The sequence below is a fragment of the Burkholderia cepacia genome, assembly GCF_001718835.1.
In the GTDB taxonomy this organism is placed as follows: Bacteria; Pseudomonadota; Gammaproteobacteria; order Burkholderiales; family Burkholderiaceae; genus Burkholderia; species Burkholderia cepacia_F.
Window position 1 is genome coordinate 452,059 of sequence record NZ_CP013443.1, and the last position, 114,381, is coordinate 566,439.

103 protein-coding genes, 2 tRNA genes, 2 rRNA genes and 3 pseudogenes (1 of these 110 only partly in view) are annotated in these 114,381 nt (G+C 64.3%); 68 read left to right on the top strand and 42 right to left on the bottom strand.

Annotation, left to right across the window (positions count from 1 at the left end):
- The first annotated feature begins 106 nt into the window (after positions 1-106).
- Positions 107-310 (top strand): hypothetical protein, encoded by a 204-nt coding sequence (locus tag WT26_RS05455; protein ID WP_069272331.1) that lies wholly within the window; start codon positions 107-109, stop codon positions 308-310.
- Positions 311-404: 94 nt separating this feature from the next.
- Here WT26_RS05455 and WT26_RS05460 read toward each other — a convergent pair whose 3' ends face one another.
- Positions 405-1,205, bottom strand: coding sequence for a transporter substrate-binding domain-containing protein (locus WT26_RS05460; protein ID WP_069272332.1), 801 nt, complete (start codon positions 1,203-1,205; stop codon positions 405-407).
- Positions 1,206-1,515: 310 nt separating this feature from the next.
- On the opposite strand from WT26_RS05460, the gene WT26_RS05465 reads away from it, so the two are divergent.
- The 11 genes and pseudogenes from WT26_RS05465 to WT26_RS05490 all read left to right on the top strand — a co-directional run bounded on the left by WT26_RS05465 (position 1,516) and on the right by WT26_RS05490 (position 17,230).
- Entirely contained in the window at positions 1,516-4,674 is a 3,159-nt protein-coding gene (locus WT26_RS05465) for a type VI secretion system Vgr family protein (protein WP_069272333.1), read from the top strand.
- Between the two features lie 56 nt (positions 4,675-4,730).
- The gene (locus WT26_RS05470) at positions 4,731-9,314 is read left to right on the top strand and encodes an RHS repeat-associated core domain-containing protein (protein ID WP_230461598.1); all 4,584 of its coding nucleotides are present in this window, start codon (positions 4,731-4,733) and stop codon (positions 9,312-9,314) included.
- Positions 9,311-9,922: a hypothetical protein gene (locus WT26_RS05475; RefSeq protein ID WP_069269834.1), complete on the top strand. Its 612-nt coding sequence runs from the start codon at positions 9,311-9,313 to the stop codon at positions 9,920-9,922. The genes WT26_RS05470 and WT26_RS05475 overlap by 4 nt, the downstream gene beginning before the upstream one ends.
- Positions 9,923-9,976: 54 nt before the next feature.
- Positions 9,977-12,970: pseudogene (locus WT26_RS37940) on the top strand (DUF6531 domain-containing protein); the annotation flags it as partial.
- 134 nt (positions 12,971-13,104) lie between these two features.
- The gene (locus tag WT26_RS05485) at positions 13,105-14,448 is read left to right on the top strand and encodes an IS4 family transposase (protein ID WP_155123136.1); all 1,344 of its coding nucleotides are present in this window, start codon (positions 13,105-13,107) and stop codon (positions 14,446-14,448) included.
- Between the two features lie 8 nt (positions 14,449-14,456).
- Positions 14,457-14,729 (top strand): annotated as a pseudogene (locus WT26_RS39005) (RHS repeat-associated core domain-containing protein); the annotation flags it as partial.
- Between the two features lie 229 nt (positions 14,730-14,958).
- Positions 14,959-15,474: a hypothetical protein gene (locus WT26_RS37115; RefSeq protein WP_155123063.1), complete on the top strand. Its 516-nt coding sequence runs from the start codon at positions 14,959-14,961 to the stop codon at positions 15,472-15,474.
- Positions 15,475-15,487: 13 nt separating this feature from the next.
- Positions 15,488-15,613 (top strand): hypothetical protein, encoded by a 126-nt coding sequence (locus WT26_RS38795; protein WP_257785662.1) that lies wholly within the window; start codon positions 15,488-15,490, stop codon positions 15,611-15,613.
- 157 nt (positions 15,614-15,770) lie between these two features.
- A pseudogene (locus tag WT26_RS35265) lies at positions 15,771-16,087 on the top strand (RHS repeat domain-containing protein); the annotation flags it as partial.
- 347 nt (positions 16,088-16,434) lie between these two features.
- Positions 16,435-16,863, top strand: coding sequence for a hypothetical protein (locus WT26_RS37120; RefSeq protein ID WP_155123064.1), 429 nt, complete (start codon positions 16,435-16,437; stop codon positions 16,861-16,863).
- Between the two features lie 37 nt (positions 16,864-16,900).
- Positions 16,901-17,230, top strand: coding sequence for a hypothetical protein (locus tag WT26_RS05490; protein ID WP_069272334.1), 330 nt, complete (start codon positions 16,901-16,903; stop codon positions 17,228-17,230).
- A 58-nt stretch (positions 17,231-17,288) separates the two neighbouring features.
- On the opposite strand, the gene WT26_RS05495 is transcribed toward WT26_RS05490, so the two are convergent.
- Positions 17,289-17,528, bottom strand: coding sequence for a SymE family type I addiction module toxin (locus tag WT26_RS05495; RefSeq protein WP_059958899.1), 240 nt, complete (start codon positions 17,526-17,528; stop codon positions 17,289-17,291).
- Positions 17,529-17,601: 73 nt separating this feature from the next.
- Positions 17,602-17,943, bottom strand: a complete 342-nt coding sequence (locus WT26_RS35270; RefSeq protein ID WP_080409491.1) for a helix-turn-helix domain-containing protein — start codon at positions 17,941-17,943, stop codon at positions 17,602-17,604.
- 223 nt (positions 17,944-18,166) lie between these two features.
- On the opposite strand from WT26_RS35270, the gene WT26_RS37125 reads away from it, so the two are divergent.
- Both WT26_RS37125 and WT26_RS05510 read left to right on the top strand, forming a co-directional pair.
- On the top strand, positions 18,167-18,370 hold the full coding sequence (locus tag WT26_RS37125) for a hypothetical protein (protein ID WP_155123065.1): 204 nt from the start codon (positions 18,167-18,169) through the stop codon (positions 18,368-18,370).
- An 89-nt stretch (positions 18,371-18,459) separates the two neighbouring features.
- A complete protein-coding gene (locus WT26_RS05510) occupies positions 18,460-18,723 on the top strand; it encodes a DUF7660 family protein (RefSeq protein WP_059808492.1) in 264 nt (87 codons plus the stop codon).
- 68 nt (positions 18,724-18,791) lie between these two features.
- On the opposite strand, the gene WT26_RS05515 is transcribed toward WT26_RS05510, so the two are convergent.
- Positions 18,792-18,977 carry a SymE family type I addiction module toxin gene (locus tag WT26_RS05515; RefSeq protein ID WP_063802372.1) on the bottom strand — a complete coding sequence of 62 codons (186 nt, stop codon included), beginning with the start codon at positions 18,975-18,977 and terminating at the stop codon, positions 18,792-18,794.
- A 184-nt stretch (positions 18,978-19,161) separates the two neighbouring features.
- Positions 19,162-19,686, bottom strand: a complete 525-nt coding sequence (locus WT26_RS38335) for a hypothetical protein (protein WP_231130458.1) — start codon at positions 19,684-19,686, stop codon at positions 19,162-19,164.
- Here WT26_RS38335 and WT26_RS05530 point away from each other — a divergent pair.
- The 8 genes from WT26_RS05530 (at position 19,685) to WT26_RS05560 (ending at position 24,763) form a co-directional block, all read left to right on the top strand.
- On the top strand, positions 19,685-21,514 hold the full coding sequence (locus tag WT26_RS05530) for a methyl-accepting chemotaxis protein (RefSeq protein ID WP_069272335.1): 1,830 nt from the start codon (positions 19,685-19,687) through the stop codon (positions 21,512-21,514). The genes WT26_RS38335 and WT26_RS05530 overlap by 2 nt on opposite strands.
- A gap of 145 nt (positions 21,515-21,659) precedes the next feature.
- On the top strand, positions 21,660-21,983 hold the full coding sequence (locus WT26_RS05535; protein WP_069269835.1) for a DUF7716 domain-containing protein: 324 nt from the start codon (positions 21,660-21,662) through the stop codon (positions 21,981-21,983).
- Positions 21,984-22,031: 48 nt separating this feature from the next.
- Complete coding sequence (locus tag WT26_RS05540) at positions 22,032-22,622, top strand: hypothetical protein (protein WP_069272336.1); 591 nt, start codon at positions 22,032-22,034, stop codon at positions 22,620-22,622.
- 19 nt (positions 22,623-22,641) lie between these two features.
- Entirely contained in the window at positions 22,642-22,854 is a 213-nt protein-coding gene (locus tag WT26_RS37950; protein WP_196774783.1) for a DUF4265 domain-containing protein, read from the top strand.
- Complete coding sequence (locus tag WT26_RS37955; protein WP_059769127.1) at positions 22,851-23,048, top strand: hypothetical protein; 198 nt, start codon at positions 22,851-22,853, stop codon at positions 23,046-23,048. The genes WT26_RS37950 and WT26_RS37955 overlap by 4 nt, the downstream gene beginning before the upstream one ends.
- Positions 23,049-23,162: 114 nt before the next feature.
- Positions 23,163-23,591 (top strand): SMI1/KNR4 family protein, encoded by a 429-nt coding sequence (locus tag WT26_RS05550; RefSeq protein ID WP_196774784.1) that lies wholly within the window; start codon positions 23,163-23,165, stop codon positions 23,589-23,591.
- A 133-nt stretch (positions 23,592-23,724) separates the two neighbouring features.
- A complete protein-coding gene (locus WT26_RS38340) occupies positions 23,725-24,369 on the top strand; it encodes a DUF7716 domain-containing protein (protein ID WP_231130459.1) in 645 nt (214 codons plus the stop codon).
- Between the two features lie 16 nt (positions 24,370-24,385).
- On the top strand, positions 24,386-24,763 hold the full coding sequence (locus tag WT26_RS05560) for a DUF2750 domain-containing protein (protein ID WP_059740816.1): 378 nt from the start codon (positions 24,386-24,388) through the stop codon (positions 24,761-24,763).
- 57 nt (positions 24,764-24,820) lie between these two features.
- Here the strand turns inward: WT26_RS05560 and icmH are convergent, their stop codons facing one another.
- The 3 genes from icmH to tssJ form a co-directional block, all read right to left on the bottom strand.
- Entirely contained in the window at positions 24,821-25,603 is a 783-nt protein-coding gene (gene icmH / locus WT26_RS05565; protein ID WP_059665895.1) for a type IVB secretion system protein IcmH/DotU, read from the bottom strand.
- Positions 25,600-26,946 carry a type VI secretion system baseplate subunit TssK gene (tssK, locus tag WT26_RS05570; RefSeq protein ID WP_059522310.1) on the bottom strand — a complete coding sequence of 449 codons (1,347 nt, stop codon included), beginning with the start codon at positions 26,944-26,946 and terminating at the stop codon, positions 25,600-25,602. Before tssK ends, icmH begins: the two co-directional genes overlap by 4 nt.
- A 103-nt stretch (positions 26,947-27,049) precedes the next feature.
- Positions 27,050-27,661 carry a type VI secretion system lipoprotein TssJ gene (tssJ, locus tag WT26_RS05575; RefSeq protein ID WP_069272337.1) on the bottom strand — a complete coding sequence of 204 codons (612 nt, stop codon included), beginning with the start codon at positions 27,659-27,661 and terminating at the stop codon, positions 27,050-27,052.
- Between the two features lie 374 nt (positions 27,662-28,035).
- Between tssJ and WT26_RS05580 the strand changes: the two genes are divergently transcribed.
- The 19 genes from WT26_RS05580 to WT26_RS05665 all read left to right on the top strand — a co-directional run bounded on the left by WT26_RS05580 (position 28,036) and on the right by WT26_RS05665 (position 47,651).
- On the top strand, positions 28,036-28,680 hold the full coding sequence (locus tag WT26_RS05580) for a tetratricopeptide repeat protein (RefSeq protein ID WP_069272338.1): 645 nt from the start codon (positions 28,036-28,038) through the stop codon (positions 28,678-28,680).
- Between the two features lie 45 nt (positions 28,681-28,725).
- Entirely contained in the window at positions 28,726-29,241 is a 516-nt protein-coding gene (gene tssB, locus WT26_RS05585) for a type VI secretion system contractile sheath small subunit (RefSeq protein ID WP_027788514.1), read from the top strand.
- 15 nt (positions 29,242-29,256) lie between these two features.
- Complete coding sequence (gene tssC, locus WT26_RS05590; protein WP_006477094.1) at positions 29,257-30,747, top strand: type VI secretion system contractile sheath large subunit; 1,491 nt, start codon at positions 29,257-29,259, stop codon at positions 30,745-30,747.
- Between the two features lie 70 nt (positions 30,748-30,817).
- Positions 30,818-31,321 carry an Hcp family type VI secretion system effector gene (locus WT26_RS05595; RefSeq protein ID WP_006477093.1) on the top strand — a complete coding sequence of 168 codons (504 nt, stop codon included), beginning with the start codon at positions 30,818-30,820 and terminating at the stop codon, positions 31,319-31,321.
- A gap of 62 nt (positions 31,322-31,383) precedes the next feature.
- Positions 31,384-31,869, top strand: a complete 486-nt coding sequence (gene tssE, locus WT26_RS05600) for a type VI secretion system baseplate subunit TssE (RefSeq protein ID WP_006477092.1) — start codon at positions 31,384-31,386, stop codon at positions 31,867-31,869.
- A gap of 77 nt (positions 31,870-31,946) precedes the next feature.
- Positions 31,947-33,782 carry a type VI secretion system baseplate subunit TssF gene (tssF, locus tag WT26_RS05605; protein ID WP_059522312.1) on the top strand — a complete coding sequence of 612 codons (1,836 nt, stop codon included), beginning with the start codon at positions 31,947-31,949 and terminating at the stop codon, positions 33,780-33,782.
- Positions 33,746-34,846 carry a type VI secretion system baseplate subunit TssG gene (gene tssG / locus WT26_RS05610; RefSeq protein ID WP_059522313.1) on the top strand — a complete coding sequence of 367 codons (1,101 nt, stop codon included), beginning with the start codon at positions 33,746-33,748 and terminating at the stop codon, positions 34,844-34,846. Before tssF ends, tssG begins: the two co-directional genes overlap by 37 nt.
- A gap of 52 nt (positions 34,847-34,898) precedes the next feature.
- On the top strand, positions 34,899-37,568 hold the full coding sequence (gene tssH / locus WT26_RS05615) for a type VI secretion system ATPase TssH (protein ID WP_059730924.1): 2,670 nt from the start codon (positions 34,899-34,901) through the stop codon (positions 37,566-37,568).
- Positions 37,569-37,607: 39 nt separating this feature from the next.
- Positions 37,608-38,729, top strand: a complete 1,122-nt coding sequence (tssA, locus tag WT26_RS05620) for a type VI secretion system protein TssA (RefSeq protein WP_069272339.1) — start codon at positions 37,608-37,610, stop codon at positions 38,727-38,729.
- A 93-nt stretch (positions 38,730-38,822) separates the two neighbouring features.
- Positions 38,823-41,501, top strand: coding sequence for a type VI secretion system Vgr family protein (locus tag WT26_RS05625; RefSeq protein WP_069272340.1), 2,679 nt, complete (start codon positions 38,823-38,825; stop codon positions 41,499-41,501).
- Positions 41,502-41,503: 2 nt separating this feature from the next.
- Entirely contained in the window at positions 41,504-43,006 is a 1,503-nt protein-coding gene (locus tag WT26_RS05630) for a hypothetical protein (RefSeq protein WP_069269842.1), read from the top strand.
- Positions 43,003-43,794 (top strand): hypothetical protein, encoded by a 792-nt coding sequence (locus WT26_RS05635; RefSeq protein WP_230461600.1) that lies wholly within the window; start codon positions 43,003-43,005, stop codon positions 43,792-43,794. Before WT26_RS05630 ends, WT26_RS05635 begins: the two co-directional genes overlap by 4 nt.
- A gap of 279 nt (positions 43,795-44,073) precedes the next feature.
- Positions 44,074-44,685, top strand: a complete 612-nt coding sequence (locus tag WT26_RS37130) for a hypothetical protein (protein ID WP_415872503.1) — start codon at positions 44,074-44,076, stop codon at positions 44,683-44,685.
- Positions 44,675-45,376 carry a hypothetical protein gene (locus tag WT26_RS37960; RefSeq protein WP_196222141.1) on the top strand — a complete coding sequence of 234 codons (702 nt, stop codon included), beginning with the start codon at positions 44,675-44,677 and terminating at the stop codon, positions 45,374-45,376. Before WT26_RS37130 ends, WT26_RS37960 begins: the two co-directional genes overlap by 11 nt.
- Complete coding sequence (locus WT26_RS05650) at positions 45,360-45,740, top strand: hypothetical protein (RefSeq protein ID WP_069272341.1); 381 nt, start codon at positions 45,360-45,362, stop codon at positions 45,738-45,740. Before WT26_RS37960 ends, WT26_RS05650 begins: the two co-directional genes overlap by 17 nt.
- 130 nt (positions 45,741-45,870) lie before the next feature.
- A complete protein-coding gene (locus WT26_RS05655; protein WP_069269844.1) occupies positions 45,871-46,488 on the top strand; it encodes a hypothetical protein in 618 nt (205 codons plus the stop codon).
- A 129-nt stretch (positions 46,489-46,617) separates the two neighbouring features.
- Positions 46,618-46,794 (top strand): lysozyme inhibitor LprI family protein, encoded by a 177-nt coding sequence (locus WT26_RS39010; protein WP_418220241.1) that lies wholly within the window; start codon positions 46,618-46,620, stop codon positions 46,792-46,794.
- A 21-nt stretch (positions 46,795-46,815) separates the two neighbouring features.
- Entirely contained in the window at positions 46,816-46,998 is a 183-nt protein-coding gene (locus WT26_RS05660) for a hypothetical protein (protein ID WP_059811797.1), read from the top strand.
- Entirely contained in the window at positions 46,995-47,651 is a 657-nt protein-coding gene (locus tag WT26_RS05665; RefSeq protein WP_230461602.1) for a hypothetical protein, read from the top strand. Before WT26_RS05660 ends, WT26_RS05665 begins: the two co-directional genes overlap by 4 nt.
- 249 nt (positions 47,652-47,900) lie before the next feature.
- Here the strand turns inward: WT26_RS05665 and WT26_RS05670 are convergent, their stop codons facing one another.
- The 4 genes from WT26_RS05670 to WT26_RS05685 form a co-directional block, all read right to left on the bottom strand.
- On the bottom strand, positions 47,901-48,848 hold the full coding sequence (locus WT26_RS05670; RefSeq protein ID WP_069272342.1) for an OmpA family protein: 948 nt from the start codon (positions 48,846-48,848) through the stop codon (positions 47,901-47,903).
- A gap of 4 nt (positions 48,849-48,852) precedes the next feature.
- A complete protein-coding gene (gene tagF / locus WT26_RS05675; RefSeq protein ID WP_059522317.1) occupies positions 48,853-49,842 on the bottom strand; it encodes a type VI secretion system-associated protein TagF in 990 nt (329 codons plus the stop codon).
- Entirely contained in the window at positions 49,839-53,819 is a 3,981-nt protein-coding gene (gene tssM, locus WT26_RS05680; protein WP_069272343.1) for a type VI secretion system membrane subunit TssM, read from the bottom strand. The genes tagF and tssM overlap by 4 nt, the downstream gene beginning before the upstream one ends.
- A gap of 301 nt (positions 53,820-54,120) precedes the next feature.
- Positions 54,121-54,966, bottom strand: a complete 846-nt coding sequence (locus tag WT26_RS05685) for a M15 family metallopeptidase (protein WP_021161809.1) — start codon at positions 54,964-54,966, stop codon at positions 54,121-54,123.
- A 121-nt stretch (positions 54,967-55,087) separates the two neighbouring features.
- On the opposite strand from WT26_RS05685, the gene WT26_RS05690 reads away from it, so the two are divergent.
- Together WT26_RS05690 and WT26_RS05695 are read left to right on the top strand one after the other, a co-directional pair.
- Positions 55,088-56,080 (top strand): phage tail protein, encoded by a 993-nt coding sequence (locus WT26_RS05690; protein ID WP_069272344.1) that lies wholly within the window; start codon positions 55,088-55,090, stop codon positions 56,078-56,080.
- A 201-nt stretch (positions 56,081-56,281) separates the two neighbouring features.
- Complete coding sequence (locus WT26_RS05695; RefSeq protein WP_069273694.1) at positions 56,282-57,307, top strand: transporter; 1,026 nt, start codon at positions 56,282-56,284, stop codon at positions 57,305-57,307.
- A 58-nt stretch (positions 57,308-57,365) separates the two neighbouring features.
- Here the strand turns inward: WT26_RS05695 and WT26_RS05700 are convergent, their stop codons facing one another.
- Together WT26_RS05700 and WT26_RS05705 are read right to left on the bottom strand one after the other, a co-directional pair.
- Positions 57,366-58,016: a hypothetical protein gene (locus WT26_RS05700; protein WP_059879928.1), complete on the bottom strand. Its 651-nt coding sequence runs from the start codon at positions 58,014-58,016 to the stop codon at positions 57,366-57,368.
- A gap of 257 nt (positions 58,017-58,273) precedes the next feature.
- On the bottom strand, positions 58,274-60,436 hold the full coding sequence (locus tag WT26_RS05705; protein WP_069272345.1) for a M1 family metallopeptidase: 2,163 nt from the start codon (positions 60,434-60,436) through the stop codon (positions 58,274-58,276).
- Between the two features lie 579 nt (positions 60,437-61,015).
- Between WT26_RS05705 and WT26_RS05710 the strand changes: the two genes are divergently transcribed.
- From WT26_RS05710 to WT26_RS05720, 3 genes are all read left to right on the top strand, one after another.
- Complete coding sequence (locus tag WT26_RS05710) at positions 61,016-61,510, top strand: LEA type 2 family protein (protein ID WP_069272346.1); 495 nt, start codon at positions 61,016-61,018, stop codon at positions 61,508-61,510.
- A gap of 120 nt (positions 61,511-61,630) precedes the next feature.
- Positions 61,631-62,764: a methyltransferase gene (locus tag WT26_RS05715; protein ID WP_069272347.1), complete on the top strand. Its 1,134-nt coding sequence runs from the start codon at positions 61,631-61,633 to the stop codon at positions 62,762-62,764.
- A gap of 89 nt (positions 62,765-62,853) precedes the next feature.
- Entirely contained in the window at positions 62,854-63,732 is an 879-nt protein-coding gene (locus WT26_RS05720; protein ID WP_069273695.1) for a class I SAM-dependent methyltransferase, read from the top strand.
- A gap of 84 nt (positions 63,733-63,816) precedes the next feature.
- On the opposite strand, the gene WT26_RS05725 is transcribed toward WT26_RS05720, so the two are convergent.
- Positions 63,817-64,398, bottom strand: coding sequence for a DUF1415 domain-containing protein (locus tag WT26_RS05725; RefSeq protein ID WP_069272348.1), 582 nt, complete (start codon positions 64,396-64,398; stop codon positions 63,817-63,819).
- Between the two features lie 85 nt (positions 64,399-64,483).
- Positions 64,484-65,104, bottom strand: a complete 621-nt coding sequence (locus WT26_RS05730; RefSeq protein ID WP_069272349.1) for a TetR/AcrR family transcriptional regulator — start codon at positions 65,102-65,104, stop codon at positions 64,484-64,486.
- A 220-nt stretch (positions 65,105-65,324) separates the two neighbouring features.
- Between WT26_RS05730 and WT26_RS05735 the strand changes: the two genes are divergently transcribed.
- The 3 genes from WT26_RS05735 (at position 65,325) to WT26_RS05745 (ending at position 68,831) form a co-directional block, all read left to right on the top strand.
- The gene (locus tag WT26_RS05735; protein ID WP_069272350.1) at positions 65,325-66,608 is read left to right on the top strand and encodes an MFS transporter; all 1,284 of its coding nucleotides are present in this window, start codon (positions 65,325-65,327) and stop codon (positions 66,606-66,608) included.
- Between the two features lie 146 nt (positions 66,609-66,754).
- Complete coding sequence (locus WT26_RS05740; RefSeq protein WP_069272351.1) at positions 66,755-67,360, top strand: nitroreductase family protein; 606 nt, start codon at positions 66,755-66,757, stop codon at positions 67,358-67,360.
- A gap of 220 nt (positions 67,361-67,580) precedes the next feature.
- The gene (locus WT26_RS05745; RefSeq protein WP_069272352.1) at positions 67,581-68,831 is read left to right on the top strand and encodes an Hsp70 family protein; all 1,251 of its coding nucleotides are present in this window, start codon (positions 67,581-67,583) and stop codon (positions 68,829-68,831) included.
- A gap of 70 nt (positions 68,832-68,901) precedes the next feature.
- Here the strand turns inward: WT26_RS05745 and WT26_RS05750 are convergent, their stop codons facing one another.
- A complete protein-coding gene (locus WT26_RS05750; protein WP_006477070.1) occupies positions 68,902-69,105 on the bottom strand; it encodes a cold-shock protein in 204 nt (67 codons plus the stop codon).
- Positions 69,106-69,525: 420 nt separating this feature from the next.
- Between WT26_RS05750 and WT26_RS05755 the strand changes: the two genes are divergently transcribed.
- Together WT26_RS05755 and WT26_RS05760 are read left to right on the top strand one after the other, a co-directional pair.
- Positions 69,526-71,124 carry an APC family permease gene (locus tag WT26_RS05755; RefSeq protein WP_059522331.1) on the top strand — a complete coding sequence of 533 codons (1,599 nt, stop codon included), beginning with the start codon at positions 69,526-69,528 and terminating at the stop codon, positions 71,122-71,124.
- 794 nt (positions 71,125-71,918) lie between these two features.
- Positions 71,919-72,956 (top strand): IS110 family transposase, encoded by a 1,038-nt coding sequence (locus WT26_RS05760; protein WP_060093842.1) that lies wholly within the window; start codon positions 71,919-71,921, stop codon positions 72,954-72,956.
- A 321-nt stretch (positions 72,957-73,277) separates the two neighbouring features.
- Here the strand turns inward: WT26_RS05760 and WT26_RS05765 are convergent, their stop codons facing one another.
- The 7 genes from WT26_RS05765 to WT26_RS05795 form a co-directional block, all read right to left on the bottom strand.
- Entirely contained in the window at positions 73,278-74,069 is a 792-nt protein-coding gene (locus WT26_RS05765) for a DODA-type extradiol aromatic ring-opening family dioxygenase (RefSeq protein ID WP_069272353.1), read from the bottom strand.
- A gap of 133 nt (positions 74,070-74,202) precedes the next feature.
- Positions 74,203-74,799 (bottom strand): UbiX family flavin prenyltransferase, encoded by a 597-nt coding sequence (locus WT26_RS05770; protein WP_069272354.1) that lies wholly within the window; start codon positions 74,797-74,799, stop codon positions 74,203-74,205.
- A gap of 13 nt (positions 74,800-74,812) precedes the next feature.
- Entirely contained in the window at positions 74,813-75,124 is a 312-nt protein-coding gene (gene grxD / locus WT26_RS05775; RefSeq protein WP_021161789.1) for a Grx4 family monothiol glutaredoxin, read from the bottom strand.
- Positions 75,125-75,191: 67 nt separating this feature from the next.
- Entirely contained in the window at positions 75,192-76,034 is an 843-nt protein-coding gene (gene prmC / locus WT26_RS05780; RefSeq protein ID WP_069272355.1) for a peptide chain release factor N(5)-glutamine methyltransferase, read from the bottom strand.
- Between the two features lie 10 nt (positions 76,035-76,044).
- The gene (prfA, locus tag WT26_RS05785; RefSeq protein ID WP_027788492.1) at positions 76,045-77,127 is read right to left on the bottom strand and encodes a peptide chain release factor 1; all 1,083 of its coding nucleotides are present in this window, start codon (positions 77,125-77,127) and stop codon (positions 76,045-76,047) included.
- Positions 77,128-77,209: 82 nt separating this feature from the next.
- Positions 77,210-78,508, bottom strand: coding sequence for a glutamyl-tRNA reductase (hemA, locus tag WT26_RS05790; protein WP_059522334.1), 1,299 nt, complete (start codon positions 78,506-78,508; stop codon positions 77,210-77,212).
- Between the two features lie 26 nt (positions 78,509-78,534).
- Positions 78,535-79,296: a response regulator transcription factor gene (locus WT26_RS05795; RefSeq protein ID WP_069272356.1), complete on the bottom strand. Its 762-nt coding sequence runs from the start codon at positions 79,294-79,296 to the stop codon at positions 78,535-78,537.
- Positions 79,297-79,467: 171 nt separating this feature from the next.
- Here WT26_RS05795 and WT26_RS05800 point away from each other — a divergent pair, with 171 nt between their 5' ends.
- From WT26_RS05800 to WT26_RS05815, 4 genes are read left to right on the top strand one after another with little or no spacing between them, the layout of a single operon-like run.
- Positions 79,468-79,722 (top strand): hypothetical protein, encoded by a 255-nt coding sequence (locus WT26_RS05800; RefSeq protein WP_027788489.1) that lies wholly within the window; start codon positions 79,468-79,470, stop codon positions 79,720-79,722.
- An 18-nt stretch (positions 79,723-79,740) separates the two neighbouring features.
- Positions 79,741-81,555: an aminopeptidase P family protein gene (locus WT26_RS05805; protein WP_069272357.1), complete on the top strand. Its 1,815-nt coding sequence runs from the start codon at positions 79,741-79,743 to the stop codon at positions 81,553-81,555.
- A gap of 52 nt (positions 81,556-81,607) precedes the next feature.
- Positions 81,608-82,159, top strand: coding sequence for a cysteine hydrolase family protein (locus WT26_RS05810; RefSeq protein WP_069272358.1), 552 nt, complete (start codon positions 81,608-81,610; stop codon positions 82,157-82,159).
- Positions 82,156-82,779 (top strand): HAD family hydrolase, encoded by a 624-nt coding sequence (locus WT26_RS05815; protein ID WP_059486485.1) that lies wholly within the window; start codon positions 82,156-82,158, stop codon positions 82,777-82,779. Before WT26_RS05810 ends, WT26_RS05815 begins: the two co-directional genes overlap by 4 nt.
- A 93-nt stretch (positions 82,780-82,872) precedes the next feature.
- Here the strand turns inward: WT26_RS05815 and ettA are convergent, their stop codons facing one another.
- The gene (gene ettA / locus WT26_RS05820; protein WP_059522339.1) at positions 82,873-84,540 is read right to left on the bottom strand and encodes an energy-dependent translational throttle protein EttA; all 1,668 of its coding nucleotides are present in this window, start codon (positions 84,538-84,540) and stop codon (positions 82,873-82,875) included.
- 178 nt (positions 84,541-84,718) lie between these two features.
- A complete protein-coding gene (locus WT26_RS05825; RefSeq protein WP_069272359.1) occupies positions 84,719-85,039 on the bottom strand; it encodes a DUF3761 domain-containing protein in 321 nt (106 codons plus the stop codon).
- Between the two features lie 406 nt (positions 85,040-85,445).
- Between WT26_RS05825 and gabP the strand changes: the two genes are divergently transcribed.
- Positions 85,446-86,840 carry a GABA permease gene (gene gabP / locus WT26_RS05830; protein WP_069272360.1) on the top strand — a complete coding sequence of 465 codons (1,395 nt, stop codon included), beginning with the start codon at positions 85,446-85,448 and terminating at the stop codon, positions 86,838-86,840.
- Positions 86,841-86,895: 55 nt separating this feature from the next.
- Here gabP and WT26_RS35295 read toward each other — a convergent pair whose 3' ends face one another.
- A complete protein-coding gene (locus WT26_RS35295; RefSeq protein ID WP_230461627.1) occupies positions 86,896-87,318 on the bottom strand; it encodes a hypothetical protein in 423 nt (140 codons plus the stop codon).
- 560 nt (positions 87,319-87,878) lie between these two features.
- Between WT26_RS35295 and WT26_RS05835 the strand changes: the two genes are divergently transcribed.
- Positions 87,879-88,637, top strand: a complete 759-nt coding sequence (locus WT26_RS05835) for a hypothetical protein (protein ID WP_230461603.1) — start codon at positions 87,879-87,881, stop codon at positions 88,635-88,637.
- Between the two features lie 105 nt (positions 88,638-88,742).
- Here WT26_RS05835 and ychF read toward each other — a convergent pair whose 3' ends face one another.
- Complete coding sequence (gene ychF, locus WT26_RS05840; RefSeq protein ID WP_059665927.1) at positions 88,743-89,837, bottom strand: redox-regulated ATPase YchF; 1,095 nt, start codon at positions 89,835-89,837, stop codon at positions 88,743-88,745.
- 244 nt (positions 89,838-90,081) lie between these two features.
- Between ychF and WT26_RS05845 the strand changes: the two genes are divergently transcribed.
- The 4 genes from WT26_RS05845 to WT26_RS05860 all read left to right on the top strand — a co-directional run bounded on the left by WT26_RS05845 (position 90,082) and on the right by WT26_RS05860 (position 94,733).
- On the top strand, positions 90,082-91,260 hold the full coding sequence (locus WT26_RS05845) for a UbiH/UbiF family hydroxylase (RefSeq protein ID WP_059522349.1): 1,179 nt from the start codon (positions 90,082-90,084) through the stop codon (positions 91,258-91,260).
- Positions 91,261-91,350: 90 nt separating this feature from the next.
- Positions 91,351-92,079 carry a DsbC family protein gene (locus tag WT26_RS05850; RefSeq protein WP_069272361.1) on the top strand — a complete coding sequence of 243 codons (729 nt, stop codon included), beginning with the start codon at positions 91,351-91,353 and terminating at the stop codon, positions 92,077-92,079.
- A gap of 108 nt (positions 92,080-92,187) precedes the next feature.
- Entirely contained in the window at positions 92,188-93,987 is a 1,800-nt protein-coding gene (locus WT26_RS05855; RefSeq protein ID WP_069272362.1) for a M61 family metallopeptidase, read from the top strand.
- A 149-nt stretch (positions 93,988-94,136) separates the two neighbouring features.
- A complete protein-coding gene (locus tag WT26_RS05860) occupies positions 94,137-94,733 on the top strand; it encodes an FMN-dependent NADH-azoreductase (protein WP_059522352.1) in 597 nt (198 codons plus the stop codon).
- A gap of 97 nt (positions 94,734-94,830) precedes the next feature.
- Here WT26_RS05860 and WT26_RS05865 read toward each other — a convergent pair whose 3' ends face one another.
- From WT26_RS05865 to rpe, 8 genes are all read right to left on the bottom strand, one after another.
- Positions 94,831-95,718, bottom strand: coding sequence for a uracil-DNA glycosylase (locus WT26_RS05865; RefSeq protein WP_069272363.1), 888 nt, complete (start codon positions 95,716-95,718; stop codon positions 94,831-94,833).
- Positions 95,719-95,730: 12 nt separating this feature from the next.
- Entirely contained in the window at positions 95,731-96,357 is a 627-nt protein-coding gene (locus WT26_RS05870) for a CYTH domain-containing protein (protein WP_059522354.1), read from the bottom strand.
- Positions 96,357-97,142, bottom strand: a complete 786-nt coding sequence (trpC, locus tag WT26_RS05875) for an indole-3-glycerol phosphate synthase TrpC (protein ID WP_059522355.1) — start codon at positions 97,140-97,142, stop codon at positions 96,357-96,359. The genes WT26_RS05870 and trpC overlap by 1 nt, the downstream gene beginning before the upstream one ends.
- Positions 97,143-97,171: 29 nt before the next feature.
- Positions 97,172-98,203, bottom strand: a complete 1,032-nt coding sequence (trpD, locus tag WT26_RS05880; protein ID WP_043191545.1) for an anthranilate phosphoribosyltransferase — start codon at positions 98,201-98,203, stop codon at positions 97,172-97,174.
- Between the two features lie 13 nt (positions 98,204-98,216).
- On the bottom strand, positions 98,217-98,807 hold the full coding sequence (locus WT26_RS05885) for an aminodeoxychorismate/anthranilate synthase component II (RefSeq protein ID WP_027788471.1): 591 nt from the start codon (positions 98,805-98,807) through the stop codon (positions 98,217-98,219).
- A gap of 13 nt (positions 98,808-98,820) precedes the next feature.
- Positions 98,821-100,314, bottom strand: a complete 1,494-nt coding sequence (gene trpE, locus WT26_RS05890) for an anthranilate synthase component I (RefSeq protein WP_059522357.1) — start codon at positions 100,312-100,314, stop codon at positions 98,821-98,823.
- A 360-nt stretch (positions 100,315-100,674) separates the two neighbouring features.
- Positions 100,675-101,439: a phosphoglycolate phosphatase gene (locus WT26_RS05895; protein ID WP_059522358.1), complete on the bottom strand. Its 765-nt coding sequence runs from the start codon at positions 101,437-101,439 to the stop codon at positions 100,675-100,677.
- A gap of 4 nt (positions 101,440-101,443) precedes the next feature.
- Positions 101,444-102,130 carry a ribulose-phosphate 3-epimerase gene (gene rpe / locus WT26_RS05900; protein WP_011883156.1) on the bottom strand — a complete coding sequence of 229 codons (687 nt, stop codon included), beginning with the start codon at positions 102,128-102,130 and terminating at the stop codon, positions 101,444-101,446.
- A gap of 178 nt (positions 102,131-102,308) precedes the next feature.
- On the opposite strand from rpe, the gene apaG reads away from it, so the two are divergent.
- A complete protein-coding gene (gene apaG, locus WT26_RS05905; protein WP_011350820.1) occupies positions 102,309-102,683 on the top strand; it encodes a Co2+/Mg2+ efflux protein ApaG in 375 nt (124 codons plus the stop codon).
- A 14-nt stretch (positions 102,684-102,697) separates the two neighbouring features.
- Here apaG and WT26_RS38345 read toward each other — a convergent pair whose 3' ends face one another.
- The gene (locus WT26_RS38345; RefSeq protein WP_231130460.1) at positions 102,698-102,847 is read right to left on the bottom strand and encodes a hypothetical protein; all 150 of its coding nucleotides are present in this window, start codon (positions 102,845-102,847) and stop codon (positions 102,698-102,700) included.
- 28 nt (positions 102,848-102,875) lie between these two features.
- On the opposite strand from WT26_RS38345, the gene WT26_RS05910 reads away from it, so the two are divergent.
- Complete coding sequence (locus WT26_RS05910) at positions 102,876-104,000, top strand: murein transglycosylase A (RefSeq protein ID WP_231130461.1); 1,125 nt, start codon at positions 102,876-102,878, stop codon at positions 103,998-104,000.
- A gap of 114 nt (positions 104,001-104,114) precedes the next feature.
- Here WT26_RS05910 and paaK read toward each other — a convergent pair whose 3' ends face one another.
- From paaK to paaN, 5 genes are all read right to left on the bottom strand, one after another.
- Positions 104,115-105,413 carry a phenylacetate--CoA ligase PaaK gene (paaK, locus tag WT26_RS05915; protein WP_069272364.1) on the bottom strand — a complete coding sequence of 433 codons (1,299 nt, stop codon included), beginning with the start codon at positions 105,411-105,413 and terminating at the stop codon, positions 104,115-104,117.
- A gap of 38 nt (positions 105,414-105,451) precedes the next feature.
- Positions 105,452-105,904, bottom strand: a complete 453-nt coding sequence (gene paaI, locus WT26_RS05920) for a hydroxyphenylacetyl-CoA thioesterase PaaI (RefSeq protein WP_069272365.1) — start codon at positions 105,902-105,904, stop codon at positions 105,452-105,454.
- Position 105,905: 1 nt separating this feature from the next.
- Positions 105,906-106,697, bottom strand: coding sequence for a 2-(1,2-epoxy-1,2-dihydrophenyl)acetyl-CoA isomerase PaaG (paaG, locus tag WT26_RS05925; protein WP_059522362.1), 792 nt, complete (start codon positions 106,695-106,697; stop codon positions 105,906-105,908).
- Between the two features lie 45 nt (positions 106,698-106,742).
- Positions 106,743-107,945 (bottom strand): 3-oxoadipyl-CoA thiolase, encoded by a 1,203-nt coding sequence (pcaF, locus tag WT26_RS05930; protein WP_059522375.1) that lies wholly within the window; start codon positions 107,943-107,945, stop codon positions 106,743-106,745.
- 87 nt (positions 107,946-108,032) lie between these two features.
- Entirely contained in the window at positions 108,033-109,739 is a 1,707-nt protein-coding gene (paaN, locus tag WT26_RS05935; protein ID WP_069272366.1) for a phenylacetic acid degradation protein PaaN, read from the bottom strand.
- Between the two features lie 129 nt (positions 109,740-109,868).
- Between paaN and WT26_RS05940 the strand changes: the two genes are divergently transcribed.
- From WT26_RS05940 to WT26_RS05960, 5 genes are all read left to right on the top strand, one after another.
- Positions 109,869-110,645, top strand: coding sequence for an enoyl-CoA hydratase (locus WT26_RS05940; protein WP_069272367.1), 777 nt, complete (start codon positions 109,869-109,871; stop codon positions 110,643-110,645).
- A gap of 486 nt (positions 110,646-111,131) precedes the next feature.
- Positions 111,132-112,662, top strand: a 16S ribosomal RNA gene (locus WT26_RS05945).
- 63 nt (positions 112,663-112,725) lie between these two features.
- Positions 112,726-112,802 (top strand) — tRNA-Ile (locus WT26_RS05950).
- Positions 112,803-112,839: 37 nt separating this feature from the next.
- Positions 112,840-112,915, top strand: a tRNA-Ala gene (locus WT26_RS05955).
- Between the two features lie 283 nt (positions 112,916-113,198).
- Positions 113,199-114,381 (top strand): 23S ribosomal RNA (locus WT26_RS05960); it runs 1,791 nt beyond the window's last position.
- Together the 16S and 23S rRNA genes with 2 tRNA genes alongside form the textbook arrangement of a ribosomal RNA operon.

Here is a 114,381-nt window from a genome sequence, read left to right on the forward strand (position 1 = left end):
CGATGCGGGATCGTGCGCATCAACCGCGCGCCTGCACCATTTCATTCCAGAAGATGATCGAAGGCGGCTCGTGCCGAACCGCCGGAGACACAGGGAGGCAAGGGCCATGCTGAGTCCGCATGAATTCTCGATGCTGTTGCGCATTGCACGTGCGCCGGACAGCGTCGATCCGTCGAATCCGGCCTTTACCGTGCTCGTCGAAAAGCACCTGGTGGAAGACACGCAGGCGCGTGCGCATCCGGCCGCCGCGCGCGCTGCGCTGACGCCGGTCGGGCACGCATTGCTCGCACGTTTCGACGCGGCCGCCTGAACCGAAAGCAGGGCCATCGACTGCCGGATCGATGCCTGCGCCGCGCTCGCCAACCGGCCAACCGGCCGGCGAGCGCGCCGAACGATGTAATCGATTACTGCGCGACCGGCACCGTCACGTCGCTGCCGAACCAGTGCGTCGAGATCTTCTTCAGCGTTCCGTCCTGCTTCAGCGACGTCAGCGCGTCGTTGATCGCCTTCTCGAACTTCGGGTTGCCCTTGCGGAACGGGATCGCCATTTCCTGCTTGCCGCCGTTCAGCACTGCACCCGCGCGCAACGGCAGGTTCGACGTCTTGATCATGTACGGCAGCATCAGGCGGTCGTCGAGCGTCGCCTCGATCCGGCCCGCGGCGAGGTCGCGCAGCTTCTCCGGCGCGCCCGGATACGTCTGCACCTCGATGCCCGGCACGGTGCGCGCCATCTGGTCGTAGTTGGTGCCGAGCGTCACGCCGAGCTTCTTGCCCTTGAAATCGTCGAGCGACTTGAAGTTGCGCGTGTCGTCCTTGCGCTGGATCAGCTGAGCGGCCGAGTACGTGTACGGCTCGCTGAAGTCGAGCGCTTCCTTGCGCTGCGGCGTGATCGTGACCTGGTTGACGATCACGTCGAACTTGCCGGCCTGCAGGCCGGCGATGATGCCGCTCCATTCGGTCGGCACGAATTGCGTCTTCACGCCGAGCTTGCCGGCGACCGCATTCGCGACGTCGACGTCGAAACCCTCGAGCTGGCCGGACGTGCCGCGCGAGTTGAACGGCGGGTACGTGCCCTCGAGGCCGACGCGCAGCACGCCGGCTTTCTTGACCGAGTCGAGCAGGTCGTCGGCGTGTGCGGCGACGGCCGTGAAGCCGAGGGCCGACGCGAGCAGCAGGCCGGACAGCAGGAACTTCGAACGTTTCATCGCGCATCTCCAGAGTGATGTTGTAACAGCCCGGCAGCGCCCGCTTGCCGATGACGGGCGCGAGACGCAACCGGGATGACCGGCGGAGCGCCCGGCGGCCGAAAACACGGGTAGCTAGACACTACTCGCAACCAGACGCGACCGGTAGCGGAATTGGCCCTGATTGCAACCCTTCGGGTGAACCGATTCCTTTAAATCAGGTAATTTGTCTGATTTAACACGCATTTTGCCGGTAAAATGCGCGCGGGCAGGAATTTGAAGATGCGCCATCCGAGGGTGCTTTAAAAGAAAAAACCGAGGCCATAAGAATATGCAGAACGTGATTGCCGCGCTGCGCGGGGGCTTGCTTCAGCAGGACCGGCTGCTGAAGCTCGACACGCCGCTCGGCGCGAACACGCTGACGGTGCAGCGCGCCGTCGGCCGCTCGCGCATCGGGCGCGCATACGAATTCACGCTGGACGTGCTGGCGGCGGACGGCGATGTGGAACTCAAGAAGCTGATCGCGCAGCCGGTGACGTTGTGGATCCAGCAGGCCGATCGCGACTACCGGCCGATGCACGGCTACGTGCATACCGCGCGCCGGCTGGGCGCCGACGGCGAGCTCACGACCTACCAGCTCGTGTTCGCCGATTTCACCCATTTCCTGAAGTTCCGTCGCGATCAGCGGATCTGGAGCGACGCGCCCGTCGACCAGATCATCAGCGACGTGCTGAACCGCCATCCGCAGGCGCGGGGACGTTTCCGCTTTGCGCTGTCGACGCCGCTGCCGAGCCGCTCGTACACGCGCCAGCATGAGACCGACTGGCATTTCGTGCACCGGCTGATGGAGGATGAGGGCCTCTATTGCGCATGGCAGCAGGCCGACGACGGCAAGTCGCACACGCTCGTGATCACCGACAACCTGCGGGCGTTCGCACCGCTGTCGCCGGAGACCGTGCGCTTCTATCGCGCGGGCGCCGCGAGCGAGACGGACGCGTTCACGCAATGGAGCGGCACGCGCACGCTGCAGAGCGTCACGCGCACGACGCGTACGTTCGATTACAAGAACCCGTCCGTGCCGTCGAACCCGAAAGGCACGACGCTGCCGACGATGGGTACGCAGGGCGAGCTGCCCGACCAGCTCGAGGTGTACGAGTACACCGGCGCTTACACGTACCTGGACCAGTCACGCGGCGACCACCTGACGAAGGTCCGGATGGAGGCGTGGGAATCCGAGGCGAAGCGCTTTCGCGCCGCGGGCGGTGTGCGCGGCATCGATGCGGGACGGCGTTTCACGCTGTCGGATCATCCGGAGCACGATCGCGACCCGGCCGACCAGCGCGAATTCGCGGCGATCGAGGTCGCGTGGTGGATCGAGAACAACCTGCCGGTGTCGAGCGGCAGCGCGAGTTTTCCGCATAGCCTGAGCGAGGCGCTCGCGCAGGCGCAGGCCGGCTGCGCCGCCGATCCGGCATTTCGCGTGCCGCACGGCGACGGCTCGGTCGGCTTCTACCTCGTCGAGGTCGAAGCGCAGCGCGCGAGCATCCCGTACCGCAGCCCGTTCGAGCATCACAAGCCGGTAATGCATCTGGAGACGGCAATCGTCGTCGGGCCGCAGGGCGAAGAGGTGTACACCGACGCGCTGAATCGCATCCGCGTGCAGTTCGTCTGGGATCGCGTGAATCCGGGCAATGAGAACGCGTCGTGCTGGGTGCGCGTCGTGCAGTCGGATACCGGCGGCGGCTATGGCGGCGTGCACATCCCGCGCATCGGCGAGGAAGTGCTGATCGACTACGTCGGCGGCGATTGCGATCGGCCGTTGGCCGTGGGCCGCGTCTATAACGGCGCAGCGAAGCCGCAATGGCATAGCAACGGCATTCTGTCGGGTTACCGATCGAAGGAATACTCGGGCAGCGGCTACAACCAGCTCGTGATGGACGACGCGACCGGGCAGAACCGCGTGCAGCTGATGAGCAGCAGCGCGAACAGCCTGCTGCATCTCGGCTATCTCATCGACCAGAACGGCAATACGCGCGGGTCGTATCTCGGCAGCGGGTTCGATCTTCGATCGGATGCGCATGGCGCGGTGCGCGCGAGCCAGGGCCTGTACGTGACGACGCACCCGAAAGCGCCGAACAGCCAGCCGCTCGACGTGAAGGAAGCGCAGCAGCAGCTCGTGAATGCGGAGAGCCTCGTCGAGTCGATGTCGGGCGTCAGCGAACAGCATCAGGCCGAAAACCTGAAGGACGCGCACGAATCGCTGCGCGCGTTCACCGACGCGACGCAGGACAGCGTGCCGGGCAGCGCGTCGGGCGGGCGCACGGCGGGCGGCGGCACCGGCAGCGCGAACGCGTTCAAGGAGCCGGTAATGCTGTTCGGCAGCCCGTCGGGCATCGCGATGTCGACGCAGCAGTCGGTGCACGTGGCGGCGAACGATCACGTGAATATTGCCAGCGGACAGAGCGTGCACGTTGCGGCGGGCAAGTCGCTGCTCGCGAGCATCGGGCAGAAGCTGAGCCTGTTCGTGCAGAACGCGGGGATCAAGCTGTTCGCCGGGAAGGGAAAGGTCGAGATCCAGGCGCAGTCGGACAGCATCGAAGTGACCGCGCAGAAGACGGTGAAGGTGCTGTCGGCGACAGACAGGATCGAGATCGCGGCCGACCAGGGCATCCTGCTGACGAGCGGCGGCGGGTATATCCGGATCGCCGGCGGGAACATCGAGATCCATGCGCCGGGGAAAGTCGACGTGAAAGGCGCGTCGCATGCGTTCAGCGGGCCGGCGAGCATGGGGTATCCGCTGCCGAGCCCGCGGCCGGATCAGCCGGGGCAGCTGGAGCTGCTGCATAAATACGTGAACGGCGAAGCGGTCAAGGGCGGACTGTTCACGGTAAGGGACGTGAACGGCGCCGTGCTGAAGAAGGGCGCGCTCGACGGCAACGGCTATACGGTCGTGAGCGGCCTGCCGCCCGGTGCGGTGCGCGTCGAGTTCGGGAAGGACCCGCGCGAGTCGGATCAGCCGGCGAACTACTTCAAGGAGCAGAAGTGGCCGGCCGAGCCCGTCGAACCGTCGCCCGAAGCCGCGCAGGCTGCCGCGACCGGGCAGCTCGCCAGTCAGTTGCAGGGGATCGCGCCTGCTGCGGCAAGCGCGGCCATGGGGCTCGTGAGCGGCGGGGCTGGCGCCGCATTGGGCGGGCTGGCGAGTGCCGCCCTGCCGGCTGCGGCGAGTGCGCTGGGCGGTGCGGGCGTGGCGTCCGCGTTGCAGACGGCCACGCGCCTGAGCGGCGCCGCGAAGCAGGTGGCCGGGATGGTGCAGGCGGCGCGCCAAGGCGGGCTCGCGGCGTTGGCCGCGCCGGTCGCGAATGCCGCGCTGAAGGGGGCGTTGCCTGGTATTGCCAGGAAGGGCGGCCCGATGGTGGCGTCCACGGCAGGCACCGCGGCGGGCGGCATGAAGCTGCCGACCAGCGGGTTCGGTGGACCGCTGAAATCCTGAGAGGGCGGTGCATCAGCCGCCAAGAACAACAAATCGCGACTTGAACGAACAACAACATGGCTCAACAACTTCCACCGGGCGCTGAAAAGGAACAGGCCGTTACCTGGCTCAGCGACATTTCACCGAAGGACGTCGCGCAGGGCGGCAACCGCTTCGATGCGTGGTTGCGCAAGATCAGTGGCAACCACGTCACGTTCGAGGACCTGAAGACGTTTGCCGGCGCGGTGCCGATCGTCGGCAACATCATGGCGGCGGTCGACGCGCTCGGCGATATCGCCGCGATCGTCCAGAAGCGCGGCGGCCAGGTGCTCGATTACATGAGCCTGGCGATCAACCTGATCGGCATCATTCCGTTGCCGCCGACGCTCGCGCCGTTCCGGATGTCGGCGCGCCCGCTGCTCGCGCTCGTGCACAACCAGTTGCTGATCACGCGCAGCAATCTTGGCGCGGCGATCATTTCGGTGCTCGTCACGCATATCAACGCGACCTGTGCGACCGAGATCGAGGATTTTCTCAACAAGCTGAAGGCCGGTCTCGTTGAGCTGCTCAACGGCTGCGCGTCAAAGGCGGAAGAGCTGATGGTCGCGATCGCGCAGGGGATGGACAAGGCCCTGCAAGGCCAGCTGTTCGACAACAGCGGCAACCTGAAGCGCGCGGAGCAGCTGGCAAAGAAGATGGGCGACAAGCGGCCGTGGTACAGCACGAGCCGGGTCGGCGACGGGATCGCCTTCGCATGGGAAGGCTACAAGGCGCTTGGCAAGAGCGTCGGCAACAAGGTGACCGGCACCGCCGCGAAACTCGCGCCGAATGCGTGGCTCGAGCCGTTTCGCAGCACTGTCACGTTCCTGCTGACGGAAGCGCCGAAGGTTGCGTCGTCGATTCGCTCGCTTGCCGGCAGCGAGGAAGGCAAGATGATGTGGCTCATCGTGCAGCTGATCGAGGCCGTTGGGCGGGCCCGGGCGCGCGGGAAGCTGCATGAGCAGAGTACGGAGGTCCAGCCGGGAGGGAAGGGTAAGGCGCAGAAGACGCGAGGGCAGGAAGGGCTGGGTAATACCACCGGGCAGGCGCCGGCGGAGGGGGCGGGGAAGAGTGGTTGCAATGCCTGTGCGATCGGGGAGTCGATCGCGTCGATCGATTTCGCGTTCGGTGACGAGCGGTTCTCTCATGCAGATTTCGACTTGCCGGCCGCGCTGCCGGTTGTCTGGGAGCGCACATACCGGTCGCGGTTGTCCGCGTATGACAATGGCGAACTCGGCGCGCGCTGGATTACGCCGTACACGACCCGGATCGATATTAAGGGCGGCCAGTGGTTCTATCGCGATCCGGAAGGGCGCAGCGTCGAATATCGCGCGCTGGCGGCCGGCGAGGTGTACGACGACCTCTCGGAGAACCTGACGCTGTCGCGCCTCGACGATACGTGGGTGACGATTTCGTACGGCCATGACGCGCTGCACGTGTACGAGCGCCGCGGCGACGCGTTCCGCCTCGCGATGCAGAAGGACCGTGCCGGCAACACGATCACGCTCGACTACGACAAGCTCGATCGCCTCGCGCGGCTGATCGATGCAAGCGGCAACGTGCTTGCTTTCGAGCACGACCGGGATGGCCGGATCGTGCAGATCGAACAGGTGCTCGAAGGCGGCGAGCGTCGGACGCTTGCACGCTATGAGTACGACACCGATGGCGATCTCGTGCGGGCGATCGATCGTCATGGCAACGCGCGGACCTATGAATACTATCGGCATCTGGTCACTCGCTACACCGATCGCACCGGGCGCGGGATGACGCTCGAATGGGATGGCGCGAACGCCGACGACAACGCGAACGCGAAGTGCATACGCGAATACGCGGACGACGGAAGCCTCGACATCCGCCTCGCATGGAATCCGAACATCCGCCTGACCTACGTGACCGATGCGCTCGGGCAGATGACGCGGTACTACTACAACATCCACGGCTACGTGAATCGGATCGTCTATCCGGACGGCAACGAGGAATGGTTCCGGCGTGACGAGCATCACAACCTCGTGCTGCATATCCTGCCGGACGGGAGCGTCGAGCGGATGGACTATGACGTGCGCGGCAACTTGATGCGGCACGAGCGTCCGGATGGTAGCGTCGTCCAGATGGAGTACAACGACAAAGATCAGATGATTCGTGTCGTCGATCCGAACGGGCATGTGTGGCAGCGCAAGTATGACGATTCGGGCAATCTCGTCGAGGAGATCGATCCGCTCGAACAGGTGACGAAGTACAGCTATAACGATAAAGGGTTGCCGAAGCAGATCACCGATGCAAAGGGGGGATCGAAGACGCTCGAATACAACTCCGCCGGACAACTGACGAGCTACACGGATTGCTCGGGCAAGAAGACCGAGTGGCAGCACGACGAAATCGGCCGCGTGATCGAGGCGAAGGATGCGGCGGGCGGGGTGATCGGCTATCGCTACGGTTCGAACGGGCAACTCGCCGAGATTTGTTCGCCGGCGGGCGTCGAGCACGTGCATTACGACGCGGAAGGCAGGTTGCTGCGGCACACCGATCAGCTTGACCGGGCGACGCGGTACAGCTATGACGCGGCCGGCCGGATCGCGAGCCGCACGGATGCATTGGGACAGACGCTTGCGTATCGCTATGACCGGCTGGGCCGGCTGACTGCGTTGACGGATGCCAATTTCGCGACGTATCAGTTTCATTACGATCCGGCGGGGCGGATGATCGAGGAAATCGGCTTCGACGGGAAATCGACGCGTTACGAATATGACCCGGAAAGCGGCAGCCTTCTTGCGCTTAACGAAGCGGGTAGTGTGACGTCAATTGATGTCGACGCGAGTGGCCGCTTGATGAAGCGCGCGGCTGGCGAAAGCGAGGAACGTTTCGCGTACGACCCGAGCGGGCGGTTGATCGATGCGGTGAATCGGTATAGCCGCGTGCAGTTTTTCTTCGATCCGGTCGGCAATCTTGTCCGGGAGCATCACGCGTATAGCGTATTCGGGACGCAGCGCAGTTACGTTTGGCATCACGAATACGACGAACTGGGCAACCGGCGGCGAACCGTGCGGCCGGACGGGCACGCGATCGACTGGCTGATGTACGGTTCCGGGCACGTGCACGGGATGCTGCTGGACGGCGAGGAACGCGTACAGATCGAGCGCGACGACCTGCATCGGGAGACGGTGCGGATGCTGTCGAGCAAGGTTGGACAGCGCACGATGTACGACCCAGCCGGGCGGGTGCTGCAGCAGACGATCAAGCGGGCGACGGCACCCGCGCCGATGTCCGAGCGGCGGTATCGCTACGATGCGGTGGGGCAGCTATCGCGTATCGAGGATAGCCGCAAGGGTGGGACCGATTATCGATACGATCCGGTCGGGCGACTGATCGAGGCGATCAGCCCGGTTGCGAAGGAGCGATTTGCGTTCGATCCGGCGAACAACATCGTCGATCCGGTGCGGCAGCAAGCTGCGCCTGCGTTGCGCTCCAGTCCGATGAGGCCGGAGAGCACGCTGCCGGCGGAAGTGCCGAAGGTACTCGGCAATCTGCTGAAGGCGTATGCGGGGACGCACTTCGAGTATGACGCTCGCGGGAATCTGATCCGCAAGCGCACGCCGGCAGGTGAGCAGGAATACGAGTGGGACGAGTTCAACCGCCTGCTGCGCGCGCGCGTGGCGGAGACGTCGCAGCAGAGTCAGGCTCAGTATTTCTATGATGCGTTCGGCCGCCGGATCGCGAAGGAGGTAAACGGCGAGCGGACGGTGTTCGGCTGGGATGGCGATACGCTGGCGTACGAAAGTGATGGCGAGCGCGGCACGCACTATATTTACGAGCCGGGGACGTTTGTGCCGCTCGCGCAGTATGTATCGATGCCGGTGGAAGGAATTGCGACGCCGGAGTGGAATAGCACCGATCGCTATGTGCCGGAGGAGGATCCGCTGCAGAAGGTGCCCGAGCGTCGGGCAGATGCGAAGCTGTTCTACTACCACTGCGATCAGATCGGTACGCCGCAGTTGCTGACGGATGACGATGGCGATGTGGTGTGGGAGGCGTCGTACAAGGCGTGGGGCGAGGCGCGGGAGGTGATTGCGCGGGCGTCGAAGGCGGCGGGGATCGTGCCGAGGAATCCGTTGAGGTTCCAGGGGCAGCAGGTTGATGCTGAGACCGGGCTGCACTATAACCGGTATCGGTATTACGACTCTCGCATCGCGCGCTTCATCTCAACTGATCCGATTCGGATACTAGGAGGCTTGAACTCGTATCGATATGTACCGAATTCGACTGTTTGGGTCGACCCATTGGGGCTGACGGCAAAGAAGGCGTTATGTTATGCATTGCTCGCGAAAATAGAAACGAAAACAACGCTTCTTAGGTTGGAGATGGATAAATATAGCCCGAAGGACGATGCTTTGGGTGGGCATACTCACGCTCATGGAATTACGGTGCCTGGTGGTCACTATAAAGAGATACGGGATTTGCAACGCGGCATAAAGAATTCGCTTAAGGCTTACACGGATAAGGATTGTCATTGTGAGTGCAATCTAATTAAGGCTCGGCCGATATTGGATTCTGCGGATAGGTATTCGAATAAGGAGGTGGAGATTCCTCCTGGTGTTGTTTATATACCGATTGCGAGTAATAGATGATGGATGACGAAGTTATTGTTGATATTTTTGAGGCTGCCGATGAGTTCGCGGCGGGTAACTTGTCGCCAATAACCAGGCTGCTGCCAAGAATTGAAAGAGGGGAGTTTCTTGAGGGGGTTCCGATACTTTTCTATGTTGTGAGGAGTCGAGAAATATTTGACTTTCTCGACGGAAGGGGGGTGAATTTTCTGCAGAAAAACGAGCTTACCGGGCATAATCTTTTGCATGATGCGATTCTGGAGGATGGCTCGGAAATTTTTGAGAAAGTGCTCTCGTGGTATTCGAGTCGGGGTTTGGTTGATGATCCAGATATTAACGGGATAACGCCATTGTCGTCGGCGTTGAAGTTTGGAAAGGTTGAGCGAGTTGAGAGATTGATCGATTCCGGTGCAAATATGTTGTCGGTTGCGTCAAATGGTCTCACGCCGATTAAGCAGGCCTTGTATTGTCTTGAGGGCGAAGATGTTGCGATTTCTGAGTTGGATATGTTGTTTAAGAAGGGAATTGCGATAAGTTCGAGCGAAATTCAAGATCTTGTCAAGTCCGCGGTGTTTCTGGGGAAGAAGAAAGTTTCGAAATGGATTGAGGATAATGTGAGGCTTGGGTGAGCTGAGCTGAGGGGCGTCATTTCATCGTGCGACTCCTCAGGGTCTCGGCATCACCAGACTGAAGCTCAACTGCCGGGCGGTGCGCAGTGCAAGCGGAAATGCCCGCCGGTGAAGACCCCGCCTGAACGAACCAAGCGGTCGATCGGCTTCGCGTTTGGTGATGAATGGATCGCTCACGACGATTTCACGATCGATGGTCCGTTGCCGATTACGTGGCAGCGTACTTATCGCTCGTTCTTCGGCGCGAACGATGAGCGCGGCGAGCTTGGCGCGCGCTGGATCACGCCTTACACGACACGCATCAATATCGTCGGTTCGAAGCTGGTCTATCACGACGCGGAAGGTCGCAGTCTCGGCTATCCGCTGCTCGCCGCAGGCAGCGCCCACGACGATCTTGCCGAAGACCTCACGCTGCTGCGTCTCGACGATCGGTGGTTGACGCTGACGCGCGGACACACGCTGCTCGAGGCGTACGAGCGGCATGGCAATGTATTCCGCCTTGCGTTCATCAAGGATCGCGCGGGCAACCAGGTCACGCTCGATTACGGCGAACAGGGCCGGCTGTATCGACTGATCACGCCGCACGCGCAGGTCGCGTTTCGCCATGATGCGCACGGACGCATCATCGAAATCGCACACCATAACGCTCAGGGCGAACGCCTCGGCACGCTCGCGACCTACGAATATGATCGCGACAACGATTTGATTGCCGCGGCCGACCGCTACGGCAACCGGCGCGAATACCGTTATCGCGACCACCTCGTCACGCGTTACACCGATCGGACCGGCCGCGGCGTCAATCTCGAATGGAGCGGCACCGGCCCGACGGCCAAATGCGTTCGCGAATACGCCGACGACGGCAGCGACGAAGTGCGGCTCGCGTGGCATCCGGACTTCCGGATGGTCAGCGTGACCGATGCGCTCGGCAACGTCACGCATCACTACTACGACGTCAAGGGTTTCTCGTTCCGCGTGATCCATCCCGATGGCAGCGAGGAATGGATGTATCGCGATGCGAATGACAATCTCGTCCAGTTCATCCATCGCGACGGCACTGTCGAGCACTTGTCGTATGACGCGCGTGGCAATTTCGTGTGCCACCAGCGTACCGACGGCAGCGTAGTCGAAATGGCATACGACGAGAAGGCTCAACTCGTTCGCGTTACCGATCCGCTCGGGCATCCATGGCTGCGCGAATACGACGACGCGGGCAACGTGGTCGCGCAGATCGATCCGCTTGGCCGCAAGACAGAGTTTGCGTACGACGGCAAAGGGCTCGTCACGCAGATCAAGGACGCGAAGGGTGGCGCAAAGTCGTTGAAGTACGACGAAGCCGGACGGCTGACGAGCTATACCGACTGCTCGGGCAAGACGACACAATGGACGTATGACGGACAGGGCCGGCTGGTCGCGACGAAAGATCCGGCGGGCGGTACGACGACGTTCCGCTATGGCGTGAACGGGCAATTGGTCGAACTGGTCTCGCCGGCGGGCCGAGAACAATTGAGCTACGACGCGGAGGGACGTCTGCTGACTCGTACCGATCCGTTGAGCCGAGTGACGCGTTACGGGTACGACGCAGCGGGGCGTATCAACATCCGGACCGATGCGCTTGGTCAGGTGCTTTCATACCGTTATGACCGGCTGGGGCGTCTTGTCGCGCTGACCGATCCGAATCATGCGACTTATGCATTCCGATATGACGCGGCCGGCAGGTTGATCGAGGAGATCGACTTCGACGGAAAGGCGACGCGCTACGCATATGACGAGGCGAGCAGCCGTCTTGAATCGGTCGATGAGGCTGGCCTGGTCGTGCGGATGTCCCATGACCGCGGCGGTCGGCTCAATGGGCGTTCGGTTGAGGATCAAGAGGAGCGCTTCGCTGACGATCCTTTAGGGCGCTTGATCGAAGCAAGCAATCGACACAGTCGCATCCATCGGTTCTTCGATCCGGTAGGCAATCTGGTGCGTGAGCATCACGCGTACGACGTATTTGGCGAGCGCAGGAGTTTCGTGTGGCATCACGATTACGACGAACTCGGCAATCGGATCAGGACGGTTCGACCGGATGATCACACGATCGACTGGCTGACTTACGGCTCCGGACACGTGCACGGCATGATGCTGGACGGCAAGGAGCTCGTGCAGATCGAGCGGGATGATCTGCATCGGGAGACGTTGCGCACGCTGGCGAGCAAGATCGATCAACGTTCCGTGTATGACCCGGCAGGGCGATTGTTGCAACGGACGGTGCAGCGCGCGAATGCGCCCGCGCCGTTGGCGGAGCGCCGTTATCGTTACGACGGGTCGGGACAACTCACGCAGATCGAGGACAGCCGCCGGGGACTGACGGACTATCGCTACGATCCGGTCGGTCGGCTGATCGAATCAATCGGACCGGCAGGCAAGGAGCGGTTTGCGTTCGATCCGGCGAGCAATATCGTGGATCCGGGGCATCCGGAAACTGCGCGTACTGCGACACGCTCGAGTCCGGTGCGTCCGGAAAGCACGTTGCCGGCCGAGGTGCCGAAGGTGCTCGGCAACCTGTTGAAGCGGTATGCCGGACAGCGTTTCGAGTATGACGCGCGCGGGAACCTCGTTCATCGAATGTCTCCGGCGGGCGAGCAACATTACGAGTGGGATGCGTTTAACCGGCTGCAGGCGGCGCGGGTGGAAGAGGCGTCGCGAAGGAGTGCGTCGCGGTATTACTACGATGCGCTGGGTCGGCGGATCGCCAAGGAGGTGGACGGCGAGCGGACCACGTTCGGCTGGGATGGCGACAGGCTGGCGTACGAGAGCGAAACGCAAGGCAGTACCCATTACGTGTACGAGGCGGATTCATTCGTGCCGCTGGCGCAGTACGTGAGTGCGCCGGTCGCCGGGATTGAGACGCCGGCACGGACGGAGGCGGACCGATACACGCCGGAGGAAGATCCGCTGCAGCGCGTGCCGGAGCGAGTCGGCGAAGCGCACGCGTTCTATTACCACTGTGACCAGATCGGCACGCCGCTGCTGATGACTGACGAACTGGGTGAGGTGGTTTGGGACATCGTCTTATACACAAGCCTGGCCTCCGCAACCGTAGGCCGGAACAAACCGTCGTCGAGCAATAAGAGCGCGCGGGGCTTGTAAACTTTCGGCGCGTCGCGTTTACTCTCGCTTTTTGCGTGAACGCCTTGGCCCTGGAAGCACCGTACTGGACGGAAACTGAATTTACCGACCTTGACCTTGGCGACGCGCGCTTGAACAAGCGAGCGAGGACATTGATGGAACGATTGGCGGCCAAGCCGACGGCCGGCGTGCCGCAGGCGTGTCGGGGCTGGGGCGAGACGATGGGGGCGTACCGCTTCTTCGACAACGACGAGGTCGAGTGGGGAGCGATTCTGGAGCCGCACTGGCGGCAGACCGAGCAACGCATGGCAGCCCAGTCGGTCGTGCTGTGCCTGCAGGACACCACGGAACTGGATTTCAACGGCCGGCAGGCAATGGGCCTCGGACCGCTGTCTTACGAGGCGCAGCGCGGGATGTATTTGCATCCGACCTACGCGGTGACGCCCGAGCGGGTGCCGCTGGGCGTGCTTGACGCGTGGATGTGGGCGCGTGAGCCCAAGGACGCGCAGGGCAAGCGCGGCGGCCTCAAGGAAAGCCTGCGCTGGATCGAGGGCTACGAGCGGGTGGCGGAAACGGCAGCGAGCTTGCCGCACACGCGACTGGTGTACGTCGCTGATCGCGAGGCGGACATGCTCGCACTGATGGTGCGGGCGCAGGAGCTGGACACGCCGGCGGATTGGCTGATTCGCTCGACCCACGACCGTGCGCTGCCCGAGGCAGCGAAGCTGTGGGCGGCGACGACAGAAGGCGCACCGCTCGGCGAGATTGCCTTCACGATGGGCTCGCGTCACGGCGTGAAGGCGCGCCAAGTGCGTCAGCACGTATGGTTGCGGCGCATCGAACTGCCGGCAGGTGTTGGTCAAAGCGTAGCGGCCACGTGTCTGGTGGCGCGTGAGTTTGATGCACCAAGCGGCGTCAAGCCGATCGAATGGCGCTTGCTGACCAACCGCGAAGCCACGACGCTGCCGGAAGCGATTGAACTGATCGACTGGTATCGGGCGCGCTGGGAAATCGAGATCTTGTTCAACGTGCTGAAGAACGGCTGCCGAGTCGAGGCGTTGCAATTGGGCACGATTGAACGACTTGAGCGCGCGTTGGCACTGTTTCTGGTGGTGGCGTGGCGGATCACCCATCTAATGCGCCTGGGCCGCAGTTGCCCCGATCTCGATGCCGAACTGTTCTTCGATGCCGATGAAATTCGCGGCGCGTATTTGCTCACCGACGTCAAGCAGCCGGCCCAGCCCAAGCTCAACGAGGTGCTGCGCTTGATCGCGCGCCTGGGCGGATTCCTCGGCCGCAAGGGCGACGGCGAACCCGGTGCGAAAGCCATCTGGCTCGGACTCAAAGAGGTTCATGTCGCCGCCAAGACATTGCAAAAGTTACGTGCCGGCGGTCACGCCGACAATTGTGTATAAGCCGATGGGTTTGGGAGGCTTCGTACAAGGCGTGGGGCGAAGCGCGGGAGGTGATTGCGCGGGTGTCGAAGGCGGCGGGGATTACGCCGCGGAATCTGCTGAGGTTTCAGGGGCAGCAGGTTGATGGGGAGACGGGGCTGCACTATAACCGGCATCGGTACTACGATCCGAACGTTGGGCGGTTCATCTCGAAGGACCCGATTGGACTGAATGGCGGGCCAAATGTCTATCAGTACGCGTCAAACCCGGTTGAATGGATCGATCCACTAGGGTTGTCCGGTCGAAAGGAGCATAAACCACGCATTGAGGATGGGAACAGCAAAGAGGGGTGGCAGCATATTGATGAACGTCATATCAGTGGAACCCATTCATCAGGTGCTGGAGATATCTTCCCACCTGAAACCAGCCGTGAAGAGCTGCAGCGTGTGTGTGAGTGTTTGGTGAAAAATGGAACTCGAATATCTGACCCGAAGCGCAGAATTCAAACCTATGCAAAGAGGGGGAAGGTGAGTGGGAAGAGGGCTCGGGTCAGGGGTTCTTTTGACTCTCATGATAAGAACAGAACAATTACACTATTTCCAGTGGAGAGTGAGTAAATTGGTTAAATTTAATTTTGAGAGAATTGGTGGGGAGGCCCCGTCTGGATTTGATCTCGGGGAGATGGAGATTTTTTATGGTGGGGATTGTATATCTTCGAAGAAAGATAAAAGATTGAGGATGATGATTTATCTCTCAATTGTTAATTTGATTGATTCTTTGTTGGAGTTGGGGGATAAAAAGAAGGTTGAGTTTATTTCTGTGGGCTCGTCATTTTCATTTTCTTTGTATTGGAAGGGTGGTGGGGTTTGTGTTTCTTCGAAAGGAGTTATGCTCGGGCCATTTAAATTTTCGGAGATTCTGGGTTCAGTTGAGATGGGAGTGGTGAGATTTATCAATGATGGAAATGGGCTGGCTAAGGATGATGCTGTATCTCACGATCTCGACGGGGCGCTGAGTGACCTAAGGCTGGCCATTGAGAGGGGATAGATCCTGAAACTATGTGTACGACGAACAAGGCAACCTGAAGGAGCGCATGCGCAATGGCGAGCGCATCGTGTTCGGCTGGAGCAGCCTGAGGCGGATGGTGACGGCGAGCGACCGGCACGTGCAGGCGAAGTGTGTATGACGCGCTGGGTCGTCACATCGCGAAGTTGACTGAGCCGCAAGTGCCGTATCTGGTGACCGCGGGCAGCTGCTGGCGTGACGCGGAGCGGCGGCGGCTGACGCAGGAACACGGTTACGGCCTGACGCTGCATAGGTGGGACGGCGACACGCTGGCGTAGTACCATTGTGATCAGATCGGCGCGCCGCAGGAGGTGACGGACGAGGCGGGGGAGATCGCGTGGTCGGCGCACAACAAGGCGTGGGGTGAAGCGCGGGAGGTGATCAGCGAAGCGGCGAGAAAGGCCGGGATCACGAATCCGCTGCGGTTTGTGGGACAGCACTTCGATCGTGAGACGGGCCGCACTATAAGCGGTAGCGGTACTATGATCTGGGCAGCGGTCGGTTCGTTAGCGAGGACCCGATCAGGCTGGCTGGAGGCATCAACGCTTACCAGTACGCACCCAATCCGATACAGTGGTTCGACCCGCTAGGGCTGGGTGTCGGCAGTGGTCGCCATACGTCAGGCATTGCCAAGCCACCACTCACAGGTGCCACGCCGAATTCCATTTATACGAAAAGCAATGCGACGGCAACGTTACCGTGCAAAATTCTATCTACGATGGAAGCGTCGATCTAATTGGGCAGGTGGATTTCAAAAATCACGGCGGATGTGCGTGCTCCAGCCACGCCCGCGTGATTGATCCACCAAGCAGTGTAGACAGTCTTGCGGCAGCGCATGGTCCCAATGCTTCTCATATTCCGCCAGCGGATGTTCCTGCTGAATGGAAGGCTATTCCGCCTGGTATGAAACCGGCAACACCAATTGGACAATGAGAGGCTAAGATGTCCGAAAACGTAAGCAAACTGCTGAACGACTATCACAATTTCGACGATGGCCTTGTTGTGTCGTTCGGCTTCTTCTATCCAGTAGGAGAGCCGCCTGCAGCTCAAGGCATTTTTTACGCGAAGAACCATTCAGTACCGGGAGATCAATGGGATACCGTTGCGATCGTCGTGAAAGACATTGTGGAGTTTAACGCGCGCTGGAAGGGGAATCAGCCGAACTCGATTTGTACCGGTGTGCATCTAGTGAGGTTTGGGGACTTATGGTGCATGGACGTTGACGGTGTATATGGGGAGGTAGAAGATCCGAAGTCAATCGAAGAGGTTCGACAATTCGGTGACTGCTATGCGATTGGCCGTGATGTCAGATTCTACGTTGTCAATAATCGTCGAGTTGACTTATATGCGCACTTGAAACACGTTGACTGAAGGGGCTACCAGCCGTTCGACGGAGGCCACACGGGTCATGAGCTACGAATATAGATTGGTGTTTGACGATGCTGATTCAGCGCAGCATGTCATGGACTCGTTGAATTCGAGTGACGCATGCGTCAAGGCGGAGGCGCTGGAAGTTTGTCTGAAGGATCGGGCGCTACAGACATTGGCTGAATATGATGCTAGGTTGACTCAAGAGAGCGATCGGTCGCTATGGCTGGAAGTTAATTTTAGGTCGCTGAATTTATGCAATCTGGTGCAAGGAGCGTTGAGCGGCAGGGTTGTTAGATGTTTCGAAGATGGGGATTGGGACGATGAAGTAACGCTGAAGGAAGCGTTTCGTATCAAGACAAACAACTAGACAACAAGGGCCGCGTGAGCGGCCCTTGTTGTTGGTGTAATGAGTTGAAGCTCGTCGTTCAGGTGGCGGTGATGGTGAGCTTGCCGTGTTCGACGTGAACGCGGAGCTTCTGGCCGGCGTGAAAGCCTGCATCGTGGGCAAGCCATTGGCCCGCGATCCTGAGCCACAGGTACAGCGGCTCGCAGTGGCTGTCGTCGTAGAGGGCTTTCCGTCCGTAACGATCCATGTCTCGCTTGCGCTGCATCGTGATGAAGCGTTCCGTGACGGGGGGACGTGCTTTAAGATTGGCGTCAGCCATGATCAACTCCTTGGGTGAGTTGGTGGTGGTCAGCGGTCCGTGGGTGTTGGCGCACTCACGGCCCGCGCTTCGTTTACAGCTTACTGTTTCGCTTGTCTGCTACCTGATTCTTGATGATAAGTGCATCGAGAAGCTCCTTCGCGAGTTCACGGGCATGTGCGGGCATTCGCGATACCGCCTCGAATTGATACCGCAAGTCGTCGTCAGGTCCGCGCTCATCGTGATCGAAGACGATGGCGTCAGCGCTGACGCCTAGCGCGATTGCCAGTCGGCGAATCACGTTCAGGGACGGGTGAGCGTTCCCACCTTCATAGCGCCGGATTTGCAGAACGGCGAGCCCGGCCGCATCCGCAAGGGTTTGCTGGGTAAGGCCACGCGCTTTGCGTAGCACGTTTAAACGTTCAGAGAATTCCATTCGCCAGAACCAAGGTGAGGGCATTCGCTTTTGAAACGAATGCTGACATTTTTGGGGTGTTCGAGGATCGCCTGCTAGATACTTAATATAGGCCGCTTTTAATTTCGAGATGCTTGATTGGCCGAAGGTTATATAAACCGGACACGGTCCCGTACCGCGGTATGAGTACGACCAGCAGAGCGGCAGCCTGCTTGCGGTGAACGAAGCAGGGGCGGTGACGTCGATGGATGGCGACGCGAATGGTCGCCCGCTGAAGCGCGCGAATGCGCCCGCGCCGTTGGCGGAGCGCCGTTATCGTTATATTGAAGACCAAGATTTGGAAGGACGGCGCTGGGAAGCTGTGGACGCTCGATCACAGGCGGCTCTTGGCATTCAAATTGGCACGAAAGTGCATGCCATATCAAATGGCATCAAAAGACGAGGTTGATAACCAGGTGTGGAAGATGAGTACCAAGAATGGTGGGACATCTATCCGCTTGAAGATGGAGGATGGTCAGCCAATGACCGTTGAGTGAAATGACGATTGACAGAAAGAGAGTGGCGGAAATCAAGACAAGGGAAGAATTTATTGATTTTATGGCTGACTTCGTGAGATCAATAAGAAGTGAGGTGGCGATCGAAAATAACACTGTTGATTCGTATCTTGAGGCAATGGCTTCCTGGGTTGAAGATATGGACGGCTATTACGAGAATATGGGTATAGCTAATGAGGTGAAGCTTGATGCGATGAATTGGAGGGTTCTCGCGGACATTGTGGTTGCCGCAACAATGTATGAATAGACTGAAGTAAGAACCAAGGGCCGCGTGAGCAATCCTTGTCGTCTGTGTGATGAGTTGAAGCTCGGCGTTCAGCAAGCGGTGATGGTGAGCTTGCCGTGTTCGACGTGAACGCGGAGCTTCTGCCCGGCGTGGATACCTGCATCATGGGCGAGCCACCGGCCGGTGATCTTGAGCCATAGGTACAGCGGCTCGCAGAGGCTGTCGTCGTAGAGGGTCTTCCGTCCGTAACGGTCGATGTCGCGCTTGCGCTGCATCGTGCCGGCGCACTCGACTACGTACGGGACCGCTACGGGTTTCCAGTGCACTTGGTTCCGCTGACCTCGGACGAAAGCGAGGGAATGTTTCTGTACGACACGCGAGACGGCGCAGTCTACGATTACGAATTGCGCGACCACGCACGCTTCATCGCCGGCGAGACCGATGCGCGATGGGCAACGTTCACAGCATTCCTGGCGTGGTATTTCGACGAAACGGCTGCGGATGCCTGACGGGGATGAAATGACCGAGCAGCACATCGACCTTGGAAAAATATCCGGCAAACTGGGCGGCAAGCGCGGCGTCTGGGTCAATCAACGCTACGAGATCGGCGGTGAGCCTGCGACCAGGGAATGCTTTATCAAGAAGACGGATGGCCGTTTCAACGTTGGCTTTGATGACTATCTCGACAAGTACGAGGACGCCGTCGATCTGTATTTCGTCTACTTGCGGGCCGAATTTTCGGAATTGAGCCGTGCGGTCGAGTTCGTCGTGTGTGAAGGGTTCGCCAGCATCGACGATTTGACGAGATGAGCGGAGACGCCGCTCGGTACCGCCGCATCTGCGGCAACCCGCCGGCACGTCATCAAACTGGTCTGACCAGTCAGGCCTTAAGATCCCCCGACAGCGGTCGTTAAACATGGCGTTGCCCGCCGTTTCGGCGACCCATTCCATATCAAGCGGCAAAGGGGAGATCGAAGTCATCATGCTGTCATCGATTCGCGCCCGGATTCTGGCGACCTGCGTCGCCATCGTGGTCACGGCCCTGGCCGTGACGGGCGGCCTTGTGTACTACGTCGTCAAGCAGCACAACGACGACGCAATCGACCAGAACCACAAGTCGATCCTCACCGGCCACGCGCTCGCGCTCGACGAGTGGGTCGCGAGCCGGGGCAGGGAAACCCAGGCGCTGGCGGACACGATCGCGATCGGCGAAGGCGATCCGCTGCCGGCGCTGACGCTGCTCGGCAAATCGGGCGGTTTCCAGGTGCTCACGCTCGGCCTGCCGGACAAGACGGCCTTCTCGAACGTCCCGCTCGCGGCCGGCTACGATCCGACCGCGCGCCCGTGGTTCAGGCAGGCGGTCGACGCAGGCCGGCTCGTCGTCACGGCGTTGTACCGCGACGCGTCGACCGGCAAGCCCGCGTTCGCGTTCGCGGTGCCCATCGTGCGCGACGGCGCCGTCAAGGGCGTCATGGCCGCAAGCCTCTTCATGCAGAGCGTGAGCGCCATCGTGACCGCCGTGCACCCGACGCCGTCGAGCTTCGCGTTCCTGGTCGACAGGAGCGGGCGCCTGATCGCGGGCGCGAAGACCGATCTGATCATGAAGCCGGCCGCCGAACTGTCGCCGGCGCTGGATTCCGAGCACCTTGACGCGCTGAAGTCGGCGTCCGCGCCGGTGGCCGTGGACATCGACGGTGCGACCAAACTACTGCGCGCCCAGCCGATCGCCGGGACGGACTGGTCGCTCGTCATGGCGCTCGACCGGTCGGACGTGACGGCCGGCATGCGCGCCGTCGCGACCACGACGCTCGTTGCGATCCTCGTCGTCGCCTGCGTCGCGGCGGCGCTCGTCGGCGCATTGACGAACGCGGCATTCAAGCGCGTGCTGCTCGTGCGCGACGCGCTGACCGACGTCGCGAGCGGGAGCGGGGACCTGACGAAGCGGCTGCCGGCCGACGGCGGCGACGAGGCCGCGCAGATCGCGCGGGCCTTCAACCTGTTCGCCGAAAAGATCAGCGCGATCCTGCTGCAGATACGCGGATTCAGCGAATCCGTGAGCGTGGCGAGCGCGGAGATCGCGCAGGGCAACCAGGACCTGTCGAGCCGCACCGAACACGCGGCATCGAGCCTGCAGGAGACCGCGGCGGCGCTCGAGGAGATCGCCGGCACGGCGCGCAACTCGGCCGATGCGGCCACGCAGGTGAGCCGGCTGGCGGAATCGGCGTCGGATGTGGCAGTGCGCGGCGGCGAGGTGGTGAGCGAGGTGGTCGCGACGATGGACGAGATCACGAAGGCGTCGGCCGAGATCTCGAACATCATCGGCGTGATCGACGGCATCGCGTTCCAGACCAACATCCTCGCGCTCAATGCGGCGGTCGAAGCCGCGCGCGCGCACGAGCACGGGCGAGGCTTCGCGGTCGTCGCGGGCGAGGTGCGCACGCTCGCGCAACGCAGCGCGGTGGCGGCCAGGGAAATCAAGCAGCTGATCCAGTCGTCCGTGGAGAAGATCGAAGGCGGATCGGGGCTCGTGAAGACGGCCGGCACGACGATGGACGAGATCGTCGAGGGCGTGCGCGGCATCACGAGCGTGATCGCGGAAATGACGGTCGCGGCGAACGAGCAGAGCACCGGGCTCGCGCAGGTGAACCAGGCCGTGTCGCAGCTCGATCACTCGACGCAGCAGAACGCCGCCCTCGTCGAGGAGTCGGCTGCGGCCGCCGCGCTGTTGCGCGAGCAGGCGGCCCAGCTCGCGCAGACGGTCGGCGAGTTCAAGCTGGCGGAAGGTCGAATGTCGACGCTGCAGGCCGGGTGACCGGCAGCACGTTCCCGTGCGCCCGCACATGAATGCGAAGCCGGGCGGGTCATGCTCGCCGCATGCCGCGATTCGTTGGCATAATCACGGCCCGCCGCGGCGCTCCGCGGCCTGATCGATCCTTTGGCTTATTTCTGCGGCAACGATGCTGACCTCGACTTCACCGGCGACCGAAGTCTCGCTGAAACGTATTCTGGAACAGCCCGGCGACTTCTCCGGCTGGCTTTACCTGCCCCCGACGCCGTGGACGCTGGACACGGTCGGCGCGTTCGCGCCCGACACGACGGACCCGGACGAGGACACGGTGCCCGACTTCGCGAAGCAACCGGGCTGGCGCATCACGCTCGACAGCGCGACGATCGAGGACATCGTGATCAACGCGCACGAGCAGGTGGACGATCCAGGCATCCTGCAATTGTTCGACGCATTCGTGTACTACGTCGAGAACGATGCGTTCATTCTGCTTTGAGGCCGGCCTCCTGACTGCGCATCCATGCCCTTCCGATACGGGAACACGATGCAGGATCAGGATCTGAACCGGACGGTCGGCGAGATTCGCAGCCTGCTCAGCGGCGGCGCTGCGGCCGCCTTGCCGGGCGTGACCGGTGCGACAGTCGCGCCGGCGCTTTGTGAGGACGACGTCATCATCGCGTGGCTGGCCGCGCTCGGCGGTGCCGATCTCGTGATCCCGTGGTCCGCCGACGATCTCGTTCTGTACGGAAACGACGCGAGCCTCGCGGCCGGGCAGGTCGGCTATCGCGTCGACGCAGCTGGCCGCCGTTTTGGGGGCTGGCAGGATGACTGGATCGTGCTGGGTCAGATGGGCGGCGATCCCGTCGTCGGCGTGCGTTGTGATGACGGATGCAGGGTGCTTTTCGCGCGCCACGGTGCGGGCGCGTGGACGCCGGCGCAAGTGGCAGGATCGCCGGCGCAGTTCGCGACCGCGTTGCGTATCTGGTGTGCGTTGCGAATCGGGCAATATGCGAACGACATCCTCGACGACACGTATGCGATCCGGCCGGCGTTTCTTGCCGATCTTCGCGCGCGGATAGGCGAGGCGCTGCCGGATGCGGAAGCGGCGGTGTTCATGGAGATGGTCGACGACTAGAAGCCTCATGGACCAAACGTTGACCAAGATCGTCTTCGAGTTGAAGATCGACGCCGACGGCTATCCGCCTGTCGCATTCGAATCGATGTGGGGGATCGAAGCGCATCGCGGTGCGCACGTGATCGATAACGTTCCGTACTACGTCTATCGCGTCAGCAAAGGTGATACGGTCGCGGCGAGCGCGCGGCGATCATCGCGGCGCTGGAACGGATGGGCGCGCGGTGCGCAGTGACGCAGCGCGTGTCGCTGTTTGCGGTCGATATCCCGCCGGATGCCGATTTCGCGACGATCGACGGCTTTCTGGCTGCGAGTTGCGATGGAGATCGGGTTGCGTACGAAGATGCCTGTCTGCAGCATGGCGGGCTCGACCGCGACCGGATGAGTGAATGTGCGACCCTTGCCACGATTCCGTTGCGGTTGAACTGACGCCGCGATGGCGCGGCCGGACGCCGGCGCAACCATGCGCCGATGAGGTGAGTTCCCGATGCGAGTGATTAATTCGAGTCGGCATCGGGTTCATCTTCTGAACGGAGTGCGACAGTGAGAACACACGCAATCGGAACGTCGACGACTGCAATCGAGGCCGCCGAGGCGGAACTCGGGCGGACGCTGCCGAAGTCTTTTGTGGCGTGGCTGTTGCTGAACAACGGCAGATCGCTGGGCGCGCTGGTTGTGTTCCCGGTCTTCGATGCCCGCAATCCGCGCAAGACGTGGGACTCGATCGTGCGGCACGTCAACGAAGACTGGCGGGCGTGGCGGGATACGCTCGCCGAAGCGCCGGTCGACTTGTCCGGCCTGTTGCCGTTTGCCGAGTTCGGGACGGGTGACTACTATTGCTTCGACTATCGGCGGCTTGGCGTGACGGGAGAACCCGTCGTCGTCCGCTGGTCGCACGAGACCGGCGAAACGGTTCACGTGGCCGAGGATTTCGCGGCCTTTCTCGCAATACGCGATCGGGTTGCCGGATAGCGGCTCGCGCGTTCCGCGTCGGGCAAGTTGCGCACGAACAGAAGAAATGACGAAGATGGGTGGATCGAGCGATGACGCCAATGTGCGACGGAGAACCGGCTTGAATGCGAGGCAAATCTTTCGAAAAGCGCTGATGCTGCTCGATCATGGCGCGGCTGAGCGCGGCGAGGGCGCGTTGCGCATGGCCGTCGATGCGGCGGAGCGTGAAGGCGACCGCGTGGCGCTCGTGCAGGCGCTGGTGTGTCTCGGCGATCTGCTGTGCGACACGTCCCGCCACACCGCAGCACGACCGCTTCTCGAGCGCGCGCTCGGCGCGGCAGGCGGCGACGATGGCGACGACGCGCTCGCCTGCGAACGCGACCGCGCCGCACACCTGCTGAAACGCATGCCATCTGTCGACTTCAAGAACAGAACCTGCACGATCGACGATTTCATCGCGCTCGTGCGGGCCAAGGCGGATCGCGCCGAGGGCTATGACCCGACATGCCTGTACGACGTCTATGGCGAAGACACCGATGGCGACGACTTCCGCGTCGCACAGACGATCTACGTCGGCGATACGGTCCAGGTCGATGACGACGATCGCGCGATCTATCCGGAGCCGGTGAGCGCGCTCGGTTACGTATTCCGCTACTCGTGCGAGCACTTCCAGGACGTCGTCGATCTCGCATGCAGGCAGAAGCCCGATGCGTCGATCGAGGACATCGTAAGGTGTCTGAACCATTTCGGCCGCTACGACGATTTCCTCGATCTGGACGCCGGCCCGTCGCCGGAATGAGGCGGCGACGACGACCATGCATCGGCACAAGCTCGACAACGTGTTGAAGCTCGACGCGCCCGCGCGCTGCGACTACTTCGTCCGCAAAATCGCGGACTTCGCAGCGGTGTGGGGGCTGTTCGACGCAGGATGGGCGACGGCGCGGCAGGGCGGTGCGATCGTGATCCCGTTCTGGCCGGAAGCGGCGTTCGCCGCCGTGTGCGCGGACGCGGGATGGTCGGCCTGTCGGCCGAGGCCGATTGCACTGGCGGATTTCCTGTCGCGCTGGCTGCCGGGGATGGCGCGCGACGGCCGCCTCTGCGCGGTGTTTCCTGTCCCCGGGCAAGCCGGGCTGCCGATGCAGCCGCTGGACTTGCTCGAGCGGATCGCGCAGGAAGCGCGGCAATACGAATAAGCGGCGCACAAAGCACCCTACAGGGAGCAGCCCCGTCCACGCCGCGCCGTTAGCCCCTTACGGCAGCGAAATCGTCAAATTAGCCGACTCCGGCCCGACCTTGATGACTTGCGAATAAGGCGCCAGCGCCTGCAGCGTCTTGTCTTTCAGATACGTGTTGAGCCCGAGATACCCGAGCAGTGCCACCAGCGCAAAAACCGCCCCGATCGCCCACACCGGCACCTCGCGCTTCAACCGGTGCGCAATCTGATCCGGCAACGGCCAATGCGGCGCGAACGGCGCGCGCTTGCCCTTCATATGTGCGATCTCGTCCCCCAGCCGCGCGGTGAGGTAAGCCAGCTTCTCCGGCCCTTCGAGCAGATACTTCCCCTGGAACCCGAGCAGCAGGCACATATGAAACACCTCGAGCGACTGCAGCCGCGCCGCACCCTGCGCGCGACAATCCTCGAGATACTGAAAGAACTTCTCCCCCGCGAGCTGCTCGCCGAACAGCACGAGCTGCAGCGGCCGGCGTTCCCAGTCCGCGCGGATCTTGAACTGCGACGACAGCACCATCTCGTCGATGGCCGCGCAGAACGCGAACTTCGCGCCGTACACGTCTTCGGCCGCGATATTCAGCTTCTTCGCGCCACGCTCGAAGTCCGACAGGAATTCCTGGATCCGCGTGCTGAACTCGCTCGCGCTATCCGGCTCCCGCCCGTTCTTGAGCAGGAACAGCATGAAGAACCCGTCGTACAGCAGGTCCAGCAGCGAACGGGCCTGGAACGATGCGTCCGTCGACGCCGGGGTATGCACGGGCGGCGGCGCGTTGTCGCCGAACAGGGAAGGCGCGTAGCTCATGATGTGACCGCGATCAGTTCGAATTTCAGGTCATTGATGCCAGTCGGCGCGTAGATCATCGCGGACTGGGCCTGCAGCATGCGCTCGTACAGTGCGCCGCGCGAATCGAGCGCGAAGTAGCAGGCACCGGGGCGCACCGGAATCGCGGGCGGCACCTGCGGCGTGTACGACAGTCGCACGCCGGGCATGGCCGACAGCACGAGCTTGTCGACGTCGTCGGGTGCGCCGACCTTGAAGCGGGCCGGCACCGCGTCGACGAGCTCGACGCTCGGCATGTCCGCGGACACCGCGAGGTAGAACTCGGTCTTGTCGTCGATCTTGCCGGAATCGAGGCGGCCGAGGTGGAACGACGGGCGCACCTCGTCGAGCGTGATCGCGAAGTAGCGCGTCGAGATCACGGTGTCGAGCAGCTCGCGCAGCATCAGGTCGAGACGCGCAAAGCCCGGGCCCGGATCGTCGTGGCGGTATACCGGCAGGTCGGCGAGCGTATAGCCCTTCGAGAACGTCATCAGCTGGCCCGCGAGGCGCAGCAGTTCCTGGAACAGCCGCTCGGGATGCAGCGCCGAATGCTGGTGCAGGTGCGCGAGCGTCGCGAACGCGGCGTTCGCGGTATGCAGCAGCCAGAACGACGCGATGTCGCCCGAACGGAATTCGATGATGTTCTTCGACGGCTCGCGGTGAAAGCCGTACAGCGCGTTCACCTTCGCCTGCAGCGCATCGACGAGCTGGCGCAGCCGCTGGTGCAGGATCGGCGATGCGTCGATCGCGAGGCATGGCGGCACGAAGCTGTCGTCGATCTCGAAACCGGACGTCGCGGTGCGGCGCACGCGCACGAGCGGCACCGACAGCAGCTGGTCGCGCGGTTCGCTGTGCGCGATCAGCTTGACCTGCGTTTTAAGGAACGTGATGTCGGCTTCGGCCGCGTCGGTGAAGTTGTCGCCGACGCTCGTCTGCTCGCTGACGAAGCGCGTCATGAAGCCGGCGGCCGGATCGTCGCTGTAGTTGCTGCCGTTCTCGCGCAGCGGGTGCAGCGCGAGATAGAACACGAATTCGTTGATGCCGTCAGGCAGCGTGTCCAGCGCGATCGGCGGCGGCAGGTCGTCGGCCTGCGGCGCGGCATACAGCGCGCCGTCCGGGAACACGAGCGCGAGCTCGGCCACCCGCAGCACGTTGCTGCCGAGTGCGTCGCGGTCGATGCGCACCGAGCGCACGCCCCAGTTGTACGGCTGGATCGCCTGGATCGATTCGAACAGGCGCGCTTCGTGGTACGCGTCCTGTCGCTGAAAGTGTTGAGGCCGGAGGAACAGCCCTTCCCCCCACAGCACCTTGGCCGAATAACTCATGTCAAATCCGGTTAATGTCGCGTTGCGATGTAATCGATTTTGTTCGTGCCCGAATTAAATCGCCAATTGTTAACTCTTGTTAATTGACATTCGTGCGTCATGTTTAACCGCAGGAGACCGAAGAAAGCAAATTCAGCGGTTGCGAAGGCGCACCCTGTTGCGGTGCGATGACGGTGCCATCGGTGACCGTCATCGCGCAATTATGCAGGCCGATGATTATGCCGGATTTCTCCGACTTCACCGGATCGAACGTCAGTTTCCATCGTTGTAGTGCGGGATCGCGGAACAGCGCGACGATGCCGAACGCTTGCGCTTCGCGCGAAACCTTCTCGGTCGCCGTATAGCGCTGGCCCGGAATCAGCGTGATTTCACGCACGTTCAGCAAATCCGCGCCCAGCGCGGCTTTTTCCTTGGTCGGATCCGTAAATGCGTCGAACGGCGCCTGCTGGAACGACGTCGGGTCCTTCAGCGTATAGAGCCGGACGACGAGCGCGAGCGGCTTGTTGTCGGTCGCGGCGTTCAGATTCGGCGCCGCGGCGAGCGTGATGCCGAGGTTGCGCGGCGGCTTCTGCGCGTCGGGTACCTCGGGCTTGCCGATGCCGGCCGCGGACATCACGGCGCTCGCGGCCGAGCCGAGCAGCGGGGCGGCCGCACATCCGGCCAGAAGGGCGCAGGCAACCAGTGGCAGCGCGTAGCGAATCATGAGCGATTTCATCGTTGTTTCCGGCTTGCCGCCTCTACTCCCTGTCAAAACTACCAGCCGTTGCCGCATCCGTCGGAATGGCGGAATTTCATCGTTCAGCTATTAATCAACGCGCGCATCTGTCGCGGCAGTTGCCCGGAAATTTTTTCCGTATTCCGGGTCGCGCGCCGCGGGGCGAGTAAAACTTGCGCGCCCGATCCGCGCGAACGCTTCCCACTCTGACGCGCGGCGTCATGCGAGGTGGTACGCACGGTTTTAAAAGGAATTACTCTTCACACGACGATTGAATTATGAAAAATTGATCGGTACTATACCCGCGCGCTTCTTGCAAAGCAAAAGAACCAGATTCTCAACGATTTAAAACTCACGCGCCGGTGGATATAACGATGAAAGACCGTCTCTTCGCAAAACTGTCTGGGGTAGTAGTGGCTTGCGGCGTGATCGCCGGTTGTGCAAGCCAGACGCCCACGCCGCCGAGCGCCGAGGTGTTCAACAAGTCGCTGGCCGATGCGGACGCCGTGGCGAAGTCGGGCGACCAGGAACGCGCGCTGGGCCTGTACCAGGCGCTGGCGAAGTCGGATCCGACGCGCGAGGAGCCGTGGTCGCGCATCGCGCAAATCCAGTTCGCACAGAACCACTACGGTCAGGCAATCGTTGCCGCGCAGGAAGCGCTGCAGCGCGACGCGACCGACCGTCAGGCGAAGAGCGTGCTGGCCGTGGCCGGCCTGCGGATCGCGACGCAGTCGCTCGGCGAACTGCGTCAGGATGCGTCGCTCGCGGGCGACGCGAAGTCCGATGCGCAGGCGCTCGCGAAGCAACTGCGCGACACGCTGGGCGAATCGGCGCTGTTCCCGCCGGAGCAGCGCAGCGGGAAGGCGCGGCAGACGCGCCGCACGGTTCACCGGGCGAAGGGGGCGGCCGCGCCGGCCGCCGAAGCCGCGGCGCCGACCGCGCCGGCCGCGAACGCGGCCGCGCCCGCCACCCCGCCGCAGAAGAGTGGCGGGGCGGACCCGTTCAGCGCGCTGCGCTGATCGGCACGACAACGACATGACAAACTGAACCTGGGAGCCGTCGAGATGGCCAAGAAAGAAAGCATTCAGAAAAGCTTGCAGAAAATACGGCCGCCGCGCGTCCAATTGACCTACGAGGTCGAGAAGGGCGATGCGATCGAGGTGAAGGAACTGCCGTTCGTCGTCGGGGTCGTCGGCGATCTGGCGGGCCAGTCCGAAATCGAGCAGCCGAAGCTGCGCGACCGCAAGTTCGTCAACATCGATCGCGACAATTTCGACGACGTGATGAAGGCGATCGAGCCGCGTGCCGCGTTCCAGGTGGAAAACCGCCTGAGCGAGGGGGGCGGCAAGTTCGCGGTCGACCTGAAGTTCCGTTCGCTGTCGGATTTCAGCCCGGACGAAGTCGTCGAACAGGTCGAGCCGCTGCGCCGCCTGCTCGAGGCGCGCTCGAAGCTCGCCGACCTGCGCAACAAGCTTGCCGGCAACGACAAGCTCGAGGATCTGCTGTCCGAGGTGCTGAAGAACACGCAGCAGCTGCAGGAGCTCGCGAAGGGCACGGGCGGCGACAAAGACGGCGAATGACGACGGAGTGTTGAGATGAACCAGCAAACGGCTGCGGCCCAAGCGAGCGGCGCGGAATACGCCGCCGGGACTTCGCTGCTCGACGACATCGTCGAGAAGAGCAAGGTCGCGAAATCCGATTCCGAGCATGCGCGCGCGAAGGACCTGATCGGCGAACTCGTGCACCAGGTGCTCGACGGCACGGTGATCGTGTCGGACAACCTGTCGGCCACGATCGACGCGCGCGTCGCGGAACTCGACCGCCTGATTTCCACGCAGCTTTCCGCGGTGATGCACGCGCCGGAATTCCAGCGCCTCGAAAGCACGTGGCGCGGGATGGACTATCTGGTCAAGGAAAGCAACACCGGCCAGACGATCAAGATCAAGGCGCTGCACGCACCGAAGCGCGACCTCGTGCGCGACTTCAAGGGCGCGAGCGAATTCGACCAGAGCGCGCTGTTCAAGAAGGTCTACGAAGAGGAGTTCGGCACGTTCGGCGGCTCGCCGTTCGGTGCGCTGATCGGCGATTACGAGATCTCGCGCCAGCCGGAGGACATGTACTTCATCGAGCAGATGTCGCACGTCGCGGCGGCCGCGCATGCGCCGTTCATTGCGTCGGCGTCGCCCGAGCTGCTCGGCCTCGAGTCGTTCTCCGACCTCGGCAAGCCGCGCGATCTCGGCAAGGTGTTCGATACGGTCGAATATGCGAAGTGGAAGTCGTTCCGCGACGCCGAAGATTCGCGCTACGTCGGCCTGACGCTGCCGCGCTTCCTCGGTCGCCTGCCGTTCAATCCGAAGGACGGCCAGACCGCGGAGAACTTCAACTTCGTCGAAGACGTCGACGGCACCGACCACGACAAGTACCTGTGGTGCAACGCCGCGTGGGCGTTCGCTGCGCGCCTGACGGCCGCATTCGACGACTTCGGCTGGTGCGCGGCGATCCGCGGCGTCGAAGGCGGCGGCCTCGTCGAGGACCTGCCGACCCACACGTTCAAGACCGACGACGGTGAAGTCGCGCTGAAGTGCCCGACCGAAATCGCGATCACCGATCGCCGCGAGAAGGAGCTGAGCGACCTCGGCTTCATCCCGCTCGTTCATTGCAAGAACTCGGATTATGCTGCGTTTTTCGCCGCGCAATCGGTGCAGAAACCGAAAAAATACAGCACCGACAGCGCGAATGCGAACGCCGTCCTGTCCGCCCAGCTTCAGTACATCTTCTCGGTATCGCGCGTCGCGCACTACCTGAAGGCGATGATGCGGGACAAGATCGGCAGCTTCGCATCGGCGCAGAACGTAGAGACTTTCCTCAACCGGTGGATTTCGCAGTACGTCCTGCTCGACGACAACGCGTCGCAGGAACAGAAGGCGCAATTCCCGCTGCGCGAGGCATCCATACAAGTGTCGGAGATTCCGGGCAAGCCGGGCTCGTATCGTTCGGTCGCGTTCCTGCGCCCGCACTTTCAGCTCGACGAACTCTCGATTTCTCTGCGACTTGTCGCTGATCTGCCCAAACCGGCAAATTCATAAGCGAGTAAATCGCCCGGGCGGGCCGCCTGGGTAGGACGTTAAAACCACCTCTTTGGGGAGTCGAAGGGCCATGTTACATATGCACTTGCAGTTTGGTAGTCCCGCGGTGAAGGGCGAGTCCGCGGACAAGGACCACCAGGGCTGGATCGAACTGAAATCGTGGGATCACTCGATCGTTCAGCCGCGTTCGGCAACCGCATCGACCGCTGGCGGTCACACGATGACGCGTTGCGAGCACGGCGACATGATTTTCACGAAGGAAATCGATTCGTCGAGCCCGCTGCTGTACCAACACGCTTCGGGCGGTACCACGTTCGACGAGGTGACGGTTCATTTCTCGCGCGCTGACGGTGAAGGCAAGCGCGTGCAGTATCTGGAAGTCAAGCTCAAGTACGTGATCATCTCGAGCATCGCCCCGAGCGTTCGCGAGGAAGGTCTGCCGCTCGAGACGTTCTCGCTGAAGTACGCAGCCGTGCAGTGGAAGCAAACCCAGCAGAAGATCGGCGGCAACCAGGGCGGCAACACGCAAGGCGCCTGGAGTCTGACGAAGAACGACAAGACCTACGCGGTCTAAGGTCGGTTGCGGCAACGGGGCGCTCGGCGTCCCGTTGCCGTTTTCGCTGTAAGTACCGGCCGATGAAACGATTCGAACCCAGTTTTCTCGACAAGCTGTTCGACGACGAACCGCATCTGCCGGCCTCGGCAGCGATGCGGCAATTGTCGCTGGACGAGCTGAAGAACACGGTCGCCCGCGACGTCGAGGCGATCCTCAACACCCGTATCGCCCACACCGAGAACGAGCTGGCCGCGCTGCCGGAGTGCCAGAAGTCGGTGCTGACGTACGGGCTGAACGATTTTGCAGGGCTGAGCCTGGCGAGTCACTACGACCGCGCGTTCATCTGCAAGTCGATCCAGCAGGCCATCGCGCGCCACGAGCCGCGCCTGCAGCAGGTGCAGGTGACGTTCGAGCTGAACGAGCAGGCCACCAACGCGCTCTATTTCGCGATCCAGGCGCTGCTCGTCGTGCACCCGGCCGAGGAGCCGGTGAGTTTCGACGCGATGCTGCAGCCGTCGACGCTGCAGTATTCGGTCACGCGCGCACGCGCCGCAAGAATGCAGTAAATCAAGCCGCCGAGCGGGCCGGACCGCCCGGTGACGGTTCAGGGTCCGGCAGGAAATATTGAGGTTCGGGGTCGTCGATGGAAGAATTGCTGCCGTATTACGAGCGCGAATTATCGTTTTTGCGGCGCTATTCGCGAGATTTCGCCGAACGCTATCCGAAGATCGCGGCGCGGCTCGCGCTGTCCGGCGAGCATTGCGAGGATCCGCACGTCGAGCGGATGATCGAGTCGTTCGCGCTGCTCGGCGCGCGCATCAACAAGAAGCTCGACGACGACTATCCCGAATTCACCGAAGCGCTGCTGGAAGTGCTCTATCCGCACTACCTGCGGCCGTTCCCGTCGTGCTCGATCGCGCAGTTCACGCCGGCCTCGCCGGGCCAGCAGACCGAGCCGGTCGTGATCGGTCGCGGTACCGAGCTGAAGAGCCGGCCGATCCGCGGCGTGCAGTGCCGGTTCCGCACCGCCTATGACGTGACGCTCGCGCCGATCCGCATCTCGGAAGCACGCTACACGCCGGTGGCGCTCGCGCCGAGCGCGACGGTGCTGCCGTCGAACGCGACGGGCGTGATCTCGATCACGTTCGAGTCGCTCGCGGCGCAGCTCGATCTCGGCGCGCTGAAGCTGCCGACGCTGCGCGCGCACCTGCACGGCGAGCAGTCGTTCGTCGCCGCGCTGACCGACTGCCTGTTCGTCAACGTGCTCGGCGCGTATGTCGAACCAGAACGCAACGGCCGCTGGACCGCGCTGCGCAAGCTGCCGATCGCGCACGCCGGCTTCGACGAGGACGACGCGCTGATCGACTACCCGGCGAAATCGCATCCCGCGTATCGCCTGCTCACCGAATACTTCGCGTTCCCCGACAAGTTCGATTTCGTCGACTTCGACATCGCGGCGATCGCGCGCGCGACGGGCCGCTGCCAGCGGGCGACGCTGCATCTCGTGCTGCAGGACGTGCGCAGCGATTCGCACGTCGCGCGGCTGCTCGAGCTGCTGACGGCGAGCCACTTCCGGCTGTTCTGCACGCCGATCGTCAACCTGTTCCGCCAGCACGGCGAGCCGATCCGCATCACGCACCGCGCGGTGTCCTACCCGGTGATCGCCGAGGCGCGCCGCGCGTTCGCGTACGAGGTGTATTCGATCGATTCGGTGAAGCTCGTCAGGCAGCAGGCGCACGAGGAATCGGTGATCGAATTCCGGCCGTTCTATTCGCTGCATCACGGCGAATCCGCGCGGATCGGCCATTACTGGTTCGCGCGCCGCAACGACTGGGTCGCGCAGAAGAGCCCCGGTTACGAAACCGAAATCTCGATCGTCGACATCGATTTCGAGCCGACGTCGCCGCAGACCGACACGCTGAGCCTCGACCTCACCTGCACGAACCGCGACCTGCCGGCCATGCTCGCGTTCGGGCTCGAAGGCGGCGACCTGTTCCAGGAAGGCGGCGCGCAGACGAGCGGCATCTCGATGCTGCGCCGCCCGACGCAGAGCGTGCGCTTCGAGCGCGGCCGCGCCGCGCACTGGCGGCTCGTGTCGCACCTCGCGCTCAATCACGTGTCGCTGGTTGCGCACGGCCTCGCGCCGCTGAAGGAAATGCTGACGCTGTACGACCTGCGGCGCACCGCCGTGTCGATGCGCCAGATCGACGGCCTCGTCGGCGTCGAGCAGCGCGGCGCCGTGCAGTGGCTGCCCGGCAAGCCGTTCGCGACCTTCGTGCGCGGCATCGAGATCCGCCTGACGATCGACGAGGAGCACTTCGTCGGCGCGAGCCTGGCCTCGTTCGTGCGCGTGCTCGACAGTTTCTTCGGGCTATACGTCCACCTCAACAGTTTCGTTCAACTAGTCGTCGTGTCGAAGCGCACCGGCGAGGAGATCATCCGATGCAAGCCCCGGACCGGCGAATCGATCCTGGCGTAGTCGACGCACTGCTCGACGAACCGCACCGCTTCGAGTTCTTCCAGGCCGTGCGCGTGCTCGAAGGGCTGTTCGCGCGGCAGGCGTCGGATGCACCCGGCGCGTGGCGGCAGGGCGACGTGGTCGCGCAGCGCATCGAATTCCGCAACACGCTGTCGCTCGGCTTTCCGCCGAGCGAGATCGAAGGTGCGCGCTCGTTCGACGGCGACGGCACGCAACTGAAGACGGACGAGCAGCGCGGCGCCGCGCTCGCGGCCGGCGAGCTCGGCCACGTCGAGCTGACGCCCGCGTTCTTCGGGCTGCTTGGCGGGCAGGGCGCGCTGCCGCTGCATTACACCGAGCAGATCGTCGCGCGCGAGCACCTGAAGCGCGACCATGCGGCGCGCGCATTCTTCGACGTGTTCTCGAACCGCGCGACCGCGCTGTTCTATGCCGCGTGGAAGAAATACCGGCTGCCGTTCCATTACGAGCTCGATCGCGACGAACGCTATCTGCCGCTGCTGCTCGCGATCGCGGGCGTGCCGAGCGACGAAGTGCGCGACAGCCTCGCGGCCGGCGTGGGCGGCGTGCTCGACGAGGCCGTTGCCGGTTATGCGCTGGCCGCGCGGCACCGGCCGATGTCGGCGGCATACCTGCAGCGCACGCTGTCCGACTATTTCCGCGTGCCGGTGAAGATCGACCAGTTCGTCGGCAAGTGGTACGACGTGCCGCCCGACCAACTGAGCGTGCTCGGCGAGGTCAACGCGGTACTCGGCGCGACGGCGCTCGTCGGCGAACGCGTATGGCAGCGCGACATGCGCGCGCGGATCGTCGTCGGCCCGCTGTCCAAGCGCGACTACGAGGCATTCCTGCCCGGCGGCGCGCAGGCCGTCGCACTGGAGCGGATGCTGACGCTGCTCGCCGGCGTCACGCTCGAATACGAGGTGAAGCTCGTGCTCAAGCGCACCGAGGTCGGCGCGAGCGTGCTCGGCGCGGGCTCGCGGCTCGGCTGGGACGCGTTCCTGTGCACGCGCGACGCGCTCGAGGATCGCTCCGATGCGCGCTACGAACTGCACGTGATTCACTGATTCACCGCTTCCGAACGACAACAAACACGCAATCGAACCTGAGATCGACGCCATGAGCACGCCCCTGAAGACCCTGATCACGAAACTGAACCCGCTGTGCCGCCACGCGACCGAGCGTGCGGCGAGCGCGTGCCTGGCGCGCGGCCACTACGAGGTCGATCTCGAGCACCTGTTTCTCGCGTTGCTCGACGAAGCGACGGGCGACCTGCCGCTCGCATTGCGCGCGAGCCGCGTCGATCCGCATGCGCTGCATGCCGATCTCGAACGCGAGCTGACGCGCCTGAAGACGGGCAACACGCGTACGCCGGTGTTCTCCGTGCATCTGATCGCGCTGTTCGAGCAGGCGTGGCTGATCGCATCGCTCGATTCGCAGCTCGGCCGCATCCGTTCGGGGCACCTGCTGCTCGCGCTGCTGACCGCGCCGGATCTCGCGCAGTTCGCGCAACGGATGTCGTCGCGGTTCGCGGAAATGAACGTGACGGACCTGAAGCACAAGTTCGACGAAATCATGGCCGGATCGAGCGAGGCCGAGCCGCGTCAGGCGGACGACGACGGCAGCGACGTCGCGCCGGCCACCGAAGGCTTTGCGCCCGCCGCCGGCCCGTCGAAGACGCCCGCGCTCGACACGTACACGACCAACCTCACGCAGCGTGCCCGCGACGGCAAGATCGACCCGGTGATCGGCCGCGAAGCCGAGATCCGCCAGGCGATCGACATCCTGATGCGTCGCCGCCAGAACAACCCGATCATGACCGGCGAGGCCGGTGTCGGCAAAACGGCGGTCGTCGAGGGCCTCGCGCTGCGCATCGCGGCCGACGACGTGCCGCCGCCGTTGCGCGGCGTCGCGCTGCACGTGCTGGACATGGGCCTGCTGCAGGCCGGCGCGAGCGTGAAGGGCGAGTTCGAGAACCGCCTGAAGAGCGTGATCGACGAGGTGAAGAAGAGCGCGCACCCGATCATCCTGTTCATCGACGAGGCGCACACGATCATCGGCGCGGGCGGCCAGGCCGGCCAGAACGACGCTGCGAACCTGCTGAAGCCGGCGCTCGCGCGCGGCGAGCTGCGCACGATCGCCGCGACGACGTGGAGCGAATACAAGAAGTATTTCGAGAAGGACGCGGCGCTTGCGCGGCGCTTCCAGGTCGTGAAGGTCGAGGAGCCGAGCGAGCCGCTCGCGGCCGCGATGCTGCGCGGGATGTCCGGCCTGATGGAAAAACACTTCAACGTGCGGATCCTCGACGATGCGATCACCGAGGCCGTGCGCCTGTCGCACCGCTACATCAGCGGCCGCCAGCTGCCGGACAAGGCGATCAGCGTGCTCGATACCGCGTGCGCGAAGGTCGCGCTCGCGCACAGCGCGACGCCGGCGGCGATCGACGACACGAAGAAGCGCATCGAGCGGATCGACGCGGAAATCGCGTCGCTGGAGCGCGAGGCGGCCGGCGGCGCGGCGCACGACGAGCGGCTCGGCGAGCTGCGCGGCGCGCGCGACACGGCGCTCGAACAACTGGCGAAGGACGAAGCGCGTTATGAAGCCGAGCGCGCGATCGTCGCCGAAATCACCGAACTGCGCGATACGCTCGACAAGGCACGCGGCCCGTCGGAAGACGGCCAGCCGGTCGACGTGCAGGCTGCCCGCGACAAGCTCGCCGAGCGCGTCGCGGCGCTGCACGCGCTGCAGGGCGGCGAGCCGATGGTGCCGCTGCAGGTCGACGGCCATGTCGTCGCCGAGATCGTCGCCGCGTGGACGGGCATTCCGCTCGGCCGGATGGTGAAGGACGAGATCGACACCGTGCTGAACCTGCAGCCGCTGCTCACCGCGCGCGTGATCGGCCAGGACCATGCGCTCGACGCGATCGCGCAGCGCGTGCGCACCGCGACCGCGAACCTCGAGGATCCGAACAAGCCGCGCGGCGTGTTCATGTTCGTCGGGCCGTCGGGCGTCGGCAAGACCGAGACGGCGCTCGCGCTGGCCGACATCCTGTACGGCGGCGAGCGCAAGATGGTCACGATCAACATGAGCGAGTACCAGGAAGCGCACAGCGTGTCGGGCCTGAAGGGCTCGCCGCCGGGCTACGTCGGCTACGGCGAAGGCGGCGTGCTGACCGAGGCCGTGCGCCGCAACCCGTATTCGGTCGTGTTGCTCGACGAGGTCGAGAAGGCGCACCCCGACGTGCTCGAGATGTTCTTCCAGGTGTTCGACAAGGGCGCGATGGACGATGCCGAAGGGCGCGAGATCGACTTCCGCAACACGCTGATCATCCTGACGTCGAACGTCGGCTCCGCCGCGGTGATGCAGGCGTGCCTGAACAAGCCGGCCGAGGAACTGCCCGATCCGGATGCGCTTGCCGAGACGCTGCGCCCGCAGTTGTACAAGACGTTCAAGCCCGCGTTCCTCGGGCGGATGAAGGTCGTGCCGTACTACCCGATTTCCGACGACGTGCTGGCCGAGATCATCGAGCTGAAGCTCGAGCGGATCCGCCGCCGGATCGAGGCGAACCACAAGGCCGCGTTCGAATGGGACGAGTCGCTCGTCGACGCGGTGCTCGCGCGCTGCACCGAAGTCGATTCGGGCGCCCGCAACGTCGACCACATCCTGAACGGCACGCTGCTGCCGGAGATTGCGGGCCACGTGCTCGGCCGGATCGCCGACGGCGCGGCCATCGCGCGCATCGCGGTGCGCGCGGACGAGGCCGGCGAATTCACGTACACCGTCGAATGAGCGCGGCCGCGCATCACCCAGCATTGATGAACTGAAACCATGCCGATCAATCTCCCCGAGCTGCTGACGCCGATCAGCGATGCGTCGCCCAGCGGCGACGACCTGCTGTTTTCGAACGAATTCGACGCGATCCAGGACGCGCGGCGCTATGACGATCCGACGCTCGACCAGGGCGAATGGGTGACCGAGATCAAGGAGGCCGACTGGGGCTTCGTCGTCGATCACGCGGGCGAGCTGCTGCGCACGCGCACGAAGGACCTGCGGCTCGCCGTATGGCTGACCGAGGCGCTCGCGCTCGAGGACGGCATCACCGGCCTCACCGAAGGCTATGCGCTGCTCGAGGGCCTGTGCCGCGACTTCTGGGACACGTTCCACCCGCTGCCCGAAGACGACGACACCGAGCACCGGCTCGGCAACGTCGCGTGGCTGTCCGGCCGCACGGCCGAGCTGCTGCGAGCGGTGCCGATGACGGACGGCGCATCGAACGCATTCAGCACGCTCGACTGGGAAGTGGCGCAGCACGTCGCGCAGGCGATCAAGCGCGATCCCGAACATGCGGACGACATCGCACGCGGCAAGCCGTCGATCGAGCAGATCGATTCGTCGCGGCGCGTGACGTCGATCGCGTTCTACACCGCGCTGCTCGCGAACCTGAAGGCGTTCGAATTCGCGCTCGATGCATTCGAGGAGCGGCTCGTCGAGCGCGCGGGCGATTCGGCGCCGAGCTTCCGGCAGGCGCGCGACGCGTTCGAGACCGTGTACCGGCTCGCCGAGCGCTTTGCGCGCGAGCAGGGTTATACGGGCGCGCAGCAGCAGGCGCAGTCGCAAGCGGCGCCGCCGGCGGCGCAGGAGCGCATCGAGCCGAGTTTCGGCGCCCCGCATTACACGGAGGAGACCCTCGTGCAGCAGCAGCCCGTTTTGCGTCCGGCGACGCAGATGATCGCCGGCATCCAGAACCGTGCGCAGGCCGTCGACCAGTTGCGCGCGGTCGCCCGCTATTTCCGCCAGACCGAGCCGCACAGCCCGGTCGCGTATCTTGCCGACAAGGCGGCCGAATGGGCCGACATGCCGCTGCACAAGTGGCTCGAGAGCGTCGTGAAGGACGACGGGGCGATGTCGCATCTTCGTGAGCTGTTGGGGGTGAAACGGGACGAGTCGTAAGCCCGACGAGCGTCTGGCGGCGTACGTGATGAACCGTTCCCGTGAGAGCGGGAGGCAGCGCGGGATTGCGACGAACAAGCAGATGGACGACGTATGAACATCACCGAATTGATTCAGGCGATTCGCGGCGGCCTGATCCAGCAGGATCGCTTGCTGAAGATGGACATTCCGTCGTTGCCGGGCAATGCGCTCGTGCCGCGCCGGGCCGTGACCCATTCCGAACTGGGCCGCGACTTCAGCGTCACGCTCGACATGGTGTCGACCGCCGGCGATATCGAACTCAAGAAGCTGATCGCCCAACCGATCACGCTCTGGATTCAGCAGGCGAACAAGTCGTATCTGCCGATCAACGGCTACATCCATACGGCCCGCAGGCTCGGCGCGGATGGCAGCCTGTCGAGCTATCAGCTGACTTTCGCCTCATGGATGCATTTCCTAAAGTTCCGCAGCGATATGCGGTACTGGCAGGACACGAGCGTCGACGCCGTCATCACGGATGTATTCAATGCGCATCCGCAGGCCAAAGGGCGGTTCCGGTTTGCGCTGTCGAAGCCGCTGCCTTCGCGCTCCTATTGCCGCCAAAGCGAAACCGACTGGAACTTCGTGCATCGCCTGATGGAAGACGAGGGACTGTTCGGCTTCTGGCGGCATGACGAGGACGGCAACGCACACACGCTCGTCGTGACCGACGACCTGTATGCGGTCGACGACATGTCGCCGAAGTCCGTTGGATTCTATCGGGCGGGAACCGGCAGCGAAACCGACGCATTCACGCAGTGGGCCGGTTCGCGGACCCTGCAGAGCGCGCTGCACACGACGCGCACGTTCGACTATAAGACGCCGTCCTCTCCGGTCAATCCGAAAGGTACGACGTTGCCGACGATGGCCGATCAAGGGAATCTGCCCGAGCAGGCCGAAGTTTACGAGTACACCGGCGCCTACACGTATTTGAACCAGGATCGCGGTGAGCATCTGTCGAAGATTCGCCTGGAGGAATGGGAGTCGCGTGCGAAGCGATTCTTCGGCGCGGGCGGCGTTCGAGGCGTCGATGCCGGCCGGCGCTTCGTGCTGACCGACCATCCGGAGCACGACCGCGATCCGGACCGCGAACGGGAATTCGCGGCCATCAAGGTCTCGCGGTATATCGAGAACAACCTGCCGCTGTCGGCTCAGGAAGCGGGCTTCCCGCATAGCTTGCAGAACCGGCTGGCACAGGCCAAAGCCGGTTGCGCGGACGAGGCCGCGTTCAGGGTCGCGCATGAGGACGGCTCGGCGGGTTTCTATCTCGTCGAAGTCGAAGCGCAGCGCGCGACGGTGCCGTACCGCAGTCCGTTCGAGCACGGGAAGCCGGTGATGCAGCTCGAGACGGCCATCGTGGTCGGTCCGAGCGGCGAAGAGGTCTACACGGATGAACTGAACCGGATCAAGGTGATGTTCATCTGGGATCGACAGAATCCGGGCAACGAACGCGCATCATGCTGGGTGCGCGTCGCGCAGTCGGATACCGGCGGCGGCTACGGGAGCGTACACGTTCCGCGAGTCGGCGAGGAAGTGCTCGTCGGTTATCTCGGCGGGGACTGCGACAGGCCGATCGTCCTGCATCGCATCTACAACGGCGCGGTGAAGCCGCAATGGCATAGCGACGGGATCATGTCGGGCCATCGATCGAAGGAGTATTCGGGAGCCGGCTTCAACGAAATGGTGCTCGACGACGCGACCGGCCAGAATCGCGCGCGCCTGTTCAGCAGCAGTGCGAATTCGCTGCTTCACGTCGGCTACCTGATCGAACAGAACGGCAATACGCGCGGTGCGTATCTCGGCACCGGCTTCGACTTGCGGACCGATGCCTACGGCGCGGTGCGTGCCGGGCAGGGGCTGTACGTCACGACGCATCCGAAGCAGGCGAGCAGCCAGCCGCTCGACGTCAGCGAGGCGCAGCAACAGCTCGTCAATGCCGAAGGCCTGATCGAGGCAATGTCGCAGGCGAGCCAGATGCATCAGGCGGAAAGCCTCGGCGACGGTCACGACGCACTGAAGGCCTTCACCGGCGCGACGCAGAACAGCGTGCAGGGTTCGTCGTCGGGAGGCAGGACCGCGGGCGGCGGCACCGGCAGCGCGAATGCATTCAAGGAACCTGTGATGCTGTTTGGCAGTCCGGCGGGCGTGGCGCTGTCGACGCAGCAGAGCACGCACGTGGCCGCGGACCGGCACGTCAACCTCGTCAGCGGTCAGAGCACGCATATCGCCAGCGGTAAATCGCTGGTGGCGAGCGTCAAGCAGAAGCTCAGCCTGTTCGTGCAGAACGCGGGCATGAAGCTCTTTGCCGCAAAGGGCGACGTCGAGATACAGGCGCAGAACGACAACATCGAGATGGTTGCACAGAAGACCGTCAAGCTGTTGTCGGCGACTGCGACGCTCGAAGGCGTCGCGAAGCAGGAAATCCTGCTGACGTCGGGCGGCGCGTATATCCGGATCAAGGACGGCAACATCGAGATTCACGCGCCGGGCAAGGTCGACGTGAAGGGGGGCGAGCACGCGTTCAGCGGGCCGACGAGCCTCCACAAGACGTTCAAGATGGAAGGCAAGAAGGCGGACATGCGGATTCGCTATGTCGATGCGGACGGGAATGTGCCGCATGGGGAGCCGATCAAGTTCACGACCGAGGACGGGACCGTGCATAGCGTCGCGCTCGACGCCGAAGGCAGGGCGGAGTTGAAGGACATCGATTTTGATCAGTTTGTGGCCAATCAGATCACGCGATCGGGAGAGTAAAAATGGGCAAGAAGCCGCTCGTCAAACATGACGTTCATATCGACCTGCCCGGCGAGCCGGTGTGTGTGGCGTCCCACACCGATACGACCATCACGCTTCGCAAGCATCGTGATGTGGTATTCGACGTCAAGCTTCACGCCGGCTCGACCTATACCGTCACCACGACGCATCCCGATCAGCCCAACGGGCGCTTCTATGATGCGAAGCGGAAACTGAATGTTGCCAAGACGACGTTCAAGGACGGCGAGCCGTGCCATTTGTGGGTCGGCCGCAATTTCGAGGGGAGCCTGATTCTCAAGCAAGGCGAAAAGGAGTTGGGGCGCTACGCGATCAGCAAGATGGACTGCACGAAGGGCTGCACGGAGGATCCGAAGGACAAGCCGGCGCCGATGCTGATCGTCATGCACGATAACCAGGTTCTTGCGAAAGACTTGAGATCGCTGGGGGAGGGCCCGCAAGATTCACAACATCTCGCGTCATCCCTACCGTCAAGTGTACAAGGGGCGGGTCAATCAGGTCATTCCGGATCGAGTGTGGGTGTACGTTCGGGCAACGCCACTCAGGTCGCGTCGGCGCCGGTGCCTCTTTCGGAGGCTAAGGCGACCAGGTCGAGAGATGGGATGCCGACAGTCCACGCGTTCAAGATCAAACAAACTACTGGCTCGACGGTTCCACCCGAACTCGTTGAGTTCTTTGCGAGTGGCGCGGACACATACACATGGGATCCGCTCAGTACGATTTCGCGGAATTTTCTCATTGCTCAAATTGCCGGCGGGCTAGGGTACAGTTGGGATGCGTTTGGGCCGAATGGTCCATTGAAGGGATTGTGGAATCGCGTGTTCTCTATTCACCGGAACTCGAACGGAGAGTTCACGATGTTCTTCCAGACTTCCAGGAAGGAACGGGATCTATTGGGCTTTCTTCTGACCACGTATCGAGCTCATTCGAGAGACGTGCGGGTCATGACGTTAGTGGGGGGAGCTGGCTCGCTCTCTGCGAGCTCCCGAGCAACTTGGGAAGCTGGCAAAGCTTCAGTCAATGTCAGAACAATGACGGGAAAAGCGTTGGGGCTTACGATCGTCATGGACACAGTGGCATGGTGGAAAGACTTTCAAACGATAAAGAGTGATGGCACGAGGAAGAAGGATTTTGCAAATCTGCTTGTCACGATCGGGATTGACGTGTTTCAGATGTGGGCAACGACACTCGTCTCTACTGCTTTTTTGAGCGCGATGTTTACGACTGCCGCAGCGACGGCGGCCGGTGCCGTTACGGCACCAGTCTGGGCGATTGCGATTGGTGCAGTGGTGATCATGTGGGCAGTAGGTTACCTGGTTGCTGCACCCTTCAATCAAAAGGACAAGGCGGATAAGACTTTCGGTGACAATTTTGCCGAGTGGCTTCGCAAGACTGGCGAATTGCTCGAGAAGAAGCTGCCGCGCGACTACCCTGATACCTATTCAAAGTCGACCTGGCCGGTTTTCCCGATGGGAGCAACGCCGTGACTCAAATTGAACATTCGCTCAGTGTCCGTGACAAGGGTGCTGCCACTAAAACGCGCATTGATGGGCACCCCCTTGTGGCGAAGCTCAGCCTGTTCACAGGGCTGCTTCCGCTGGGCGTGTATTGGGTAGCATTCAATGCGTTCGGATCCTCAAATGTTCCGTGGCAGATCGCGTTGGCGCTGGAGTTTTTTTGTCCGACGCTCATTTACGTCCACTACTTGATGAATCGTCGCGCACGGCGCTTGTATTGGGAGGGCGTAGCCGCGATCACTGCCTTTGTACCGATCTGGATGGCGGTCTGTTCCTATTGGCTGTTTTACCTTGGATTTGCGCCATTGCCGTTTGAGGCACGCTTGATATCGCTTTCATTTTGCGTCGGTATCACAGCCATCACGATTCTGATCACGTGGAGAAACTATGCGCGTCAGACGGAACGATTGGGCCTTGTCCGGAGGATGCCTGTCATCGAGCCTGACACAATCGTCTACCCGGATACGCTGGATAGTGGCGTCCCGATGCTCGAGCGCTCATGGAGCTGGCTGCCGGTTCCACCGGTTTGGCTGGTGTCGCTAATCGGCTCGGCTGGTACTGCGTATGCAATGCTGACCGGTCGCGTCTATGAAACGACCGGTGGTCCGCACATACTGTTCATCATGCTGTCGATCGTTAGTTTTCCGCTCTCCTGCCTGATTGTTGGGCGCTTCTTCGTGCGGCTGGCCTATTTCCATATCTACCTGCCGCTCAAGCTCGAACGCGAAACCGGCAAGAAGGTCATCCTTGGTCAGTGAGTGGCCGATCGTCGCTGGCGGGACGATGGAGTCTGTTGACGCAGGCAACGAGACGTAGCGGCTCGCCATCGAGACACGAAAAGTGATTTCGACAGGAGCCACACTGTGAGGCCAGCCTCGACACAACACCAACGCGGTGCGGGAAAAATAGAAAAGACTCGAATCGACGGCCATCTACTGGGCGCAAAGATGTTCGCATGCATCGGGATCGTCCCAGTCGTGTTCTATTGGTTTGCATTTTGCGCATTTGGATCATCCGGATTTCCATGGATGTGTGCGTTGGCAATTGAGATTTTCTGCCAGATTTTTGCGTACGTGCATTATTTCCTGAATCGACGGGCAAAGCGCCTGGTCTGGGCAGGCGCGTCAGTATGCATCGGTTTTTTTTCCGTGTGGTTATTGCTGGGATCGTATTGGCTGTTTTATTTCTGTTGGGCGCCGATGCCTTCTACGATTCGCGCAGTTGCACTTCCTGTATGCTTCGCTGCGGCGATAGGATGGGCGTGGCTGACGTGGCATATTTACGGCCGTGAGACGCGGCGGCTTGGATTGACTGAGCGCCTCTTCAGAGTGGAATCAGATCGCATTGTTTACCCGGTCGAGTCGGACACTGTAATCGGCACCGTTGAGGGGCCTGGCGCGTTGATCACCGTTCCATATTGGCTAGTCTCCACCGTGGGGCCGATCCTCATCGGCTATGCGATGCTGTCCGGGCGCGTGTTCGAAAAGACCGGCGGGCCGCATGGGGTGTTCATCATTCTTTCGGCTTTTAGTCTCCCCATTACTTGCTGGCTCGTGAGCAAAATTTTTGTGCGGTTTGCCTATTTTCAAATCTACCTGCCACTCAAACTCGAGCGTGAGACGGGCAAGAAGGTGATCTTTGATCGATGATCGATTACATGCGGTTGGGCGGCATGCGTCGTTATTTCTGACGATGTTGATGTTGTCTGGAGGACCCTCGAAGACTCGGGACGTTGATATTGCAGCGGCCCGAAAGATGTTCGGTCATAGTCCGATCTTGGCTGTTTTGATGTCCATCTGCTGTGCCAGTGTTCAAGCTCAAACGGCTGGCGGAGATCACGACACGATTCGCACCGTGGCGGGGGCGCTCACGATTTCGAAAGTCGAGCATATGGCTGGTGATGGCGTTGCCGGCCATGTCGATCTCGGCGGCAAGCGCTTCGATGAGCTTTACGGCTCACGCCATATGTACTACCCGGAACTGGACGACAAGAGCGGCGCCATATCGAGAATGGTGATGGAGGATTTCAGTGGAGGCTTCTCGGATCCACCATCCACCTCTTTGTACGATTTCCGCCGTACGCCTCCCGCGGCAGTGCCGATCAGCAGCAAGTTGGATATAGACGATGTGCGCTGGCAGCCTGGCACGGTGCTGCTGCACGCCGGCGACAAGTGGTACACGTTCGCCAATGTGTTACAAGTTAAAAAGCACGAAAATAATGGCGATCGCGGCTGGTGCGGCCGAAGGAATGGCGGAGACGGCCAAGGCGTCGGCGAAAGCATGGACAGGCGCCTTCAAAGGGGCAGGGGGGATTGCTTTCATATTGACGATCGGCCTTGATGTAGCCGAGTGGTATCACGATTATGAGCAGATAAATCCGGACGGGACGAGGGGTAAGGGGCTTGCCGATCTCGTTGCCAAGGTAGGTATCGATATTGTAGCTGCAGGTATTTCATCCATACTTGGGGCGGGTGTCTACTATCTGCTCACGACTGCTCTCACGGGATTCGGTGTTGCGGTGGGAGGCTGGGTGGCTCTTGTCGTGATAGGTGTAACGGCATTTTTATTTTATGTGATTGGTGTTGCGGATAATCACTACCTTTATACGAAAAAGGCGACGGGATTGGCCCGAAGGGCCATGAGATATCTCGAGAAAACGTACCCGAAAGATTATGACGGTTATCCGATGATTGTTGCCTACTGAGATGATGGAAAAAAGAGAGTTATCCGGAAGATATGGTGTGCTTTTTAGAACAAATCTGGGATTTGGGATTTTTCTGATCGGATGTGCCTACGTGCTAGGACTGCCTCTATTTGTCGGGAGCACTCTCCCGTTGGAAATATCCATTATCGTGGTGCTGATTACTGTCGTTGGGCAGGCTGTCGTGTGGCGTGCCGATGGCGGGCGAGGGCGTCTTTGCTCGTATGGGATATTCAGCATCCTCGTAATGTGTTCGGCATATTTTCTTGTAGTCGGGATTTCGTGGGCGTTCTACTTTTCATACACGCCGATGCCATCGATGGTCCGCTTCATCTGCATCGGCGCAGCGGTAGTGCTTACTCTTCTATGGGTGATCGTGACCGGTCGTCGGGTATCTGCAATACTTGAGAGGCCTGAATTTGTTGAGCAAGTATTCAAGGACGTCGGGAGCGAGATTCAATACCGATTGGCGGGGATGCAGCAATTGAGCTCATTCGCCGACAATCGCGGTCCGATCGAACGCATGGGCTTGGGGATCGTACTGTTGGCGGCTCCTGCGGTGTTCCTGTCCGGACGAATATTGACGCCTTTTGACGCGTCAAGGGATTTGCTCTTGTTCGTGACGTTGCTCTTGTGCCCGTGTTCTCAGCTTCTCGCCGGCATTATCGTAAAAGGGTACTTGATTATGATTCGCTTGCCGCGTCGATTGGAGCGTATCCACCAGAAGCCGGTCGTATTGGTGGGCGATTGAGGTCGGAGGGCGGTCTGTCGACGCGTGGTGGCCCATAGAGGGGGCCGACGGCCGGCTTGGCGCGGAAGTCGCCGGAATGACGCGCGGATCGTGCTCGATGATAGCGGTCTGATCCCCAGGACACAGATCGTGTCGGCTCAACGGACCTGGGTAGCATTCCGGGACGCTGAATGTGACTTCAGGACAAGTGCGAGCGGTGGTGCGCACCAATGGCTGATCGCCAATCATGCGCAATGCCTCGCGGAATTGACTGAGCAACGAACGAAGGTTCTCGAGGATTACCTGAAACGGGCACAGGACGAGTGAGCGTCCGCGTGTCGGGGCCGGTTGATCGAAGTCGGCATCAATGCAACGAAGCTCGGTTACGTCAGAACGGGCGAGATCGAGAAAGCCGTGGCATTGCTGCGCAACGAATGGGCATGTATGCCAGGCACGAGTCAAGATCAAGGCTACACGATGGCGCAACTCAAGGCCGATTTCGATAAGTATGTAAAGGAGTTCAGTAATTGAAACTGCGTGCGTCGTTGTTCCTGTCGATATCGATGCTGGCCTGGTGCGCGGCATTGGAGGCTCAGGTGGCTCGCGTTGCAGCGGCGGACGCCGCGCAGATCGAGGCGACCGTCAAGCAATACTACTCACTGTCACACGCTGACGCGTCGTGCCGTTTCAGCCGTACCGACGGCAACGGCATGCCGCTGGACCGCCGCGTGCATCACCGCGCGTATCGCGACGCGCAGTATACGAGGATATTCAAGACGGTCTTTTCTCATGCACTGTTCGCGCTGATGAAAAGAACGTGCGTCGATTCCGACAAGGTGACTGGAATGCTCGACGTACGCTTGTCCGACTCCGAGATCGACAGCGATCCATCGAACTATGGCAATGACGTGCGAATGAAGGTTACGCGTCCCGTGAGGATCCTGGTCGCGGATCCATCGCGCGTACGAGTCCGTGTCGACTGGTCCGAGATGGTGAAGGGCACCCGCAAGCCTTATTCGGTGGGGCGCTCGGACGTCATCCTCGTCAAGGAAGGCGATGCGTGGTTGATCGACGACGTTTATTCACTGGGTGTGGCGGATGGACCGCCGTCGCAGCTCGATATGTCGATCCAGGATTTCGAGCAGTCGCCGGGCGTTGTCCGTCTGCGTGGGAACGCGCCGTAGCGCATGGTGAGCGGCGTGCTGACGTCGCCCTCACAAGGTGGCGGCTGCCCCCCAAGCCCCCCGCAACTCGCTGCCCGATCCCGGAACTCGATCGTGCGCATTGCGAGCGTCCAGTCGAGCAGCCCGTGATCTCATTCCCGACCGGCCGGCAGATCGCCAAAATCAGGCAAGACCCGGCCGGCGCGCAATGCAACGTTCATGTCCGCCGACAAGCGTCGAATACGGACCCGCACAATCCCCGCCCCCCGCTCACTGCCCCACCCGGAACTCGATCCTTCGATTCCGCGCCCGCCCATCCGCCGTATCGTTCGGCGCGATCGGCTGGTCCGGCCCGACGCCCGTCGTCGTCATCTGCTGCGGCGGGATGCTCTTCGTGATCAGGTAGCCTTTCACCGCATCCGCGCGCGCCTGGCTCAGCGCGATGTTCGACGTGCGGTTCCCCGAGTTGTCGGTGTGGCCGATGATGTCGACCGTGCGGTTCTGCATCTTCGAGAGCGCGGCCGCCATCTGGTCGAGGATCAGCTTGCCCTGCGGCGTGAGCGTTGCGCTGCCCGTCTCGAACTCGATCGTCCGGTTCGCGAGCGTCTGGTCGAGCACGCCCTGTTCGGACGCCGATACGCGCAGCCCGTTCTTGATCGTATAGGTCGGGTTCAGCGTGTTCGCCATGTCGCTCGCGAGCTGCTGGCGCTGCGCTTCGTTGTGCACCTCGCCCTTCATCTCGATCTGCGTGCCGTTGATCTTCAACTGCCCCTTGCTGATCTGCTTGAGCTGCGCGCCGAGCAGCTTCTGCACGTTCGCGCTCCAGTTCGGCGGCGTGGCGACGTCGCCGACCTCGATCTGGTCGACGACGTTCGTCGCGCCGTAGGTATCGCGCAGCTTCTGCAGCACGGCGGCCTTGGTCGCCTCGTCGGGCACCTTGCCGCCGACGACCACCTGGCCGGGTGTCGCCGTCGCGGGCGGCGGCGCCAGTGTCGTGGTCGCGGCGGCCGGATGCGCGGCCGTGCCGGACGTCAGCGACGCGGGCGCGGCGGTCGCCGGCAGCGCGCTCGTCTGTACGGTGCCGTTGCCGACCGGCGTGACCGTCGCGCCCGTGTTCTGCGCGAAGCTGCTGGCGCCGGCGGCGAGCAGGCCGGCGGCGACGAGGGCGGCGATGACGGGCGAGAAGCGCGCGCGGCGGGCGTGATTCGTGTTGCGCATGCTGTCAGCCTCCGATGAACGCTTCACGGAACGCGTCGATGGCGACGCGCAGCGAGAGTTGCGGTTGGTCGAGGTAGCTGACGAGCTTGCTGATCTGGTGATCGTTTTGCGCATGGGCGTCGATCCACTCGGGATCGTCGATGTCGATGTTGTGGGCGGCGTAGGTCTGCGGGTCGACGACGCTCAGCAGCGTCTTGGCCGACGCGCCGTTGAAGCCGATGATGAGCCGTTCGCGCTCGGCGATCGTGCCGATGAAGATCGCGAGCTCGAAATCGGCCTGCGCGACGAACGGCGCGATCAGTTCGAGCCAGAACGCGGCGACGAGGCTGCGGTAGAACGGATCGACCGGCAGCGGCAGCGTGAGGCCGCGCTCGATGTGCGACGAGCCGCTCTGCATCACCGGCCGCAGCAGCGAGCCGAGCGCGAGCATCGCGCCGCGCAGCCGCACGGGATGACCGCTGTCGAGCAGCATCGCCTGGAGGCCGTACAGCGACTGGTGTTCGACGAAATCGTTGAAGGTGCCGTCATGCGACGTGCCGGGGCCGCCGACGTCGATCGGCACCTGCGTGTCGCCGAGCGCCTGCAGCGCGCCGGGCGGCTCGTCCTTGCCGAGCAGCGGCGGGATCTGCGTGGCGACGCGCGACCACAGCCGCGCGAACGCGAGCGGGCTGCGCGCGAGGAACGCGAGCGGCCGGTCGACCTCGAGCGCCGTTGCGCCGAGGAACGGGAAGCGGCGCATCGACACGTCGTGGCTCGCGACCATGTGGCCCGCGATCGCGAGCTTGCTGCGCGAGCCGAGGAACGCGAAATGCATCGGCTTCGCATCCTCGTAGACGAGCTTCCAGCGCGGATCTTCCGCGAGCAGTTCGAGCGCCTGCGCGATCCAGCGGTCGAGCGTCTGCAGCAACTGCGGATTGTGCGGGCTCTTCACGAAGTCGCCGCGCGACGGAATCTTGCCGAAGTAGGCGATTTGCGCCTGTACGGTTTGCGTCATTGCGCCCCCTGTGCATTCGTTGCGTTGGCGGCCGCGACGGCCGGCGCGGCCGGCGCGGCCGGGACTGCACCCGATGCACCCGACGCGCCCGCGCCCGGCTGGGCGGTGGCGTTGACGGCCGAGCCCGCGCCGACGTCGGCGACCGACGACGGCAGCTGCAGGCCGCGCAGGCTCTGCTGCTGCGGCTGGTCGCTGCCCCCGCCGCCGGACGGTTGCGACGTGCTGATGATGCGCATCGTCACCGACACGTTCACGCTGCCCTGCGCCCACGTCAGGTCGAAGGTGCCGTCCGGACGGCGCTTGCGTTGCGCCGAGTTGATCAGCTTCTCGAGGCCGTAGCGGCCCGGCTCGTTGACGAGCTGCACCGTGCGGCCGTCGAAGGTCGTCGCGGACAGCGTCGCGCCCGGCGAGCCCTGCGGGTTCGGCCACACGAAGTTGGTCCACTGCGGCGGCGTGTTGCGGTAGCGCAGTTGCTGGCCGTCGATCGCGATCGTGTATTCCGTCGTGCCCGTGCTCGGCTGCGGCAGGATCTGGAACACGGTCTGCGGCTCGGACGACGCGGCCGCACTCGCACTGCCTGCCGCACCGCCCGCGAGCGGCGCGACCCAGCGCGCGAAACCGTTCGTGAAGTCCGGCGTGAGGCCGATGCCCATGTCGCCCCACGTGCGGGCGGCGAGGGTGTCGCCGCGGCGCACCGCGAGCGGTCCGAGCGTCGTGCCGACGAACTTCGCGATCGAGCCGTCCGGGCCGAACACCTGCGCGATCTCACCGGCGCCGGCCTCGACCTTCGCGCTCGCCGCGAACGGGTACTTCGTCGCGAGCGAGTTCTGGAACGGCTGGTAGACCTGCGCGTTCCACACCTTGTTGACTTCGGCGCTGGCCGGCTGGATCACGACCGCGAACGCCTGCATCAGCGGCCGCACGAGCAGCGGACGCAGCGACTTGCGTTGCGAATCGGTGAGGCCGGTCAGCATCTGTTCGTCGACGAGCTTCAGCGAATCGGCGAGTTCCGAACCGTTGCCGTCGAGCGTCTGCTGCATCAGCTGGCGCGCGCCCGGGCCCGGGTCGCCCTGGTTCTTGATCACGTTGAAGCGCGTGCGGACCTTCGACAGCGACTCCATGTAGCCCTTGAGCATCGACGTGCCGTCATGCACTGCGACGATCCGCGCGAGCCCGATGAATTCCTGGCCGATCGGACCCATCGGCACCTCGGCCGGATTGCCGTTGATGTCGATGTTGGCGGCCGCCACCTGGCCGGCCGGCGAGCGCGAGAACAGTTGCTTGACCCAGTTCACGACGCCCGTCTGCGCCTTCTTGATCGTCACGTTCGCGAGCGACGGGTTGTCCCACGACGTCTGGTCGTACGCGGTCTCGAGGATCTTGCGGATCGGCGAATCCTGCGGGTCGCCGAGGCGGTTCATCCCGTCGACGGCCTGGCCGAAGCTGCTGAAGCCCTGCACCGCGATGCCCTGCATGAACTTCTGCCAGTGCTGCGCGTACTCGGTCTTGTACATGCCGACCAGCGTCTTCTGGATCTGCTCGGGGCTGCCCTCGAGCGTCAGGTCGTCCTGCGTCGACGTGTTCAGCACCCAGTCCTTCGCCTGCAGTTCCTTGGTCGCCGCGTCGCGGATCGCCGGCTGCACGTAGTCGAACCACGCTTCGCGCGTGAACGTGCCCGGAATCGCATAGCTGCCTGCCACGAGCCCCTGGTTGCCGTCGCCGACGATGCGCGCGATGGTCATCGGCGCGAAGCGGGTCGATGCGCGCGCCTTGATTTCCTCGTACACGCGCTGGCGGGCCGGCATGCCGCGCACGACGCGGCGCAGGTTCTCGCGGGTCTGGTCGACGAGCGCGAGGTTCGCGTCGATCATCGGCCAGTCGTCGTCGTTCACGCGCGACAGGTAGAACGAGATCATGCGCTCCGCGCTCTTGATCATCTCGTCGCGCGGCATGTTGCCGCGATTCGTCTCGAGCCAGCCGCGCCAGAAGCGGGCGAGCTGGTCGGTCAGGTGCGCCTGCTCGACGTGGCGCTTGTCGGACAGCATCAGGTACGTCTTGAGCGCGTTGTACGCGTCCTGCACGTTGGTCGGCGACGCGTCGCTGTAGAGGCCGCCCTGCGGTGCGGCCGGCTGTTGCGCTGCGGCCGGCGCGGTGCCGGACGCGGCCAGTGCGGCACCGGCCTGCGGCGCGGCGCCTGCCGCGTTCGTCGAGACCGGGATCGCGCCACCCTGCACGGCGCCCGATTCGGGCGGGCGCGTCATCGGGACGAGCTGTTCGGGGTGCGCGTTCACGTCCTTCATGAACGACGCGAGATTCTGCGACACGGGGGCCAGCAGGATCTGGCGCACGCCGTTGTAATACTCGGTCAGCAGGTGCTGCTCGAGACGGTCGCCCTGGTACAGGCCGAGCGACACCGAGACCGGCTTGTCGCGGCGGAACTGCTCGAGCTGCTCGATCCGGTCTTCGAGGATGTCCATTGCCTGCAGGCGCGACTGCAGGTCGTTGCGGCCCTGCTGCAGGCGCGTGACGTTGTCGAGGTCGGCCTGCACGTTCGCGACGAGCTGCTGGTTGCCGATCGTCGACCAGGTCCAGCCGCCCAGCGCGAGCGCGAGCGCCGCGACGAAGCCGAAGAAGGTCGCGTAGCGCAACCGGGTCTTGGTCGGGCTCGCGAACTGCCGCACCGTCTGGCGGTCCGCGAAGATCACCTTCGAGAACAGGTCGCGCAGGAAGAAGCCGTTCTTCGAGAACGCACTGTGCGGCTTCGGCAGCGCGCTGCCGTCGAGGCCGAAGCGTTGCGCGATGCGCTGCGCGGCCGCGCTGTTGGTTTCGCCTTCCTGCAAGGCGCTGGTGAAGTAGAAGCCGCGGAAGATCGGCTTGTACTGGAACGGGTTGTTCTCGAACAGCGTCGCGAGGAACGCGCGCAGCGACGGCTTGATCGTCGAGAATTCGAGCGGGAAGCTCAGCTGGCCCGGCGACAGCTGGTTGCCGCGCGACAGCGACAGCTGCGCGACGCTGATTTCCTTCAGCCCTTCGTACAGTTCCTCGAAGTGCGTGTCGAACTGCGCGACTACGTCGCGCTTGTCGTCGGGTTCGTAGGGCAGGGTGGCGCCCCACACGCGGTCGTACTCGTGCTTGTCGCTGCTGCTGAAGAATTCGGTGAAGCCGGTGATCAGGTCGGCCTTCGTGAACATCACGTAGACCGGCGCGAACACCTCGAGCTTCTCCGTCAGCTCCTGAACGCGCTGGCGGAGGTTTTTCGCGAGGTTGATCGCGAATTCGGGGCGGTTGCCGGTGAGTTCGGCGATGCTCGCGGTGACGATGATGCCGTTGATCGGCGCCTTCGGGCGATAGCGCTTGAGCAGGCCGAGGAAGCCGAGCCATTCGCTGCGATCTTCCTCGTGCACCGAATAACGGCCGGCCGTGTCGAGCAGGATCCCCTCGGTCGTGAAGAACCAGTCGCAGTTACGCGTACCGCCGATGCCGTGGATCACGGCGCTGTTCTTGTCCGCGAACGGGAACTGCAGGCCTGAATTGAGCACGGCGCTGCTCTTGCCCGCGGCCGGGTTGCCGATGACGATGTACCACGGCAGCTCGTACAGCGCGGAGCCGCCCGACACCTGGCCGATCTTCGACGTCTTGATCGTCTTCACCGCATCCGACAGGCGCGTGCGCAGCACGTCGAGGTCGGCCGTCTTCGCGTCGGGCGCGAGCGCGGCGGCGGCGGGCGCGGCGATCTTGCCGGTTTCCGCCTGCTCCTCCAGCACCTGGCCGAGCTGCTGGTTCGCGCGCTTCACGCGCCAGCGGCGCCACAGCGCGACGACGAGCCACAGCGCGAGGATCGCCGCGAACGCGATCGCCGCCCACAGGAGCGGCAACTGCAGCATGTCGGCGACGATGAAGAGGATGGCCGCTAGCGCGACGATCCCGACGATCGAGAGCGTACGGGGATGAGTCAGCACGTTGAGGATGCGTTGCATAGGACGTTCAGGTTCCGGTGCGATTCGGTGAGGCGACGCAGGCGCGTCGAGCGGCAAGGGTGGCGCCGCGATGTGTCGCCATGCTGTCAAACGGGATGAAGGGGGCTGGCATCAATGCGCCCGCGGCATCGGAGAAGGCGCGCGCATTAACGAAAGGACGCTGTGAGATTTAAAACGGAAGCGGCGGCCGGAAAAAATCGCGCACCGGAATGCATGATTTTTTGCGCCGCCCATATCGTTTCCTGCCGGGATATTAAAAAGCCCCATGCCGCCCTCATTATTTCCTGTCCGGCAGCCCTGGCTAGCTGCCGCGTCCCAGTTTAAAACCGGGTTTATGGTATTCCACGTGCCCGAGATCCATCATTTTCCAGCGGCCCCCCCAGGTCAGGCCAACCTGCTCGGCGACCTGGCCGTACAACTGGTAGCCGCGCATCGCCCACGGATCTTTCTCGGAAATGACCAGCTTGCCGTCGCGCAGGAATGCGTTGTCGGCCGCCAGCCCGAATTGGTGATAACTCTGGAAGGCCGCCGCGTTGGTCACGTTGCCGCCCATTGCCGCCAGCCGGTTCTGCCGTTCCGGGCTCCGGTAACCTTCCAGCAACGCCATTTCATATCCATATTGTTCGTGCATGATCTTGTAGACCAGCAGCAAACGCGTACGGAAATCCGGATCCAGCAGGTTCCAGTCGCGGCTCGCATCCTTCAGCGCCGGACGTACCTGTTCGACTTCCTTGGTGGCGAAGACTTCCGGCGGCAGCGGCGGGGGCGGTACGAGCTGTTCGCCCTGCAGCAGCGCGGCGATCTTCTCGTCGGGCACGCGTGCCGTGTCGTCGTACTGGAACAATTGCCGGCCGCGTAACGCAATGGCGACCAATGGCGGCGTCGCAAGAATACCTGCCGATACCATAATCATCAAGCGCCGCCGAACCAGTAAATTTTGCACGTCGTTTAAAGCGCCGCGCGTAACGCTTGCCGATTTAACAATCTGACTTCGCGTACGCGCGGCGCGATCGTTCGCACGGCGTGTAAGACGGCCGTGAAACTGGGCGACGGATTCGAAAACGGTCGCGCGGATACCCGGTAAAAGCAACAGTGCCGCAACGGCTACGGCAAGGGCGAAATAGGCGACGAGTGCGACGGCAATCAACGAAATCCCCGGAAATTGGAATTGATTGTGTTTTGCAATGCTTGCTCTTAGAATCAGGCTGCTTCGAGAGGCCGGGCTATATTATCGCGGTGAATTAAACCAGGATTCAATGAGACGCTGAATGAGTGCGCCGGAAAATTCAAATTCGAAATCTCCGCCCAGCCTGCTGTCCGACACGAAACAGGCCGACGGGTCCCAGCATTCGCGGATTCTCGCGAATCTGGAAGGACGTGTCACGCCGCCGGCCGAACCGCCGCGCCGTTCGCTGAAGGCGCCGATCGCGGCCGTCGTTGCACTGGTGGTTGCCGTCGGTGGCTGGGGGGCATGGCGCATGCAGCAGGCGGACGATACCACCACGGCAGTGGCTGCCGCACCCGCGGCACCCGCCGCGCCTGCGGTGCCGGTGCCGGCGAAGGCCGCGCCCGCCAGCGCCGTTGCGCCGCAGGTAGCGCATGCCGCGAGCGCGCCGCAGCCGGCCACGATCGTCAACGACGACGCCGCTTCCCGAACCGTTGCTTCCGCATCGTCCGCGCCCGCCGCGGACAACAGCCGCCTGTCGCGCGCGCTCGCCAACGGCGCCGACGATGCATCGGGCGCCGCTGCGTCGGGTGCCGCCGTGCCGGCCGTCGCGCCGGTCGCGGCAGCCAAAGCCGATGCCGCGAAGGGCGCGAAGCCGGCGGCCAAGGCGATCCCGGCCGCCACGGTCGCCGCCCGCAGCAAGACCGACGCCGCGCGCGCGAAGGCTGACGCAAAGGCCGAGGCCCGCAAGCATCGCAAGGAACAGCAGGCCGAGCTCGCGCAGGCGAAGAAGCGTCGCGACGCGACGTCGACCCGCACCGCGAGTGCGAAGGCGGCCGGAAAGGACGATCCGGATGCGGATCTGCTCGCGGCGCTGGTCGCGCGCACGAAGCCCGCCGACAAGAAGCCCGCGGCGCAGGCTGCGCCGACCAGGACCGCTGCGACGGCGGGTGGCGCGACGCTCGCCGCGCGCGTGAAGGAATGTTCGGAGCGCGGTTTTTTCGAGGATCAACTGTGCCGCTGGCGCGTCTGCGAAGGTCACTGGGGCAAGGATCCCGCGTGCCCGTCCGCCGAGCAGTCGCAGAACCGCCAGTAAGCCGCCCCCGTTGCCGATGCTTGCGCCGCCCGCCGGGCGGCGCGTTGCTTTCGACGCCGCGACGCCATTCGTGACGTCGTCACGAAAACGTCACATCGGTCGGGCATACGTCGTGGTTCCTTTCCCTGCGCGGCGTCCGGGCGCGTGCGGCGCGCCCGCCGATGATGCCCGTTCGCCGCGCGCCGCGCGACCTTCGACATGATGGACCTGATCGTACAGACTTACGGCGCCGATACGTCCGGCATGGTGTGCGGATTCCGGTTCATGCCCGGCGAGCCCGGGGCGATGCTCGACGCCGAGGCCGCCGCCGACTGGCTGCGCGGGCACCGCGCCGCTGCGCCGGACGATGCGTTCGTCTGGCTGCACTTCAATCTCGCGCACGGCGCGAGCGAGCGCTGGATGCGCACGCACCTCGGTCTGCCCGACAGCTTCTTCGAGTTCCTCCACGAAGGGTCGCGCTCGACGCGCATCGAGCAGGAAGACGGCGCACTGCGCGCGATCGTCAACGACGTGATGTTCAACCTCGAACTGACGCCGTCGGAGATCGCGACGCTGTTCGTCCACGTCGAGCGGCGCATCATGGTCACCGCGCGGCTCAAGCCGCTGCGCTCGGTCGACACGCTGCGCGCGTGCGTGCGCGACGGCGAGCAGTTCCGGTCGCCGGCGGAGCTGCTCGTGCACCTGCTGCGCGACCAGGCCGACCTGCTGATCCAGATCATGCGGCGCACGAGTGTCGACGTCGATCGCATCGAGGACCGCTTCCTGTCGCAGCGGCTCACGTCGAGCCGCATCGAGCTCGGCGCGATGCGCCGCACGCTGACGCGCCTGCAGCGCATGCTCGCGCCCGAGCCCGGGTCGATCTTCCGGCTGCTCGCGAAGCCGCCCGCCTGGCTGCACGTGGAAGACGTGCAGGAGCTGCGCGAGTCGACCGAAGAGTTTTCGCTGGTGCTCGCCGACCTGGCCGGGCTCAACGAGCGGATCAAGCTGCTTCAGGAAGAGATCGGTTCGCGTCTCGACGAACAGAACAACCGGACGCTGTTCACGCTGACGCTCGTGACCGTGATCGCATTGCCGATCAACATCGTCGCCGGCTTCTTCGGGATGAACGTCGGCGGCGTGCCGTTCTCGGAGAACAAGCACGGCTTCTGGCTGATGGTGCTGCTCGTGGCGGGCTTCACGGCGCTCGCCGCCTGGTGGGCGTTCCGCCGGCGCGGCGACGAACGGTAGCGCGACGCGGGGCGCGGCGGCCGCGCGCCCCGTGCGCCCCGTGCGCCCCGTGCGCCGCTCAGAAGCGGTAGGTCGCCCCGATCTTGACGATCGGATAGAAGCGCAGCCGGTTGGCCTTGTCCCGCAGGTTCGCTTCTTCCGCGTCGACGTTCGACTGTCCCGCCGCGGCCACGATGTTCGGCGGGACGTCGAAGTCCACGTGAGGCTTGCCGAACGCGACGCCCGCGTCGAAGAACGCCGACAGCCCGCGATGGCTCGGGTTGTGGCCGAAGCCGAGCCCGAAGTACGGGCGCACGACCGGGAACTTCGCCTTCGCGTGAATGGTCTCGCCGCCGGTCGGCACGGTCACGCCGTTGATTCGATAGGTGCCCGTCATGCTCGTCGCGGTCGCGTCGATGTTGTCGCCGCCGATGATCAGGCCCGCCGTCAGGTGGAACGGCACGACCGACGGCGCGGGGAACAGGTCAGCGAAAAGCCCGCCGTGATACAGGTCCAGATGGGCGTCGTAGCGCAGGTCGCCCGCGTTGAACGAGCGCGACAACGTGAAACCGTCGAATTCCGCGCGCAGGTTCGCATAGCGCGTCACCGCATGGCCGTATCCCAGTCCGATCCCGTCCGTCGCCACGCCGCCGTAGATTTCATCCGCGCGCGCCGGCTGCGCCGCGAAACTCATTAGTATGACAAAATAACCTGCCCACTTCATTTTCATCTGGCGATTCCATTCGGTTGCGATTATCCCGCCATGCGCGCGACCTGCCTGCGCGCGTGGCCAACGGGGGCCGCGATTCCGGCGCCCGCTCCGAGGGATATCGGCAGCCGCTCCGAAACGTTGAGGCTTCGTCACGGGGCTGTCATGCAGCACAAGCGGAACGCAAACGGGCCTCCCGGAGGAGGCCCGTCGAAGCAGCGGGAAGCGCGTTGGCCGGCCAGCGCCGCAGGCTGCGCGGCGCCGGACGGACAGGCGCGTTACTGCGTGACTACCTTGCGCGGCTTGAAGATGCCCTGGTAGTGCAGTGCCGGATGTTCCTGCGGCGTCGTGAGCTCGTTGGTCCGCGGCGTCATGCGCAGGAGCGTCGCGGCCGGCGAAGCGACCGAGCCGATCGACGTCGAGCGCGATGCCGGCGCGAGGTTGTTCGCGACGAGCAGCGCGGCCTCGCTCTTCAGGTTCGCGAGCAGCACCGGATCGGTCGAGCCGTTGACCTGCGTGAGCAGCCCGCTCCAGGCCGCGTCGCTGTAGTTCACGACGTAGTAGTCGAGCCCGCTCGGGTCGGCCACCACGCCCGTGCAGCCGTCGATCCGCGTTTGCGTCTGCGTGTCCTTCAGCGCGAGCGTCGTGCGTTTCGCGAGACCCTGGCCGTACGCGAGCGTGATCGGCACCGTCCATTGCAGGCCCGGATACGCGTTCTTGTTCGGGAACGGCTGCTGTTTCAGCGTGACGACCGTCTGGTTCTTCGTCAGGTCGCACTGCGTGTCGAGCGAGATCAGCGGCACGCCGGTCTGGCGGACGTAGCTGTCGCCGATCGCGCCGATCGCCTGGCCGCTTTCCTTCGACAGCGCATCCCACAGGCGCTTCGGGGTGCCGTTGCCGAACGAGTAGTCGACGAGGTACTGCTGCAGACCGCGGCGCAGCGTCTGTTCGCCGAGATAGTTCTCGAGCGTCTTCAGCACATGGCCGCCCTTGTCGTACGTGAACGCGCTGGCGCTCAGCACGAAGTCGTTCGACGCCCAGCCGTTGAAGTTCGGCGCGACCGGGAACGCGTTCGGGCCGATGTCACGATTGATCACGCGGTACTTGTTCTTCACCTGGTCGAGCCAGCTGAACTCGTTGGGGAAGAACTGGATCGTCGTCTTGGTCTCGAAGAACGTCGCGAACGACTCGTTGAGCCACACGTTGTCCCACCAGTCGGTCGTGACGAGGTCGCCGAACCACTGGTGCGCGACTTCGTGCGTCAGCACCTCGTTGCCGTAGTGCGACATCGGCTGGCCCGGCTGCGGCAGGATGTCGTCGGCGAACTCGAGGATCGACCCCCAGTTCTCCATCCCGCCGAAGTTCAGGTCCTTCTGCTCCTTGAACGCATCGTTCGCGGCCACCGTATCGAACTTCGTGAGCGGCAGCGCAATGCCCGTGTAGCGGTAGTAGAAGTCGAGCGCCTGCTTGGTGCGGTCCATCGCCGGCTTCGCCCAGTCGCTCATGCCCGGCGGCGTGAACACGCGCAGGTGCAGGCCGCCCTTGCCGCCCGGCAGCGGGCTCGTGAAGTCGTCTTCATAGGTGTCGAACTGGCCGCCGCCGAAGAACAGCAGGTACGACGGCATCGGCGGGGTCTTCTCGAACTGCACGAGCTTGTAGCCGCCGCCGACGTTGGTCGACGGCTTCTCGGCCGCGTTCGACACGACGCGCCAGCTCGACGGCACTTCGGCCGTCACTTCATAGGTCGGGCGGAACGCCGGCTCGTCCCAGCCCGGGAACCACTGGCGCGACAGGTTGGTTTCGCCCTGCGTGAGGATCGCGCCGCTCGTCTTGCCGTCGGTGCCCTTCAGGTCGACGCGGAAGACGCCTTCCGCGGCCGAGCAGCCCGGATACGGATCGTCGCCGCAACTGCCGCCCGTCTTCGTGACCGGATCGTCGTACGACTTGAAGTTGATGATGCCGGACCATTCCATGTGCAGCGAATAGTTGCCCGGCGAGATCGTGCCGCTCACGGGGCGCAGCTGGTAGAAGTCGCCCTTGTCCTGCGGCGTCGCGATCAGCTGGATGTTGCCCGGCTGCAGCGTGATGCGGCCGTTCGTGAACTTGATCCGGTGGCCGGCGATCACGATGTTGTTGACCGGCTTCAGCACCTTGATCTCGACGTCGGCGCGGCCGTCGAACGCGTTCAGCGCGTCGTTCGGGCGGAACCACAGCCGGTAGTTCACGGGCACCACGGTGTCCGGCAACTCGACCGGGTGCGCGCTCTTGTCGATGTTGGACGCAGCCGGCTGAGACGCCGCGGGCGTCGACGCGCCGTTCGGTTTGCCTGCCGCGCCCAGCGCGGAGGCCGAGCCGACGCCGCCGTCGTCACCGCCGCACCCGGCGAGTGCGAGCGCGGCGACGAGCGGCAGATAACGCATCTTGCGAATATCGATCGACATGACTGAAACCTCGATTGTTGAAAGAATCGTTCAGTGCTGCGAAAACGCCGGCAAAAACAATCCCCTCGCCATTAATCAACAGCGATGAAAATGCCAATGACGGATTATTCGAAAAGACGGCGGCCGACTACGTGAAGGTAATCATGGTCTGTTGCCCCCTATTGATTCTCGTTTGTCGGTTGACCTGCCGGTTCGATTTTCCCGGGCGCGCGCGCAACCCCATCGAACCGACGACCTGCGAAGCCGGCCGGGCCTTGTGCTGCGGGACCGGAACGCGCGTGCGCCGTTCCGTAAAATCACCGTCATGCGGCTTCAAGGTTTGTCGGCTTGCTCGAAGGATGCGTAAATATACTTGATGGTTTTAGGTAAAGGAAACGAAAAATTTAGAATCTGCATCGATTCAAGTTTCTGTGTTGCATTGCACGATAAAAGTTATGGATTTGCGTTTCTGTTTTACCGGGAGATTCGTAGTTTTAATTTATTAACCATATTGGGCATGCGCGCGGACTACGAAATCCGGTGCGCCGGCGCGTGCCCGGTACAATGCGGCGAAGGTCGTTCGCCGCGAGGAGTCCGCTCATGCCGCCCGTTTCGTTTCGTGCCGCGCCGCTGCGCGCCGTGCTGTCGTTCATCGTCGCCGTGCTCCTGCTCGGCGGCTGCGCGGGGCTCACGCGCGATTCCGTGCGCGTGTCGGTCGCCGGGCTCGACCCGCTCGTCGGGCAGGGCCTCGAGATGCGTTTCAACCTGAAACTGCGCGTGCAGAACCCGAACGACGCGCCGATCGCATATGACGGCATCTCGGTCGCGCTCGACCTGAACGGCACGCCGTTCGCGAGCGGTGTCAGCGACCGCTCGGGCGTCGTGCCGCGCTTCGGCGAGGCCGTGCTCGACGTGCCCGTTTCGGTGTCGGCGTTCGCTGCCGCGCGGCAGGTATGGGGCCTGGCCGGCGCCGCGTCGGCGGGCGAGCTGCCGTATGCGCTGCGCGGCCGGCTCGCGGGCGGCGTGCTCGGCACCGTGCGTTTCAGCGATGCGGGCACGTTGCGCCTGCCGGCGCTGCCGGCGTCGGGCGGGTGACGCATCGCCGCGATGCGCTGCAGCATGCGAGCGCGCTTTGCCCGTTACGCAAAGCAGGGTAAGGTGTGGTCCGCGCGGCGCATTTCCGCCGCCTGTTGAAGTCAACCGTTCCGAATTCGCGTGACCGATTTCCCCGTTTTCCACTGGACCGACGCCGACGGCGCCGATCATGCCGTGCGCTGGCGCTCCGAAGCCGGCGTGCAACCGCCGAAGCGCGCGGTGCCCGCCGACGACCGTCTCACCGCCGACGCGGCCTACCGTCTGGCCTGCGAGGGCACCGCGCTCGTCTGGCAGGGCGACTTCCAGAATGCGCGCCAGCTCGTGCAGGCGATGGCGCGCCGCGTCGAGCGCAAGCCGAAGAAGGCGAAGGCCGCGGTGGGCGCCGACGCATTCAACCTGCATCGTCTCGCGCAATCGCAGCGCGCCCGCACGCTCGGGATGCTGCTGATCCCGCTCGATGCCGACTACACGATCCCGCTGCGCCGCGCGCCCGACGTGCGCGCCGCATGCGAGGAAGCGTACGGCCCGGGCGGCGCACCGTCGGTCGTGTCGCTGCGCGAGCTGCTCGGCCTCGTCGGCGCGCACGAATGGCGCAAGAAGGGCGTGCCGATTCCGGCGCTCGGCGGCGCGCCGATCCATCCGCACTACGGCGTGTTCTCGCCGGTGCGCGGCGAATACGTCGAACTCGTCGCACGCACGCCGCTGCCCGCGACGTCGCTCGCGTTCGACATCGGCACGGGCACCGGCGTGCTCGCGGCCGTGCTGGCGTCGCGCGGCGTCGAGCGCATCGTCGCGACCGATCAGGATCCGCGGGCGCTCGCCTGCGCGCGCGCGAACGTCGAGCGGCTGGGCCACGCGGACCGCGTCGAGGTCGTCGAGGCGGATCTGTTTCCGGCCGGCCGCGCGCCGCTCGTCGTCTGCAACCCGCCGTGGGTGCCGGCCCGTCCGAGCGCACCGATCGAATACGCGGTCTACGATCCCGACAGCCGCATGCTGCGCGGTTTCCTCGCGGGGCTCGCCGACCATCTCGAACCGGGCGGCGAAGGCTGGCTGATCCTGTCCGATTTCGCCGAGCATCTCGGCCTGCGGCCGCGCGACACCCTGCTGCAGTGGATCAACGAAGCCGGCCTCGTCGTGCTCGGCCGCGAAGACATCCGCCCCGCACACCCGAAGTCCGCCGACGCCGACGATCCGCTGCACGCGGCACGCCGCGCCGAGGTCACGTCGCTCTGGCGGCTCGGCGCACGAGCCTGACCGCGCATTTTCGGTAAACTATCGCCATTCCTCACGAATTCCCGCCGCCGGGCCGTGGTCGACCGACCGTGGCCCGGCGCCGCTTCACGATGTCGAACAAGACCCACGAAATCCGCCCGGAGCAGTCCGTCGAGCTGCTGAAGGAACTGCACATCCTCACCCGCGACGGCAAGCTGAACCAGGACAGCCGCCGCAAGCTGAAGCAGGTCTATCACCTGTTCCAGTTCATCGAGCCGCTGCTCGCGAGCGTGCAGGCCGACAAGGGCGGCGTGACGCTCGTCGATCACGGCGCCGGCAAGTCGTATCTCGGCTTCATCCTGTACGACCTGTTCTTCAAGCAGCAGCCGGGGCACGGCACGGCGGCGTTCGCGTCGCACGTGTACGGGATCGAGACGCGCGAGGAGCTGGTCACGCGTTCTACCGAGCTCGCCGCGCGGCTCGGGTTCGGCGGCATGTCGTTCCTGAACCTGTCGGTCGCCGATTCGATCACGTCGCCGAAGCTGCCCGAAACGGTCGACGTCGTCACCGCGCTGCATGCGTGCGACACGGCGACCGACGACGCGATCCGTTTCGCGCTCGCGAAGCGCGCGCAGCACATCGTGCTCGTGCCGTGCTGCCAGGCGGAAGTCGCGGGCGTGCTGCGCAAGAACAAGGGCAAGTCGCTCGCGAACGCGCTGACGGAAGTGTGGCGGCATCCGCTGCATACGCGCGAATTCGGCAGCCAGATCACCAACGTGCTGCGCTGCCTGCAACTCGAGGCGCACGGCTATCAGGTCAGCGTGACCGAACTGGTCGGCTGGGAACATTCGATGAAGAACGAGCTGATCATCGCGCAGTACAAGAACCTGCCGCGCCGGCGTCCCGGCGAGCGGCTGAACGAGATTCTCGACATGTTCGGGCTGGCGGAGCTGCGCGAGCGGTTCTTCGTGCCGCAGGGCGGCGAGGAAACGGCGCCGGCCGCCCACTGAGTCGCTCAAGTCACGTTAGTCACGTTCGGCCGGGGCGCGGCGGTTGAACGTTCCTCCGGCGCAGCGCGCCGACGCAATTGCCGCTCAGACGTCGTCGCCCGGCCGGCGCATCCATTCGCGCCAGCCGTCGTGGCCGAGGCGGCGCAGTGTTTCCTGATTCCTTTCGTAGATCGTGGACGCGTCCGGGAACGCGTCGACCGCGCGCGCGATGCTGTCCTCGCGCAGCAGGTGCAGGATCGGATACGGCGCACGGTTCGTGTAGTTCTCGATGTCGTCGGGTTCGCTGCCTTCGAACCGGTAGTGCGGATGGAAGCTCGCGATCTGCAGCACGCCGTCGAGCCGCAGTTGCCGCACAAGGCGGTCGGCAAAGAACAGCGCATCGTTGTAGTCGACGAAATCGGCGAACGCATGCGGGAAGATCAACAGCGTCGTGTCGACCTGCTGCGGGTCGGCCGCATCGAGCGCGCGCAGTTCCGTTTCGAGTTCGGCGAGCGCGTCTTCGAGCGTCGTCGCTTCGCTGATCGCGTAGCGCACCTGTTCCTTCACATAGACGCTTTTCGCGAACGGGCACAGATTGAGCCCGATCACCGCGCGCGCGAGCCAGTGCCGCGTGGCGGCGAGGATGTCGTCGTGCGCGTCGTGTGAATCGGAGCGGGCGTCGGTCATGGCGGTGCGGGGTGCGGGCGGCGGGAGTCGCATTGTAGCGGGCGGCCGCACGGCCCGGCGTGCCGCGCGGCCCGTTCGCCGTTGATCACGCGCACGCGGCTTCGATCAACTGCGTGACGAGCGCGGGCGCGGTGCCGATCGGCGTTTCGCCGTGCCGATAGGTCTGGCTCGCCGCGTAGATACCCTCGACCACCAGCGCGAGCGCATCGGCGAGCTTCGCCGGCGCGCGCGCGCCGGCGCCTTCGCATAGCGCGACGAGCCGCTTCATCAACTGTTCCTTGTTCTGCGCGACGCGCTCGCGCGCCGGGTGCGACGCATCCGGAAACTCCGCCGCGACGTTGACGAACGGGCAGCCGCGATAGTCCTTCTGCGTCGCGCGCTCGGCCAGGTCGACGAAATACTGGATCAGTTGCGCCTTCGGCTGGCCCGGATGCTTCGTGACGCTTGTGTCGAGACGTTCGAAGAAACACGCATCCATCCGCTCCAGATACGCGAGGATCAGGTCGTCCTTCGACGAGAACTGCCGATACAGGCTCATCTTGTTGACGCCCGCGCGCTCCACGACCGCCTCGACGCCCACCGTCCGAACGCCTTCCTTGTAAAACAGCTCCTCGGCGGCGCGCAGCAGGTGCTCCTGCGCGGTGGCGCCCGGGATCGCCTGTCGCGTGCGTCGCGACGCGGGCTTGGCGGCCTCGATGTCGGACATGTTGCCCTCGGTGTCGAAATTGAATGCTTGACATGTTACCGATTGGTCACTACGATCGCAATACACTTGTGACCGGTCGGTAACAATGCGATCGGATCGAAGACAACTGCCAGACGTCGGCCCGGGCCGGCTGACGTGACGTGCGGCGGAGGTGGCCCGTTTTGCATGGGACCGGATCGAGCGCTGAAGCGCTGACGCCGGTCATCAGGAGAAATCGGACATGAACTGGGCAGCAAGACGAATCGGCGGGCGCTTCCATTACGGATGGCTCGCTGCGGCGGTGGTATTCCTGATCCTGCTGGCGGCCGCCGGCACGCGCGCGACGCCGAGCGTGCTGATGGTGCCGCTCGAACGCGAGCTCGGCTGGAGCCGCGCGGCGATTTCGCTGGCGATCTCGGTGAACATCGCGCTGTATGGCCTGACCGGCCCGTTCGCGGCCGCCGCGATGCAGCGCTTCGGGCTGCGCCCGACCATCCTCACCGCGCTCGTGACGATGAGCGCGGGCGTCGCGCTGTCGTCGATGATGACGCAGAGCTGGCAGATGGTGGTGATCTGGGGCCTGATGGTCGGCTGCTCGACGGGTGTCGTCGCGCTGACGCTGTCCGCGACCTTCGTGACGCGCTGGTTCCATGCGCGGCGCGGCCTCGTGATGGGAATCCTGACCGCGAGCACGGCCACCGGCCAGCTCGTGTTCCTGCCGATGCTCGCGGCGATCGCGCAGCGCCATGGCTGGCGGCCGGTCGTGCTGGTCGTCGCGGTGGCGGCCGCGATCGTGATTCCGCTGGTTGCGTTCCTGTTGCCCGAGCGGCCGGCCGACGTGCAGCTGCGCCCTTACGGCGAGCCGGCCGATGCGCCGCCCGCGCCCGATGCGACCAGGGAGAACCCGCTCGCGGTCGCGTTCCGTACGCTGCTGACGGCGAGCCGCTCGCGCGATTTCTGGCTGCTGTTCTTCAGCTTCTTCATTTGCGGCGCGAGCACCAACGGTTACGTCGGCACGCACCTGATCGCGATGTGCAGCGACTACGGGATGACGGAAGTGCAGGGCGCATCGCTGCTCGCGGCGATGGGCGTGTTCGACCTGTTCGGCACGACGCTGTCGGGCTGGCTGTCCGACCGCTACGACAATCGCGTGCTGCTGTTCTGGTATTACGGGCTGCGCGGGCTGTCGCTGATCTACCTGCCGCATGCGTTCGGGATCGATTTCTTCGGGCTGCCGCTGTTCGCGATGTTCTACGGGCTCGACTGGATCGCGACCGTGCCGCCGACCGTGCGGCTCGCGACCGACGTGTTCGGCAAGGCTGCGGCGCCGGTCGTGTTCGGGTGGATCGTCGCCGGCCACCAGCTCGGCGCGGCGTTCGCGGCGCTCGGCGCGGGGCTGCTGCGTGCGAGCCTCGGCACCTACACGATCGCGTCGATGATTTCGGGCGGGCTGTGCATCGTCGGCGCGCTGATCGTGCTGCGCATCAACCGCGGCCCGTCGCGCGCGGCTGCGCAACCGGTCTGACGTCGGCCCCGGCCGATGCGTCCGGGGCCAACGCAGGTTTGGCGATTTGCATTGATCGGCAGCGGCGGGCGCGCCGGCGCGCAACCGGTTATGCTTGCGGTTCGCCAGGCGTTCGCGCCCCTTCATCGATGTCAGCGAGGATCCGCATGTCCGTCAAACCTGCTCCCACCACTGTTTCGATTCACGATCTGATCGCGGGCCGCTGGAGCCCGCGCGCGTATTCGAACGCGCCGGTCAGCGCCGAGCACCTGCACGCGGTGCTCGAAGCTGCCCGCTGGGCACCGTCTGCCTACAACGCGCAGCCGTGGCGCTTCATCGTATTCGACCGCACGCAGGACGAAGACGCATTCAAACGCGCGTTCGCGACGCTGGTGCCGTTCAACCAGGGCTGGAATGCGCCGGCGCCCGTGCTGATCGCCGTGACCGCGCATACGCTCACGCCGAAGGGGGAACCGGCACCGACCGCGCTGTACGACGCGGGCGCCGCCGCGATGTCGCTGGTGCTGCAGGCGCACGCGCTGGGCCTGGCCGCCCACCAGATGAGCGGCTTCGACGCGAAGGCGTTCCGCGACACGTTTGCGATCCCGGCCGACGTCGCGATTCCCGCGATCATCTCGCTGGGTCACTACGGCAACGTCGACAAGCTCGATCCCGTGCTGCGCGATCGCGAGAAGGCGCCGCGCACGCGTCATGCGATCGGCGAGGTCGTCTATGCGGGCGCGTGGAAGAAGGGCTTCGACGCGGCGGCCTGACGCGAAGGTCCTTCGGCCGGGCCGAAGCTCGCGCTCGGGCGTCGGCCCGGGCAAGCCCGGCAAGGGCTTGCGACGCCCGCCCGCCGGGCGTTGCGGCCCCGAATTCATCGAGCCGGCACGGCCCGGTGCCACTTGCCGCTTGCGGTTGTGATCCCGCGGGCTTCATGTTAAAAAGCCCGTCCTTTCCGTTTTCGCGCCGGCCCTGCTGCGGCAATTTCCCATGACTTACTGCGCGATCGATTTCGGCACGTCCAATTCCGCCGTGGCGCTGCCCGACGGCGACGGCATGCGCCTCGCGCCCGTCGAGGGCGACCACCTGACGCTGCCCACCGCGATCTTCTTCAACAACGACGAAGAGACGGTCGAATACGGCCGTGCGGCGCTGGCTTCCTACATCGACGGTTTCGACGGCCGGCTGATGCGCTCGATGAAGAGCATTCTCGGCTCGCCGCTCGCGGAAACGACGACCGATCTCGGCGACGGCAGCGCGATCGCGTACACCGACATCATCGCGCGCTTCCTGACGCACCTGAAGCGCAAGGCCGAAACCCGCGCGGGCGCGTCGATCGGTCGTGCGGTGCTCGGCCGTCCCGTGTTCTTCGTCGACGACGATCCGCGCGCCGACCGCCTCGCACAGAATCAGCTCGAGGCGGCCGCGCGATCGGTCGGCTTCTCGGACGTTCAATTCCAGTACGAACCGATCGCGGCCGCGTTCGACTACGAATCGCGTCAGCAGGCGGAGCGTCTCGTGCTCGTCGCCGACATCGGCGGCGGCACGTCCGACTTCTCGCTGGTGCGCGTCGGGCCCGAGCGGATGGCGCGGCTCGAGCGCAAGGACGACGTGCTGGCCCACCACGGCGTGCACGTCGCGGGCACCGACTACGACCGGCGTGTCGAGCTGGCCGCGATCCTGCCCGCATTCGGATACCGTTCGCTCGATCCCGAAGGGCGCGAGCTGCCGAACAAGATCTACTTCGATCTCGCGACCTGGCACCTGATCAACACGGTCTACACGCCGAAGCGGCTCGGCGAGCTGAAGCTGATGAAGCACCTGTACCGCGACGTGCAGCAGTACGACCGGCTCACGAGCGTGGTCGAGCAGCGGCTCGGGCATGCGTTGATGGCGCGCGCAGAGGAAGCGAAGATCGGCGTCGCGGCGGGCGGGGAGACGATGATCGACCTGAGCGACGTGGAAGAGGATCTGCAGATCGCGTTCGATGCCGAGCGCCTCGTCGATGCGAGCCGCGACGACACCGCCCGCATCGTCGATGCCGCGCGCGAGACGGTGCGGCTTGCGGGTGTTGCGCCGCGCGACGTCGGCGCACTGTATTTCACCGGCGGTTCGACGGGGCTCGCGTTCCTCTCGGGCGCGCTCGCGGGTGCGTTCCCGGATGCGCAGCCCGTGTTCGGCGACCGGCTGGCCAGCGTGGCGACCGGTCTTGGCATCCACGCGCAGCGGCTGTTCGGCTGAGCGCCACGGCGACGAAACAAAAAAAGCCCCGCCGAAGCGGGGCTTTTTTACACGAATTATCGCGCCAAGCTTAGACCGGACGGATGTTCGCAGCTTGCAGACCCTTCGGGCCCGTCTTCACTTCGAATTCAACCTTCTGGTTTTCTTGCAGCGTCTTGAAGCCTTCGACGCGGATTTCCGAGAAGTGCGCGAACAGATCGTCGCCGCCGCCTTCCGGGGTGATGAAGCCGAAGCCCTTTGCGTCATTGAACCACTTGACGGTACCGGTTGCCATGTTACTTGTTCCTAAAAAGATAAAACGGGGCCGAAGCCCATGGGGTGCGGAAAATCAAGGAAGGGGTAATAGGACCAACCGGAGTACCGTTGATGGGCGAACTACGAAAGAACCAATTCACTCGCCACTTGAAATCCTGCGAAGTCCTTTATACGGCTTATCACTCGCGTGGTCAACCGTATTTCCATGGACTCAGGGTTATTACGAATTTCGAGCTTACAAACATTGCAGATTTCACGGATTTTTTGTAGGGGCCGAACGATTTTGGCGCCACGCTCGAGGTGCAACCGTTAAACTACGCGCCGCGCGGACGGGTTGCCCTGATCGGGTGACGCGTCCCCCCAAGAATGCGTGCGCGGTGCAGTCCGAGCCGATCCCGGACCGCGGGCCGACCATGCTTTTTGAGACACAGGAGAGGATGTGAAGAGTTCTATTCAACGGAACATCGGCCCGTTTGCATTGATGCTGACGGGGCTGGGTTCGATTATCGGCTCGGGCTGGCTGTTCGGCGCCTGGAAGGCCGCCAAGATCGCCGGTCCGGCGGCGATCTGCGCATGGATCATCGGCGCGGTCGTGATTCTCGCGATTGCACTGACGTACGCGGAACTGGGTGCGATGTTCCCCGAGTCGGGCGGCATGGTGCGCTACGCGCGCTACTCGCATGGCTCGCTGGTCGGCTTCATCAGCGCGTGGGCGAACTGGATCGCGATCGTATCCGTGATCCCGATCGAGGCTGAAGCGTCGATCCAGTACATGAGCACGTGGCCGTATCCGTGGGCGCATGCGCTGTTCGTGAACGGCGAGCTGACGACACCCGGCCTGCTGCTGTCGGCCGTGCTGGTCGTCATCTACTTCATGCTGAACTACTGGGGCGTGAAGGCGTTTGCCCGGGCGAACACCACGATCACGATCTTCAAGTTCCTGATCCCCGGCCTCACGATCCTCGGCCTGATGCTGACGAGCTACCATCCGGAAAACCTCGGCACCGCATCCAACGCAAGCTTTGCGCCGTACGGCTGGTCGGCGGTGCTGACCGCGGTCGCGACGAGCGGCATCGTGTTCGCGTTCAACGGTTTCCAGAGCCCGGTGAACCTCGCGGGCGAAGCGCGCAACCCGTCGCGCAGCGTGCCGTTCGCGGTGATCACGTCGATCCTGATCGCGCTCGTGATCTACGTACTGCTGCAGATGGCGTACATCGGCTCGGTGAATCCGGCTGACGTCGCGCAGGGCTGGTCGCACTTCAACTTCAAGTCGCCGTTCGCCGAACTGGCGATCGCGCTGAACCTGAACTGGCTCGCGATCCTGCTGTACGTCGACGCGTTCGTCAGCCCGAGCGGCACCGGCACGACGTACATGGCGACCACCACCCGCATGATCTACGCGATGGAGCGCAACAACACGATGCCGAAGATGTTCGGCAACGTGCACCCGCTCTACGGCGTGCCGCGCCAGGCGATGTGGTTCAACCTGCTGGTCTCGTTCATCTTCCTGTTCTTCTTCCGCGGCTGGAGCTCGCTCGCGGCGGTGATCTCGGTCGCGACGGTGATCTCGTACCTGACCGGCCCGATCAGCCTGATGGCGCTGCGCCGCGCGGCGACCGACATCGAGCGTCCGCTGTCGATTCCGCTGATGAAGCTGATCGCGCCGTTCGCGTTCGTCTGCGCGTCGCTGATCCTCTACTGGGCGAAGTGGCCGCTGACGGGCGAGATCATCCTGCTGATGATCGTCGCGCTGCCGGTGTACTTCTACTTCCAGGCGAAGTCGGGCTGGACCGGCTGGGGTGCCGACCTGAAGGCCGCATGGTGGCTGGTCGCGTACCTGCCGACGATGGCCGTGCTGTCGCTGATCGGCAGCAAGGAATTCGGCGGTTACGGCGTGCTGCCGTACGGCTGGGACATGCTGGTCGTCGCGGCAATCTCGCTGGTGTTCTACTTCTGGGGCGTGAATACCGGCTACCGGACCAAGTATCTCGACGAGCGTGAATCGCACGACGAGATCCTCGAGGGTGTCGGTGCCTGACGCGTGACCTGCCGCCGGATTCGGCGGCGGCAGGAATCGGTGCAAGCATGGAAAAAAGCCCGTTCGAGCCACTGGCTCGAACGGGCTTTTTGCTGTGCGCCCAGCATGGGCGCACTCCTGCGGGTGTAAGTCCCGCCATGAGCTGGTCACGGCGAATGAAGTGAAGCGCAACTGCACGAGGGCGACCGAATGTGGGGAGGAAGCGTGGAGCGTAAATCGCGAGCCGATGGACAAGAACTGCATAGAAGGCGCTGCCGAGCAGGGCGAGCGGGCAACAAACCGCGAAGCTCTTGTGACCAAGGCGCGGCGGCGTAAATGCAGCGGTTGTGCGATGAAGGAGTGCGTTCTTACCTGGGGAGGCCTCGCCTCATGCCTGAAAGGGCAACGACGTCGAGTCGGAGCGAGGAGTCAGCAGAGGCCATAGTAGTTGGGCGGTGTGGCTGGGAAAGCTAAAGCTGCCGGCGAAGGGCCGAAGGGATGGGAGGGGGAGCCCTCTGGTTATCGGAAGTGAAGCGCCTCAGATGTTCGCGAGAGCGAAGCTCGCCGGTCAGGTGGATAGGGTGAAGCCCGACAGGCCCCGGCAGCGAGGAATCAGTTCCGCCGAACCGGACCACGGCAAGCCTGGGCGTCGGGTCGGGAGCAACACAAGCCTGACGACCTCAACCATTCCAACCGCCTGGTGCGGACCCGCATGCCAGGTGGTAATGGAATGGACGCCCCCGTCCGAAGCGGCATTGCCGTGTCAAAGTGGTGAGGCTGTCGAAACACCACCTTCACCGGAGGAGGGCGTCACCATGAACGTTACTACGATCGGCATTGACCTCGCCAAGGACATCTTCCAGGTCCACGGTGTGAACGAGCACGGCAAGCCGATATTGAGGAAGCAACTGAAACGGCACCAGATAGTCGCGTTCTTTGCGAACCTTCCAGGGTGCCTCATCGGCATGGAAGCCTGCGCCAGCGCCCACTTCTGGGCACGCAAGCTGCAGACGCTCGGCCATACGGTGAGGCTCATGGCTCCCCAGTTCGTTAAACCCTATGTGAAGACGAACAAGAACGACGTTGCCGATGCCGAAGCGATCTGCGAAGCGGTGGCGCGACCCAACATGCGGTTTGTGCCCATCAAGAACGTCGATCAACAGGCGGTTCTTGCATTGCACCGAGCCCGCCAAGGGTTCGTTCGGGCGCGTACCGCGCAGGCCAATCAGATCCGCGGGCTGCTGGGGGAATTCGGTTTGGTGATGCCGCGGGGGATCACCAGCATTGCCCAGCACGTACCTCAGCTCATCGAAGACGCCAGCAATGAACTGCCGGGGTCATTCCGTCTGTTGATACAGCGCTTGACGGACCACTTGAAGGAGCTTGACCGGCAGGTCGCAGAGATCGAGACGCAGATCAAGGCGTGGCATCACGCGAGCGACGCCAGTCGCCGACTGGCAGAGATTCCCGGCATCGGCCCGATTACGGCCAGCGCTCTGGTTGCCTCGATCGGCGACGGCAAGTGCTTCAGCAATGCCCGGCAACTGGCGGCGTGGTTAGGTCTGGTACCCAGACAGCATTCGAGCGGAGGCAGGCCGACGCTGCTGGGTATCAGCAAGCACGGCGATACCTACCTGCGGACACTGATGGTGCACGGCGCGCGGGCTGTCGTTCGCTATTGCGCCAACAAGGACGATGCGTTCTCGGGCTGGCTTCATCGCTTGCTCACGCGCCGGCACAAGAACGTCGCCGTGGTGGCAGTGGCGAATAGGAACGCCCGGATTGCCTGGGCGCTGCTCACGCAAGGCACTGCGTTCCGATCGGATTACGCGCCGTCCGTGGCCGCTGCGTAATCCGATCGGGTTCGGTTAAGGCTCTCCCAGGAGGTTGCTTGGGCAATCGTGACGTGATGGCAAGACAGGTTGGACCGGGATCGGAATACTCTGCCCTCCCACAGGCGCTTCGAGCGCGAGGTGGTGATTAGAGTCCGATCAGCTGATTCCATCAGGGACAGAGGCGTCTCGCTAGCCTCCTGAACAGTCCGGATGTATGGCCGCAATCTCAATCTATCTGCCGATCGTGTACGGCTGCCTTGCAAAACGGAGGCGTCCATGTATGTGGGAGGGGACCGGTCAGATTACCTGACCGCCCCTATCCCGATTGGGCGGGGCCGGTCAGTCGTTCGCGCCGGCGAACACGTAGTTCGTCATCGCGAGCACGCGCTGGTAGGTGCCGAGCGACTGGATACCGAGCTGGTAGTCGTCGTCCGCCGCGCCGAGTGCCGTGAACACCGGCAGCAGATGCTCGTCGGTCGGATGCATCAGCGCGGCGTGCGGTGCCTGCCGGCGGTAGTCGAGCAGCGCGTCGACGTCGCGCGCGGCCAGCTTGGCCTCGAACCAGTCGGTGAATTCCGCGACGCGCGGGTCCGCATCCTCCGGTGCCGCGCCGAAATCGGCGGCGCGCAGGTTGTGCGTGATCTGGCCGGAGCCGATCACCATCACGCCTTCGTCGCGCAGCGGTCGCAGCGCGCGGCCGAGCGCGAAGTGGTGCGCCGCATCCGCGCGCGGCTGGATCGACAACTGCGCCACCGGTACGTCGGCTTCCGGGAACATCAGCAGCATCGGTACCCACGCGCCGTGGTCGAGGCCGTGCTCGGTCGTGGCGGTGGCGATGCCGGCCGCGTTCAGCAGTCCGGCCGCGCGCTCGGCGACGTCGGGCGCGCCGGGCGCCGGGTAGCGGATGTCGTACAGCGCCTGCGGAAAGCCGTAGAAGTCGTGGATCGTTTCAGGATGCGCGGCGACACTGGCGACGGGCCGCTGCGTGCCCCAGTGCGCGGACAGCATCAGCACCGCGCGCGGGCGCGGCAATTCGGCGCCAAGGTGGGTGAACGCGCCGGACGGCAGCGTCGGGTCGATCGGCAGCGTCGGGGCGCCGTGGGACAGGTAGAGCGAAGGCAAGCGGTTCATGGTGGTGGCCCTGCGATGAGGTTGCCTGTGACTATAGGCTCACACCAATCGTTGATAAATCAGCATTTGCGAATTTGATTCGATCTCGTTTGTTGATAATCGCCGAGCCTTGCGGGCCGTGAAACGCGCGCCGTTACTGCGCCGGCCGGATGCCGGCCCACGGCGTCGTCATCGGTGCACTGAGCGCGAACAGGTCGAGCACGCGCGTGACGGTCTGGTCGACGAGCTCCTCGATCGACTTCGGCATCGCGTAGAACGCGGGTAGCGGCGGGAAGACGATGCCGCCCATTTCGGTCACGGCAGTCATGTTGCGCAGATGCGCGAGGTTGAACGGCGTTTCGCGCACCATCAGCACGAGGCGGCGGCGCTCCTTCAACGTGACGTCGGCCGCACGCGTGATCAGATTGTCGGACAGCCCGTGCGCGACGCTCGCGAGCGTCTTCATCGAGCAGGGCGCAATCACCATCCCGTCGGTCGCGAACGACCCCGATGCGATCGTCGCGCCGACGTCGCGCACCGAATGCACGACGTCCGCACGGCTTTCGACCTCGGCCTTCGACAGCTTCAGTTCGTGCTGGATGTTGAGCCAGCCGGCGTTCGAAATCAACAGGTGCGTTTCGACGCCGCCGGCGGCGCGCAGCAGCTCGAGCAGCCGTACGCCGTAGATCGCGCCGGTGGCGCCGGTGATCGCGACGATCAGCCGGCGTGGCGGCGCGCTGCGGGGTTCCATCGGGGAAGGGGGATTACGCGGCGGCGAACAGTTGCTGCAGTTCGCCCGACTGGTACATCTCCATCATGATGTCCGAGCCGCCGATGAATTCGCCTTTCACGTAGAGCTGCGGAATGGTCGGCCAGTTCGAGAATTCCTTGATGCCCTGGCGGATCTCGTCGTCTTCGAGCACGTTGACCGTCTTGAACTGATCGACGCCGCAGGCCTTCAGCACCTGGATGGCGCGGCCCGAAAAGCCGCACATCGGGAATTGCGCGTTGCCCTTCATGAAGAGCACGACCTGGTTTTCGTCGACGATTTGCTTGATACGTTGTTGGGTGTCCATGACTGACCTTGCGTTTGCGGGGCGTTAGATCGAAATGATAGCGGATTTCAACCGGACGGGCCGGGCATCAGCCCGGCAGGCGGCCGCCTGTCGTGCGTTCGATTGCGGCCAGATCGGCGAGCGATTCGACTGCGACGAAGCCGTGCGATGCGAGTACGGCGCGCACGGCCGCCGCCTGGTCGTAACCGTGCTCGATCCAGAGCGTGCCGCCCGGTTTCAGGTAAGTGCCCGCGCCCGCGACGATCGTGCGGATCGCGCTGAGGCCGTCGGCATCGTCGGTGAGTGCGCCGCGCGGCTCGAAACGCAGGTCGCCCTGCGTGAGGTGCGGATCGTGCTGCGCGATGTACGGCGGATTGCTGACGATCGTGTCGAAGGCGAGCGCAGGATCGAGCGCCGCGTACCAGTCGCTCTGCAACCAGTGCAGCGGGCCGCCGGGGCGGTGCGCGTCGAGCAGCTTGCCTGCGTTGCGCCGCGCGACGGCGAGCGCTTCGCCCGAGCGGTCGAGCGCCCACACGCGAGCATCGGGCCGCTCGGCGGCGAGGGAGACGGCAATCGCGCCGCTGCCCGTGCCGAGATCGAGCACGGCCGGATGCGGCAGCCCGTCGATCGCATCGAGTGCGGCTTCGACGAGCAGTTCGGTTTCGGGGCGCGGGATCAGCACGTCGGGCGTCACGTCGAACGGCCGGCCGAAGAACTCGCGCATCCCGACGAGCTGCGCGACCGGCTCGCCGGCCATGCGGCGCGCTTCGAGCGTGCGGTAGCGTTCGACCGCGGCCGCGTCGAGCGGCGCGTCGCCGCGCGTGATCAGTTGCGTGCGGGTCCAGCCAAGCGCGTGCGCGAGCAGCACGCGCGCATCGACCGCGTCGAGCGCGGACGCGCGCAGCAGGTCGAGGGCGGTCGTGGCGCTCATCTCGCGGGCCTCAGTCGGCGTCGCCGAGCGACGCGAGCAGTTCGGCCTGGTGCTCGCTGACCAGCGCGCTGATCAGTTCGTCGAGGTCGCCGTCCATGATCGCCTCGAGCCGGTACAGCGTCAGGTTGATCCGGTGGTCGGTCATCCGGCCCTGCGGGAAGTTGTACGTGCGGATCCGTTCCGAGCGGTCGCCGGAGCCGATCAGGCTCTTGCGCGTCGCGGCTTCCTTCGCGTGCTGCTCGTGATACTGCTTGTCCTTGATGCGCGCGGCGAGCACCTTCAGCGCGCGATCCTTGTTCTTGTGCTGCGAACGGTCGTCCTGGCACTCGACGACGATCCCGGTCGGGATGTGCGTGACGCGCACCGCCGAATCGGTCTTGTTGATGTGCTGGCCGCCCGCGCCGGACGCACGGAACGTGTCGATCCGCAGGTCGGCCGGGTTGATCTCGACCTCGCCGATTTCGTCGGCTTCCGGCATCACCGCGACCGTGCACGCGGACGTGTGGATGCGCCCTTGCGTCTCGGTCGCCGGCACGCGCTGCACGCGATGGCCGCCCGATTCGAACTTCAGGCGCGAATACGCGCCCTGGCCCGCGATCCGCACGATCACTTCCTTGTAGCCGCCGAGATCCGATGCGCTCTCCGACATCATTTCGACCTGCCAGCGCTGGCGTTCCGCGAAGCGCAGGTACATGCGCAGCAGGTCGCCGGCGAACAGCGCGGATTCGTCGCCGCCCGTGCCCGCACGGATTTCGAGGAAGATGTTGCGGTCGTCGTTCGGATCCTTCGGCAGCAGCATCTTCTGCAGCTCGGTCTCGAGGCGGGTCATGCTCTCGCGCGCGCTGCGGATTTCGTCTTCCGCGAAATCGCGCATCGACAGATCGCCGAGCAGCTCCTGCGCGGCCGTCTCGTCGCTGCGCGACTGGCGCCACAGCGCGTACTGTTCGACCACCGGGCCGAGTTCCGCATGTTCACGCGTCAGCTTGCGGTACTGGTCGAGGTCGGCCGTGACGTTTTCGCGGCTCAGCAGGTCGTTCAGTTCGGCCAGCCGTGTGGACAGCTGGTCGAGCTTGCGTTGCATGCTCGTTTTCATGGTGTGGAGCGGCGCTCCCGGGCAAGGGGTATTCGGAAAGGATAGGCCGGCGCGCGGCCGGCGGCAGGGCGATCGGCCGGCGCTAGTGGCCGGACTGGTCGTTCGAACGCGGTGCGTGCTGGTAGAAGCCGCGCATCAGGTCGATCAGCGAATCGCGATCGGCGCCGTTCACGCGATTGAGCGCGCTCGTCGGGCCGTGGATCAGCTTGTTGGTCAGCGCCTGCGACAGCGCTTCGAGCACGGCGGCCGGGTCGTCGCCGCGCGCGAGCAGCTTCTGCGCCTTGTCGACTTCGGCCCGGCGCAATGCGTCGGCCTGCGTATGCATGTGACGGATCACCGGCACGACGCTGCGCGTGTCGAGCCATTGCATGAAATTCTGCACGCGGGTTTCGATGATCGCTTCGGCCTGTGCGACCGCAGCCTGGCGCGATGCGTTGCCTTCGCGCACGATCGCGCCGAGATCGTCGACGGTGTAGAGGAACACGTCCTTCAGCTTGCCGACTTCGGGCTCGATGTCGCGCGGCACCGCGAGGTCGACCATGAAGATCGGCCGGTGGCGGCGTGCCTTCACCGCGCGCTCGACTGCGCCGAGGCCGATGATCGGCAGCGTCGACGCCGTGCACGACACGATGATGTCGAATTCGTGCATGCGGCTCGGCAGATCCGCGAGCGGCATCGCGCGGCCGCTGAAGCGTTCGGCAAGGCGCTGGCCGCGTTCGGCCGTGCGGTTCGCGACGACGAGTTCGCGCGGGCCTTGCGCGGCGAAGTGCGTCGCGCACAGCTCGATCATCTCGCCGGCGCCGATAAACAGCACGCGCTGATCGGATACTTTTTCGAAGATCCGCTGCGCGAGGCGCACCGCGGCGGCGGCCATCGACACCGACTGCGTGCCGATTTCGGTCGTGCCGCGCACTTCCTTCGCCACCGCGAACGTGCGCTGGAACAGCTGGTTCAGGTAGGTGCCGAGCGCGCCGGCTTCCGTCGCGGTGCGGACGGCATCCTTCATCTGGCCCAGAATCTGGGTTTCGCCCAGCACCATCGAATCGAGGCCGGATGCGACGCGGAACGCGTGCCGGACTGCTTCCGACTGCGGCAGCGCATAGACGTGCGGTGCGAGCTCGTCGACCGGAATCCGGTGATACTCCGACAGCCAGCGGACCGCGCCTTCGCGTGCGGCGCGATCATCGGTCGCGCAATACAGTTCGGTGCGGTTGCAGGTGGAGAGGATCGCCGCTTCGGGCGTATTGGGCGCCTGGGGGCCGAGAAACACGTTCTTGAACGTGACGAGAGCCGGCTTGATCTGCTCGAGCGGAAACGCCACGCGTTCGCGCAGGGCGACAGGCGCAGTGTGGTGATTGATTCCGATCGTGAGGAGTTGCATATCGAGGGCTATCGTTTAGCCCCATATTATAGCGTTTCAGTGATTTCCTCACTCGCGGCATACCGGGCATCCGCGTGGCGGGGCCGGGAATTTGGGGGCTCGATCGGCACGCGGTCGAGCTGATAGCCATAGCCGTAGAGCGGCAGCAGCCGGTAGCCGCGCTCCGGAAGCAGGTGCAGCTTGCTGCGCAGCCGGGACGCGTGGGTATCGAGCGTGCGCGACTTCATGTCGCGGCGGCGCGCCCACACCGTTTCGAGAATATGGGCGCGCGATACGGGCCGCGACAGGTTCGCGAACAGCAACTGCGCAAAACGGAACTCCTTCGGCGTGAGTGAAACGATTGCGTTGCCGAAGCGAACGAGGCAGTGCGTGGCGTCGAAAGCGTATTCGCCATATTTTTCGCGCGAGCGGGCCGGCGGCCGGCGCACGCCGGCGCGCCGGCTCAGCGCGTTGACGCGCGCGAGCAGCTCGGGCCCGCTGACCGGGCGCACGAGGCAATCGTCGGCGCCCGCGTGCAGGCACGATACGATTTCGCTTTCGCGCGGCATTTGCATCACGGCGATCGCCGGCAGTCCGGGCAGGATCGTCTGCGCGCGCGGAATGACTTCCTCGGCCGGCTGGTCGCCGGCCCAGTGGCTGGTGATCAGCATGTCGCAGGTGTTGGCGGCGAGCCACTCGAGGCACCGCGCGCTGGAAGGGAACGGGTGGCAGAGGTGTCCGCCCGCAAAGAGCAGGCGGTTCAGGAGCGCGGCATGGCGCGCGTCCGGATCGATCAGAGCGATTCGCATGAGGATTTCTTCAATACGGCAGCCGGTGCGCGCTTGCCATAACGTCGAGTCGGCCCCTACACTCGAACGTTCGCGGCACCCGGCTGGTCTCGGGTTCGATGGATGAATCGATGCTAGCCGCTGGCAACGTTCACGCCTATGGGACGAATCCGAATTTATGGAAGGCGTCGAATGAACTGGTTTGGAATCCTTGTCCTGGGAGCGGCCGTCGGGCTGTTCGGCCGATGGCTGCATCCGATGCGGCGCACGGGCCGGCCGGCGTGGTGGATCGCAGTGCTCGCCGGTATCGTCGGCGCGGCCGCGGCCCGCATGGCCGGCAATCTCTCTGGACTGTTTTACGATGGCGAGACGCTCGAATGGCCGGTCTGCACCGGCGTCGCGTTCCTCGCAGTAGCCGTGACGGTTGCGCTGTCGGCCCGTCGCTGAATGCTCTCAGGTGAAATCATGAATGCCCGTCTTCCCGAAGTCTCGCCGGTGCCGGCCCGTCTCGCGCTGCTGCGCGGCGCGATGGCCCGCGAGAACCTGGCCGCCTATCTCGTGCCGTCCGCCGATCCCCATCTGTCCGAATATCTGCCGGAGCGCTGGCAGGCCCGCCGCTGGCTGTCCGGTTTCACGGGCTCGGTCGGCACGCTGGTCGTGACCGCGGATTTCGCGGGGCTGTGGGTCGACAGCCGCTACTGGGTGCAGGCCGACGCCGAACTGGCCGGTACGGGCGTGCAACTGATGAAGATGACGGGCGGGCAGCAGAGCGCGCCGCACGTCGACTGGCTCGCGCAGAACGTGGCGGCGGGTGAGACGGTCGGCGTCGACGGCGCCGTGCTCGGCGTCGCGGCCGCACGCGGGCTGACGGGTGCGTTGAACGCGCGCGGCATCGCGCTGCGCACCGACCTCGATCTGCTCGACGCGATCTGGCCCGAGCGGCCGGGGCTGCCCGGCGACGCGGTGTTCGAGCACGCGGCGCCGCAGGCCGACACGACGCGCGCGAGCAAGCTGGCCGAAGTGCGCCGCGCGATGCGCGCGCAGGGCGCGCAGTGGCATTTCGTCTCGACGCTCGACGACCTCGCATGGCTGTTCAACCTGCGCGGCGCCGACGTCAACTTCAATCCCGTATTCGTTGCGCACGCAATGATCGGCGCCGATCGCGCGACGCTGTTCGTCGCCGACGGCAAGGTGTCGCCGGCACTGGCCGCGTCCCTTGCGCAGGACGGCGTCGACGTCCGTGCCTACGACGCCGCGCGTGCCGCGCTCGCGGCACTGCCCGACGGCGCGACGCTGCTGATCGACCCGCGCCGCGTGACGTTCGGCACGCTCGAGGCCGTGCCGGCCGGCGTGAAGCTCGTCGAGGCCGTGAATCCGTCGACGTTCGCGAAGTCGCGCAAGACATCCACCGAGATCGAGCACGTGCGCGTGACGATGGAGCACGACGGCGCCGCGCTCGCGGAATTCTTCGCCTGGTTCGAACAGGCCGTGAACCGCGAGACGATCACCGAGCTGACGATCGACGAGAAACTCACCGCCGCACGCGCGCGGCGCCCCGGCTACGTGTCGCCGAGCTTCGCGACGATCGCGGGCTTCAACGCGAACGGCGCGATGCCGCATTACCGCGCGACGCCGGAGTCGCATGCGACGATCGCCGGCGACGGGCTGCTGCTGGTCGATTCGGGCGGCCAGTACGTGACGGGCACGACCGACATCACGCGCGTCGTGCCGGTCGGCACCGTCAGCGATCTGCAGCGGCTCGATTTCACGATCGTGCTGAAATCGATGATGGCGCTGTCGCGTGCCCGTTTCCCGCGCGGCATCCGCTCGCCGATGCTCGACGCGATCGCGCGCGCGCCGATGTGGGCGGCCGGGCTCGACTACGGCCACGGTACGGGGCACGGCGTCGGCTACTTCCTGAACGTGCACGAAGGCCCGCAGGTGATCTCGCACTACGCGCCGGCCGAGCCTTACACGGCGATGGAAGAGGGCATGATCACGTCGATCGAGCCGGGCGTGTACCGCCCCGGCAAGTGGGGCATCCGGATCGAGAACCTGGTCGTGAACCGCGCGGCCGGGCAGACCGAGTTCGGCGATTTCCTCGCGTTCGAGACGCTGACGCTGTGCCCGATCGACACGCGCTGCGTGCTGATCGAGATGCTGCATGACGAAGAACGCGCATGGCTGAACGCGTATCACGCAACGGTGCGCGAGCGCGTCGGTCGCCATCTGGGCGGCGATGCCAAGGCGTGGCTCGACGCGCGCACGCAGCCGATCTGATGCGGGGCGTGCGCGGTTTCGGTTCGAACGACAATCACATCGAGGGCGAAAGATGGCGGACACAGCAGTGATCGTGGTCGACATGCAGCGCGGGCTGGTGGAGCGGGCAAGGCCCGCGTACCGGCTCGATGACGTCGTGTCGGGCATCAACCGGTTGACGGCGGCGGCGCGTGCGGCGAATGCGCCCGTGTGCTTCGTGCAGCACGACGGCGACGCGGACGACGACGTCGTGCCCGGCACGCCGGGCTGGGAACTGCATGCGGATCTCGCGACCGCGGACGGCGACTGGCGCATTCGCAAGTGTGTCGGCGATTCGTTCCACGACACGCCGCTCGCGGCCCAACTCGAGCGCCACGGCATCCGTTCGGTGCTGATCTGCGGTTATGCGACCGAGTTCTGCGTCGATTCGGCGGCACGCCGCGCAGCGCTGCTCGGCTACCGGACGACCGTCGTGTCCGACCTGCACACGACGAACGAGCGCACGCACCTGTCGGCGGCGCAGATCGTCGCGCATCATCATTTCGTATGGGAAAACAATTCGCTGTCGGGCAACCCGGTGACCCCGCGCCCGCTCGCGGACGTCCTCGCGACGGAGTTCGCATGACGATCAAGGCCGTGGTGTTCGATTTCGGCGGCGTGCTGATCGACTGGAGCCCCGAGTACCTTTACCGGGAACTGATTCCCGACGACGCCGAGCGTCGCTGGTTCTTCACGCATGTGTGCACGATGGACTGGGTGGTTCGCCAGGACGGCGGGCAGACGATCGAAGAGGGGACGGCCGAGCTCGTCGCGAAGTTTCCGGCGCACGAGGGGCTGATCCGCGCGTTCTATGCGCGCTGGCACGAGATGATCGGCGGCGTGCTCGACGAAGGCGCCGCGCTCGTCGACCGGCTCGACGCGCAGGGGATGCCGCTGTTCGGGCTGACGAACTGGTCCGCGCAGACGTTTCCGTATGCATGGGACAACTTCCCGGTGCTGCGGCGTTTCAGGGACATCGTCGTGTCGGGCCGTGTGAAGCTCGTGAAACCCGATCCGGCGATCTACCGCGAGATGCATGCGCGAATCGAGCCGCACTTGCCGGGCATCGCGCCGCACGAACTCGTGTTCATCGACGACAACGCGAAGAACGCCGCGGCCGCGACGGCGCTCGGCTGGCACGGCATTCATCACACGAGTGCGGCGGCGACCGAGGCTCGGCTGCGCGAACTGGGCGCGCTGGCGTAAGCGGCGGGCGCGCGGCTGTCGGACAAAAAAAGCGGGCGCATGGCCCGCTTTGTCGTTTTGCCGATCCGGGAGCCGTAACCCCCGGCCGCCCGGTCAGCGGCTGATCGGCTTGTAGCGCAGCCGCTTCGGCTTCGCGGCTTCCTCGCCGAGGCGCGCACGCTTGTCGGCTTCGTACTCCTGGTAATTGCCGTCGAAGAACGTGACCTGCGAATCGCCTTCGAACGCGAGGATGTGCGTCGCGATCCGGTCGAGGAACCAGCGATCGTGCGAGATCACCATCACCGAGCCCGCGAATTCGAGCAGCGCGTCTTCCAGCGCGCGCAGCGTTTCGACATCGAGGTCGTTCGACGGTTCGTCCAGCAGCAGCACGTTGCCGCCGGAGATCAGCGTCTTCGCGAGGTGCAGGCGGCCGCGTTCACCGCCGGACAGGTTGCCGACGATCTTCTGCTGGTCGCCGCCCTTGAAGTTGAAGCGGCCGATGTACGCACGCGACGGCGTTTCGTACTTGCCGACCGTCAGCACGTCGGCGCCGCCCGAGATTTCCTCGAACACCGTCTTCGTGCCGTCGAGCGCATCGCGGCTCTGGTCGACGTACGCGAGCTTCACGGTCGGCCCCATCACGACTTCGCCCGAATCCGGCTGTTCCTTGCCGGTCAGCATCTTGAACAGCGTCGACTTGCCGGCGCCGTTCGGGCCGATGATGCCGACGATCGCGCCGGCCGGAATCTTGAAGTTCAGGTTGTCGATCAGCAGGCGGTCGCCGAACGACTTGCTGACGTTCTTGAACTCGATCACTTCATTGCCGAGGCGGTCGCCGACCGGAATGAAGATTTCCTGCGTCTCGTTGCGCTTCTGGTATTCCTGGCTGTTCAGCTCCTCGAAGCGCGCGATACGCGCCTTCGACTTCGCCTGCCGGCCCTTCGGGTTCTGGCGCACCCACTCCAGTTCCTTCTTGATCGCCTTCTGGCGCGCCGATTCCGACGCTTCTTCCTGCTTCAGGCGCTCTTCCTTCTGGTCGAGCCAGCTGCTGTAGTTGCCCTTCCACGGAATGCCGTGGCCGCGGTCGAGTTCGAGAATCCACTCGGCCGCGTTGTCGAGGAAGTAGCGATCGTGGGTGACCGCGACGACGGTGCCCGGGAAGCGCACCAGGAATTGCTCGAGCCAGTCGACCGATTCCGCGTCGAGGTGGTTGGTCGGTTCGTCGAGCAGCAGCATGTCGGGTTTTTCGAGCAGCAGCTTGCACAGCGCGACGCGGCGCTTTTCACCGCCCGACAGGTGCTCGATCTTGGCGTCCCACGACGGCAGGCGCAGTGCGTCGGCCGCCACTTCGAGCTGCTGCTCGGGGCTGCCGCCGTCGCTCGACGCGAGGATCGCTTCGTACTTCGCCTGCTCGGCCGCGAGCGCGTCGAAGTCGGCGTCCGGCTCCGCGTACGCCGCGTAGATTTCCTCGAGCTTCTTGTTGGCCTGGAACAGGTCGCCGAGGCCTTCCTCGACGGCTTCGCGCACCGTCTTCGTCGGGTCGAGCTGCGGTTCCTGCGGCAGGTAGCCGATGTTCAGGTTCGGCATCGGCGTGGCTTCGCCTTCGATGTCCTTGTCGACGCCCGCCATGATGCGGATCAGCGTCGACTTGCCCGAGCCGTTCAGGCCGAGCACGCCGATCTTCGCGCCGGGAAAGAACGACAGCGAGATGTCCTTCAGGATCTGGCGCTTGGGCGGCACGATCTTGCCGACCCGGTTCATCGTGAAAACGTATTGGGCCATTTGGGTGTGAAAGTCAGAAGTTGAGACTGCCGCGCAGCGCGCGGGCGTGGCGGCGTCGGGTGATTCGGTACGGAGCGTGCCGCGCGCGGCGCGGCGGCGTCGCCGCGGGTTGGCGGCGCGAGCGGCTATTGTACTTCGCCGCCGGCCGGCGCTGGCGCGGCGCGGCCGTTTCGCGCGGTCAGAGCCACGCGGCGACGCCGCCGTGCCCCGAGCACGTGCCGCGCCGATGGCGGCTGAAGCTGTAGGTGCCGTCGCGGCAGCGCGCGCTCGCGCCTTCGGGTACGCGGCCCGATTTCGAATGCGCGGGTGCGTGCACGGTTTCGCCGTCGCGGTTGCGATACGTGTCGTGACGGTCGAGATCGGCTTCGTTGCCGTAGGTCTGTGGCGCGCGATAGGCGAGCGCGTGGTGCGGGGCGACGGCGGCGCACGCGATCAGCAGCGCGATCGACAGTCGCGCGAGCCGCGTGGCGTGCGGGGTGTGCAAGGCGGGCAAGGGCATGGTCTCTCTCGGTTCTTGGTATCGGGCGTGCGACGGCGGCGGCCCGCGCGCGCCAGCATGGTAGCCGAGGCGGCGCGTTTGTTGCATCGGTTCCCGTCGATGCAACAAGTGGTTCCATCGAAATTCTTCAATTGGTTCTTAGTGAAGAACCGTTTGGTGCTTACACTCCTTCGCTTCGAAGGCAGCTGAACACAATGCCGACGGAAGGGCGTCGCGATGCGTCTGTACGCATCGCACCCGCAGTTTCGCAGACCTGCGCGGCGCACCCTGACCGAGCGGCCGGGAATCCGGCCTCGGGCCGACGTGCGCCGCACGCCGCGCCGAGTCCGGATCGATAACGACAATCCCCAGCGCCGCCTTCAAGCGATACCCGGTCAAGCCGGAACCGTTTTTTGGAGAGAGACAGATGAGTGGAAGCAACACAGGCCTCGGTACGGGCCTGAAGCAGCGGCACGTGACGATGATGTCGATTGCCGGCGTGATCGGCGCGGGCCTGTTCGTCGGCTCCGGCCACGCGATCGCGGAAGCCGGCCCGGCGTCGATCCTCGCGTATGCGATCGCGGGCGTGCTGGTCGTGCTGGTGATGCGCATGCTCGGCGAGATGGCCGTCGCGCATCCGGACAGCGGTTCGTTCTCCACCTATGCCGATCGCGCGATCGGCCACTGGGCCGGTTTCTCGATCGGCTGGCTGTACTGGTGGTTCTGGGTGCTCGTGATCCCGATCGAGGCGACCGCCGCCGCGACCATTCTCAATGCATGGTTCCCCGGCGTCGCAACCTGGGTCTTCGCGCTCGGCATCACGCTGGTGCTGACGGTGACCAACCTCTTCTCGGTCAAGAACTACGGCGAATTCGAGTTCTGGTTCGCGCTGATCAAGGTCGTCGCGATCGTCGTGTTCCTGTGCATCGGCGGCGCGGCGATCGTCGGCATCATTCCCGCCCCCGCCGTGTCGGGCGTATCGAACCTGTTCGTGCATGACGGCTTCATGCCGCACGGTGCCGGTGCGGTGCTCGCGGCGATGCTGACGACGATGTTCTCGTTTCTCGGCACCGAGATCGTGACGATCGCGGCCGCCGAATCGGACAACCCGCAACGCCAGATCGTGCGCGCGACCAACTCGGTGATCTGGCGCATCACGCTGTTCTACCTCGGCTCGATTCTCGTCGTCGCGGCGATCGTGCCGTGGAACGATCCGCTGCTGCCGAAGCACGGTTCGTATCAGCGCGCGATGGAGCTGATCGGCATCCCGAACGCGAAGGCGATCATCGACGTGATCGTGCTCGTGTCGGTCGCGAGCTGCCTGAATTCGGCGTTGTATACCGCGTCGCGGATGCTGTTCTCGCTGTCGAAGCGCAAGGACGCACCCGCATTTCTGCACCGCACGGATTCGACCGGCACGCCGCGCGCGGCCGTGCTCGCATCGACCGCGTTCGGCTTCCTGACCGTGATCGCGAACTACCTGATGCCGGAACAGGTGTTCGGCTTCCTGCTGGCGACGTCGGGCGCGATCGCGCTGCTCGTGTATCTCGTGATCGCGATCTCGCAGCTGCGGATGCGCAGGACGCTCGAATCGAGCGGCGCGGACCTGACGCTGCGGATGTGGCTGTTCCCGTGGCTCACTTGGCTGGTGATCCTGTTCATCTGCGGCACGCTGACCGTGATGCTCGTGAGTGAGGATCACCGGATGGAAGTGGGTGCGACGGCCGTGCTGGCGTTGATCGTGCTGGCCGCGTCGTGGCTCAACCGGCGGGCGCGGGTGGCGCGCGAGCCGGCGGGGAAGGTGTCGGCGAGCCTGCGGTAAGGGGCGTGGCCCCGGCGGGAGCCGGGGCAAGCCTGCGCCGGGCGGCCCGGCGGCGTTATTGTGTCCGTTTCAGGAATACGACATTGGGCTGAGCGCCCGGTATGGGACCGCTCGGATAGTAGCCGCACTTCGACGGATCGGTGGTATAGCCAATCGGTTGCCAGTTGGCCGGCCACGAAAAACTCCAGCAGGCCGAGATGGTCGAGCCCACGGGCATGTTATTGAAATACGTCATTTCCTGCCAATTGGGACCCGGCAGTCCGCCGGGCGGAATGCATTGTGGATTATTGAGCTGATTGGTGATGATCCAGCCCGATGCGATCTGGGTGGGAAAGCCGGCGGAAACGTGCGTGCGGTAATTATAAAAACACGCGGATACGGTCGGCGCGCCGTTCTGCCCGACACCCGGCGTCAGGCCGACCGCCGCGGGATCGGGAATCCCGGGGAGGGATTGCGCGTACAGCGGCCCTGCATGCATGCACAACACGGCCAGCGCGACTGAAGCACCTCGGAATGGGTTGTGATGATTTTTCATTGGTCAGCCCCTTATATGATTGTGATTGATCGTATAAAGCGACTTCAGCGCCTCTGATTATTTTGTTTTGGTATGGGAGGCGAGTCATTGTACTGGTGGGATCTTTTTTAAAACATCTGATTTTTTTTGATTGAATTGGTTGTTCTTGTGGCGTTGACGCTTTTGAAAATGAATCGAATGACATCGGCGATGGCGATAGTGAACAAAATCGAAATAATCGGATAACCCGCTGCGCAAGTCTTCGGATGCGTGGCGATGTTTTCGCCTGTCGCCGGGCGCATGGGGCCGGGTTGTCGAAGACTGCGGATGGCGGGGGCTGTTCGGCGCGATACGAGCGCCTTTCCCGCGAAGGGATCGCGCGATCGTGGGGCCGCTCCGGCGTCGAAGGCGTGTCGCGTGGAGGATCACTTTCACTATGAGGCAGGCTGGCGAAAGGTCACGGAGGCGTCGGAGGCGACGTGTCACGCCATTCCACCGGATCGGGAGCGGCTTGCGGACATCTGATGAATTTCGGCGTTACAGGAACGACATCGTCCGCGATCGGACAGGGAGCCCAAGCGGGCACCGCGAATCAATCTCATTCGCCGGCGGCCCATCCATCCACCTTTCGCACAATGCCCGACATATTGGAGCCGCTGAAGCCGACCAGCCACTTGTTCAGCGGCGCGCGCGTTATTCAAAGACAAGCGGCCGAGCACGGTGCCGTTGTCAGCGAGAACAGCGTTGCGCGGATCGGTCGCGAACTCGGCGCGGACGCGAATCTCTGCTATCCCAACATCAGCTCTTGCCTGACGGTAACCGGCCTTTCCAGGCAAGGCAGCCTTCGCGGTGCGCATCTGTCGACGCCGTTCGGTCTCAAGAACGACGACATGGCAACCCTGGCGAAGGCGATCGGCGCGGCAGGCTGCGACAAGTTCGTGGTGGCGGGGCCGATCAAGGACATCAAGGCGCGCACGGACGAGGGCGAATGCAATTCCCGGAAAGAGATCGAAGCGCAGCTGAAAGCATTCTCGTCGGACGCGGAAGTCCGCTTTCTGGATACGAGCAAGCGCCAGGCGCCCTATAACATCTACGTCCGGCGCGAACGCCAGGCATCGGGCGAAACGCTCAAGCTGCATATCGTCGACCAATCCGCAGCGCGCGGCGTCGCGGGAGTCGTGACGGCTCCCGTTCCGAACGATGCCTCGCTGCCCGCCAACGCGGAGGCCATTCCCGACAAGCAAGTCGTCCAAAGGGAGGCGTCGTGGTGGAAGCGGGCCTGAACGCCGCGCTTCTCGAAGGCGACGGCCGCGCCGCAACAAAAAAGCCCGCGACCACCGTGGGCCGCGGGCTTGCAGGAGACGGGCCGGCCGATGCCGGCCGTTCGCTCAGACGTTGAACAGGAAGTTCATCACATCCCCGTCGTGCACGACATATTCCTTCCCTTCGGCGCGCATCTTGCCGGCTTCCTTCGCACCTTGCTCGCCCTTGTACGTGATGAAGTCGTCGAACGCGATCGTCTGCGCACGGATGAAGCCGCGCTCGAAGTCGGTGTGGATCACGCCGGCCGCCTGCGGTGCCGTGTCGCCGATATGGATCGTCCACGCGCGCACTTCCTTCACGCCGGCGGTGAAGTAGGTCTGCAGGCCGAGCAGCTTGAAGCCCGCGCGGATCACGCGGTCGAGGCCCGGCTCTTCCATGCCCATGTCGGCGAGGAACGCTTCCTTGTCGGCATCGTCGAGATCGGCGATTTCCGCCTCGATCGCCGCGCACACGGCGACCACCGGCGCATTCTCGCTTTCCGCGTACTTGCGCACCGCATCGAGGTGCGGGTTGTTCTCGAAACCGTCGTCCTTCACGTTGGCCACGTACATCGCCGGCTTCGCGGTGATCAGGCAGAACGGCTTGAGCAGCGCCTCTTCGTCGTCCGACAGCGCGAGGCCGCGCACGGCCTTGCCCTGGTCGAGCTGCGCGCGCACCTTCTCGAGCACCGCGACGAGCTTCGCCGCTTCCTTGTCGTTACCCGACTTCGCAGCCTTCGAATAGCGCGTGAGCGCCTTCTCGACGGTGCCGAGGTCGGCAAGCGCGAGTTCGGTATTGATCACTTCGATGTCGTCGATCGGGCTGACCTTGCCGGCGACGTGAATGACGTTCTCGTCCTCGAAGCAGCGCACGACGTGCGTGATTGCATCGGTTTCGCGAATGTTGGCGAGGAACTGGTTGCCGAGGCCTTCACCCTTGCTCGCGCCTGCGACGAGGCCCGCGATGTCGACGAACTCGACGACGGCCGGCACGACACGCTCCGGCTTGACGACCTCGGAGAGCGCCTTCAGGCGCGTGTCGGGCACTTCGACGATGCCGACGTTCGGCTCGATCGTGCAGAACGGGTAGTTCTCGGCGGCGATGCCGGCCTTGGTCAGCGCATTGAACAGGGTGGACTTGCCGACGTTGGGCAAGCCGACGATGCCGCATTTGAGACTCATGGAATCCTTCGGACGGGTAAGGCGGCGCGGCCGGACAGGGCGCGGCGGCGCGGGACAAGGGGGCGGCCGTCGCATCGCGCGACGAGCCGGCGTTCAAAGGCCCTATTGTACCGTGCCGCCGCGCCGGTTTCCGGGCGTCGGCCGAACGGACGACGCCGTGCGGCCGACCGCGGCGGCGCTATCCAGCGATTCCCCTGATTTCCCGCAAAGTCCGGCCGCGTAAGGGTTTGGCCCCGCGGCTATAATGCCCGCCATGACTGCCCACCACTCCTTCGACGTCGCCGTGGTCGGCGGCGGGCTCGTCGGCAAGACGGCCGCGCTCGCACTGACCCAGTCCGGCTACAAGACTGCCTTGCTCGCCCAGCCGGCCACGCCGCGCCCCGCCGATCTCGCGTTCGACACGCGCGTCTACGCGCTGTCCTCCAGTTCGCAGGCCTTGCTCGAGCGGCTGCGGGTCTGGCAGGCGCTCGACCATGGCCGCCTCGCGCCGGTCTACGACATGCGCGTGTACGGCGACGCGCACGCGGAACTGCATTTCTCCGCGTACCAGGCGTCCGTGCCGCAGCTCGCGTGGATCGCCGAATCGTCGCTGGTCGAGGCGTCGCTCGACGCCGCGCTGCGGTTCCAGCCGAACCTCACGTGGTTCGAGGCGCGCGCGCAGGGCTTCGACGTACACGACGACGCAGCCGTGCTCACGCTGTCGTCGGGGCAGGTGCTGGAAGCGGACCTCGTCGTCGGCGCGGACGGCGCGCATTCGTGGGTGCGCTCGCAAATGGGGGCCAAAGTCGAACGGCGCGATTACCGGCAAACCGGTGTCGTCGCGAACTTCAAGGCGTCGCTGCCGCATCGCGAGACGGCCTATCAATGGTTCCACGAAGGCGAGATCGTCGCGCTGCTGCCGCTGCCGGACGGTCATGTGTCGCTCGTCTGGTCCGCGCACACCGCGCATGCGGACGAATTGCTCGCACTCGATCCGGCGCAGCTCGCGGCGGAGGTCGAGCGCGTATCGCATGGCCAGGTCGGCACCCTCGACTGCGTGACGCCGGCCGCCGGCTTCCCGCTGGCGCTGCAGACGGTCGACAAGCTGATCGCGCCGCGCGTCGCGCTCGTCGGAGATGCCGCGCACCTGATCCACCCGCTCGCGGGACAGGGGATGAACCTCGGGCTGCGCGACGTGGCGGCGCTTGCCGACGCGATCGCAGGCAAGGAAAGCTTCCGCAACCTCGGCGATACGGTGCTGCTGCGCCGCTACGAGCGTTCGCGCCGCGAGGACATCCGCGCGCTGATGGTCGCAACCGACGGCCTGCAGCGGCTGTTCGCGGTGCCGGGCTCGCTCGCGAAGGCCGTGCGCAATGCGGGCATGGCGTTCGTCGGTGCGCAGCCGCTCGTGAAACGCTGGCTCGTGTCGGCCGCGCTCGGCTGATCGAACCTTCGGCTGCATCGCCGGTCGGACACGGTTCCGTTACGGCGTACACTGTGCCGTGAACACCGATTGAGCTGAAGGAAGATTTCAATGAAAAAAACGATCCGCATCGCGTCGCTGGCGCTGGCCGTCACGATGGCGACGCTCGGCTGCACCGCGCAGGCCGACCAGACCACCGACAAGCTGAAAGCCACGCTGCAGGCCCGCCTCGGCAACGACGCGCCGATCAAGAGCGTGTCGAAATCACCGGTCGCGGGCCTGTACGAAGTGAACCTCGGCTCGCAGATCATCTATAGCGATGCGGCGGGCGACTACGTGCTGCTCGGCGATCTCGTCGACACCAAGACGCACAAGAACCTGACCGACGCGCGCCTGTCCGAAATCAACAAGATCGACTTCGCGAGCCTGCCGTTCGCGAATGCGATCAAGGTCGTCAAGGGCAACGGCGCCCGCAAGATCGCAGTGTTCTCCGATCCGAACTGCCCGTACTGCAAGAAGCTCGAGACGACGCTGCAGTCGGTCGACAACGTGACCGTCTACACGTTCCTGTACCCGGTGCTGTCGCCGGATTCGACCGCCAAGTCGAAGGCGATCTGGTGTGCGACCGACCGCGCGAAAACGTGGCAGAGCTGGATGCTCGACCATCGCGCGCCGGCGAACGCCGCGAGCTGCGACACGAGCGCGCTCGACAAGAACCTTGCGCTCGGCCGCGGGATGAACGTCACGGGCACGCCGACGATCTTCCTGCCGGACGGCCGCCGCCTGCCGGGTGCCGTGTCGGCCGACCAGCTCAACCAGGCGCTCGCGTCGAGCAAGTAACCGATTGATGCGCCGGGCCGCCAGGCCCGGCCGGCGCGAGGGGCGCACGGGGTTCCCGCCCGGCGCCTCTCGTCGTTTCTGACGCCGCCTCCCCGACCGATTCCCACGATGAAAACGCCGATCCGCTATTCGATTGTCCCGAAAGATCTTGCCGCGCACCTGTTCGAAGTGTCGGTGACGGTCACCGATCCCGACCCCGAAGGCCAGCGCTTTTCGCTGCCGGTGTGGATTCCGGGCAGCTACCTCGTGCGCGAGTTCGCGCGCAACATCGTGACGCTCGGCGCATTCAACGACGCGGGCCGCAAGGTGCGGATCGCAAAGACCGACAAGCGCAGCTGGCAGGCCGCGCCGGTGAAGGGTGCATTGACGCTGCGCTACGACGTGTACGCGTGGGACCTGTCGGTGCGCTCCGCGTATCTCGACGAATCGGGCGGCTTCTTCAACGCGACGGCCGTGTTCCTGAGCGTCGCCGGCCGCGAGGACGCGCCGTGTGAAGTCGCCATCGGGAAGCCGGCCGGCGCGGCGTTCCGCGCGTGGCGCGTCGGCACCGCGTTGCCCGAGGCGCGCGGCACGAAGCGCTACGGGTTCGGCGCGTACCGCGCATCGAATTACGACGAGCTTTCCGACCATCCGGTGACGATCGGCGAATTCGCGCTGGCAACGTTCGATGCGCACGGCGTGCCGCACGACATCGTGATCGTGGGGCGTGTGACGCAGCTCGACATCGAGCGCCTGCGCACCGACCTGAAACGCGTGTGCGAAGCACAGATCGCGCTGTTCGAGCCGAAATCGAAGAAGGCGCCGATGGACCGTTACGTGTTCATGACGCTTGCGGTCAGCGACGGTTACGGCGGCCTCGAGCATCGCGCGTCGACCGCGCTGATCTGCAACCGTACCGACCTGCCGGTGAAGGGGCGACCCGAAACGACGGAAGGCTATCGCACGTACCTCGGTCTCTGCAGCCACGAATACTTCCATACCTGGAACGTGAAGCGCATCAAGCCGGCGGCGTTCGTACCGTACGACCTGACGCGCGAGAATTACACGTCGCTGCTGTGGCTGTTCGAAGGCTTCACGTCGTATTACGACGACTTGATGCTGGTGCGCAGCGGGCTGATGTCGCAGGACGAATATTTCGCGGCGCTCGGCCGCACGGTCGGCGGTGTGCTGCGCGGCACGGGCCGGCTCAAGCAAAGCGTCGCGGAAAGCTCGTTCGACGCGTGGATCAAGTACTACCGCCAGGACGAGAACGCGACCAACGCGATCGTCAGCTATTACACGAAGGGTTCGCTGGTCGCGCTCGCGTTCGACCTCGCGATCCGGGCGCAGACGCGCAACCGGAAATCGCTCGACGACGTGATGCGCCTGCTGTGGCAGCGCTACGGCCGCGATTTCTACCGCGGCAAGCAGGCGGGCGTCAAGGAAAACGAAGTCGAGGCGCTGATCGAAGCGGCGACGGGCGTTGCACTCGGCCGCCTGTTCACCGATGCCGTGCACGGCACGCGCGACCTGCCGCTCGCCGAACTGCTCGCACCGTTCGGCGTGACGCTGGCGCCCGATGTCGCGAACGGCGCGGCCGCGAAGCCGACGATCGGCGCGCGTCTGCGAGGCGGCGCGGACTGCACGTTCGCGGCGGTCTACGAGGGCGGCGCTGCCCATCGCGCGGGGCTGTCGGCCGGCGACACGCTGATCGCGGTCGACGGGCTGCGCGTCACGGGCACCAACCTCGACGCGCTGCTCGCGCGCTACCGGCCGGGCGACAAGGTCGAGGTGCACGCATTCCGTCGCGACGAGCTGCGTACCGCGAAACTGAAGCTCGACGGCCCCGAAGTCACGCGCTACCGGCTGACGGCGGCCGCGAAGCCGGCGGCGGTATCGAAGGCCCGGGAAGCCTGGCTGAAGGGCTGAGCGTACGAAGGCGGGTATCGGGGCGCGATCGAGGATTGTTCTGTTGTTGCAACAATCCGTCGCCCTGAACCCGCTTTTTCGCGGTCATTCGGCCACGCACAATGGCGTCACTCGCGCTACCGCGAAGCGCAACCCTACTGGAGCCTGACATGACGACCATTCTGCAAATCAATTCCGCGGCGCGTTCGCAAGGTGCGCAATCCACGCTGCTGGCCAACGAACTGACGGCAAAGCTGCAACAATCGAACCCCGGCTCGAAGGTCGTGGTTCGCGACCTGCTGGCCGACGCGCTGCCGCACCTCGACGAATCGGTGCTCGGCGCGTTCTTCACGCCGGCCGACAAGCGCAGCGCGGAACAGAATGCGATCGTCGCGAAGAGCGATGCACTGATCGCCGAACTGCAAGCCGCCGACATCGTCGTGATCGGCGCACCGATGTACAACTTCGGCGTGTCGTCGCAACTGAAAGCGTATTTCGACTGGATCGCCCGCGCAGGCGTCACGTTCCGCTACACCGAAAACGGTCCGGAAGGCCTGATCAAGGGCAAGAAGGTTCACGTGGTGACGGCCCGCGGCGGCAAGTACCTGGGTACGCCGAACGACAGCCAGACGCCGTACCTGCGCTCGTTCCTCGGCTTCATCGGCCTGACCGACGTGAACTTCATTCACGCTGAAGGCCTGAACCTCGGGCCGGACGCGCAGAGCGCCGCGCTCGCCAGCGCCCGCGAAGCGATCGCCGCCGCGTAAGGCCGGTGGCGGCCCGTCCGTCAGCCAAGGCAAACAAAAACGCCGCGTACCGGAAGGTGCGCGGCGTTTTTGCCGGTGGGGCGCAAACGTGGCGGCGTTACGCGAACGTCTCGGCCTCGTCCGGCAGGCGCCAGTCGATCGGCGCGCGATCGTGCGCCGCGAGGTAATCGTTCGCGAGCGCGAAATGGCGGCAACCGAGGAAACCGCGGTGCGCGGACAGCGGCGACGGATGCGGCGCCTCGAGCACGCAATGCGCGCTTGCGTCGAACAGTGCGCGCTTCGCCTGCGCGTGTGCGCCCCACAGCATGAACACGAGCCCGCGATGGCGGCCGGCGAGTTCGCGGATCAGCGTGTCCGTGCACTGCTCCCAGCCGCGCTTCGCGTGGCTCGCGGCCGCGCCGCGCTCGACCGTCAGCACCGTGTTGAGCAGCAGCACGCCCTGGCGCGCCCAGGTGTCGAGGCAGCCGTGGCGTGGCGTGTCATGACCGAAGTTCGCGGCGATTTCCTTGAAGATGTTGCGCAGCGACGGCGGCGTGCGCACGGCGGGCGGCACCGAGAACGCGAGTCCGTGCGCTTGCGGCGTGCCACGATCGTCGCCGTGATACGGATCCTGGCCGAGGATCACGACTTTCACGTCGTCCGGGCTCGTCAGGCGCAGCGCGCGGAACACGTCGGTCGGGTAGACCGTCTTGCCGGCCGCACGCTCGTCGTCGACGAAGCGGCACAGCGGCGCATACGCGTCGCTGGCGACGAACGGCGCAAGGACCGCGCGCCATGCGTCGGGCAGCGCGTCGAATTGCGCGGCGAGATGCTGGATGTCGCCCGGCGTCGCGGCAGGCGCGGCCGGGGCGGCCGAAGTTGGGTCAGTCGCCGGAGCCGCGGGGGCGGAGGCCGTGGATGACGGGGAGCCGGCGGGTGTATCGGAGACGAGATCGTCGAACAGCGACGCCTGTTGCGGCGCGCGGGAAGTCTTGCGGGTTGCCATGCGTGATGCGGGTTATTGCGCGCGCAGCCGGTAGCCGCGCTGCGCCTTGCTGATGTTTTCGGGAGCGAGGCCCGGCAGCGCCTGCTGCAGTTCGGCGGCGAGCGTTGCGAGCGCCGCTTCCGGGCCGTCGATCAGTTCGAGTTCGATTTCGCTGATCGGTTCGCGGCGCGTTTCGTGTTCCGCCTGGACGACGATCTCGCCGACGTCCACCGCGGCTTCGACGGTTGCGCCGCCGATTGCGATGCGCCACAGGGTACGCGAAAAATCCGTGCGGAACAGCGCACGCAGCGTGCCGGCCGCGTCATTCAGTGCGGCGGCGGCCTCCGGCACGTCGCAGGCCGCGACGAGCGCATCGATCTCGAGCGCGTCGCCGGCGACCGGCAGCTCCCATTCGTGGCGGCGGTGCAGGCCGCCTTCCGCGCTGCCGACCGTCTTGAACGTCTGCAGCCAGCCCTGCGGCGCGCGGCGCACGCGCACCGCGCTCTTCGAGCGGGCCAGCGCGAGATCGGGCGTGTCGTAGTAGACGTTCGCGAGCGTGATGTCGTGGCCGGGCTCGCCGGTCAGCGTCTCGAAGAAGCGTCGCGCGGCCTCGGCCTGGCCGGCCGGCAGCGCGAGCTTGATTTCCTTTTCGATCGCCATCAGAAGAACATCCGCGCGAGTTCCTCGCCCGGCTGGTCGGCGCGCATGAACGCTTCTCCGACGAGGAACGTGTTCACGTTCGCCGCGCGCATCGTGTCGACGTCGGTGCGCGACAGGATCCCCGACTCGGTCACGACGATGCGGTCCGCCGGAATCATGTCGAGCATGTCGAGCGTGGTCTGGATCGATGTCTCGAACGTGCGCAGGTTGCGGTTGTTGATGCCGAGCAGCGGCGTCTTGAGCGTCAGCGCCTGTTCCATCTCGTTGCGGTCATGCACTTCGACCAGCACCGCGAGGCCGAGCGAGTGGGCATACGCTTCGAGATCCTGCATCAGCGGGGTGTCGAGCGCGGCGGCGATCAGCAGGATCGCGTCCGCGCCCATCGCGCGCGCTTCCACGATCTGGTACGCGTCGACGATGAAGTCCTTGCGCAGCACCGGCAGCGCGCAGGCCGCGCGCGCTTCCTCGAGATAACGGACGCTGCCCTGGAAGAACTGCTCGTCGGTCAGTACCGACAGGCACGCGGCACCGTGCTCCGCATACGAACGGGCGATGTCGGCCGGCACGAAATGCTCGCGCAGCACGCCCTTCGACGGGCTGGCCTTCTTGATTTCGGAGATCACGGCCGCGTGGCCGGCTGCGTGCTTCGCGCGCAATGCGCCGACGAAGTCGCGCAGGTCGCGCGCGGAGGCTTCCAGTGTCAGTGCCTCGAGCGGCGCGCTGCGCATGGCCGCCGCGACTTCTTCGCGCTTGACGGCGATGATTCGGTCGAGAATGTCGCTCATGTGGGTTCCTGCTTGATTCGTAAGGGGAGTCAGCGCTTGAACTGCTGCGTGAAGCGCACGAGTTCGTCGACCTTCGCGCGCGCCTTGCCGCTCGCGATCGCTTCGCGGGCGAGCTGGATGCCGTCCGCGATCGATTCGGCGACGTTCGCCGCATAGAGTGCGGTGCCCGCATTCAGCGTGACGATCTCGCGCGCGACGCCCGGCTGGTTGTCCAGCGCGCCGAGCAGCATCGTGCGCGATTCGTCGGCATTTTCCACCTTCAGCGTGCGGTTCGACACCATCTGCAGGCCGAAATCTTCCGGATGGATCTCGTATTCGTGCACCTTGCCGTCGCGCAATTCACCGACGAGCGTCGCGGCGCCGAGCGAAACCTCGTCCATCCCGTCCTTGCCGTACACCACGAGCACGTGCTGCGCGCCGAGACGCTGCATCACGCGCACCTGGATGCCGACGAGGTCGGGGTGGAATACGCCCATCAGCTGGTTCGGCGCGCCGGCCGGATTGGTCAACGGGCCGAGAATGTTGAAGATCGTGCGCACGCCGAGCTCGCGGCGCACGGCTGCGATGTTCTTCATCGCCGGATGATGGTTCGGCGCGAACATGAAGCCCATGCCCGTTTCGGCGATCGACGCGGCGACCTGGTCGGACTGCAGGTCGATGTTCACGCCGAGCGCCTCGAGCACGTCGGCGCTGCCGGACTTGCTCGATACGCCGCGGTTGCCGTGCTTCGCGACCTTCGCGCCGGCCGCGGCCGTGACGAACATCGACGCGGTCGAGATGTTGAACGTGTGCGAGCCGTCGCCGCCGGTGCCGACGATGTCGACGAAGTTCGAGTTGTCCTGCACCTCGACGTGGTTCGCGAATTCGCGCATCACGGTCGCGGCGGCGGCGATCTCGCCGATCGTCTCCTTCTTCACGCGCAGCCCGGTGATGATCGCGGCCGCCATCACGGGCGACATGTCGCCGCGCATGATGAGCCGCATCAGGTGCAGCATCTCGTCGTGGAAGATCTCGCGGTGTTCGATCGTGCGCTGCAGCGCTTCCTGCGGGGTAATCGTCATCGTGAGGCTCCCGTCAGGCGGCTTGCGCGGCTGCGGCGCGTGCCTGTTTCAGGAAATTCTCGAGCAGCGCATGGCCATGCTCGGACAGGATCGATTCCGGGTGGAACTGTACGCCTTCGATCGGCAGCGTCTTGTGGCGCACGCCCATGATTTCGCCGTCGTCGGTCCACGCGGACACCTCGAGGCAGTCGGGCAGCGATTCGCGCTCGATCGCGAGCGAGTGATAGCGCGTGACGTCGAAGTGCTTCGGCAGGTCGGCGAATACGCCGCGGCAGTCGGTTTCGATCTTGCTCACCTTGCCGTGCATGATGGTCTTCGCGCGCACGACGCGGCCGCCGAACGCCTCGCCGATCGCCTGGTGGCCGAGGCACACGCCCAGGATCGGCTTCTTGCCCGAGAATTCACGCAGCACGTCGAGCGTGATGCCCGCGTGTTGCGGGTTGCTCGGGCCAGGCGACAGGCAGATCGCGTCGGGATTCAGGCGCGCGATCTCGTCGAGCGTGATTTCGTCGTTGCGGTAGGTGCGTACGTCCTCGCCGAGTTCGCCGAAGTACTGGACCAGGTTGTAGGTAAACGAGTCGTAGTTGTCGATCATCAGCAGCATGGTCAGTCTCCGGTCAGAAGTCGCTATCGAGGCCGTCCTGGACCTGTTCGGCCGCACGCAGCACCGCGCGCGCCTTGTTCTCGGTCTCTTGCCATTCGGATTCGGGCACCGAATCCGCGACGACGCCGGCCGCCGCTTGCACATACAGGTTGCCGTTGTGGATCAGGCCCGTGCGGATCGCGATCGCGAGATCCATCTCGCCCGAGAACGACAGGTAGCCGACGGCGCCGCCGTACAACCCGCGCTTGACCGGCTCGAGCTCGTCGATCAGTTCCATCGCGCGCACCTTCGGCGCGCCGGACAACGTGCCGGCCGGGAACGTCGCGCGCAGCACGTCGTAGTTCGTCATCCCGGGTTTCAGCTTGCCTTCGACCGAGCTGACGATGTGCTGCACGTGCGAGTATTTCTCGATGACCATCTTGTCGGTCACCTGCACCGAGCCGATCTCCGCGATGCGGCCGACGTCGTTGCGCGCAAGGTCGATCAGCATCACGTGCTCGGCGATCTCCTTCGGGTCGTTGAGCAGTTCGGTCGCGAGTTCGGCGTCGCGCTCGGGCGTGTTGCCGCGCGGGCGCGTGCCGGCGAGCGGACGGATCGTGACGATCTGGTCTTCGCCGCGTTTTTCCTGGCGCACGAGGATTTCCGGCGATGCGCCGACCACGTGGAAATCGCCGAAGTTGTAGTAGTACATGTACGGCGACGGGTTCAGCGAACGCAGCGCGCGATACAGCGACAGCGGATTGTCGCGGTACGGCTTCGTCAGCCGCTGGCCGACCTGGATCTGCATCAGCTCGCCGGCCGCGATGTATTCCTTCGCCTGGCGCACGGCGGCCAGATAGTCGTCCTTCTTGAACTCGCGGAAGGTTTCGGTGCGCACGCTCGCCGACGTGACGGGCGGCTGCACGGTCGTGCGCAGGCGCTGTTTCAGTTCGCGCAGGCGCTGTTTCGCCTTCGTGTAGGCTTCGGCCTGGCTCGGGTCCGCGTAGATGATCAGGTACAGCTTGCCGGCGAGGTTGTCGATCACCGCGACTTCCTCGGTCAGCAGCAACTGGATGTCGGGCAGGCCGAGATCGTCGCGCGGCGCGGTGTGCGCGAGCTTCTTCTCGATGTAGCGTACCGCGTCGTAGCCGAAATAACCGGCGAGACCGCCGCAGAAGCGCGGCAGGCCCGGGCGCTGCGCCACCTTGAAGCGCGCCTGGAACGATTCGATGAACTGGAACGGGTCACCGTCATGCGTTTCGACGACCTGGCCGTCGCGCACGACTTCCGACACGCCGTTGCGGGTGCGCACGAGCGTGCGGGCAGGCAGGCCGATGAACGAATAGCGGCCGAAACGTTCACCGCCGACCACCGATTCGAGCAGGAACGAGTTGGCGCCCGAACGTTCGGGCTGGGCCAGCTTCAGGTAGAGGGACAGCGGCGTTTCGAGATCGGCGAGGGCTTCCGCGATCAGCGGGATGCGGTTGTAGCCTTCGTTCGCGAGCGATTGGAATTCGAGTTCGGTCATGTTCCGGTCCTGTTCGGGACGAGCGGCGCGTGCGCCAGGGATCACTTGACGCTGCGCGGGTTGCCGTCGGCGAAAGGGCGGTCGATCGTGGTGTGCCTGGTGCCGGCGGGCGGGCTCCGGAGCGCGAGCGTCGCGAGCCTGCGGCCGACCCTGAACGCAAGCGTTCGGACGCGGTGGAACTCGAGGTGGTGCGACGATCGGCGCGCGGATGCGCAGCGAGATAAAAAACGGCGCTGAAGACGTGCTTCAGCGTACCTCATCGAAGAGGTCAGCGCGACCAGCGACGCCAGGGCCAGGCTCCCCGGTCGATGCTGCTCAGACTCCGTTTTTTATTCAGAAACATGCAGATGGAAGAAATAATCAGAGGGTTGGCCGGCCGGTGTTGTGCGCGGTAATTGCGCGAGCTGCGACCAGCAACGAATCGACTATACCATCCGAATTTATCGTTTGTATAGCTTTGCCGTGGTTGTAGCCGTACGGCACAGTCAGCGTCGCCATCCCGGCCGCGCGGCCCGCCAGCGCATCGTTTTCCGAGTCGCCGATCGCGACGGCCGCATCCGGAGCGACGCCGAGCGCGTTGCAGGCCGTCAGCATCGGCAGCGGATCGGGCTTCTTGCGCGCGACGCTGTCGCCGCCGAGCACGACGCCAAAGCAATCGGCCAGCCCGTATTGCTCGAGCAGTTCGACGGCGAAGCGATGCGGCTTGTTCGTCACGCACGCGAGCCGGATGCCGGCCGCACGCAACGCGTCGAGACCGGCGGCCACGTCCGGATACAGGCGCGTGTGGCGGCCGTTGATCTTCGCGTATTCGGTCTGGTAGATCGCCAGTGCGTCGTCGAAGCGCGCGTGTGCTTCGTCGGCCGGGAAGCGCGGTTTCAGCACGCTCTGGATCAGGTGTTCGGAGCCCTTGCCGACGTAGCCGACCACCTCGTCACGCGACGTGGCCGGCGCGCCGAGCTGCGCGAGCATCCCGTTCAGGCCGGCCGTGAAATCGTCGGCCGTGTCGACCATCGTGCCGTCGAGATCGATCAGCGCCGCGTCGATGCGCGGCGCGGCGAAGCGGATCGGGGCGGCTTCAGCTGCGGCCCCGGCCGGCGCACGGCCGGCGAGCGACGAATCGGTCACGGCGTCAGCTCCGCTCGACGGTAGCGAGCGCGGCGCGCATCTCGTCGATCACCTTGCGGTAGTCGGGCTTGCCGAAGATCGCCGAACCCGCGACGAAGGTGTCGGCACCGGCCGCCGCGATTTCGGCGATGTTGTCGGTTTTCACGCCGCCGTCGACTTCGAGCAGGATCTCGCGGCCGGTGCGCTCGGTGTACGCGTCGATGCGTGCGCGTGCTTCGCGCAGCTTGTTCAGCGTCTCCGGGATGAACGACTGGCCGCCGAAGCCCGGGTTGACCGACATCAGCAGCACGAAGTCGAGACGATCCATCACGTGATCGAGGTAGTTCAGCGGCGTCGCCGGATTGAACACGAGACCGGCCTTGCAGCCGTGGTCACGGATCAGCGACAGCGTGCGGTCGATGTGATCGGAGCCTTCCGGGTGGAAGCTGATCAGGTTCGCACCGGCCTTCGCAAAATCGGGCACGATCCGGTCGACCGGGCGCACCATCAGGTGCACGTCGATCGGCACCTGCACGTGCGGGCGGATCGCTTCGCACACGAGCGGGCCGATCGTCAGGTTCGGCACATAATGGTTGTCCATCACGTCGAAGTGGATCCAGTCGGCGCCGGCAGCGACGACGTTGCGGACTTCTTCGCCGAGCCGTGCGAAATCGGCCGACAGGATGCTGGGAGCGATACGGAATTGGGTCATGGCAGGGGAGCGGGGACGTTGCGGCGCAAAACCGTCATTCTACCGTCCGGCGACCCCGTGCGCGGCGGCGGGCCGTGCGGCCGAGGCCCGATTGCGCATAGAATGCCGAACCAATGCGGCGCGCCCGCGGCCCCGTTGCCCATGCCGGCACGGACAGTCACCTTCCACCGGAAACATCATGAGTCAGTATCAGTTCACCGTTTCGGTGAAAACCAGCTACCTGCCGGAACAATCCGACCCCGATCGCCGTCAATATGCATTCGCGTACACGCTGACGATCCGCAACACGGGACAAGTCGCGGCGCAGCTGATCGCGCGTCACTGGATCATCACGGACAGCGAGAACCACGTGCAGGAAGTGAAGGGGCTCGGCGTCGTCGGGCACCAGCCGCTGCTGCAGCCGGGCGAGCACTTCGAATACACGAGCTGGGCCGTGATCGCGACGCCGGTCGGCACGATGCGGGGCGCGTATTTCTGCGTGGCGGAAGACGGCGAGCGTTTCGAGGCGCCGGTCGACGAGTTCGCACTCCACATGCCGCGCACGCTGCATTGAGCGTGCGAAGCGCGTCAGCGCGGCTGGCGGTCGTTGTTGCCGCCGCGGGCATGCTTCTTTCTGCCCGACGACGTCCACACGACGATGAAGATCAGCAGGGCAAGCGCTACGAAGGCTTCGAGCGCGAAGATGAGCATCGGATATTGGTCGAGAAAATCTGACATGGCGGTTTCCATCAAGAACGGACATTGTATGTGGTTTGGGCCCCGGTTGGCCGGGTGGGTGGCAGCGGCCGCGGCGGCGGTGCTGCTTGCGGCGTGCGGCGGCGCGCCGACGCGGACTTCGTCGCTGAAACCGCCGACCGGCGCGGCGATCGTGCCGGGGCAGGTCGCCGCGAAGCGGCTCACGCCGGTCGCGTGGCAGCAGGTGCCGGGCTGGCAGGACGATTCGCTGATCGGCGCGACGGCCGCGTTGCGGCAGAACTGCGTGCGGCTTGCGCGCCAGCCGGCCTGGCAGCGTGCGTGTGCGGCTGCCGACCGGCTCGACGAGCTTGACGTCAGCAGTGCGCGGGCGTTCTTCGAAACGTATTTCACGCCGTTCCAGCTCGCGAACACCGACGGTACGCTCGACGGGCTGGTGACCGGCTATTACGAGCCGCTGCTGCATGGTTCGCGCGTGCGTCGCGGCCCGTATCAGTACGCGCTGTACCGCTGGCCGGCCGGTTATCGCGCCGGCGCCGCGCTGCCGGCACGCGCGCAGCTCGAACGTGCCGGCATCCTGAACGGCAACGAACTCGTGTGGGTCGACGACCCGATCGAGGCGTTCTTCCTGCAGGTGCAGGGCTCGGGGCGCGTGCTGCTCGACGACGGTTCGGTGATGCGGGTCGGCTTCGGTGGCACCAACAACCAGCCGTACCGTTCGATCGGCAAGTGGCTGCTCGATCGCGGCGAACTGACTCCCGCCCAGGCGACGATGCAGGGCATCAAGGCGTGGGCGAAGGCGAACCCGAATCGCGTCGACGCGTTGCTCGACACGAACCCGCGGTTCGTGTTCTTCCGCGACATGCCGACCAAGGAGGATGCGCCGCACGGCGGCGCGGACGGCCCGATCGGCGCGCTCGGCGTGCCGCTGACGCCGGAGCGCTCGATCGCGGTCGACCCGTCGTCGATCCCGCTCGGCACGCCGGTGTTCCTGCAGACCACGCGCCCGCTGACGAATACGCCGATGAACCGGCTGGTGTTCGCGCAGGATACGGGCTCCGCGATCAAGGGCGGCGTGCGGGCCGACTATTTCTGGGGGCTCGGCGACGACGCAGGCGATCAGGCCGGGCGGATGAAGCAGGTCGGCCGGATGTGGCTGCTGTTCCCGAATTCGTGATGCAGGTGGCAGGCAGGCGCCTCGCGGAAGTTGCTTGACGCACCAGGCTGGATGCAAAAAGCCCGATCGGTTCGAAACCGATCGGGCTTTTTGCATTGGCGGGCGACGCCCGCGTCAACCCGTGCGTTTGTCCACGACGCGCCGCGCCTTGCCGACCGAACGCTCGATCCCGTTCACGGGCAGCACGTTGATGACGGCCGTCACGCCGATCAGCGACTTGATATCGTGTGCGAGCGCCTGCTTTGCCGCGTCGATCGTCGCCGTGTCCGGCGCAGTCTCCGGACAGGGTTCGACATTGAGCGTCAGCACGTCGAGCGGGCCTTCCTTCGTCAGTACGATCTGATAGTGCGGTGCGAGCGCGCGCTGCTTGAGCAACTGCTCCTCGATTTGCGTCGGGAACACGTTGACGCCGCGCACGATCATCATGTCGTCCGAACGCCCCGTGATCTTCTCCATCCGGCGCATCGTGCGGGCAGTGCCAGGCAGCAGCCGCGTGAGGTCGCGGGTCCGGTAGCGAACGATCGGCAGTGCTTCCTTCGTCAGCGACGTGAACACGAGCTCGCCGAGTTCGCCGTCCGGCAGCACTTCGCCGGTTTCAGGGTCGATGATTTCCGGATAGAAGTGGTCTTCCCAGATGGTCGGGCCGTCCTTCGTCTCGACACATTCGGACGCGACGCCGGGGCCCATCACTTCGGAAAGCCCGTAGATGTCGACCGCGTCGATGCCCATCCGCTGCTCGATCGCGACGCGCATGTCGTTGGTCCACGGTTCCGCGCCGAAGATGCCGATGCGCAGCGAACTCTGCACCGGATCGAGACCCTGGCGCTCGATTTCGTCGGCGATCGACAGCATGTAGCTCGGCGTGACCATGATGATGTCGGGCCGGAAATCCTGGATCAGCTGCACCTGCTTTTCGGTCTGGCCGCCGCCGAACGGGATCACGGTCAGCCCCGCGCGTTCGGCGCCGTAGTGCGCGCCGAGCCCGCCCGTGAACAAGCCGTAGCCGTAGCTCACGTGCACCTTGTCGCCGCGGCGCGCACCGGCGGCGCGGATCGAGCGCGCGACGAGATTCGCCCATATGTCGATGTCGGCGGTCGTGTAGCCGACGACCGTCGGCTTGCCGGTCGTGCCCGACGACGCATGAATGCGCGAGATCTGGTCCTGCGGCACCGCGAACATCCCGAACGGGTAACTGTCGCGCAGGTCGCTCTTCGTCGTGAACGGAAAGCGCGACAGGTCGGCGAGCGTCTTCAGGTCGTCCGGATGGACGCCCGCTTCATCGAACTTGCGACGATAGACGGGGGAGTGGTCATACGCATGCCGGAGCGACCACTTGAGGCGTTCGAGCTGCAGCGCGGTCAGCTCGTCGCGTGAGGCGGTCTCGATCGGCTCGAGCGGTAGCGGGGTAGTCATGCATGTCTCCAGTGCTTGTTATGTGCGAGCCGTCGGCGTCAGCGGTCTTCCGGGATGACCGTACCCTTGATCTGGGCGGATTTGCCGCGAAACATCGCGACGGTTTCCCCGGTCTGGTTCGTGACGCGGATGTCGTAGATGCCGAATCGGCCATTGCGGGTCTGCTCGACAGCCTCGGCCGTCAGCACGTCGTCGCCGTGCACGGGGCGCAGGAATTCGATCGAGCAGCCGGCCGCGACTGCGTTCACGTTGTACGAGTTGCATGCGAACGCGAACGTCGAATCGGCCAGCGTGAAGATGATCCCGCCATGGCAGGTCCGATGACCGTTCAGGAAGTCGGCTCGCACCGGCATGCGCATGCGCGCGTAGCCGGGACGCACTTCGGCGAGCTCCATGCCCAGTGCGCGGCTGCATGCGTCTGCGTCGTACATGGCCCGCGCGGTGGCCCGTGCCAGCGCGTCGGGGCTGCGCGTTTCGGCTGAACCGTTCATGTCAACGCCCCTCGAAGCGCGGTGCGCGCTTCTCGATGAATGCCTTCACGCCTTCCGCATAGTCGTGCGACTGACCGAGCTTGCGCTGCAGGTCGCGTTCCTGGTCGAGTTGCTGGTCGAGCGTGTTCGTGACGCTGTCGCGCATCGATTGCTTGATCGATGCGATCGCGAGCGTCGGCTGCTGCGCGAGCTGGGTGGCGAGCTGGCGGACTGACGCAACGAGCGTGTCGTCGTCGACCGCGCGCCAGATCAAGCCCCATTGCTCGGCCTGTTCGGCGCCAAGCTTGTCGCCGGTCAGCGCGAGCCCCAGCGCGCGTGCCATGCCGACGCGTTGCGGCAGGAACCATGTGCCGCCCGAATCGGGTACGAGCCCGATCTTGACGAAGGCCTGGATGAAACTGCTCGAGCGGGCGGCGAACACGAGATCGCACGCGAGCGCGAGGTTCGCGCCAGCACCGGCCGCGGTGCCGTTGACGGCGGCGATGACCGGAATCGGCAAACGCTGCAGGCGGCGGATCAGCGGATTGAAGTGCTCGTCGATCAGCGTGCCGAGGTCGGTGGACGCGCCCGGCGTGAAGTCGAGGTCGGCCAGGTCCTGGCCCGCGCAGAAGCCGCGCCCCGCGCCTGTCAGGATCAGCGCGCGCGCACCGGCCGCTTCGACGTCATCGAGTGCCGACTGCAGTTCGCGATGCATCGCCCGCGTAAAGCTGTTCAGCTTGTCGGGGCGGTTGAGGGTAATCGTGGCCACGTTCGAGGCGTGATCGATATCCAGCTGAATCGCCTGATAGGACATGCAGTGTCTCCTTCATGACTTCGTTATAGGCGCGCGGTGCGGTGGTTACACGCGTTCGATCGCGAGCGCGATACCCTGGCCGACGCCGATGCACATCGTACAGAGCGCAAAGCGGCCGCCCGTACGCTCGAGTTGGTGCAGCGCCGTGGTCACGAGCCGGGCGCCCGATGCGCCGAGCGGATGGCCGAGTGCGATGGCGCCGCCGTTCGGGTTCACGCGCGGATCGTCGTCAGCGACGCCGAGCATGCGCAGCACCGCGAGACCTTGCGATGCGAATGCCTCGTTCAGCTCGATCACGTCGAACTGGTCGAGGGTCATGCCGAGCTGGCGCAGCAGCTTCTGCGTGGCGGGCGCGGGCCCGATACCCATCACGCGCGGCGCGACGCCGGCCGTCGCCATTCCGACGACGCGTGCGCGGCGGCGCAGGCCGTACTGATCCGCTGCCTGTGCATTGGCGAGCAGCAGCGCGCACGCACCATCGTTGACGCCCGATGCGTTGCCGGCCGTCACCGAGCCGTCCGGGCGCACGACGCCTTTCAGCTTCGCGAGCGCCTCGAGCGATGTCTCGCGCGGATGCTCGTCGCGCGAGACGACTACCGGATCGCCTTTCTTCTGCGGAATCGTGACCGTGACGATTTCCTCGGCGAGCGTGCCGTCCTGCTGCGCACGCGCGGCCTTCTGCTGGCTGCGCAGCGCGAACAGGTCCTGGTCGGCACGGCTGATGTTGTAGTCGACCGCGACGTTCTCGGCCGTCTCCGGCATCGAATCGACGCCGTACAGCTGTTTCATCAGCGGATTGACGAAGCGCCAGCCGATCGTCGTATCGTGGATGTCGGCCTGGCGCGCGAACGCGCTCGCGGCCTTGCCCATCACGAACGGCGCCCGCGTCATGCTCTCGACGCCGCCCGCGATCATCAGGCGCGCCTCCCCCGCCTTGATCGCGCGCGCAGCAGTGCCGACCGCGTCCATCCCGGAGCCGCACAGGCGGTTCAGCGTCGTGCCGGGCGCGTCGGTCGGCAGCCCCGCGAGCAGCGCCGACATGCGGGCGACGTTGCGGTTGTCCTCGCCGGCCTGGTTCGCACAGCCGTAGATCACGTCGTCGATCGCGGTCCAGTCGACGTCGCGGTTGCGCTCCACGAGCGCCTTGAGCGGTACCGCACCGAGGTCGTCGGCACGGACATCTTTCAGGGCGCCGCCGTAGCGGCCGATGGGGGTGCGAATCGCGTCGCAGATATAGGCGTCTGTCATGGGCGTATCGGTGAGCAACGAACCCGCCGGGTGGCGGATTCGTTCATGGTAGAGAACGTGGCGGCGTTTGCACGTCGACCATTCGGGTTATGCGGGCTGGCCAGCTTCCGCGGGTGCCGCTTTCGGCGCAACATGGACGCGGCTTTGCACCACGCGGAACCGGTTGGCGACGAATGCCGGGTCGGCCAGCGCAGCGTTGGCCGCCGGGTTCGCGCCCGTGCCGTGGAAATCCGAGAACGCTGCCGACTGGTTCACGAACACGCCGCCGGTCAGGTTGATCGACAGCGCGACGCCGCCGCGCACCGCCGCGTCGTGTGCGGCGTCGACGATGGTTTCGTCGGTACTGTAGACGGAGAGCGTCAGCGCGCCATGCTCTGCCGCGATTTCACCGGCGAGATCGAGCGACTGCGCGGTCGAGTCGGTTGCGATCACGAACGAGATCGGGCCGAACCACTCCTGCGTGAATTTCTCGCGATCGGCCACGTCGAGTTGCAGCACGAGCGGTGTGCGCACGCGGGCATCGGGGAACGCGGGGTGCTGCAGGGCAAGGCTGTCGGCGAGCACGCGGCCGAGCTGGCGGGCGTCGTCGATGCGCGCGGTCACGCCTTCGTTCTGGATCGCGCCGATCAGTTCGACCGAGCGTGCCGGGTCGCCGGTGAGTTTTTGTACTGCGACGGCGATTGCCTGTGCGACTTCGTCGAAGCTCGCATGGCCGTCCGCCGTCCGGATGCCGTCGCGCGGCACGTAGATGTTCTGCGGTGCCGTGCACATCTGGCCGGAGTACAGCGCCAGCGAGAAAGCGATGTTCTTGGCGGTGGCCTTCAGGTCGTCGGTCGAGTCGATCACGATCTGGTTGACACCCGCCTTCTCCGTATAGACCTGTGCCTGGTGGGCATGGCGTTCGAGCCACGTGCCGTTTTGCGTGCTGCCGGTGAAGTCGATCAGCTTGATCTGGGGGCGCAGCGCGAGATCCTGAACGAGTGCGCCGTCGTTGGGTTCGGTCGCGAGGAGCGTGACGACGTTCGGATCGAATCCGGCTTCGCGCAGTACGTCGCGAGCGATCCGGACCGTGATTGCGAGAGGCAGGATCGCGCCCGGATGCGGTTTGACGATCACGGTGTTGCCGGTGGCCAGATCGGCGAACAATCCCGGGTAGCCGTTCCAGGTCGGGAACGTGCAGCAGCCGAGCACGAGGCCGGTGCCGCGCGGGACGATCGTGTAGCGCTTGTGCATCGCGAGCGGCGGGTTCTTGCCTTGCGGCTTCTCCCAGTGCGCATCGGCCGGAATGCGGCGCAGTTCGTCCCACGCATAGGCAACTGCCTCGAGCGCGCGATCCTGCGCGTGCGGGCCGCCGGCCTGGAACGCCATCATGAATGCCTGCCCCGTGGTGTGCATCACGCTGTAGGCGATCTCGAAGCTCGCACGATTCAGGCGTGCGAGGATTTCGAGGCTGACGCCGATCCAGGCGCTCGGTCCGGCCTTGCGCCACGCGGGCTGGGCTGCCGCCGCCGCGGCGATCAGCGCATCGGGCGTCGATTTCGGATACCGCACGCCCAATCCGATGCCGTACGGCGACCGTTCCGCGCCGACCGTTTCTCCGGACGCCGGCTGGTCGAGCGCGAACGTCTTGTCGAGGTGTGACTTGAACGCGGCCTCGCCATCTGCGTTCGCGCTTTCCCCGTACACTTTGGGGCTCGGCATTTCGGCGAACGGGCTCCAGTACCCGCGGCTCTCGATGGCGGCGAGTGCGTGCTTCAGCGTGTCTTCGTGCTTCGTGAACAGTGCATGGGTCATGGCGGCAGCCTGATGGACGGTGAGGGGGGGTGGATCGATTAATTAACCGACCGGTTGGTCGGAGAATGGTAGCATCAAACTATTCGCATGTGCGAGGCGTTTCTCATTTCATTGATCGAGGAGAAATAGATGGCTTACGAGAACATCCTGGTGGAGACCCGGGGGCGTGTCGGGCTGGTTACGCTGAACCGTCCGAAGGCGCTGAATGCGCTGAACGATGCACTGATGGATGAACTGGGTGATGCGCTGAAGGCGTTCGATGCGGACGATGGCATCGGCGCGATCGTCGTGACCGGGAGCGAGAAGGCGTTCGCGGCTGGCGCGGACATCGGCATGATGGCGACCTATTCCTATATGGATGTCTACCGGGGCGACTACATCACACGTAACTGGGAGACGATTCGAGAAATCCGCAAGCCGATCATTGCGGCGGTGTCGGGCTTTGCGCTGGGCGGTGGCTGCGAGCTGGCCATGATGTGCGACATCATCTTCGCGGCGGACACGGCCAAGTTCGGCCAGCCGGAAATCAAGCTGGGCGTCATGCCGGGTGCGGGCGGTACGCAGCGTCTGCCGCGCGCGGTGTCGAAGGCGAAGGCGATGGACATGTGCCTGACGGCCCGCTTCATGGATGCAGCCGAAGCGGAGCGTGCCGGGCTCGTGTCGCGTGTGCTGCCGGCCGACACGCTGCTTGACGAGGCGATTGCCGCCGCAGCGACGATCGCCGAGTTTTCGCTGCCGGCGGTCATGATGGTCAAGGAGTCGGTGAATCGTGCGTACGAGACGACGCTGGCCGAGGGTGTTCACTTCGAGCGCCGGCTGTTCCATTCGCTGTTCGCGACCGAAGACCAGAAGGAGGGGATGGCGGCCTTCGTTGAAAAGCGGAAGCCGGTGTTCAAGCACCGCTGACGGACGGTCATACTGGGCGAGCCCCGATTCATCCGCGTAAAAGCCCCGGTGCGCGGCAGCGCACCGGGGCTTTTGAATTTATTTCGCGAACCCCCTTGCGCTTGGCGCGGGAGGTGCTTAGAATCACGCCTCTTTCGCGCTAACGGAAACGCGGCGCGGAAGGGGGAGGAAGTTGAACCCCGCAGTCGCAACGATGCAGTGTAAAAAGTTGTTGACGAGCGGCGAAACACGGTTCATAATCTCGCTTCTCTGCTGCTGAAAACGCAGCGCTGCTGAGAAACGACGAAGTTCCTCGCAGATTGCTCTTTAAAAATTAACAGCCGATAAGTGTGGGCGCTTGATGGCAGCGAGCTGATCCTCGGATCAGATAGCAAAAGTATCAAGAGTCTCACACTAAAGTAAGTCAGGTTTATGAAGTAATTCATATTCCTGTCAGCTTTGAGTGAGCGACCGGTTCTTAACCGAACCGAAAACAGTAACAGGTTTAAACTGAAGAGTTTGATCCTGGCTCAGATTGAACGCTGGCGGCATGCCTTACACATGCAAGTCGAACGGCAGCGCGGGCTTCGGCCTGGTGGCGAGTGGCGAACGGGTGAGTAATACATCGGAACATGTCCTGTAGTGGGGGATAGCCCGGCGAAAGCCGGATTAATACCGCATACGATCCACGGATGAAAGCGGGGGACCTTCGGGCCTCGCGCTATAGGGTTGGCCGATGGCTGATTAGCTAGTTGGTGGGGTAAAGGCCTACCAAGGCGACGATCAGTAGCTGGTCTGAGAGGACGACCAGCCACACTGGGACTGAGACACGGCCCAGACTCCTACGGGAGGCAGCAGTGGGGAATTTTGGACAATGGGCGAAAGCCTGATCCAGCAATGCCGCGTGTGTGAAGAAGGCCTTCGGGTTGTAAAGCACTTTTGTCCGGAAAGAAATCCCTGGTCCTAATACGATCGGGGGATGACGGTACCGGAAGAATAAGCACCGGCTAACTACGTGCCAGCAGCCGCGGTAATACGTAGGGTGCGAGCGTTAATCGGAATTACTGGGCGTAAAGCGTGCGCAGGCGGTTCGCTAAGACCGATGTGAAATCCCCGGGCTCAACCTGGGAACTGCATTGGTGACTGGCGGGCTAGAGTATGGCAGAGGGGGGTAGAATTCCACGTGTAGCAGTGAAATGCGTAGAGATGTGGAGGAATACCGATGGCGAAGGCAGCCCCCTGGGCCAATACTGACGCTCATGCACGAAAGCGTGGGGAGCAAACAGGATTAGATACCCTGGTAGTCCACGCCCTAAACGATGTCAACTAGTTGTTGGGGATTCATTTCCTTAGTAACGTAGCTAACGCGTGAAGTTGACCGCCTGGGGAGTACGGTCGCAAGATTAAAACTCAAAGGAATTGACGGGGACCCGCACAAGCGGTGGATGATGTGGATTAATTCGATGCAACGCGAAAAACCTTACCTACCCTTGACATGGTCGGAATCCTGAAGAGATTCGGGAGTGCTCGAAAGAGAACCGGCGCACAGGTGCTGCATGGCTGTCGTCAGCTCGTGTCGTGAGATGTTGGGTTAAGTCCCGCAACGAGCGCAACCCTTGTCCTTAGTTGCTACGCAAGAGCACTCTAAGGAGACTGCCGGTGACAAACCGGAGGAAGGTGGGGATGACGTCAAGTCCTCATGGCCCTTATGGGTAGGGCTTCACACGTCATACAATGGTCGGAACAGAGGGTCGCCAACCCGCGAGGGGGAGCTAATCCCAGAAAACCGATCGTAGTCCGGATTGCACTCTGCAACTCGAGTGCATGAAGCTGGAATCGCTAGTAATCGCGGATCAGCATGCCGCGGTGAATACGTTCCCGGGTCTTGTACACACCGCCCGTCACACCATGGGAGTGGGTTTTACCAGAAGTGGCTAGTCTAACCGCAAGGAGGACGGTCACCACGGTAGGATTCATGACTGGGGTGAAGTCGTAACAAGGTAGCCGTATCGGAAGGTGCGGCTGGATCACCTCCTTTCCAGAGCTATCTCGCACAAGTTGAGCGCTCACGCTTATCGGCTGTAAATTAGGACAGACTCAGGGGTCTGTAGCTCAGTCGGTTAGAGCACCGTCTTGATAAGGCGGGGGTCGTTGGTTCGAATCCAACCAGACCCACCATTGTCTGACGTGGAAACCTGAGAGTCTCTGTACACATGGGGGCATAGCTCAGCTGGGAGAGCACCTGCTTTGCAAGCAGGGGGTCGTCGGTTCGATCCCGTCTGCCTCCACCACAATCTTCAATGCGAAGTGCTTGGTTCGAAAGCGAACCGAGGATTTGGCATTGGCGATTGAGCCAGTCAGAGTGATGCAGGTAACTGTATCGGCTGTCGTTCTTTAACAATCTGGAAGAAGTAAGTAATTTGGATAGCGCAAGCGTCTTTGAGATGGACGTGGAAACTATCCGGGTTGTGATTGTATCGATGTATCTCAAGATGATTCGAACTTCATGTTCGGCTCAATTGGAATACGGCACAACGCGAGAACTCAACCTGTAACGAGACAGACTCGTTATAGGGTCAAGCGAACAAGTGCATGTGGTGGATGCCTTGGCGATCACAGGCGATGAAGGACGCGGTAGCCTGCGAAAAGCTACGGGGAGCTGGCAAACAAGCTTTGATCCGTAGATGTCCGAATGGGGAAACCCACTCCGTATGGAGTATCCATGGCTGAATACATAGGCCATGCGAAGCGAACGCGGTGAACTGAAACATCTAAGTAACCGCAGGAAAAGAAATCAACCGAGATTCCCAAAGTAGTGGCGAGCGAAATGGGATGAGCCTTGTACTCTTTATTTGTATTGTTAGCCGAACGCTCTGGAAAGTGCGGCCATAGCAGGTGATAGCCCTGTAGGCGAAAACAGTATGAAAGAACTAGGTGTACGACAAGTAGGGCGGGACACGTGAAATCCTGTCTGAAGATGGGGGGACCATCCTCCAAGGCTAAATACTCGTGATCGACCGATAGTGAACCAGTACCGTGAGGGAAAGGCGAAAAGAACCCCGGGAGGGGAGTGAAATAGATCCTGAAACCGCATGCATACAAACAGTCGGAGCCTCGTAAGGGGTGACGGCGTACCTTTTGTATAATGGGTCAGCGACTTACGTTCAGTAGCAAGCTTAACCGTATAGGGCAGGCGTAGCGAAAGCGAGTCCGAATAGGGCGTTCAGTTGCTGGGCGTAGACCCGAAACCAGGTGATCTATCCATGGCCAGGATGAAGGTGCGGTAACACGTACTGGAGGTCCGAACCCACTAACGTTGAAAAGTTAGGGGATGAGCTGTGGATAGGGGTGAAAGGCTAAACAAACCTGGAAATAGCTGGTTCTCTCCGAAAACTATTTAGGTAGTGCCTCGTGTCTCACCTTCGGGGGTAGAGCACTGTCATGGTTGGGGGGTCTATTGCAGATTACCCCGCCATAGCAAACTCCGAATACCGAAGAGTGCAATCACGGGAGACAGACATCGGGTGCTAACGTCCGGTGTCAAGAGGGAAACAACCCAGACCGCCAGCTAAGGTCCCCAAATATGGCTAAGTGGGAAACGAAGTGGGAAGGCTAAAACAGTCAGGAGGTTGGCTTAGAAGCAGCCACCCTTTAAAGAAAGCGTAATAGCTCACTGATCGAGTCGTCCTGCGCGGAAGATGTAACGGGGCTAAGCCATATACCGAAGCTGCGGATGCGTGCACTCCTTCAAGTGCAC

What these genes read in the sequence shown, in the direction of transcription:
- tssE (WP_006477092.1), top strand. Translation starts at nt 31,384, where the DNA reads ATGAAACGATTCGAACCCAGTTTTCTCGACAAGCTGTTCGACGACGAA.
- hemA (WP_059522334.1), bottom strand. Translation starts at nt 78,508, where the DNA reads ATGCAACTCCTCACGATCGGAATCAATCACCACACTGCGCCTGTCGCC.
- WT26_RS05795 (WP_069272356.1), bottom strand. Translation starts at nt 79,296, where the DNA reads ATGCGAATCGCTCTGATCGATCCGGACGCGCGCCATGCCGCGCTCCTG.
- WT26_RS05750 (WP_006477070.1), bottom strand. Translation starts at nt 69,105, where the DNA reads ATGGCAACCGGTACCGTCAAGTGGTTCAATGACGCAAAGGGCTTCGGC.
- WT26_RS05825 (WP_069272359.1), bottom strand. Translation starts at nt 85,039, where the DNA reads ATGCCCTTGCCCGCCTTGCACACCCCGCACGCCACGCGGCTCGCGCGA.
- icmH (WP_059665895.1), bottom strand. Translation starts at nt 25,603, where the DNA reads ATGAGCTACGCGCCTTCCCTGTTCGGCGACAACGCGCCGCCGCCCGTG.
- WT26_RS05475 (WP_069269834.1), top strand. Translation starts at nt 9,311, where the DNA reads ATGATGGATGACGAAGTTATTGTTGATATTTTTGAGGCTGCCGATGAG.
- tssC (WP_006477094.1), top strand. Translation starts at nt 29,257, where the DNA reads ATGAACCAGCAAACGGCTGCGGCCCAAGCGAGCGGCGCGGAATACGCC.
- WT26_RS05870 (WP_059522354.1), bottom strand. Translation starts at nt 96,357, where the DNA reads ATGGCGATCGAAAAGGAAATCAAGCTCGCGCTGCCGGCCGGCCAGGCC.
- WT26_RS38335 (WP_231130458.1), bottom strand. Translation starts at nt 19,686, where the DNA reads ATGATGACTTCGATCTCCCCTTTGCCGCTTGATATGGAATGGGTCGCC.
- WT26_RS05455 (WP_069272331.1), top strand. Translation starts at nt 107, where the DNA reads ATGCTGAGTCCGCATGAATTCTCGATGCTGTTGCGCATTGCACGTGCG.
- WT26_RS38340 (WP_231130459.1), top strand. Translation starts at nt 23,725, where the DNA reads ATGCTGCTCGATCATGGCGCGGCTGAGCGCGGCGAGGGCGCGTTGCGC.
- WT26_RS05670 (WP_069272342.1), bottom strand. Translation starts at nt 48,848, where the DNA reads ATGCGCAACACGAATCACGCCCGCCGCGCGCGCTTCTCGCCCGTCATC.
- trpD (WP_043191545.1), bottom strand. Translation starts at nt 98,203, where the DNA reads ATGACGATTACCCCGCAGGAAGCGCTGCAGCGCACGATCGAACACCGC.
- WT26_RS05705 (WP_069272345.1), bottom strand. Translation starts at nt 60,436, where the DNA reads ATGTCGATCGATATTCGCAAGATGCGTTATCTGCCGCTCGTCGCCGCG.
- WT26_RS35295 (WP_230461627.1), bottom strand. Translation starts at nt 87,318, where the DNA reads ATGCATGCAGGGCCGCTGTACGCGCAATCCCTCCCCGGGATTCCCGAT.
- tssM (WP_069272343.1), bottom strand. Translation starts at nt 53,819, where the DNA reads ATGCAACGCATCCTCAACGTGCTGACTCATCCCCGTACGCTCTCGATC.
- WT26_RS05855 (WP_069272362.1), top strand. Translation starts at nt 92,188, where the DNA reads ATGAAAACGCCGATCCGCTATTCGATTGTCCCGAAAGATCTTGCCGCG.
- WT26_RS05860 (WP_059522352.1), top strand. Translation starts at nt 94,137, where the DNA reads ATGACGACCATTCTGCAAATCAATTCCGCGGCGCGTTCGCAAGGTGCG.
- WT26_RS05630 (WP_069269842.1), top strand. Translation starts at nt 41,504, where the DNA reads ATGGGCAAGAAGCCGCTCGTCAAACATGACGTTCATATCGACCTGCCC.
- WT26_RS05595 (WP_006477093.1), top strand. Translation starts at nt 30,818, where the DNA reads ATGTTACATATGCACTTGCAGTTTGGTAGTCCCGCGGTGAAGGGCGAG.
- WT26_RS05695 (WP_069273694.1), top strand. Translation starts at nt 56,282, where the DNA reads ATGGACCTGATCGTACAGACTTACGGCGCCGATACGTCCGGCATGGTG.
- tssA (WP_069272339.1), top strand. Translation starts at nt 37,608, where the DNA reads ATGCCGATCAATCTCCCCGAGCTGCTGACGCCGATCAGCGATGCGTCG.
- WT26_RS05770 (WP_069272354.1), bottom strand. Translation starts at nt 74,799, where the DNA reads ATGGAACCCCGCAGCGCGCCGCCACGCCGGCTGATCGTCGCGATCACC.
- WT26_RS37125 (WP_155123065.1), top strand. Translation starts at nt 18,167, where the DNA reads ATGGATGGCGACGCGAATGGTCGCCCGCTGAAGCGCGCGAATGCGCCC.
- tssB (WP_027788514.1), top strand. Translation starts at nt 28,726, where the DNA reads ATGGCCAAGAAAGAAAGCATTCAGAAAAGCTTGCAGAAAATACGGCCG.
- apaG (WP_011350820.1), top strand. Translation starts at nt 102,309, where the DNA reads ATGAGTCAGTATCAGTTCACCGTTTCGGTGAAAACCAGCTACCTGCCG.
- WT26_RS05735 (WP_069272350.1), top strand. Translation starts at nt 65,325, where the DNA reads ATGAACTGGGCAGCAAGACGAATCGGCGGGCGCTTCCATTACGGATGG.
- WT26_RS05835 (WP_230461603.1), top strand. Translation starts at nt 87,879, where the DNA reads ATGAATTTCGGCGTTACAGGAACGACATCGTCCGCGATCGGACAGGGA.
- WT26_RS05850 (WP_069272361.1), top strand. Translation starts at nt 91,351, where the DNA reads ATGAAAAAAACGATCCGCATCGCGTCGCTGGCGCTGGCCGTCACGATG.
- pcaF (WP_059522375.1), bottom strand. Translation starts at nt 107,945, where the DNA reads ATGACAGACGCCTATATCTGCGACGCGATTCGCACCCCCATCGGCCGC.
- grxD (WP_021161789.1), bottom strand. Translation starts at nt 75,124, where the DNA reads ATGGACACCCAACAACGTATCAAGCAAATCGTCGACGAAAACCAGGTC.
- prfA (WP_027788492.1), bottom strand. Translation starts at nt 77,127, where the DNA reads ATGAAAACGAGCATGCAACGCAAGCTCGACCAGCTGTCCACACGGCTG.
- paaI (WP_069272365.1), bottom strand. Translation starts at nt 105,904, where the DNA reads ATGAACGGTTCAGCCGAAACGCGCAGCCCCGACGCGCTGGCACGGGCC.
- WT26_RS05710 (WP_069272346.1), top strand. Translation starts at nt 61,016, where the DNA reads ATGCCGCCCGTTTCGTTTCGTGCCGCGCCGCTGCGCGCCGTGCTGTCG.
- paaG (WP_059522362.1), bottom strand. Translation starts at nt 106,697, where the DNA reads ATGTCCTATCAGGCGATTCAGCTGGATATCGATCACGCCTCGAACGTG.
- WT26_RS05560 (WP_059740816.1), top strand. Translation starts at nt 24,386, where the DNA reads ATGCATCGGCACAAGCTCGACAACGTGTTGAAGCTCGACGCGCCCGCG.
- WT26_RS05940 (WP_069272367.1), top strand. Translation starts at nt 109,869, where the DNA reads ATGGCTTACGAGAACATCCTGGTGGAGACCCGGGGGCGTGTCGGGCTG.
- WT26_RS05690 (WP_069272344.1), top strand. Translation starts at nt 55,088, where the DNA reads ATGAGTGCGCCGGAAAATTCAAATTCGAAATCTCCGCCCAGCCTGCTG.
- WT26_RS05465 (WP_069272333.1), top strand. Translation starts at nt 1,516, where the DNA reads ATGCAGAACGTGATTGCCGCGCTGCGCGGGGGCTTGCTTCAGCAGGAC.
- WT26_RS05805 (WP_069272357.1), top strand. Translation starts at nt 79,741, where the DNA reads ATGAATGCCCGTCTTCCCGAAGTCTCGCCGGTGCCGGCCCGTCTCGCG.
- paaN (WP_069272366.1), bottom strand. Translation starts at nt 109,739, where the DNA reads ATGACCCATGCACTGTTCACGAAGCACGAAGACACGCTGAAGCACGCA.
- WT26_RS05580 (WP_069272338.1), top strand. Translation starts at nt 28,036, where the DNA reads ATGAAAGACCGTCTCTTCGCAAAACTGTCTGGGGTAGTAGTGGCTTGC.
- trpC (WP_059522355.1), bottom strand. Translation starts at nt 97,142, where the DNA reads ATGAGCGACATTCTCGACCGAATCATCGCCGTCAAGCGCGAAGAAGTC.
- ychF (WP_059665927.1), bottom strand. Translation starts at nt 89,837, where the DNA reads ATGAGTCTCAAATGCGGCATCGTCGGCTTGCCCAACGTCGGCAAGTCC.
- WT26_RS05515 (WP_063802372.1), bottom strand. Translation starts at nt 18,977, where the DNA reads ATGCAGCGCAAGCGCGACATCGACCGTTACGGACGGAAGACCCTCTAC.
- tssG (WP_059522313.1), top strand. Translation starts at nt 33,746, where the DNA reads ATGCAAGCCCCGGACCGGCGAATCGATCCTGGCGTAGTCGACGCACTG.
- WT26_RS05725 (WP_069272348.1), bottom strand. Translation starts at nt 64,398, where the DNA reads ATGACCGACGCCCGCTCCGATTCACACGACGCGCACGACGACATCCTC.
- rpe (WP_011883156.1), bottom strand. Translation starts at nt 102,130, where the DNA reads ATGACCCAATTCCGTATCGCTCCCAGCATCCTGTCGGCCGATTTCGCA.
- prmC (WP_069272355.1), bottom strand. Translation starts at nt 76,034, where the DNA reads ATGAGCGCCACGACCGCCCTCGACCTGCTGCGCGCGTCCGCGCTCGAC.
- WT26_RS35270 (WP_080409491.1), bottom strand. Translation starts at nt 17,943, where the DNA reads ATGGAATTCTCTGAACGTTTAAACGTGCTACGCAAAGCGCGTGGCCTT.
- WT26_RS05910 (WP_231130461.1), top strand. Translation starts at nt 102,876, where the DNA reads ATGTGGTTTGGGCCCCGGTTGGCCGGGTGGGTGGCAGCGGCCGCGGCG.
- WT26_RS05865 (WP_069272363.1), bottom strand. Translation starts at nt 95,718, where the DNA reads ATGGCAACCCGCAAGACTTCCCGCGCGCCGCAACAGGCGTCGCTGTTC.
- WT26_RS05740 (WP_069272351.1), top strand. Translation starts at nt 66,755, where the DNA reads ATGTCCGTCAAACCTGCTCCCACCACTGTTTCGATTCACGATCTGATC.
- tssK (WP_059522310.1), bottom strand. Translation starts at nt 26,946, where the DNA reads ATGAGTTATTCGGCCAAGGTGCTGTGGGGGGAAGGGCTGTTCCTCCGG.
- tagF (WP_059522317.1), bottom strand. Translation starts at nt 49,842, where the DNA reads ATGACGCAAACCGTACAGGCGCAAATCGCCTACTTCGGCAAGATTCCG.
- tssH (WP_059730924.1), top strand. Translation starts at nt 34,899, where the DNA reads ATGAGCACGCCCCTGAAGACCCTGATCACGAAACTGAACCCGCTGTGC.
- gabP (WP_069272360.1), top strand. Translation starts at nt 85,446, where the DNA reads ATGAGTGGAAGCAACACAGGCCTCGGTACGGGCCTGAAGCAGCGGCAC.
- tssF (WP_059522312.1), top strand. Translation starts at nt 31,947, where the DNA reads ATGGAAGAATTGCTGCCGTATTACGAGCGCGAATTATCGTTTTTGCGG.
- WT26_RS38345 (WP_231130460.1), bottom strand. Translation starts at nt 102,847, where the DNA reads ATGTCAGATTTTCTCGACCAATATCCGATGCTCATCTTCGCGCTCGAA.
- WT26_RS05720 (WP_069273695.1), top strand. Translation starts at nt 62,854, where the DNA reads ATGTCGAACAAGACCCACGAAATCCGCCCGGAGCAGTCCGTCGAGCTG.
- WT26_RS05885 (WP_027788471.1), bottom strand. Translation starts at nt 98,807, where the DNA reads ATGCTGCTGATGATCGACAACTACGACTCGTTTACCTACAACCTGGTC.
- WT26_RS05510 (WP_059808492.1), top strand. Translation starts at nt 18,460, where the DNA reads ATGACGATTGACAGAAAGAGAGTGGCGGAAATCAAGACAAGGGAAGAA.
- WT26_RS05815 (WP_059486485.1), top strand. Translation starts at nt 82,156, where the DNA reads ATGACGATCAAGGCCGTGGTGTTCGATTTCGGCGGCGTGCTGATCGAC.
- WT26_RS37120 (WP_155123064.1), top strand. Translation starts at nt 16,435, where the DNA reads ATGTCCGAAAACGTAAGCAAACTGCTGAACGACTATCACAATTTCGAC.
- WT26_RS05845 (WP_059522349.1), top strand. Translation starts at nt 90,082, where the DNA reads ATGCCCGCCATGACTGCCCACCACTCCTTCGACGTCGCCGTGGTCGGC.
- ettA (WP_059522339.1), bottom strand. Translation starts at nt 84,540, where the DNA reads ATGGCCCAATACGTTTTCACGATGAACCGGGTCGGCAAGATCGTGCCG.
- tssJ (WP_069272337.1), bottom strand. Translation starts at nt 27,661, where the DNA reads ATGAAATCGCTCATGATTCGCTACGCGCTGCCACTGGTTGCCTGCGCC.
- WT26_RS05810 (WP_069272358.1), top strand. Translation starts at nt 81,608, where the DNA reads ATGGCGGACACAGCAGTGATCGTGGTCGACATGCAGCGCGGGCTGGTG.
- WT26_RS05760 (WP_060093842.1), top strand. Translation starts at nt 71,919, where the DNA reads ATGAACGTTACTACGATCGGCATTGACCTCGCCAAGGACATCTTCCAG.
- WT26_RS05625 (WP_069272340.1), top strand. Translation starts at nt 38,823, where the DNA reads ATGAACATCACCGAATTGATTCAGGCGATTCGCGGCGGCCTGATCCAG.
- WT26_RS05730 (WP_069272349.1), bottom strand. Translation starts at nt 65,104, where the DNA reads ATGTCCGACATCGAGGCCGCCAAGCCCGCGTCGCGACGCACGCGACAG.
- paaK (WP_069272364.1), bottom strand. Translation starts at nt 105,413, where the DNA reads ATGACTACCCCGCTACCGCTCGAGCCGATCGAGACCGCCTCACGCGAC.
- WT26_RS05495 (WP_059958899.1), bottom strand. Translation starts at nt 17,528, where the DNA reads ATGGCTGACGCCAATCTTAAAGCACGTCCCCCCGTCACGGAACGCTTC.
- WT26_RS05700 (WP_059879928.1), bottom strand. Translation starts at nt 58,016, where the DNA reads ATGAAAATGAAGTGGGCAGGTTATTTTGTCATACTAATGAGTTTCGCG.
- trpE (WP_059522357.1), bottom strand. Translation starts at nt 100,314, where the DNA reads ATGACCGAACTCGAATTCCAATCGCTCGCGAACGAAGGCTACAACCGC.
- WT26_RS05745 (WP_069272352.1), top strand. Translation starts at nt 67,581, where the DNA reads ATGACTTACTGCGCGATCGATTTCGGCACGTCCAATTCCGCCGTGGCG.
- WT26_RS05765 (WP_069272353.1), bottom strand. Translation starts at nt 74,069, where the DNA reads ATGAACCGCTTGCCTTCGCTCTACCTGTCCCACGGCGCCCCGACGCTG.
- WT26_RS05800 (WP_027788489.1), top strand. Translation starts at nt 79,468, where the DNA reads ATGAACTGGTTTGGAATCCTTGTCCTGGGAGCGGCCGTCGGGCTGTTC.
- WT26_RS05540 (WP_069272336.1), top strand. Translation starts at nt 22,032, where the DNA reads ATGCAGGATCAGGATCTGAACCGGACGGTCGGCGAGATTCGCAGCCTG.
- WT26_RS05470 (WP_230461598.1), top strand. Translation starts at nt 4,731, where the DNA reads ATGGCTCAACAACTTCCACCGGGCGCTGAAAAGGAACAGGCCGTTACC.
- WT26_RS05535 (WP_069269835.1), top strand. Translation starts at nt 21,660, where the DNA reads ATGCTGACCTCGACTTCACCGGCGACCGAAGTCTCGCTGAAACGTATT.
- WT26_RS05490 (WP_069272334.1), top strand. Translation starts at nt 16,901, where the DNA reads ATGAGCTACGAATATAGATTGGTGTTTGACGATGCTGATTCAGCGCAG.
- WT26_RS05530 (WP_069272335.1), top strand. Translation starts at nt 19,685, where the DNA reads ATGCTGTCATCGATTCGCGCCCGGATTCTGGCGACCTGCGTCGCCATC.
- WT26_RS05460 (WP_069272332.1), bottom strand. Translation starts at nt 1,205, where the DNA reads ATGAAACGTTCGAAGTTCCTGCTGTCCGGCCTGCTGCTCGCGTCGGCC.